Below are 115,343 nucleotides of genomic sequence, written 5' to 3'. Positions count from 1 at the left end.
GAGGGGATGCCATCGGCGCCCTACTGTGACAGACACGCCCGATTGAGTACGTAGCGGGTCAGCGGTCGGTAGTAATCAGACCGCACACCGTCATCAAGTGGAACGACGACGGACACCCGCCCCTCCGCCTCCCCCACGAAGAGCGCGGGATCGTCCGTATCGGCGAGCCCGATGGCCTCGAACCCCAGCTGACCTGCCCCGCAGACCCAGCCATGGTCTCCCACCACGAGTTCCGGGAGCGGCCCGCCGGCCTCCGCGGCGGCCGCCAGAACCGTCCGAACCGGCAGCGGTGAATGCGTGTGCACGCCGGTCGCACAACCGGAGTGAAGAGAGGTCGCCTCGCGGACGAGAGCGACACCCCGTACGTAGTCAAGGTTGTACGTGCGTAGACCGAACCGGGTCGTTATGTCGACACGTCTACCCGTCGCAGGGGTGAGAACCTCACACCCCGCCGACGACAAAGCGTCCGCCAACGCGCCGTAGAAGCCGATCAGCCGGTGCGGATGCCCGGTCCCGAGGAGCACCCGGCCACCACGGTGAGCGACGGCCCCGACCCGTTCCGCGAACCGGTCCAGGGCCCGCATCGTCAGCTCCGGATCAATCACATCCTGCCCTGACGCGCACCGCGGATCGGCCGAAACCCCACACTTCTCCGCCATCAATCCGAGCACATCCCGCTGCCGCCAGGGCATCTCCGGATCAATCCCGATCAGAAACCGAGGGTCCCGAGCCGCGAACAACCGATAACTCCGCAGACTCGTCTCCCGGCCGGTGGCCACCCTCCCCGCCAGCCCGGAAGCCACCAGATGCTCCCGCAACACCCCACCACTCACCACCCCCCGATGCTGACGCACACCCGATCCCCCCACCGGGAAAACCCCGGCCCACCACACAGTTGGCCTAGCACCTTGTCTTTTGGGGGCGCGGGGAACTGCGCGAACGGGGTCCGGGGCAGAGCCCCGAATCTTTGACGGAAGCCGAGGACGGGGGTCGAAGGGGCACGCAGCCCCTGGAGGATGGGACGGGTAGGGACGGCGGGGGCGAGAAAACCCGGGAGAACTCCCAGGGCCCCTAGGCCAACAACCCCCGCAACGGAAACACGGCCTTACGCGCGGCGAGCACCGCCTGATCCAACCGATCCGCGGGGTCGTACCCCGCCTCCCAGTCGGCCCACCCCACCGGCCACCGCCCATCGGTCATCCGCGCCGGCGCCAACTGCCGCGTACGAGCGAACACCTGCTGCCGCCACTCCTCGGGAACCACCGCCTCCGGCGCGATCTCCCGCCCCGCCGCGATCGCCACCAGATGCGTCCACGACCGCGGCACGACCTCCACCACCGCGTACCCACCGCCACCGAGCGCGACCCACCGCCCGTCCGCGTACTCGTGCGCCAGCTCGTGCAGAGCCACCTGCACGGCCCGCTGCGCGTCCAGCGACACCGCCAGATGCGCCAGCGGATCCTCGAAGTGCGTATCGGCCCCGTGCTGGGTCACCAGCACCTGCGGCCGGAACTCGGCGAGCAGCTCCGGCACCACCGCGTGGAACGCCCGCAACCACCCCGCGTCCCCCGTCCCGGCAGGCAGGGCCACATTCACGGCCGACCCCTCCGCACCGGACGGGGCCCCCGTCTCCTCCGGCCACCCGGTCTGCGGGAACAGCGTCCGGGGATGTTCGTGCAGGGAGATCGTCAGTACCCGCGGGTCCTCCCAGAACGCCGCCTGCACCCCGTCCCCGTGATGCACGTCCACATCCACGTACGCGACCCGCTCGGCGCCCAGCTCCAGCAGCCGGGCGATGGCGATCGAAGCGTCGTTGTAGATGCAGAACCCCGAGGCACCCCCGGGCATCGCGTGGTGCAGCCCGCCCGCGAAGTTCACCGCGTGCAGCGCGTCCCCGCGCCACACGGCCTCCGCCGCGCCCACCGACTGCCCGGCGATCAGCGCGGACACCTCGTGCATCCCGGCGAAGGCCGGATCGTCCATGGTCCCCAGCCCGTACGCCGTGTCCGCCCCTCGGGGATCGGCCGACGCGGCCTTGACCGCCGCCACATAGTCCTCGCGATGCACCAGCCGCAGGGTCGACTCCCCCGCCGGCTTCGCCGAGACGACGTCCATCTCCCGGTCGAGCCCGAAGGCGGTCACCAGACTTCGGGTCAACGCCAGCCGGACCGGATCCATCGGATGGTCCGGCCCGAAGTCATAGCCCGTTACTGCCTCGTCCCACATCAGCTGTGCGCGGCCGCTCATGCCCGCCACCGTATCGGTCCGGTTGAGTCTCGAACGACCGGGCGTACACCAACGTCACCAGCACCAACACCATCGGTACGAGCATCGCCCCGCGGTAGCTCCAGAGGTCGCCCAGAGCCCCCACCAACGGAGAACCGATCAAGAAGCCGACATAGTTGAAGATGTTCAGCCGGGCGACGGCCGCGTCCGAAGCCCCCGGGAACAGCCGCCCGGCCGCCGCGAACGTCTGCGGCACCAGCACACACAGCCCGAGCCCCAGCAGCGTGAACCCGAGCATCCCCACCCAGGCCCCCGGCGCCCCGGCGACCACCGCGAACCCGACGGCCGCCACCACGGCCCCGGCCCGTACGACGGCCGCGGCCCCGAACCTCCGCACCCCGAAGTCCCCGATCGACCGCCCGATCAGCGTGGTGACCATATAGACGTTGTAGGGCACGGTCGCCAGCTGCTCACTGCTCCCGAGCACGTCCTGCAGATACTTGGCGCTCCAGTTGGAGACGGTCGAGTCCCCGATGTACGCGAAGCACATCACCAGACAGAGCGGCAGCATCATCCTGAAGGCGACGGCCCCACCGGTACCCGCGCCCGACGGGGCATCGTTCTCCGCCTTCTCCTCGACGGGCCTCGCGTCGACGTACCACCGGCTCCCCACCAGCGCGGCGGGCAACAGGACGGCCACCACCGGCAGATACGAGACGAGCAGTGACAGCTCCCAGTGCGCCCCGACCCACGCCAGCGAGGCCCCGACTATCCCGCCCAGGCTGAACACGGCGTGGAAGCCGAGCATGATGCTCCGCCCGTACGCCCGCTGCAGGCTCACCCCGAGCATGTTCATCGACGCGTCCAGCGCCCCGACCGCCAGCCCGAAGGCCGCGTTCGATATGCCGAGCACGACCAAGTCGTCACCGGCGCCCACGCCGAGCAGCGCCAGGAGCACGACGGGCTGGGAGCACCGCAGCACCAGGCTCGGCGGCACCTTCTTCACGAGGTGCTCGGTGCAGACGCTGCCGACCCCGGCGAGGATCGGCACGGCGGCGAGGAAGAGAGGCAGCAACCCGTCGGAGACTCCGTACCGGTCCTGAATGGCCGGAATCCGCGTCACGAGCAGCGCGAAGGCGACACCCTGAGCGAAGAAGCTGAACGCCAACGCGGCCCTACCGCGCCGCAGCACATCTGTCATGGCGGCACAGTAGGGGGCGCGACCTACCCATGGGTAGAGGAAGTTGAATACTGCTCAACTAAGCCGGTCGGGCAGCCTCAGCCGAGCAGGCCGAGCAGCTCCCCCATGTCCGAAAAGTACCCCCTGGCTCCGGGCAGCTTCCCGGCGGACGTCATCGCCGTGAACCCGTACACCTCCATCCCGGCGGCGAGCCCGGCCCGCACACCGAGGGGACTGTCCTCGACGACGACACACTTCTCCGGCGCGACGCCCATCCGCTCGGCCGCGTACAGGAAGAGGTCCGGCGCCGGCTTCCCCCGCCCCACATCCTGCGAGCTGAACACGAGCCCGTCCCCGAACCACCGGTCGAGCCCGGTCTTGCGATGTCCCACCCGGATCCGCTCATGGCTCCCGGACGAGGCCACGCAGTACGGCACCTCGTCCGCGACCAGCTTCTCCAGGACCGGGACCACTCCGGGCACGGGCTCCAACTCCCGCTCGAACGCGGCGAAGACGCGCTGGTGGAAGACGTCGTCGAAGTCCACGGGCAGCGCCTGGCCGGTCCGCTCCCGCACCAGCTCGTGCACCCGGTGCATGGCCGACCCCATGTAGTCCCGGATCGAGTCCTCGTACGAGGTCGGGTGCCCGAGTTCGGTGAGATACGCGGCGAGGAGCCGGTTGGAGATCGGCTCGCTGTCGACGAGGACACCGTCATTGTCGAAGATCACGAGGTCGTAGCGCATGACTCGACCCTAAACACACTCCGGAAATGCAGAAAGGCCCACACCATAAGGTGTGGGCCTTTCCCAATATTTGTTCGGCGGCGTCCTACTCTCCCACAGGGTCCCCCCTGCAGTACCATCGGCGCCGTAAGGCTTAGCTTCCGGGTTCGGAATGTAACCGGGCGTTTCCCTCACGCTATGACCACCGAAACACTATGAAACACTCAACCGCACCACCACCCGTGACCAGGGCAATGGGGTTGTTCGTGGTTTCAGAACCAACACAGTGGACGCGAGCAACTGAGGACAAGCCCTCGGCCTATTAGTACCAGTCACCTCCACCCGTTACCGGGCTTCCAGATCTGGCCTATCAACCCAGTCGTCTACTGGGAGCCTTACCCCATCAAGTGGGTGGGAATACTCATCTCGAAGCAGGCTTCCCGCTTAGATGCTTTCAGCGGTTATCCCTCCCGAACGTAGCCAACCAGCCATGCCCTTGGCAGAACAACTGGCACACCAGAGGTTCGTCCGTCCCGGTCCTCTCGTACTAGGGACAGCCCTTCTCAATATTCCTGCGCGCGCAGCGGATAGGGACCGAACTGTCTCACGACGTTCTAAACCCAGCTCGCGTACCGCTTTAATGGGCGAACAGCCCAACCCTTGGGACCGACTCCAGCCCCAGGATGCGACGAGCCGACATCGAGGTGCCAAACCATCCCGTCGATATGGACTCTTGGGGAAGATCAGCCTGTTATCCCCGGGGTACCTTTTATCCGTTGAGCGACGGCGCTTCCACAAGCCACCGCCGGATCACTAGTCCCGACTTTCGTCCCTGCTCGACCCGTCGGTCTCACAGTCAAGCTCCCTTGTGCACTTACACTCACCACCTGATTGCCAACCAGGCTGAGGGAACCTTTGGGCGCCTCCGTTACCCTTTGGGAGGCAACCGCCCCAGTTAAACTACCCATCAGACACTGTCCCCGATCCGGATCACGGACCCGGGTTAGACATCCAGCACGACCAGACTGGTATTTCAACGACGACTCCACCCGAACTGGCGTCCGAGCTTCACAGTCTCCCAGCTATCCTACACAAGCCGAACCGAACACCAATATCAAACTGTAGTAAAGGTCCCGGGGTCTTTCCGTCCTGCTGCGCGAAACGAGCATCTTTACTCGTAGTGCAATTTCACCGGGCCTATGGTTGAGACAGTCGAGAAGTCGTTACGCCATTCGTGCAGGTCGGAACTTACCCGACAAGGAATTTCGCTACCTTAGGATGGTTATAGTTACCACCGCCGTTTACTGGCGCTTAAGTTCTCAGCTTCGCCACACCGAAATGTGACTAACCGGTCCCCTTAACGTTCCAGCACCGGGCAGGCGTCAGTCCGTATACATCGCCTTACGGCTTCGCACGGACCTGTGTTTTTAGTAAACAGTCGCTTCTCGCTGGTCTCTGCGGCCACCCCCAGCTCACCGAGTAAATCGGATCACCGAGCGTGGCCCCCCTTCTCCCGAAGTTACGGGGGCATTTTGCCGAGTTCCTTAACCATAGTTCACCCGAACGCCTCGGTATTCTCTACCTGACCACCTGAGTCGGTTTAGGGTACGGGCCGCCATGAAACTCGCTAGAGGCTTTTCTCGACAGCATAGGATCATCCACTTCACCACAATCGGCTCGGCATCAGGTCTCAGCCACAAGTACGACGGATTTACCTGTCGCACGGCCTACACCCTTACCCCGGGACAACCACCGCCCGGGATGGACTACCTTCCTGCGTCACCCCATCACTCACCTACTGCAAGTCTGGTCCGTCGGCTCCACCACTCCCCTTTGCCCGAAGGCTCCGGGGCGGCTTCACGGACTTAGCATCGCCTGGTTCAGTGTTTGACGCTTCACAGCGGGTACCGGAATATCAACCGGTTATCCATCGACTACGCCTGTCGGCCTCGCCTTAGGTCCCGACTTACCCTGGGCAGATCAGCTTGACCCAGGAACCCTTGGTCAATCGGCGCAAACGTTTCTCACGTTTGTATCGCTACTCATGCCTGCATTCTCACTCGTGAACCGTCCACCACTGCCTTCCGGCGCGGCTTCACCCGGCACACGACGCTCCCCTACCCATCACGATCCCCGTTGGGGGTACATATCGCAATGACACGACTTCGGCGGTACGCTTGAGCCCCGCTACATTGTCGGCGCGGAATCACTAGACCAGTGAGCTATTACGCACTCTTTCAAGGGTGGCTGCTTCTAAGCCAACCTCCTGGTTGTCTCTGCGACTCCACATCCTTTCCCACTTAGCGTACGCTTAGGGGCCTTAGTCGATGCTCTGGGCTGTTTCCCTCTCGACCATGGAGCTTATCCCCCACAGTCTCACTGCCGCGCTCTCACTTACCGGCATTCGGAGTTTGGCTAAGGTCAGTAACCCGGTAGGGCCCATCGCCTATCCAGTGCTCTACCTCCGGCAAGAAACACACGACGCTGCACCTAAATGCATTTCGGGGAGAACCAGCTATCACGGAGTTTGATTGGCCTTTCACCCCTAACCACAGGTCATCCCCCAGGTTTTCAACCCTGGTGGGTTCGGTCCTCCACGAAGTCTTACCTCCGCTTCAACCTGCCCATGGCTAGATCACTCCGCTTCGGGTCTTGAGCGTGCTACTAAAATCGCCCTGTTCGGACTCGCTTTCGCTACGGCTACCCCACCCGGGTTAACCTCGCAACACACCGCAAACTCGCAGGCTCATTCTTCAAAAGGCACGCAGTCACGACGCACCGAGTAAACTCGATGCGCGACGCTCCCACGGCTTGTAGGCACACGGTTTCAGGTACTATTTCACTCCGCTCCCGCGGTACTTTTCACCATTCCCTCACGGTACTATCCGCTATCGGTCACCAGGGAATATTTAGGCTTAGCGGGTGGTCCCGCCAGATTCACACGGGATTTCTCGGGCCCCGTGCTACTTGGGTGTCTCTCAAACGAGCCGCTGACGTTTCGGCTACGGGGGTCTTACCCTCTACGCCGGACCTTTCGCATGTCCTTCGCCTACATCAACGGTTTCTGACTCGTCTCACAGCCGGCAGACTGTGAAAGAGAGATCCCACAACCCCGTATACGCAACCCCTGCCGGGTCTCACACGCATACGGTTTGGCCTCATCCGGTTTCGCTCGCCACTACTCCCGGAATCACGGTTGTTTTCTCTTCCTGCGGGTACTGAGATGTTTCACTTCCCCGCGTTCCCTCCACATACCCTATGTGTTCAGGTATGGGTGACAGCCCATGACGACTGCCGGGTTTCCCCATTCGGAAACCCCCGGATCAAAGCCTGGTTGACGACTCCCCGGGGACTATCGTGGCCTCCCACGTCCTTCATCGGTTCCTGGTGCCAAGGCATCCACCGTGCGCCCTTAAAAACTTGGCCACAGATGCTCGCGTCCACTGTGCAGTTCTCAAACAACGACCAACCACCCGTCACCCCACTGGAGATCCAGTGAGTACACCGGGGCCGGCACTGAAGGAAGTTCATTCCCTCAGACACCCAACAGCGTGCCCGGCCGCTCCCCGTCCGGAGATCATGTTTTCCACACTCTGACGAGCAGTACTCACAGCCTCCGGCCCGGTGAACCGGCCGAATAATCAACGTTCCACCCATGAGCTGACCACCGCAGAACGTTTGTCTGCGTAGTGGCTCTGGCTGCCTTGCGGCAGCTAGATGCTCCTTAGAAAGGAGGTGATCCAGCCGCACCTTCCGGTACGGCTACCTTGTTACGACTTCGTCCCAATCGCCAGTCCCACCTTCGACAGCTCCCTCCCACAAGGGGTTGGGCCACCGGCTTCGGGTGTTACCGACTTTCGTGACGTGACGGGCGGTGTGTACAAGGCCCGGGAACGTATTCACCGCAGCAATGCTGATCTGCGATTACTAGCAACTCCGACTTCATGGGGTCGAGTTGCAGACCCCAATCCGAACTGAGACAGGCTTTTTGAGATTCGCTCCGCCTCACGGCTTCGCAGCTCATTGTACCTGCCATTGTAGCACGTGTGCAGCCCAAGACATAAGGGGCATGATGACTTGACGTCGTCCCCACCTTCCTCCGAGTTGACCCCGGCAGTCTCCTGTGAGTCCCCATCACCCCGAAGGGCATGCTGGCAACACAGAACAAGGGTTGCGCTCGTTGCGGGACTTAACCCAACATCTCACGACACGAGCTGACGACAGCCATGCACCACCTGTACACCGACCACAAGGGGGCGACCATCTCTGGCCGTTTCCGGTGTATGTCAAGCCTTGGTAAGGTTCTTCGCGTTGCGTCGAATTAAGCCACATGCTCCGCTGCTTGTGCGGGCCCCCGTCAATTCCTTTGAGTTTTAGCCTTGCGGCCGTACTCCCCAGGCGGGGAACTTAATGCGTTAGCTGCGGCACCGACGACGTGGAATGTCGCCAACACCTAGTTCCCACCGTTTACGGCGTGGACTACCAGGGTATCTAATCCTGTTCGCTCCCCACGCTTTCGCTCCTCAGCGTCAGTAATGGCCCAGAGATCCGCCTTCGCCACCGGTGTTCCTCCTGATATCTGCGCATTTCACCGCTACACCAGGAATTCCGATCTCCCCTACCACACTCTAGTCTGCCCGTATCGAATGCAGACCCGGGGTTAAGCCCCGGGCTTTCACATCCGACGCGACAGACCGCCTACGAGCTCTTTACGCCCAATAATTCCGGACAACGCTCGCGCCCTACGTATTACCGCGGCTGCTGGCACGTAGTTAGCCGGCGCTTCTTCTGCAGGTACCGTCACTTTCGCTTCTTCCCTGCTGAAAGAGGTTTACAACCCGAAGGCCGTCATCCCTCACGCGGCGTCGCTGCATCAGGCTTTCGCCCATTGTGCAATATTCCCCACTGCTGCCTCCCGTAGGAGTCTGGGCCGTGTCTCAGTCCCAGTGTGGCCGGTCGCCCTCTCAGGCCGGCTACCCGTCGTCGCCTTGGTGAGCCGTTACCTCACCAACAAGCTGATAGGCCGCGGGCTCATCCTTCACCGCCGGAGCTTTCCACACTCATCGGATGCCCGAGAGTGTTGTATCCGGTATTAGACCCCGTTTCCAGGGCTTGTCCCAGAGTGAAGGGCAGATTGCCCACGTGTTACTCACCCGTTCGCCACTAATCCCCACCGAAGTGGTTCATCGTTCGACTTGCATGTGTTAAGCACGCCGCCAGCGTTCGTCCTGAGCCAGGATCAAACTCTCCGTGAATGTTTACTCGGCCGGAAAACTAATTCAGCCGGTGCACACACACGAGAGCGGAACCACCGGAGGAATAGTCCGATGGTTCACAGCGTCCTCGCTGTGTTTTGTTTCAAAGGAACCTCGTCCCAGCAGATGCTGGAGACGGGGTATCAACATATCTGGCGTTGATTTTTGGCACGCTGTTGAGTTCTCAAGGAACGGACGCTTCCTTTGTACTCACCCGAGCTTCTCGCTCAGGCTTTCCTCCGGGCAGTTTCCCTTCGGTCTTGCTGTCTTGCGTTTCCGACTCTATCAGACCGTTTCCGGTTCCGATTTCCTCGGTGCTTTCCAGGTTTCCGCTTCCGCGTTTCCCTTTCCGGCGAGTCCGACTCTATCAGATCCTTTCGGGCCTGATTCCCAGTCAGCGGGAGTTGCCTTCCCGGCTGTTGGGCCGTTCCGACGAGTGAGACTTTAGCGGATTCCCGGCCCCCGAGCTAATCGGGGGTCTGCGTCCTTTCGAACGCGGATTCCTCATTTCGCAAATTCACATGCCAATGGCACGACGACGGGTCGTCGATTGTTGGTGGTTACCTGCGGAATGGCTGTCCGGGGACCGACCGAGGTCGGCACTCACGTCGGACAACCCGGAGAACACTACGTAGGGGCTCGGGGTGTGTCAACTCGCTGTCGGCCGGCCTCGTGGAGGCGTAGCCTGGCGCCCATGACTACGCGTACGTGTCACCAGCAGTGGTGGGCCGCCTGACGGCGGCCGTACACACGTATGTACACGACGGCCGCCGCCCTGGCGGCCGTTCTCGTTTCTCCCTTCCGAGGGTCGGCCGGCCGGTGGCGGCGGTCCTGATCAGGAGGTGGAGAGATGGCACGGGTCTTCAGCGGGATCAAGCCGACGGGGCATCTGACGCTGGGGAACTACCTGGGGGCCGTACGGCGGTGGGCCGAGGTCGACCAGTACCGCACCGACGCGCTGTTCTGCGTGGTGGATCTGCATGCGCTGACCGTGGACCACGATCCGGCGCGGGTGCGCAGGCTCAGTCGGCAGGCGGCGACCCTGCTGCTGGCCTCGGGGCTGGATCCGGAGCTGTGCACCGTCTTCGTACAGAGTCATGTGGATGAGCACGCGCGGTTGTCGTATCTGCTGGAGTGCGTGGCCACGGACGGTGAGATGCGGCGGATGATCCAGTACAAGGAGAAGGCGGCGCGGGAGCGGGAGCGGGGCGGAAGTGTCCGGCTGTCCTTGCTGACGTATCCGGTACTGATGGCGGCGGACATCCTGGCGTACGGGACGGACGAGGTGCCGGTCGGGGACGACCAGACGCAGCATGTGGAGCTGACGCGGGATCTGGCCGTGCGGTTCAACCAGCGGTACGGGCAGACGTTCGTGGTGCCTCGGGCGACCCCGCCGAAGGTCGGGGCGCGGGTGATGAATCTGCAGGACCCCACCTCGAAGATGGGGAAGACGGACGACGTCGGGCCGGGGATCGTCTATCTGCTGGACGAGCCCGACGTGGTGCGCAAGAAGGTCATGCGGGCCGTGACCGACAGCGGGCGGGATGTCGTCTACGACCCGCGGGAGCGTCCGGGGCTCGCGAATCTGCTGGAGATCCTCGCGGCCTGTCGGGGTGGGAAGCCCGAGGACCTGAGCGGCGCGTACGAGTCGTACGGAGCGCTGAAGAAGGACACGGCGGAGGCCGTGGTCGAACTGCTCAGGCCTCTGCGGGAGCGGCACAAGGAGTTGTGCGCGGATCCCGCGTATGTGGAGGGGGTGCTGCGGTCGGGTGCGGAGAAGGCCAGAAAGATGGCTCGGCCGAGGGTGGATGGGGCGTATCGGGCGATCGGTCTGCTGGCCGGCTGACCGCGCGGGGCGTCAGTCCTTCTTGCCGGAGGCCAGTTCGCGGCTGCGGTCGCGGGCGGCCTCCAGGGCGGCGATCAGTGCGGCGCGTACTCCGTGGTTCTCGAGTTCGCGGATGGCGCTGATCGTCGTGCCGGCGGGAGAGGTGACGTTCTCGCGGAGCTTGACGGGGTGCTCGCCGCTGTCGCGGAGCATGGTGGCCGCGCCGATGGCGGACTGGACGATCAGGTCGTGGGCCTTGTCGCGGGGCAGGCCGAGGAGGATGCCCGCGTCGGTCATGGCTTCGACCAGGTAGAAGAAGTACGCCGGGCCGGAGCCGGAGAGGGCGGTGCAGGCGTCCTGCTGGGACTCGGGGACGCGGAGCGTCTTGCCCACGGCGCCGAAGATCTCCTCGGCGTGCGCGAGGTCGGCCTCGCTCGCATGGCTGCCGGAGGAGATGACGGACATGGCCTCGTCGACGAGGGCGGGGGTGTTCGTCATGACACGGACGACGGGGGTGCCCGCGGCCAGGCGCTCCTCGAAGAAGGAGGTGGGGATGCCCGCCGCGCCGCTGATGACCAGGCGGTCGGCGGGTGTGTGCGGGGCGAGTTCGTCGAGGAGGGCGGCCATGTCCTGGGGCTTGACCGTGAGGATGAGCGTGTCGGCGGTCTTCGCGGCCTCGGCGTTGGTGACCGGGGTGACGCCGTGGCGGGCGCGGAGCTCTTCGGCGCGTTCCGGGCGGCGGGCGGTGACCAGGAGGTCCGCCGGGGCCCAGCCGGCTCGGATCATTCCGCTGAGCAGGGCCTCGCCGATCTTGCCGGTGCCGAGGACTGCGACTTTCTGGCTCATGGTGCGGGTGCCCTCCGGGGGTGCGTCGTCCGGGGGCCATCCTCGCACCGGGCACGGATGTCCGGCTGGTGTGTCCGGTGGGCGGAACGTCGGCGCGCGGTGGGCGCTATGTCGTACGGCGCCTCAGGGTGGCCGCTCCCAGGGTCAGGACCAGCAGGGCGCAGCCGGCGACGATCCCGATGTCGCGGACGAAGGTGGCGGTCATGTCGGTGTGGTGGAGGACCTCGTTCATGCCGTCGACGGCATAGGACATGGGGAGGACGTCGGAGATGGCTTCCAGGGCGGGGTGCATCTCGGGGCGCGGGGTGAACAGGCCGCAGAGGAGGAGCTGGGGGAAGATCACGGCCGGCATGAACTGGACGGCCTGGTACTCGGAGGAGGCGAAGGCCGAGACGAAGAGGCCGAGGGCGGTTCCCAGCAGGGCGTCGAGGAGGGCGACGATCAGCAGCAGCCAGGGGGAGCCGATGACGTCCAGGTCGAGGAACCAGACGGCCAGACCCGTGGCGAGGGCGGACTGGATGATCGCCAGGGTGCCGAAGGCCAGGGCGTAGCCGGCGATGAGGTCTCCCTTGCCGAGGGGCATGGAGAGGAGGCGTTCCAGGGTGCCGGAGGTGCGTTCGCGGAGGGTCGCGATCGAGGTGACCAGGAACATCGTGATCAGCGGGAAGATGCCGAGCAGTGAGGCGCCGATGGAGTCGAAGACGCGTGGGTTTCCGTCGAAGACATAGCGCAGCAGGAACAGCATCACGCACGGGATGAGGATCAGCAGGGCGATCGTGCGGGGGTCGTGGCCGAGCTGGCGGAGGACCCGGGCGGCGGTGGCGGTCGTACGGGAGTGGCTGAGGGCCCTGGGGCGGGGGGCCGCGGGGGGTGTGGACGGGGTCGTGGTGGTCATCGCGCCGGCTCCTCGTGGTGTGCGTCGGTCGTGGCGGTGGTGGGCGCGGTCACGGTCGCGGTGGGTTCGGCTGCCGTGGCCTCGTCGACCAGGCGGAGGAACGCCTCTTCGACCGTTTCCGCGTGGGTGCGGGTGCGCAGGGCCTCGGGGGTGTCGTCGGCGAGGATCTCGCCCTCGCGCATGAGCAGGAGGCGGTGGCAGCGCTCGGCCTCGTCCATGACGTGGGAGGAGATGAGGAGGGTGGCCCGGCGTTCGGCGGCGATGGTGTGGAAGAGGGTCCACAGTTCGCGGCGGAGGACGGGGTCGAGGCCGACGGTGGGTTCGTCGAGGACCAGGAGTTCGGGCGTGCCGAGGAGGGCCACGGCCAGGGACACACGGCTGCGTTGGCCGCCGGAGAGGTTGCCGGCGAGGGCGTCGGCGTGGGTGGTGAGGGCGACGTCGGCGATGGCCCGGGTGACGTTCTCTTGGCGGCGGTCGGCGGCGGCGCGGCCGGGGTCGAGGATCGCGGCGAAGTAGGCGAGGTTCTGGCGGACGGTCAGGTCGTCGTAGACCGAGGGGGCCTGGGTGACGTAGCCGATGCGGGAGCGGAGGGTGGCGTCTCCCGCGGGGTGGCCGAGGACGTTCAGGGTGCCGGTGACCTTGGCCTGGGTGCCGACGATCGCTCGCATCAGGGTCGATTTGCCGCAGCCCGAGGGGCCGAGGAGACCGGTGATCTGGCCCCGGGGGACGGCGAAGTCGAGGGCGCGGAGGACTGTGCGGTTGCCTCGGGCGACGGTGAGGGCCTGGGCCTGGACCGCGGGGAGCGGAGGGGCGCCGGCGGGGGTGGTGGGTTGGGGTGGCGGCTCGCTCGGCGAGTAATTCATCATGTGATGAATATTGCGCAGGGCGGGGACGCCGTCAAGGGAGATGCGGGGCGGAGGGGGCGCCGGGCGCGATGGGTGCGGCGCGGGGCGACAAGGAGGCGCACGTGGGGTGAGAAGGGGCGCGGGCGCTCGGCGGGGTGATCGGAGGGCGGGGCTCCGGGGGTGCGCACTTCCGTTGCGGGGCGGTGATCGCGGGGAGGGGGTGCGATGGTTGCTCGCTTTGGGTGACAATTGGTTGCGGAGCGTGGTCGGTGGTGGGGCTCTCGACCGCGCGATGTCGCCCGGGTGAGGTGTGGCGGTCTCCTGTTGTGAGTTCCGCCAGGGGCCGGTGAGGTCCCGTGAGCCTGCCGGGACCGCGCCTCTTCTGCCGGGCACCCCTGTCGAACGTGTCGGCTGCCGGAGGTGTGTCTGTCGTGCGTAGTGCCTCGGATCGCTCTCGATCACGTGCCCTGTGGCGAGGGGAGGTGACCGCCTCCGTCGGGGTGTTCCTCGTGGCGTTGCCGTTGTGTGTCGGGGTCGCCGTGGCCTCGGGGGTGCCGGTGGAGTTGGGGCTGGTCACCGGGATCGTCGGCGGTCTGGTGGTCGGGGCCCTGCCGGGGAACGGGCTGCGGGTGAGCGGGCCGGCGGCCGGGGTGATCGTGCTGGTGTACGAGGTCGTGCGGGCGTACGGGTTACCGGCCCTGGGTGTGCTGGTGCTCGGGGCCGGGGTGGTGCAGCTGGGGTTGGGGGCGTTGCGGCTGGGGCGGTGGTTCCGGGCCGTGTCGGTGGCGGTGGTGCAGGGGATGTTCGCCGGGATCGGGCTGCTGCTGGTGGCGGGGCAGCTCTACGCCATGGGGGACGTGGCCGCGCCCGGTGGTGGGGGGATCGAGAGGCTCGCGGGGTTCGGGGCGTTGCCCGGGGGCGTCGATCCCCGCGCGCTGGCGGTCGGGGGTGCCACCGTCGCCGTACTGGTGGTGTGGCCTCGGTGGCGGTGGGGGGCGCGTCGGGTGCCGGCGCCGTTCGTGGCCGTCGGGGGTGCGGCCCTGGTGACGGCGGTGTTCGACCTGGGGGTGCGACGGGTCGAGGTGCGGGGGCTGTTGGCGGCCGTGCGGGTGCCGTCGGGTGCTGACCTGGGGTTGCTGGTGGAGGTGGGGTTCGTGGGGACCGTGCTCGCCCTCGCGCTGATCGCCTCCGCGGAGTCGTTGTTCGGCGCGGCGGCCGGGGATCAGCGGCAGAGCGGTCCGCGGACCGACCACGACCGGGAGTTGGTCACCCAGGGCGCCGGGAACGTGGTGTGCGGGGCGCTCGGGGCGCTGCCGCTGGCGGTGTTCATGGTGCGGAGCGGGGCCGGGGGTGCCGCCTCGGGGCATGCGGGGGCGGGGGCGGGGGCCGTGGTGCGGGCCAGGGCTTCGCGGGTGCTGACCGGGGTGTGGTTGTCGGGGTTCGCCGTGCTGCTGCCCGGGGTGCTCGGGGTGGTTCCGGTCGCGGCGGTGGCCGGGCTGCTGGTGCACACGGGGTGTCGGCTCGTGCCCGTACGGGAGGTGGGGGTGCTGTGGCGGGGGCGGGATCGCGGTGAGTTGGTGGTGCTGGGGGCGACCGCCCTGGCGATCGTGACCTGGAGTCTGTTCGGGGGCGTGCTGGTGGGGCTCGCGGTGGCGGTGGCCAAGACCGCGTGGGACATCAGCCAGGTGCGGGTGGAGGTCGAGGACCAGGGGGACGCGGGGGTGGTGGTGCGGGTGGCCGGGAACGCGACGTTCCTGCGGTTGCCGAAGCTGCTGGACGCGTTGGAAGGGGTGCCTCGGGGGCGGGGGGCGCGGCTGGAACTGGGTGGGCTGTGGCATGTGGACCACGCGTGTGCGACGGCCCTGGAGGCTTGGGCGGCGGGAGGGGGAGGGGGAGTGAGAGGGGAAGAGGGGGCGGAGGTCGGGGTAGGGAGGCCAGGATCGGGATCGGGGCCCGGATCGGGGTCGGGGTCAGGGGCGGATGGCCAGGAGCAGGTCCACGTCGTAGGTCTCTTCGATGGCTTCGGTGGGGAAGAGCTCGCGGAGGTGGGCTCGCTCCTCGGCGAGGAACGCGGTGGTGGCCTCTTCGCCGAGGACCAGGAAGCCCGAGTGGCTGGCGATGTTGGCCAGGTGGGTGTCCAGGGGGACCGTGCGGCTCCAGCGGATCTGGCGGCGGGTGAAGTCGAGGCGGCCGGAGGTGTCCGTGAGGGCGGCGGGGGCGCCGGAGCCGCTCTTCTCGATCGGGGTGCCGGGGTCCACGCCGAGGAAGCGGTGGATACGGGTGGTGGCGTCGGCGATCCAGGGGATCTCGACGGCGTCGGTGTTCCACCAGAGGGCCAGTGCGCCGCCGGGGCGGAGTACGCGGAGGGCTTCCGGGACCGAGCGGGTGGGGTCGGTCCAGTGCCAGGACTGGGCGTAGGTGAGGAAGTCGACGGAGGCCGTGGCCAGCGGGAGGGCGTCGCCGTCGCCTCGGACGAGAGGGATGTCGGGGTGGGTGCGGCGTAACTGGGCCGCCATGCCTGCGCCGGGTTCCACGGCGAGGACGCGGGCGCCGCGGGTGTGGAGGAGAGCGGTGGAGATGCCGGTGCCGGCGCCCACGTCGACGGCACGGGAGCCGTGGAGGGGGCGGGCGGACAGGGCTTCGATGGTGTCGAAGAGGGCGGGTGGGTAGGACGGGCGGCTCGCCGCGTACTGGGCCGCGGCGGCGTTGAAGGAGTGGGCTCGGGTGGTGTGGGAGGGGTGGGGGCGGGAGGTTGCCATGGAGGCATCGTGGCTCAGGCGGAAGGGAGTTGGGGAGGGGGCGGGTGCGGGTGCGGGTTTCGTGGGGTTGATCGCGCCGCTCCCCGCGCCCCTTACGGGGTGCCGCGGTGGCGCTTCGCGGGGTTTCTCGTGCGCTTGGCCGTGCGGCGGGCGTACTGGTCGCGGGCCGTGGTGTATTCCGCGCGGTGCAGGGACTCGCCGGGAGCCTCCTTCAGGGAGCGGAGGAAGTAGGCGCTCAGCGAGCCGAGGAAGCCGATCATGAGGAGGCCGCGCAGGGAGGACTGGCGGGCCGGGTCGGGGCGCTTGGTGTAGGAGCCCCAGGTGTGGCCGAAGGCCAGGGCACTGCAGACGGCGAACATGACGGCGACCAGGACGCTGACGAAACCGCCGACCGCGGCCAGTTGCAGGCCCTCGTAGGCCAGGCGCAGCACCAGACAGGAGGCGACCAGCGCGGCGAGCGAGCCAAGGGTGACGGCCGCGCGGCGGGGCGTGTAATGGCCGTCGTGGTTCAGCCAGGTCGTCCCGAAGAAACGGATGGCTTCCGGGCGTGGGCCCGCGGGGGTCGCCTGGGGTGCCGCAGCCGGCTGGGGGGCTGTGGGCCCTTGGGGTGCCGGGGAGGATTCCGGTTCCCGCGGCTGGTGGGCCGGTTGCTTCGGCTCCTGCTTCGGCTCCCGTTTCGGCTCCGCCCGCGTGTTCTTCGGTCTCTGGCTCACGGATCGTTTCTGGCTCACGGATCGATTATGGCTGCCGTCGTTTTCGGCCACGGAGCGGGAAGGGCTCACGTCGGGAGCGGCCTCGCCGTGCGGCACCGGGCGGTCCGGGACCAGCCCAGGCCCGGCCCCTGCCCCTGCCCCTGCCCTCCACAGGGATCTCGTGCCGCCATCTGTCGCAGCGTCGCGATCGCGTGCCGTCATGACGGCACGCGATCGCAAGGTCACGACGTACGAGGTCGACGTCGATCCGCCGCTCGCCGCCCCGGCCCCGTCAGCCGCAGCGGCCTCGTCAGCCGCAGCGGCCCGCCACGTAGCCGTCGCTGCCGGTGTAGACGTAGGCGTCGGAGATGTACTGGCCGTCGCTGATGTTGTCCCAGACGTTGGTGGTGCCGTAGGGGCCGGAGATGGTCTGGCCCGGGGTCTGGCAGTAGATCGGCACGCTGGCGCCCTCGGAGAGGACGCGGACGACGCCGTAGCTGGTGCTCGGACCGCTGCGGACGTTGAGGCGGACGCCCGGCGCGACCGAGTAGTGGCGGACGGCCGCCGTGGCCGAAAGTGTGGCGTTCGGCTCCCCCTCGCCGTCCCCTGTGATCTCTTCTGCATGCTCGACGGACATGGCTGAACTCCCCCCGTTTGAAACCCGTTTGCAACCCCGTTTGGTCCCCATGCAAGGCATGGGGACCCTTTGATACCCCTGAATCAGGACACACACACCTGTGCGTTTTTCGCACGTGAAGGCTAGCAAGCCGCCTCTGTCCCGTACGTGTCATCGACTAGGCTCCGAACGTCGCGCGAGCGGCCGAAACACCACGGGGGTGGACCCATGGCACCGCAGCGGGGCACCGGGCCGGGAGCGGAAGCGGAACTTCCCGAGTACGCCGGTCAGTACCGTCTGGAGTCGTGTCTGGGTTCCGGTGGCATGGGTGTCGTGCATCTGGCCACCTCGACTTCGGGGCTGCGGCTCGCGGTGAAGGTCGTGCACGCCGAGTTCGCCAAGGACCCCGAGTTCAGAGGACGTTTTCGGCAGGAGGTGGCGGCCGCCCGGCAGGTCAGCGGTGCCTTCACCGCGCCGGTCGTCGACGCGGACACCGACAGTCCCCGGCCCTGGATGGCCACCCTCTTCATCCCCGGTCCGACCCTCGCCGAGCACGTCAAGCGGAACGGGCCCATGCCACCGGGGCAGTTGCGGCGGCTGATGGCCGGGCTCGCGGAGGCGCTGCGGGACATCCATCGCGCCGGGGTGGTGCACCGGGATCTCAAGCCCAGCAACGTACTGCTCGCCGAGGACGGGCCCAAGGTCATCGACTTCGGTATCTCCCGGCCGAAGGACAGCGAACTGCGCACCGAGACCGGGAAGCTGATCGGCACCCCGCCGTTCATGGCGCCCGAGCAGTTCCGGCGGCCCCGGGAGGTCGGGCCCGCCGCCGACATCTTCGCCCTCGGGTCGGTCACCGTGCACGCGGCCACCGGGCGCGGGCCGTTCGACTCCGACAGCCCCTACGTCGTCGCCTACCAGGTCGTCCACGACGAGCCCGACCTCACCGACGTACCCGCGAACCTCGCGCCGCTCGTCCGTGCCTGTCTCGCCAAGGAGCCCGAGGACCGGCCCACGGCGGACGAGCTGATGCGCGAACTGCGGTCCGTGGCCGCCTCGTACGACACCCAGAGCTTCATACCGACCCAGCGGGAGAGGGAGAGGGAGAGCGAGAGGGAGAAGGAGAAGGAGCGGGGAAGCTCGGGGTGGGCGTCGTCCGGGCCGGGGCCGATCGACGGCACCGACCTCTCCACCGACAGGAACACGGCTGACGGCACCGGGCTCTCCACCGACGAGGACACGGCTGACGGCACCGGAACCGCCGGGCGGATGCGGAGGCGGGCCGTGCTGGCCGCCGCCTCGTTGGTGCTCGTCGCGGGTGGGGGGTTCGCCTCGGCGCGGGTGCTCGGGGGTGACGGTGGGCAGGCGGACGGCGGTGCGACCGCGCCGCGGGCCAGTGGCGCGGCGGTCGCCGCGCCCGCGCTCGAGGCCTGGGCCACCAAGCCGGCGGCGAAGAACGGGAGCGCGCCGCACTGCTCGTACGGGGCGGGGAAGCTGTTGTGCCGCCAGCCGGGGCTGGTCTCCGCGCTGGATCCGGCGGACGGCAGCGTGCTGTGGCGGCACACCGTCGACGGGGACGACGCGGTGGGCACGGGGGCCGCGCCCGTCGAGTCGGGTGGACTGGTGCAGGTGCTGACCGACCAGGACCGCCGGCTGCAGGCGCTCGATCCCGGCACCGGCGAGGTGCGGTGGGAGCGGGACGTCTCCGCGTACAGCGGTCGGCGGTTCGTGGGCGGCACGCTGCTGCTGACCGCCGCCGACGGAACGGTCACCGGTCTGGACAGCGCCACCGGGGACCCGAAGTGGAGCCGGCGCATCCCGGGCCGGCCGGAGGCGTACTTCACGTCGTTCGACGGGGACCCGTCGGCGTACGTGGCCGATGTGACCGGCGAGGGGGCGCGGGCGCGGACGCGGATCACGGCGGTCGACCCGGAGACGGGGGACGTCCGCTGGGACGCCCGGCTGGACGGTCACCTCGAACCCGTCGGCGCGCGGGACGGCGCCCTCTACCTCGCCGAGACCGGCGGCACCTTCCCCGACACGGTCGCCCTCGTCCGCTACGACCCCGCGACCGGGACCGGGACCGGCGCAAAGGCCGGGGCCGGGGCCGGGGCCGGGAAGACGGTCCGGGTGGCACTGCCCGTACGGCTCGAACAGGCCCGCGCGGTCGTACGGGGTGACGTGGTGTATCTGCTGAGCGGTGCGGGGGGCGCGCTGGCGGCGGTCGACATGAAGGCCCGCAAGCAGCTGTGGCGGACCGAGACGGGGGTCGCGCGGAGTTCGGCGCCCGTCGCCGACGACCGGTATGTGTACTTCACCTCGTCCGACGGGCGGCTGCTCGCGGTGGACCTGCGCAAGGGCCGCGTCGGCGGGGACACACCGTCGCGGCTCGGTGACTCGCAGCGGGTCACCGCCTCGCTGCCCGAGCCCGTCGTCATCGACGGCCGCGTCTGCGCGGGCGCGCTCGACGGGACCGTGCTCGGGCTGGACGGGAACGATCCGGCGGGCTGGTGACCCGCCGGATCGTTCCCGTCCACCCGTACGACCTCGGTGCTGTGCGTGCTGTCAGTGCGCTGCGTGCGGTGACCCTCAGCCCAGCTTGCTGACGTCCCGCACCGCGCCCTTGTCCGCGCTGGTGGCCATCGCGGCGTAGGCGCGCAGCGCGGCCGACACCTTGCGCTCGCGGTTCTTCGGGGCGTAGACGCCGTTCAGGGCGGCCTCACGGCGGCCCAGCTCGGCGTCGTCGACCAGCAGCTCGATCGTGCGGTTCGGGATGTCGATGCGGATGCGGTCGCCGTCCTCGACGAGGGCGATCGTGCCGCCGCCGGCCGCCTCGGGCGAGGCGTGGCCGATGGAGAGGCCGGAGGTGCCGCCGGAGAAGCGGCCGTCGGTGATCAGCGCGCAGGACTTTCCGAGGCCGCGGCCCTTGAGGTACGAGGTCGGGTAGAGCATCTCCTGCATGCCGGGGCCGCCCTTGGGGCCCTCGTAGCGGATGACGACGACGTCGCCCTCCTTGATCTCCTTCATGAGGATCTTCTGGACGGCCTCCTCCTGCGACTCGCAGACGACGGCCGGGCCCTCGAAGGTCCAGATCGACTCGTCGACGCCGGCGGTCTTCACCACACAACCGTCGACGGCGAGGTTGCCCTTCAGCACGGCGAGGCCGCCGTCCTTGGAGTAGGCGTGCTCGGCGGAGCGGATGCAGCCGCCCTCGGCGTCCTCGTCCAGGGTGTCCCAGCGCTCGGAGGTGGAGAACGCCTCGGCGGAGCGGACGCAGCCGGGGGCCGCGTGCCACAGCTCGACGGCCTTCGGGGAGGGGGAGCCGCCGCGCACGTCCCAGGTCTTCAGCCAGTCGGCGAGGGAGGCGCTGTGGACGGAGTTCACGTCCTCGTTGAGCAGGCCCGCGCGGTGCAGTTCGCCCAGCAGGGCCGGGATGCCGCCGGCGCGGTGCACGTCCTCCATGTAGTACGTGCGGTCCTTGGCGACGTTCGGCGCGACCTTGGCCAGACACGGCACGCGCAGCGAGACCGCGTTGATCTCGTCGAGGCCGAAGGGGACGCCCGCCTCCTGGGCGGCGGCCAGCAGGTGCAGGATCGTGTTGGTCGAGCCGCCCATGGCGATGTCGAGGGCCATCGCGTTCTCGAAGGCCGCGAACGAGGCGATGGCGCGCGGCAGGACCGACTCGTCGTCCTGCTCGTAGTAGCGGCGGGTGATGTCCATGACGGTCGTGGCCGCGTCGATGTACAGCTGTTTACGGGCCGTGTGCGTGGCCAGGACCGAGCCGTTGCCGGGCAGGGAGAGACCGATGGCCTCGGTCAGGCAGTTCATCGAGTTGGCGGTGAACATGCCGGAACAGGAGCCGCAGGTCGGACAGGCGTTCTCCTCGATACGGAGGATGTCCTCGTCCGAGATCTTGTCGTTCACGGCGTCGGAGATCGCGTCGACCAGGTCGAGCGTGCGGACCGTGCCGTCGACGAGGGTGGCCCGGCCGGACTCCATGGGGCCGCCGGAGACGAAGACGGTCGGGATGTTGAGGCGCAGGGCCGCGTTCAGCATGCCCGGCGTGATCTTGTCGCAGTTGGAGATGCAGATCAGGGCGTCGGCGCAGTGGGCCTCGACCATGTACTCCACGCTGTCCGCGATCAGATCGCGGGAGGGGAGGCTGTACAGCATGCCGCCGTGGCCCATCGCGATGCCGTCGTCCACGGCGATCGTGTTGAACTCGCGCGGGATGCCGCCGGCCTCGCGGATCGCCTCGCTGACGATGCGGCCCACCGGCTGGAGGTGGGTGTGGCCGGGCACGAACTCGGTGAAGCTGTTCGCGACCGCGATGATGGGCTTGCGGCCGATGTCCGCGCCCGGTACACCGGAGGCGCGCATAAGGGCGCGGGCGCCCGCCATGTTGCGGCCGTGGGTGACTGTGCGGGACCTCAGCTCGGGCATCGCGGGCACTCCTTCAGAGACTGCGATCAGAGACTTCTGACTGAGTCGAGCGTACGCCCGTCGCGCCAAGGGTTGGACAGGTTGTCCGAAATGCGGGATGGGTGTCTCGGTTCTCGGCCGCGGGGCCCTGGCGTCCCCGGGCCTGTCGGACGGGAATTGCCGGAGCGGCCCTAGAGGGGCGCGGTGAGGTGGGCCTGCACCACGGGCGCGACTCGTCTGATGATCTGCTCCGGGTCCGCCGAGGCCAGCGGCTCCACCTTGATCACGTACCGCAGCATCGCGATGCCGACGAGTTGCGCGGCGGCCAGTTCCGCGCGGAGCTCGGCGTCCGGGCCGTCGACCCGGGCGGCGACGCGGCGCAGCAGCTGGGCCGAGACGAGGCGGCGGAAGACGGCGGCCGCGACCTCGTTGTTCATGGCCGAGCGGACGATCGCGAGCAGCGCCTTGCGGGTCGCCGGGTTCTCCCAGACCCCGAAGAAGAAGCGGGCCAGCCGCTCGCCGACCCCGTCGAGAGGGCCCTCCGCGATCGCGCCGGGGGCGCTCAGCAGGGGTCCGAAGGCGACCTCGATGGACGCCTCGAACACCTGCTCCTTCGTACCGAAGTAGTGGTGCACGAGCGCCGAGTCCACCCCGGCGGCCTTGGCGATACCGCGTACGGACGTCTTGTCGTAGCCACGCTCGGCGAACTCCTCGCGGGCCGCGGCGAGGATCCGGTCACGGGCGGCCGGGGTGTCGGCCGCTTCCGTACGGGAGGGCCGGCCCCGGCGGCGGGGGGTGGCCGAGGTCACGGCCGGGGCACCCGCACGGCGGAGGCGAGGTGCAGCCGGGTGAAGGCGAGGGCCTCCGCCAGGTCGGCCTCGCGCTCGGCGGCGGACATGGCGCGGCGGGTGTTGACCTCGATCACGACATGGCCGTCGAAACCGGTCCGGGCGAGACGCTCCAGCAGTTCGGCGCAGGGCTGGCTGCCGCGGCCCGGGACGAGGTGCTCGTCCTTGGCCGACCCCTTGCCGTCCGCCATGTGCACATGGCCGAGCCGGTCGCCCATGCGGTCGACCATGTCCAGGGCGTCGGTGCGGGAGGTCGCGGAGTGGCTGAGGTCGATCGTGAAGTGCCGGTAGTCGTCCTTCGTCACGTCCCAGTCGGGGGCGTAGGCGAGCATCTCGCGGTCGCGGTAGCGCCAGGGGTACATGTTCTCGACGGCGAACCGGACGTCCGTCTCGTTCGCCATCCGCCAGATCCCGGTGACGAAGTCACGCGCGTACTGGCGCTGCCAGCGGAACGGGGGGTGGACGACGACCGTGCTCGCGCCGAGCTTCTCCGCGGCGGCCTGGGCGCGCTGGAGCTTGACCCACGGGTCGGTGGACCACACCCGCTGGGTGATCAGCAGACAGGGGGCGTGTACGGCGAGGATGGGGATCTGGTGGTAGTCGGAGAGGCGGCGCAGGGCCTCCAGGTCCTGGCTGACCGGGTCGGTCCAGACCATGACCTCCACACCGTCGTACCCGAGGCGCGCGGCGATCTCGAAGGCCGTGGCCGTCGACTCCGGGTACACGGAGGCCGTGGACAGGGCGACCTTCGCATCCGGGATCCGTACGGGTTCTGCCACGCGGGACAGCCTACGGGGTGGGCCGGGTGGGGTGGGGCGGGGGGCCGGGCGGGTGGGCGCCGTGGGGGTGCGGGGGCGTTGTCGGGTGCGGGCCCGGTGGGGCTTCTCGCGCAGTTCCCCGCGCCCCTGAAAAGCACGGGCTGCGCCCGGTGCTTTTCAGGCCCGCAGGGCCTGTGTCTTTTGGGGGCGCGGGGAACTGCGCGAGAAGCCCCACGCACCCGCACCCGACCACGCACCCCAGCTGCCGAGACCTACGCCGTACCGCCCATGTGATCCAGCCGCCGCAGAATCACACCCTCCCGCAGCGCCCACGGGCAGATCTCCAAGGTCTCCACCTGGAAGAGATCCATCGCCGCCTCGGCCACCAACGCACCGGCGAGAAGCTGGTTGGCGCGGCCCTCGGAGACGCCGGGGAGGGCGGCGCGCTGGGCGGTGGTCATGCCGGCGAGCTTGGGGACCCAGGACTCCAGAGCCTCGCGCTTGAGGTCGCGCTGCACATAGAGACCCTCGGTGGAGCGGGCGGCGCCGCCGATACGGGCGAGCTGCTTGAAGGTCTTGGACGTGGCGACGACATGGTCGGGCGCGCCGAAGCGGCTGAACTCGCCGACCGTACGGGCGATCTGGGCCCGGACATGACGGCGCAGGGCGCGGATGTCGTCGGGGGTGGCCGGATCGCCCGGGAGCCAGCCCGCGGTGAGACGGCCGGCGCCCAGCGGCAGCGAGGCGGCGGCGTCGGGCTCCTCGTCTATGCCGTACGCGATCTCCAGGGAGCCGCCGCCGATGTCGAGGACGAGCAGCTTGCCCGCCGACCAGCCGAACCAGCGGCGGACGGCGAGGAAGGTCAGCCGGGCCTCCTCCGAGCCGGTCAGGACCTGCAGTTCGACGCCGGTCTCGTCCTTGACGCGGGTGAGGACGTCGTCGGCGTTGCTGGCCTCCCGTACCGCGGAGGTGGCGAAGGGGAGCAGCTCCTCGACGCCCTTGTCCTCGGCGGCCTGGAGCGCCTCATGGACGACGCCTATGAGTTTGTCGACCCCTTCGGGGCCGATGGCCCCGGCTCCGTCGAGGAGTTGGGCAAGGCGCAGCTCCACCTTGTGCGAGTGCGCGGGCAGGGGGCGCGCGCCGGGATGTGCGTCCACCACCAGCAGATGCACCGTGTTCGATCCCACGTCGAGGACACCGAGTCTCATGGGCGGAACGCTACTGCCAGCGGAGCCGTGCACCGTCCTCGATGTGGCCTCGGGCGCCGTACCCTGGTCTGGTGCCAAAGACGAAAAAGGCAAAGGCCGACAAGTCGGCAGCGGGATCGGCCGCGGCCGACGGCTCCTCGCGGGCGAAGGCGGCGTCCAAGCCCTCCAGGTCGAGGACGAAGGACGCGGCGAAGTCCGCGGTGCCGGACGAGAAGGGGCTCGACTTCGCCCGCGCGTGGGTGGAGTTCCCTGATCCGGCGGACGACGAGCAGATCTTCCGCTGCGATCTGACATGGCTGACCTCGCGCTGGAACTGCGTCTTCGGCAGCGGCTGCCAGGGCATCCAGCCGGGCCGCGCGGCCGACGGGTGCTGCAGTCTGGGCGCCCACTTCTCCGACGAGGACGACGAGAAGCGCGTCGCCGGGCATGTGGCGAGGCTCACGCCCGAGATCTGGCAGTTCCACGACGTGGGCACGGAGACCGGCTGGGTCTCCGAGGACGAGGACGGCGACCGCCAGACCCGGCCGTACAAGGGGTCGTGCATCTTCCAGAACCGGCCCGGTTTCGCGGGGGGCGCGGGCTGCTCGCTGCACATCCTGGCGCTCAAGGAGGGCCGCGAGCCGCTGGAGACCAAGCCGGACGTCTGCTGGCAGCTGCCGATCCGCCGTACGTACGACTGGATCGACCGGCCCGACGACACACGGGTGCTCCAGGTGTCGATCGGCGAGTACGACCGGCGCGGCTGGGGTCCGGGCGGCCACGATCTGCACTGGTGGTGCACCTCGGCGACGTCGGCGCACGGCGCGGGCGACCCGGTGTACGTCTCGTACCGTCCGGAGCTGACGGAACTGATGGGCAAGGCGGGGTACGACCGCCTGGTCGAACTGTGCGAGCAGCGCCTGGCGTCGCGGTTGCCCCTGGTGGCTCCGCATCCTGCCGATCCGGTGGACGCGGCGAACCCGTAGGCGAGCGGTACGCCCGCCGAAAGGCGAGTTCCTCCCCCCTCTCCCCCGCCGCGCCTACGAGGCCGGCGGAGGGTCCCCGCCCCCGTCGCTCGGCGGGGGCGTCGGGCCCGGTGGGTCCGTGGGGGCCGGGGCGGTGGGCGTCGGGGTCGGGTCGGGCTGGGGCGGTGTCGTGGGCGTGGGGTCCGGGCCGGGGTCCGGGGGCGGGGCGGTCGGCCTCGGCGGGTCCGGGTCGGGGGCCGGAGGGGTGGGCCCGGAGTCGGTCGGCGGCTCCGGCAGCGGGCCGGTGCCCTCGATCGTCACCACGGCACCCGACGGGGCCAGCGACACCTGCGCCGTCCAGTACCCGGAGGGTTCGCTCAGCTGGTCGACGTACACCTTGATCGTCACCGACTCGCCGGGGCGCAGGGTGCCCGAGGAGCGGCTGAGGTAGAGCCAGTCGGCGCCGGTGCGGGCGGACCAGCTCACGGGTGAGTCGCCGGTCACCTTCAGGGTGATGAGCGTGGTGTCGCCGTCGTTCGCGGCGGTGACGGCGAGCGCGCCCCGCCCCTTCCCCTGGGTGACCTCCACGGACACGTCGTCCGCCGCGTGTCCGCCCCTGCCGTGGCGGGCGCCGCGCTCGGTCCGGGCGTTCCCGGCGTTCTCGTACGCGTCGCCGCCGCTGCCCTCGCCGACCGTCCCGTCGCCGTCGCCCTGCTCCTCTCCCGCGCTCACCGAACGGCCGTCGCCGCCCTCGCCGATGAGGGGGGCGCCCCGGTAGGCGGCCCAGAGGGCGAAGACGGGCGCGGCGACGACGGTGGCGACGACGGTCGTGGTGACGGCACGCGCGCGCAGCCGGTCCCGGCGCGCCGCGCGGTCCCTCGGGTCCATGGGGAAGCCGCGCCGGTCGAAGCGCGGGGCGCCGCCCCGCGCGCGCGTGAGGTGGGCCATCGCCGGGCCCAGGACCGCGCGCGGGGCTTCGAGCACGGGCAGCGCGGAGGGCGTGACGGTGGTGCCGGGCCAGCGGCCGGGGACGGCCCGCTCGGCGGCGCGGCGGCAGACGGGGCAGTCGTCCACGTGCCGGACCAGTTCGCGGCGCAGGGCGGCGCTCAGGACGAGCTGATGATCACCGGTGAGGCGGGAGACGCTCGGGCAGGCGCCGCTCTCGACGACGGCGAGGGCCGCCCGGGTGCGCTCCACCTCGCAGGCGGCGGAGGCGAGCAGCTCCCGCGCGGCGGCCTGGTCCATGCCGAGCACATCGGCGACCTCGTGGGCGGTGAGCTGGTGCCGGACGGCCAGCTCCAGCGCCTCGCGCTGCTCGGGCGTGGTGCCGGCGGCCTCCGGCCAGGCCAGCAGCGCCAGTTCGTGCCTGCGCCGCCGCTCCTCGTCCTCGGAGAGGGCCGGGGAGCGCCCCGCGGTCTTCACGGCACGCCCCTTGTCGGCGCCTCCCCCGCCGCCGGGCGCACCCGGGACACCGGAGCCGCCGGAGACACCGGGGGCCTTGGAGACAGTGGAGGCACCCGGGAGACCGGCGGTGCCCGAGAGGCCCGCGGCACCGGAGGCGTGCGCGCCCGGACGCTTCTGGCGCACCTCGGCGAGCTTGCGCAGACAGGCCCACCGGGCGAGCGCGTACAGCCAGGCCCGGCGGTCGCCGGCTTCGTCCGGCCCCCGGCGGCGCTCGGCGAGCGCGAGCACGTCCGCGAGGGCGGCGACCGCCGAGTCGTGGTCGCACAGCACGGACATGCAGTAGGTGAACAGACCGTCCAGGTACGGCTCGTAGCGAGCCGGCGGGCGCTGTGCCACCGCGCGCGCCGCCGCCCGATCGCGCGCCTCACGCGCCTCGCGGTGCGCCCGGTGTGCGCCGGTGGTGCGGGTCGAGGTCTCCGGACTGATGCTCATCATTCATGGACGGTAGGCGCCCGGAAGCAGCGCCTTCTCGCCCCTTCAGCACATTTACTCCGTACGGGTGAAACGATCCCTCATAAGGGGACAGGAACCCCGCGCTCCGCCGCCACCTCGGCCAATGTTGTGCACTTTATTGACCACGGCAACAGATCAGCCTACATTCCCAGGGGCCAAGTTACCTCCAGGTACGCCGAGTCAGGAGCCCCCACCGATGACCGCACGCACCCGCCGCCCGTCCGCCACCCGCGCCCTCGCCGCCCTGGCGACAGCCGTGGTCCTCTCCCTGACCGGCGCCTCGGTCTCGACCGCCACCCCACTGGCGGCCGAGCCCACCGTCGAGCGCCTCGACGGCACCCTCCCCGACGGCGCCACCTGGATCGCCGACGTCCCGGCGAACTGGAACGGCACCCTCGTCGTCTTCAGCCACGGATTCGGCGTCACGACGCCCCAGAACGCGCCCCGCGAGGGCGTACGCCTGCGCCTCCTCGAAGAGGGCTACGCGCTCACCGGCTCCTCCTACGACGTGAGCGAGACCCTCTGGGCCCTGGAGAGCGCGGAACGCGACCAGGCCGCCACCATCGCGGCCGTCACCGAGAGGATCGGCGAACCCACCCGCACCCTCGCCGTCGGCCAGTCCATGGGCGGGCTGGTCAACGCGCGGCTCGCCGGGTCCGGGGCCGGCGGGATCGACGGCGCCCTGGGACTGTGCGGCCTCGTCGCCGGCGCCAACGACCTGCACTCCTACCAGCTGGACGCCGAGTACACGATCGCCCGGCTGCTGCTGCCCGACACCCCGGTGAAACTGGTGGACTTCGCCTCCGAGGCCGAGGGCGCCCTCACCGGCCGGCAACTCACCGACGCCGTGATCGCCGCGCAGAAGACCCCCGAGGGCCGCGCCCGCGTCGCCCTCGCCGCCGCCTACCTCAACCTGCCCACCTGGGCCGTCGGCAAGGAGCGCCCCACCGCGGACGACCGGGCGGAGCAGCAGGCCCAGCAGGCGTCCTGGCTGGTCCAGGGCATGCTGAACCGTGTGGAGCCCGCCCGCTACCACGTCGAGAAGGCCCTGGGCGGCAACAACTCCGGCAACAAGGGCATCGACTACGCCCGACTGCTGGCCACGTCCCAGCACGCGCCCCTGGTCAAGGCCCTGTACCGGGAGGCGGGCCTCGACCTCCGGGCCGACCTGCGGAACCTGACCGCCCACGCGGCGATCGAGGCCGACCCGGCCGCCGTCGCCGCCGGTGAGCGCACCTCCTCCGCCGGCCAGAGCCTCGCCGTCCCGCTCCTCGACATCCACACCACCGCCGACGACCTCGTCCCCGTCGAGCAGGAGAACCGCTTCGCCGACCGCGTCCGCGCCTCCGGCGACGCCGCGCTGCTCCGCCAGGCCTACGTCGAGCGCCAGGGCCACTGCGCCTTCACCACCGCCGAGACGGTCGCCGCCCTCCACGCCGTGGAGTCCCGCCTCGACACGGGCCGCTGGGGCGCCTCGGCGACTCCGGCCGCCCTCCAGTCCGCCGCCGTCGCCCTCGGCCTCGACGGCGCGGCCTACATCCCGTACCGCCCGGCGGATCTGACGATCGGCCGCCGGAAGTAGCGGAGCGAGTCGAGGGAGACCGCCCGACGCCCGCGCCCCGCCAGGGGCGCGGGGAACTGCGCGAGAAGCCCCACCGGAGCCGCGGCCGACAACGCACCCGACCCAACCCCAAGTCGCTGTCGGTGGCCTCGGTTACGGTTCGTGCATGGCTGCCCGTACGAAGACCGCGAAGGACCGGCCGTCCTACCGCTGCACCGAGTGCGGCTGGCAGACGGCCAAGTGGCTCGGCCGCTGCCCCGAGTGCCAGGCGTGGGGCACGGTCGAGGAGTACGGCACACCGGCCGTCCGCACGACGGCGCCCGGCCGCGTCACCACCTCCGCCGTCCCCATCGGCCAGGTCGACGGCCGTCAGGCCACCGCCCGCTCCACCGGCGTCCCCGAGTTGGACCGGGTCCTCGGCGGCGGTCTGGTCCCCGGCGCCGTCGTCCTCCTCGCGGGCGAGCCCGGCGTCGGCAAGTCCACCCTCCTCCTCGACGCCGCCGCCAAGTCCGCGAGCGCGGAGCATCCGACCCTGTACGTCACGGGCGAGGAGTCCGCCAGCCAGGTCCGGCTGCGCGCCGACCGCATCGGCGCCCTTCACGACCACCTCTATCTGGCCGCCGAGACCGACCTCGCCGCCGTCCTCGGCCACCTGGACGCGGTCAAGCCGGGCCTGCTGATCCTCGACTCGGTCCAGACCGTCGCCTCCCCGGAGATCGACGGCGCCCCCGGCGGCATGGCCCAGGTCCGCGAGGTCGCCGGCGCGCTGATCCGCGCGTCGAAGGAGCGGGGCATGTCGACCCTCCTGGTGGGCCATGTCACCAAGGACGGCGCGATCGCGGGGCCCCGCCTCCTGGAGCACCTCGTCGACGTGGTCCTGCACTTCGAGGGCGACCGGCACGCCCGCCTCCGTCTGGTCCGCGGCGTCAAGAACCGCTACGGCGCCACGGACGAGGTCGGCTGCTTCGAACTGCACGACGAGGGCATCACCGGCCTCACCGACCCCAGCGGTCTCTTCCTCACCCGCCGCGACGAACCCGTCCCCGGCACCTGTCTCACCGTGACCCTGGAGGGCCGCCGCCCGCTGGTCGCGGAAGTGCAGTCGCTCACAGTCGACTCGCAGCTGCCCTCCCCCCGCCGGACCACCTCCGGCCTGGAGACGTCCCGGGTCTCGATGATGCTCGCCGTCCTGGAGCAGCGCGGCCGGATCAGCGCCCTCGGCAAGCGGGACATCTACTCGGCGACGGTCGGCGGGGTGAAGCTCTCGGAGCCCGCCGCGGACCTCGCGATCGCCCTCGCCCTGGCCTCCGCGGCCAGCGACACCCCCCTGCCCAAGAACCTCGTGGCGATCGGCGAGGTGGGCCTCGCGGGCGAGGTCAGACGGGTCACCGGGGTCCAGCGCCGGCTGGCCGAAGCACACCGTCTCGGCTTCACGCACGCCCTCGTTCCGACCGATCCCGGCAAGGTTCCGCCCGGCATGAAGGTCCTGGAAGTGGCCGACATGGGAGACGCGCTCCGGGTACTGCCCCGATCGCGTCGGCGAGAGGCCCCACGGGACGAGGAGGACCGCCGGTAGACTTTGCCCAGGTCTCGCCCGTCCGTACGAACCACATGTGCGAAACGGGAGCGTCCCAGAACCTGCGACCGGAGGAGTGCAGTGGCAGCCAACGACCGGGCAGCAGCTCCCGGAAAGTCCGGTGGGAGCTCCGGTGCCGATGGCCTGATGCGCGCCTCACTGAGCGCCGTGGCCCCAGGCACGGCGCTGCGCGACGGGCTTGAACGGATTCTCCGCGGCAACACGGGCGGACTCATCGTGCTCGGCTTCGACAAGACGGTGGAGCCGATGTGCACGGGCGGTTTCGTCCTGGACGTCGAGTTCACGGCCACGCGCCTGCGTGAGCTGTGCAAGCTCGACGGCGGCATCGTGCTGTCCTCGGACCTCTCCAAGATCCTCCGGGCGGGGGTCCAGCTGGTCCCCGACCCCACGATCCCCACCGAGGAGACGGGCACCCGGCACCGCACGGCCGACCGCGTGAGCAAACAGGTCGGCTTCCCGGTCGTCTCCGTCTCCCAGTCGATGCGCCTGATCGCGCTGTACGTCGACGGGCACCGGCGCGTCCTGGAGGACTCGGCGGCGATCCTGTCCCGCGCGAACCAGGCCCTGGCGACCCTGGAGCGGTACAAGCTCCGGCTGGACGAAGTGGCCGGCACCCTCTCCGCGCTGGAGATCGAGGACCTGGTGACGGTCCGGGACGTCTCGGCGGTCGCCCAGCGCCTGGAAATGGTCCGCCGCATCGCCACCGAGATCGCCGAGTACGTGGTCGAACTGGGCACGGACGGCCGTCTGCTGGCCCTGCAGCTCGACGAGCTGATCGCGGGCGTCGAACCGGAGCGTGAACTGGTGGTCAGGGACTACGTCCCCGAGCCCACGGCCAAGCGCTCCCGCACGGTCGACGAGGCCCTCCGCGAACTCGACGCCCTCACCCACGCGGAGCTGCTCGAACTCCCCACGGTCGCCCGCGCCCTCGGCTACACCGGCTCCCCGGAGGGCATGGACTCCGCGGTCTCCCCGCGCGGCTACCGCCTCCTCGCCAAGGTGCCCCGTCTCCCCGGCGCCATCATCGACCGCCTCGTCGAACACTTCGGCGGCCTCCAGAAGCTCCTCGCCGCCAGCGTCGACGACCTCCAGACGGTCGACGGAGTGGGCGAGGCCCGAGCCCGCAGCGTCCGCGAGGGCCTGTCCCGCCTGGCGGAGTCGTCGATCCTGGAGAGGTACGTCTAGGGCCCTTCTGATGGATCTCCGTGGGAGAAGGAGCGGCGTTCGGTGCGTGCGCTCGGCGTGCGGCGTGGAGGGTCCTGTGGCGGAGCCACCTGGCCCTTCGCGCCGTGCGGCTGGAGGTCCCCCACGCCCTTGAGGCAGTGGGGGAGTGCGTGCCGGGCGTCGCGACGCCGCGGAGATCCATCAGACAGGCCCTAGGTGTATTGAGCCGCAGCGTTGTTGACGCGGGTGATGGGTGGCTGGCCGCCGAGTGCGGTGTGGCAGCGGTGGTGGTTGTAGGTGTGCAGGAAGTCTGCCAGGGCGTCGGCGCGTTCGGTGTTGCTGGTGTAGGGCCGCAGGTAGGCCCATTCGTCGAGCAGGGTGCGGTTGAAGCGTTCGACCTTGCCGTTGGTCTGCGGCCGGTAGGCGCGGGTGAGCTTGCCGGTCGCGCCGAGGTCGGCCAGCGCCTGCTGCCAGGCGAAGCTCTTGCGGTAGGGCCAGGCGTTGTCGGTCAGGACCCGCTCGATGCGGTCGATGCCCGATGCGGCGAAGAAGGCCGCGGCCCGGCGCAGGAAGGCGGCGCAGGTGTCGGCCTTCTCGTCCGGGTGGATCTCGCTGTAGGCGACGCGAGTGTGGTCGTCGACGGCGGAGTGGACGTAGTCGAAGCCCATGCCGCTGCGCGTGGTCCGGCCCGCCCGGCGGCCCAGCACCTTGTGGCCGCCGCCGTCGGGGATCCGGCCGAGCTTCTTGACGTCGACGTGGATCAGTTCGCCGGGGCGGTCGCGTTCGTAGCGGCGGATCACGGCGCCGGTGGGGCGGTCCAGCCAGGCCAGGCGGTTGAGGCCGTGGCGGGTCAGGATCCGGTGCACGGTGGAGGTGGGCAGGCCCAGGACCGGGCCGATGCGGGCCGGGCCGGGCTTGCGCTCCCGCCGCAGCCGGCACACCCGGTCCTCCGCCGTCGCCGGGGTGCGGTGCGGCGTCCGATGCGGCCTGCTCGAACGGTCAAGAAGCCCGGCCTCGCCTTCACAGCGCCAGCGGCGGATCCACTTGTGGGCCGTGGCGCGTGAGATGCCCATCTCTGCGGCCACGTGCGCCACGGGACGGCCCGAGCGGACACGTTCGACGAGCAGCCGCCTGCCGTGAACGGTCAGCCGGGCATTACGGTGGGACACGAAGACCTCCGTGCGGTGTGTTCCTAGACAGCTCCACCACATCGGAGGTCTTCGCCATGTTCAAGACCCGCCAGTGTCAACAACGCTCATGCTCAATACACCTAGGGCCTGTCTTCAAATTCCCGCCTGCCCCGCGACGCCATGCACGCACTCTCGCCGCACCGGGCCCTGACCCGAGTACGTCCAGTACGCGGGTCAGGGCCCGGCACGCCAAGAGCACGCACCTGACGCCGCGGGGCCGCCCTTCGGGCGACGACGGGAATTTGAAGACAGGCCCTAGCCCCGAACGGGCCGCAGGCCCTTCCAGGGGTGCGGGGAACGGCGCGAGAAGCCCCACCGGACGGACGCCTGGGGGGGGCAAAGGGGCGCAGCCCCTTGAGGGGATGGGACGGGCAGGGGCGGCGGGGGCGAGGAAACGCCCCACGCGAACCCGCCCCGTCAGTCCTTCTCCAGCACGAACGACGTCCGGGCCACAGCCAGCCCCGGCGCCTTCGCCTCCAGGAGATACGTCCCGGCGACAGCCGAACCCGCGGCGGGTGTAGCGCAGTTGGGCGCACTCGCGTCCCGGTTCCACTCCACGGTGTAGGTGACCCGGTCCCCGGCCGGCACCCGGAACAGCAGACTCCCCGCGGTCTCGTGGCAGTCGTCGGACGCCCAGAACGCGTCGTCCCCGTCGGCCGCCGTGATCGTCACCACCGTGTTGTCCGGCCCGAGATCAAGCTTGCAGTCCCCGCCGGAGGAGTTGCGCGCGATGAGTTCGAACGTGGGGTTCACCCCGGGCTCGTAGGCGTTGCGCACACTGCGCACGGTCAACTTCACGGCCCCGGCGGTGCAGTTGGGCAGGCTCGACCCCGCCGGCACCTGCTCACCGGAACTGCTCCCGTTCTTGCCGCCGTCGTCCGACGTGCCACCACCGGCGGCACCGGACCCACCATCGGCGCCCTCGGACCCGCCCCCGGAGCCGGAACTCGACCCCGAGCCGGACCCCGCGCTGTCGCCGCCCGCGCTCGACTCGTCGCCCGACTCGTCCCGCCCGCCCGGCGCTTGACTGATCGCGGGCCCGGACCCGGACGGCCCGGGAGTGATCGAGGGCGCGGGATTCTTGCCGTCGGACCCGCCGGCGTTGTTGTCACCGTTCCCGCCACCGCCGACGACGACCCACACGATCAGAATCGCGAGCAGACCGAGCACGGTCAGCAGAATGGCCCTCCGTCGCCAGTAGATGGTGGAGGGAAGCGGCCCGATCGGATTGCGCAGAGATCCCACGGCGCAAACTGTACGAGAGATCCGGCACTTGTCCGGCCCCACCCGCCGCCCGAAACCGCAACTTTTCCGGATCATCATTCCGGTCGTCGCCCTCATCGCCTCGGCCGGGCGCCCCATGATCGCGGTACGTGATCGAAGAGGCCGTACGAGCACGGTCCGTGACCGGAACAGGGCGACGTGCCCCGCGCCAACTCCCCCGCTCCACACATCCGTTCGGGGAACACGAGCACGTGGCCCACCCCCGGCCGGACATACTCGCCGTCTCTCCCTCCCACCCCACCTGCCACAATCGTCCCCACCACCGAAGCAGGCCGGAGGACTTGGAGAAGACGATGGACGGATCCGCGGAGCCCGACACCACCGCACCCGGGCCGAGGCCCTTGCGGAGGCTCGGGTTTCTGACCATCGGACTGTTCGACGAGGCCGACCCGCGCCGGGGCCACGAGTCGACGCTGGAGATCATCGAACTCGGCGAGCGCCTCGGCTTCGACAGCGCCTGGCTGCGCCACCGTCATCTGCAGTACGGCATCTCCTCCCCCGTCGCGGTCCTGGCGGCGGCCTCACAGCGCACGAGCCGTATCGAACTGGGCACCGCCGTCATCCCGTTGGGCTGGGAGAACCCGCTGCGGCTCGCCGAGGACCTGGCCACGGTCGACCTCCTCTCCGGCGGCCGGCTCAACCCGGGGGTCAGCGTCGGGCCGCCGATGCACTACGACACCGTCAGGGCGGCGCTCTACCCGGACACCGCCGACGCGGAGGACTTCGGCTTCGAACGGGTCGGGCGGCTGCTCGGCTTCGTCCGGGGCGAGGCGGCCACCGACTTCAGCGGCACCGAGGGCTTCGAGGTGTTCTCCGACCGGGTGCAGCCGTATTCCCCCGGGCTGGGCGCCCGTATGTGGTACGGCGGCGGCAGCCTGCGGTCGGCGCGGTGGGCCGGCCAGAACGGTATGAACTTCCTGACCAGCAGCGTGGTGAAGGCGGAGGGCGACGGCGTCGCCGTGGACTTCGCGGGGGTCCAGCTCTCCCACCTGCGGGAGTTCCGGGCGCACCACCCCGACGGGGAGCGGGCCCGGGTCTCACAGGGGCTGGTCGTCATCCCGACCGACTCGGCGACGGCGGAGCAGCGCGCCAAGTACGAGGCGTACGCGGCGCGGCGGCTGCCGCGGACCGCGGCGCCGCAGGGGCCGGGGCGGCTGCTCTTCGCGCCCGACCTGGTGGGTACGTCCGCGGAGATCGCCGAACAGCTGCACGCGCACGTCGCGTTCCGCGAGATCGACGAGGTCGCGTTCGCGTTGCCGTTCACCTTCGATCATGAGGACTACGTACAGATCCTGACGGACATCGCGACGAAGCTGGGGCCTGAACTGGGGTGGCGCGCGGCTGGCTGAGCGGGGGGCGCGGAAGGGGGTGGGTTTTCGGGTGCGTCGGCGTCTGCGGCTCCGGTGGGGCTTCTCGCGCAGTTCCCCGCGCCCCTGAAAAGCCGGGGCTGCGCCCCGTGCTTTTCAGGCCCGCGGCCCCGTGGTCTTTCAGGCTCGCGGGGGCCTGTGTCTTTCAGCGGCGCGGGGAACTGCGCGAGAAGCCCCACGCACCCGCACCCGGCAACGCACCCCAGACACCCCCCGCCAGAAGCCGCCCCCACCAGAACCCACATGGCAGGATCGACCGTGCCATGACTGCACCCACGAAGCCTCAGAGCAGCCCCACCGACGTCACCCCGACCGCACTGCACACCCCGGTGATCTCCTGGTTCGAGACGCACGCCCGTGACCTGCCCTGGCGGCGGCCGGAGGCCGGGCCATGGGGGGTGATGGTCAGCGAGTTCATGCTGCAGCAGACCCCGGTCAACCGCGTACTGCCCGTCTACGAACAGTGGTTGGCCCGCTGGCCCCGCCCCGCGGACCTCGCGAAGGAACCACCGGGCGAGGCGGTGCGCGCCTGGGGCCGCCTCGGTTACCCACGTCGCGCGCTACGGCTGCACGGCGCGGCGGTGGCCATAACGGAACGGCACGGCGGAGACGTACCCCGGGAGCACGCGCAGCTGCTCGCGCTGCCGGGGATCGGCGAGTACACGGCCGCGGCGGTGGCGTCGTTCGCGTACGGACAGCGGCACGCCGTGCTCGACACGAACGTGCGGCGGGTCTTCGCCCGCGCGGTCAGCGGCACCCAGTACCCGCCGAACGCGACCACGGCGGCCGAGCGGAAGCTGGCCCGGGCCCTGCTGCCCGAGGACGACGGGACGGCGTCCCGGTGGGCGGCCGCGTCGATGGAGCTGGGCGCGCTGGTGTGCACGGCGAAGAACGAGACGTGCGCGCGCTGCCCGATCGCCGGGCAGTGCGCGTGGCGGCTGGCCGGGAAGCCCGCGCACGAGGGTCCGGCGCGGCGCGGCCAGACGTACGCCGGTACCGACCGTCAGGTCCGCGGCAAGCTCCTCGCCGTGCTGCGGGAGGCGGTCGCGCCCGTGCCGCAGGCGGTTCTCGACCGGGTGTGGGACGAACCGGTGCAGCGCGCCCGCGCGCTCGACGGCCTGGTCTCCGACGGTCTGGTGGAACCCCTTGCGGGTGGTCTCTACCGTCTCCCCCTCACCTGACCGCACACAGCCAGCCCATCGCCGAGCCCTCACCGCACCACAGACCCGACTGCCGCCCGACGGGGTAAATCGCCTCATAGCCACCTGAAAAGGCAGCTGGTTTTACCCCGTTCCTACTTCCGTTACACAACCGACGGACAGCCGAGCGTTCTCCGCAGGCTGCTTCGGACGTCCCCGTGACAACCCCTCCGTAGCTTCATTGGCGTACCGCAGGAACCCGCGAAACGAACCAGCGGATCCGGCGGGGCGAGCGACACGAAGCACACGAGACGGCGGACAACCGGCGGAGCGCGGGGAGCGCGGGCGTCGGACACGGGGAACGGAGGCGGTTGATCATGGCGCACGGCGAGGTGCTCGAATTCGAGGAGTACGTCCGTACCCGGCAGGACGCGCTGCTGCGCAGCGCCCGCCGGCTCGTGCCGGACCCGGTGGACGCCCAGGATCTGCTGCAGACGGCGCTGGCCCGGACGTACGGCCGCTGGGACGGCATCGCGGACAAGCGCCTGGCCGACGCCTATCTGCGCCGGGTCATGATCAACACGCGGACGGAGTGGTGGCGGGCCCGGAAGCTGGAGGAGGTCCCGACCGAGCAGCTCCCGGACGCCTGCATCGAGGACTCCACCGAGCAGCACGCGGACCGCGCCCTCCTCATGGACATCATGAAGGTGCTGGCTCCCAAGCAGCGCAGTGTCGTGGTGCTGCGACACTGGGAGCAGATGTCCACGGAGGAGACGGCCGCCGCCCTCGGTATGTCGGCCGGCACCGTCAAGAGCACGCTGCACCGCGCGCTGGCCCGGCTCCGCGAGGAGCTGGAGTCGCGGGACATCGATGAGCGCGCCGCCCGTGCGCTCGAAGCGAGCGAGGAGCAGGAGCGTTGCGCGGCCTGAGCACAACGGCCGACCCCGGCCGAGCGGCCGGGCGGGCCACGAAGGCGGTGATCACGGCGGTGGCCGTGCTCGCCGCCCTCGGTCTTTCCGTCTCCGCCTGCGGTACGGGCGGCACCGGCGCCCGCGACGAGGGACCCGCCGACAGCGACTCCCTCGCGGCGGGTGCCGCCTCGCCGTCCGCCTCCGCGTCGGCCGACGGCGAGGGGGACGGCGATCACCCGAGCGTCGACGACATCGTCCGGATGGTCCGCGCGGACCCGGAGGTCAGCAAGGCGGTCAAGAGCGACCTCAGGCCGTGCGTGGCGGACGAGTACCCGGTGGACGTGACGTACGGGGATCTGACCGGGGGCGCGTCCGACGACCTCGTGGTCAATGTGATGACGTGCGCGGACGCCGTCGGTGTGGCCTCGTACGTGTACCGCGCGGAGAAGGGCGGGTACCGGAGCGTGTTCCTCTCCGAACAGCCGCCCGTCTACGCGGAGATCGACCGGGGCGATCTGCTGGTCACCCGGCAGCTGTACGAGAATGGCGACCCGTCGTCGTATCCGTCCAGCGAGGAAGTGACCACCTATCGGTGGCTCAAGGACGCCTTCGCCGAGCGGGCCAGCACGCGCACCGAGTACAGCACCGCGGTGGGCGGCGCGGAGTCGGCGACGCCGGGAACGGGCTGACGCCCACCCCGCACCCCACCCCCACCCGGTGCCCCACCTCACCGCCCCGTACCAGCCCCCTACCGCCCCGCACCAGCCCCGTACCGGCCCACCCCGACCGAGAGCGAGCGAGATCACCGGATGGCAGAGCAGACCCATGTCCTGTTCGTCGAGGACGACGATGTCATCCGCGAGGCCACCCAACTCGCTCTGGAGCGGGACGGTTTCGCGGTCACGGCCATGCCCGACGGACTGTCGGGGCTGGAGGCGTTCCGCGCGGACCGGCCCGACATCGCGCTCCTCGACGTCATGGTCCCCGGCCTGGACGGGGTCTCCCTGTGCCGCCGTATCCGTGACGAGTCGACCGTCCCCGTGATCATGCTCTCGGCGCGCGCCGACTCCATCGATGTGGTGCTGGGCCTGGAGGCGGGCGCCGACGACTACGTGACCAAGCCGTTCGACGGTGCCGTCCTGGTCGCCCGGATCCGCGCGGTGCTGCGCCGCTTCGGCCACGCGAGCGGCGGCGACGCCAAGGCCGAGGAGTCCGGGGCCGCGGGCACCGGCGGGGTGCTCACCTTCGGCGCATTCGACGAACTGGTGATCGACACCGTGGGTATGGAGGTACGGAAGTCCGGGGAGCCGGTGGCCCTGACACCGACCGAGATGCGTCTGCTGCTGGAGTTCTCCTCCGCCCCCGGCACGGTCCTCTCCCGCGACAAGCTGCTCGAACGCGTGTGGGACTACGGCTGGGGCGGCGACACCCGGGTCGTCGATGTCCATGTGCAGCGGCTGCGCGCCAAGATCGGCCAGGACCGGATCGAGACGGTCCGCGGTTTCGGCTACAAGCTCAAGGCCTGAGCGGGCGGGGCGACGACATGAACATGAGCATGAGGGGGATACGAGGGCGGCGCGAGCCCTCGCGTCCGGGCACCACCGGCCCCGGTACGGCGAGCACGGCACCCGCGGCCGACGACCGGTCCGGCACGGGGTCCCTCCCCGGGTCCGCCCCGGGCCTCCGGCCCGCGTCGGGCATCCGTACCGGCCTGCGCTGGCAGCTGAGCGCGGCGATCGCCCTGGTCGGCGCGCTGGTGGCGGTCGCGCTGAGCCTGGTCGTGCACAACGCGGCCCGGGTCTCGATGCTCGACAACTCGCGCGACCTCGCCGACGAGCGCATCCAGGTCGCCCAGCGCATGTACGAGTCGGGCCGCCCGCTGAAGTCCGGCGCCTTCGGGGTGAAGATCGACGACCCCGAGATCCCGAGGGACCTGCTCAACAAGGTCAGGGAGGGCCGCCGGGCCACCTATGTGTCCGAGGGCGCGAACGGGGTGCCCGACATCTGGGCGGCGGTCCCGCTGAAGGACAAGAGAGTCCTCTCCCTGCACACCGACTTCACCGACCACAGCTCCGCGGTGATGCGCGACCTCGACCAGGCCCTGCTGATCGGCTCGATCGCGGTGGTCTTCGGCGGCTCGGCCCTCGGGGTGCTCATCGGCGGCCAGATGTCCCGTCGGCTGCGCAAGGCGGCGGCCGCCGCGCACGAGGTCGCCAAGGGCGAGTCCGACGTACGGGTGCAGGACGCGATCGGTGGTGTCGTCCGCGACGAGACCGCCGAACTGGCGCGGGCCGTGGACGCCATGGCCGACACCCTCCGGCAGCGCATCGAGGCGGAGCGCCGGGTGACGGCGGACATCGCGCACGAGCTGCGCACCCCGGTGACCGGCCTGCTGACGGCGGCGGAACTGCTGCCGCCGGGCCGCCCCTCCGAACTGGTCCGCGACCGGGCCCAGGCGATGCGCACGCTCGTCGAGGACGTCCTGGAGGTGGCCCGGCTCGACGGGGCGTCCGAGCGGGCGGAGTTGCAGGACATCATGCTGGGCGAGTTCGTGGCCCGGCGGGTGGCGGCGAAGGACGCGGACGCGCGTGTACAGATCGTGCACGAGTCGGCGGTCACCACGGACCCCCGCCGTCTCGAACGCGTCCTGCTGAATCTGCTGGCCAACGCGGCGAAGCACGGCCGGCCGCCGATCGACGTGTCCGTCGAGGGCCGGGTGATCCGGGTCCGCGACCACGGCCCCGGCTTCCCGGAGGACCTGCTCGCGGACGGGCCCCGCCGCTTCCGCACCGGGGCCTCCGACCGGGCCGGCCAGGGCCACGGCCTCGGCCTCACCATCGCCGCCGGCCAGGCCCGTGTCCTCGGCGCCCGCCTCACCTTCCGCAACATCCGCCCGCCCGGCGCCCCGCACACCGTCCCCGCCGAGGGCGCCGTGGCCGTCCTCTGGCTCCCCGAACACGCCCCCACGAACACCGGCAGCTACCCGATGTTGCCGATGGGCAACGAGGGGGTGTGACGGGGGTCGGTCATTCGCGTGCGGGTCCGGTGGGGGCTGGTCGCGCAGTTCCCCGCGCCCCTGAAAAGCAGGGGCTGCGCCCCTCGCTTTTCGGCCTGAAAGGGCCGTAGGCCCTTAAGGGGCGCGGGGAACTGCGCGACCAGCCCCCACCGGACCCGCCGACGAACCGCGCCCCACTCCCCCTCAGGCGCGCACCATGTCCCCGGCCTCCGCCTTGCCAGATGCCTCCGCCGCAGAAGGCCCCCCGGCCCCCCGCAACGGCACCTCCCTCACGAACACCGCAGCCACCAACGCCACCACGGACACCACCGCCCCCAGCAAAAACGCCGAGTGCGTCCCGGAAGCCACCGCGTACTGATACGCCTCCCGAGCCGCCGCAGGCAACTTCGCCAGACTCGCGGCATCCAGCTGCGCGGACCGCTCGGTCACCGCCGACCCCAGCGCCCCGGCCCGCTCGCTCATCACGTCCTGCACCCGGCTGTTGAAGAGGGCTCCCATGATCGCGACCCCGAAGGACGACCCCAGCGTCCGGGCGAGCGTGGTGGTCGAGGACGCGACCCCCATGTCCTTCATCTCGACACTGTTCTGCGCGACCAGCATGGTGATCTGCATCAGACACCCCATGCCGGCGCCCAGCACGGCCATGAACAGCCCGGACGTCACCCGGCTCGTCCCGGTGTCCATCTGCGACAGCAGGAACAGCCCCACGATCATCAGGACGCTCCCGACGACCGGGAAGACCTTGTAACGGCCGCTCCCCGTGGTCACCCGCCCGGCCACCATCGACACCGCGAGCATCGCCCCCAGCATCGGCAGCAGCAACAGCCCGGAGTTGGTCGCGGACGCGCCCTGCACGGACTGCTGGAACAGCGGCAGGAACAGCACCGCGCCGAACATCACGAACCCGGTGAAGAACCCGATCACGGACATCAGCGTGAAGTTCCGGCTGCGGAAGATGTGCAGCGGGATCACCGGCTCCGCCACCCGCTTCTGCACGAACAGGAACCCGACCAGCGCGGCCACCCCGAGCGCGATCAGCTCCATGATGACGGCCGACCCCCAGGCGTAATCGGTCCCGCCCCACGTCGTGACCAGCACGATCGCCGTGATGCCGACGGTCAGCAGCGCCGCGCCGAGATAGTCGATGTCCCGCGCCGACCGCCCGTCCCGCGCCGGCTTCGGCAGATGCAGTACGGCGCTGACGGCGATCAGCGCCACGACGCCGAGCGGCAGGTTGATGTAGAAGGACCAGCGCCAGCCCCAGTGGTCGGTGATGGACCCGCCGACCAGCGGCCCGGCGATCATGGCGAGGGCCATCACTCCGGCCATCATCCCCTGGTACTTGCCGCGTTCCCGGGGCGGTATCAGATCGCCGATGATCGCCATGACGCCGACCATCAGCCCGCCGGCGCCGAGCCCCTGGATCGCGCGGAACCCGATGAGCTGCCCCATGTCCTGGGCCATCCCGCTCAGCGCCGACCCGATCAGGAAGATCACGATCGAGGTCATGAAGACCCGCTTGCGCCCGTAGAGGTCGCCGAGCTTGCCCCAGATCGGAGTGGAGGCGGCGGTCGCCAGGGTGTACGCGGTGACGACCCACGACAGGTGTTCGAGTCCGCCCAGCTCGCCCACGATCGTCGGCATCGCGGTGCCGATGATCATGTTGTCGAGCATCGCCAGCAGCATGGCGATCATGAGCGCGAGCAGCACCACCCGCACACTGCGCGGCTGCGGCCCGTCCGCCTCGGCCCCACCGCTCACTTCGTTCTTCTTCTCCGCATCCATCGCGGTCCTCCACTCCCCCCGGAGCATCCGAGCACTTACTTGCCGACCGGCTAGTTGTCTACACTTAGGGAAGCTAGGTCTCTAACTAGCCGGGCGTCAAGTAAGTTCAGCGGGCTTGGCCGAGCCTTGACCGACCCAGGCCATCCGTGACGGCGAGGAGATACGAGGATGAGCGACCCGACAGTGGACGCGACACACACGACGGAGGCGGCGGACGCGGCTCCGAGGCGGCAGCGTCGCGGCAACACCCGTCAGCGCATCCAGGACGTCGCCCTCGAACTCTTCGCCGAACAGGGGTACGAGAAGACCTCACTGCGGGAGATCGCCGAACGCCTCGACGTGACGAAGGCGGCGCTCTACTACCACTTCAAGACCAAGGAAGACATCCTCATCGGCCTCTTCCAGGACCTGCAGCGCCCGATCGACGAGCTGATCGAATGGGCCGGCGCCCAGCCCCGCACGCTCGACACCAAGCGGGAGATCCTGCGCCGCTACAGCGTGGCCCTCGCCGACGTGGCCCCCCTCTTCCGCTTCATGCAGGAGAACCAGGCGACGGTGCGCGAGCTGAGCGTCGGGGAGACGTTCAAGGACCGCATGATCCGGCTGATCGACACGATCAAGGAGCCGGACGCCGCCCTGACCGACCAGGTCCGCTGCATGAGCGCCCTGTTCACCATGCACGCCGGGATGTTCGTCCTCCGGGACGTCGAAGGCGACCCCGAGGAGAAGCGCGAGGCCGTCCTGGAGGTCGCGATCGATCTGGTGACCCAGGCACACACGGGCACCCAGAACTCTTGAATGCCCGCGAACCGGGGTAAAACATCAGAGCTTTCGGGACTCTCCCGAGCACCCGCCGAGGAGGCCCGGATGAACGCCGACGACTACGCCCGTATGACCGACGAGGAGCGCGCCGCGTTCCTCCGCAGACGCCATGTCGTCGCCGTGGTCGGGACGGCGCTGGTGGGGGTGACGATGGTCCTGCTCATGATCCTGCTCAACGACTACTACGCCGGCACCCCGATGTGCGGCACGGGCCAGGACCACGGCCCGTGCTGACCCCGCCCGCTCACGTCAGACGGTGATGCCCTTGGTCCGCAGGAAGGCGACCGGGTCGATGGCGGAGCCGTAGTTGGCGGTCGTACGGACCTCGAAGTGCAGGTGCGGCCCGCTGGAGTTACCGGTGTTGCCGGAGAGGGCTATGCGCTGCCCGGTCTTGACGACCTGCCCGGCCTTCACGTTCACCTTCGAGAGGTGGGCGTACTGCGAGAAGGTGCCGTTGCCGTGCTTGATGACGACGGCGTTGCCGTACGCGGGACCGTCGCCGGCGCCGTTGCCGCCGGCCTTCACGACGGTGCCGCCGTGCGCGGCGACGACGGACGTGCCGCTCTTGACGGCGAAGTCCTGCCCGCTGTGCTTGGCGGACCACATGTTGCCGGCCTGCGCGAAGCTGGCGCTCAGCTTGTAGCCCTTGACCGGGCTGACCCAGGAGGTCGCCTTCTTGGCGGCCTTCTTGGCGGCGACGGTCTGAACGGTGGCGGTGGTGGCACTCGCGGCCTGAGGACCACCGGCGGCGGCCGCGACCCCGGCACCCAGCACACCCGAGACCCCCACCCCGGCGGCCACCAGGGCGGCCCGGACGCGGAGCTGGGACGTACGGGTGCGGGGAGTGCGAACACGCTGCGACATGGAGAACCTCACGGGGAACGGAGACAAGGACTGTGCCTCGACGGACACGAATCCCACCCGGCACACATCAGCGCCTGCCGAATGGGACACCCCTTGGTACCGCCCCGCCCCGAACCGCCCCAAATGTGTGACCTACGACGGAACGTCGTACTCCACGCGAAATGGGACCCCTTCTTGACACCCACCCCCAAACCCGTCCCCACCTGCACATCACCCTTCGAATCCCTCACCCTCGAACCCAAATGTCCGTTTTGCTCACCACCTTCCCGCCACTATTCCTCCTAGTACCGGACAAATGACCTGTGCGGCACGTCACCGACACCCCTCGCAGAAGAACCCCGAATGTGACGCCGACTACGAGGCCCGCATCACTCGGAACCCGCCGGAAATGCCCCTCTCCGCACGCGCCGGAAACACAAAAGGGGCTGCCCCGGGACCGAAGTCCCGGGGCAGCCCCTGCGCGCGCTCGGGCCGAGCGCCGCGGTTACGCGTCCTTGCTCAGGTTCGGGCCCGCGCCGCCGGCCGCCTGCTCGATCGGCGGGACGTCCGGCAGCGCCGACTTCTCCTCACCCCGGAAGGTGAAGGTGGCCGCGTCGCCCTCGCCCTCGGTGTCCACGACCACGATGTGGCCGGGGCGCAGCTCGCCGAAGAGGATCTTCTCGGAGAGGGTGTCCTCGACCTCGCGCTGGATGGTCCGGCGCAGCGGCCGGGCGCCCAGGACGGGGTCGTAGCCCTTCTTGGACAGCAGCTCCTTCGCGGCCTGGGAGAGCTCGATGCCCATGTCCCGGTCCTTGAGGCGCTCGTCGACCTTGCCGATCATCAGGTCGACGATCTTGAGGATGTCCTCCTGCGTGAGCTGCGGGAAGACGACGACGTCGTCGACACGGTTGAGGAACTCGGGCCGGAAGTGCTGCTTCAGCTCGTCCGAGACCTTGTTCTTCATGCGCTCGTAGTTGGTCTTCTTGTCGCCCGAGGCCGCGAAGCCCAGGTTGAAGCCCTTGGAGATGTCCCGGGTGCCGAGGTTGGTCGTCATGATGATGACCGTGTTCTTGAAGTCCACGACCCGGCCCTGGGAGTCGGTCAGCCGACCGTCCTCCAGGATCTGCAGCAGCGAGTTGAAGATGTCCGGGTGGGCCTTCTCGACCTCGTCGAAGAGGACGACGGAGAACGGCTTGCGGCGGACCTTCTCGGTCAGCTGGCCGCCCTCTTCGTAGCCCACGTAGCCGGGGGGCGAACCGAAGAGCCGCGAGACCGTGTGCTTCTCGCTGAACTCCGACATGTCGAGGGAGATCAGCGCGTCCTCGTCACCGAAGAGGAACTCGGCCAGAGCCTTGGAGAGTTCCGTCTTACCGACACCGGACGGGCCCGCGAAGATGAACGAACCACCGGGACGCTTCGGGTCCTTGAGGCCCGCGCGCGTACGACGGATCGCCTTCGACAGCGCCTTGACGGCGTCGACCTGGCCGATGACCCGCTTGTGGAGCTCGTCCTCCATACGCAGCAGACGCGAGGACTCCTCCTCGGTCAGCTTGAAGACCGGGATGCCGGTGGCGGTCGCGAGGACCTCGGCGATCAGCTCGCCGTCGACCTCGGCGACGACGTCCATGTCGCCGGCCTTCCACTCCTTCTCCCGCTTGGCCTTCGCGGCGAGAAGCTGCTTCTCCTTGTCGCGCAGGGAGGCGGCCTTCTCGAAGTCCTGCGAGTCGATCGCGGACTCCTTGTCCCGGCGGACACCGGCGATCTTCTCGTCGAACTCGCGGAGGTCCGGCGGCGCGGTCATCCGGCGGATGCGCATCCGCGATCCGGCCTCGTCGATCAGGTCGATCGCCTTGTCCGGGAGGAAGCGGTCCGAGATGTACCGGTCGGCGAGCGTCGCCGCCTGCACCAGGGCCTCGTCCGTGATCGAGACGCGGTGGTGCGCCTCGTACCGGTCACGGAGGCCCTTGAGGATCTCGATGGTGTGCGGGAGCGAGGGCTCGGCGACCTGGATGGGCTGGAAGCGGCGCTCCAGGGCCGCGTCCTTCTCCAGGTGCTTGCGGTACTCGTCCAGCGTGGTGGCACCGATGGTCTGCAGCTCACCGCGGGCCAGCATCGGCTTCAGGATCGAGGCGGCGTCGATGGCGCCCTCGGCGGCACCCGCACCGACCAGCGTGTGCAGCTCGTCGATGAACAGGATGATGTCGCCGCGGGTGCGGATCTCCTTGAGCACCTTCTTCAGGCGCTCCTCGAAGTCACCGCGGTAGCGGGAGCCGGCGACCAGCGCGCCGAGGTCGAGGGTGTAGAGGTGCTTGTCCTTGAGGGTCTCGGGCACCTCGCCCTTGACGATGGCCTGGGCGAGGCCTTCGACGACGGCGGTCTTGCCGACACCGGGCTCACCGATCAGCACCGGGTTGTTCTTGGTGCGGCGGGACAGCACCTGCATGACCCGCTCGATCTCCTTCTCGCGCCCGATCACCGGGTCGAGCTTGGACTCACGAGCGGCCTGGGTGAGGTTCCGGCCGAACTGGTCGAGGACCAGGGACGTCGAGGGGGTGCCCTCGGCGGGCCCGCCGGCGGTGGCGGTCTCCTTGCCCTGGTAACCGGAGAGCAGCTGGATGACCTGCTGCCGCACCCGGTTGAGATCTGCGCCCAGCTTGACCAGGACCTGGGCGGCGACGCCCTCGCCCTCACGGATCAGGCCGAGCAGGATGTGCTCCGTGCCGATGTAGTTGTGGCCCAGCTGAAGGGCCTCGCGGAGCGACAGCTCCAGGACCTTCTTGGCACGGGGGGTGAAGGGGATGTGCCCGGACGGGGCCTGCTGCCCCTGCCCGATGATCTCCTCCACCTGCTGGCGGACCGCCTCGAGCGAAATCCCGAGGCTCTCCAGGGCCTTAGCGGCGACACCCTCACCCTCGTGGATCAGGCCCAGGAGGATGTGCTCGGTGCCGATGTAGTTGTGGTTGAGCATCCGGGCTTCTTCCTGAGCCAGGACGACAACCCGCCGCGCGCGGTCGGTGAACCTCTCGAACATCGTTAATCGCTCCTCAGAGCGGTCAGGCAGTGAGGGGACGCTCCCCTCGCTGTCCTTCCGCAGCTTAGTCCCGCAAGCGGGGACCGCTCATTCCAACTGCCGACACCGTCCTTGGCCTCCTGACCCCGAACGCCGACATCTGCTCCAACCCGATGGTGCGAGACGATGTTCCCGCAGGCCAGGCAGTTACCCCCACCATCAGTACGCCGATGGCGAACGTGAGACGGCCATTCCTGCGTGTCGCCCCCTCCCACTAGGGATGTCTTACCCGTAGGCACTGACACTCCATGCCGGATGCACCGGTTCCCTCCGCTAAGGGCGAACATCCTTGCGTCGTCACACACCACGGAACGCCCCCTTTCCCGGCACTCCTCGCATCCGAGCCGATACCCAGCGTAACTCCGGGCTCCTTCGCACGGTTGCTCCTGACATGGCCATCGTCCCCCTTCCCCGCCGACCGCTCGACCCGAGCGAGGCCCAGGGCGTCGTCCCGCGCGATGTTCCGGGTGACATCGCCCGGGACGCGGTGCGGCAGTGGTACGAGAACGAACTCGGCTGGGCGACCGTGCCCGGGACGCCCGTACAACTCCTTACGGGCCTGCGCTTCGATGTGCTCGATGTCCCGGCGGAAGCGGGGGTCGCGGCGCTCAGGCATCTGGGACCGGTGCCCGGTCCGGGCTCGCCGGTGGCGCTGCGCGGGGACCGGATGCTGCTGCTGGTCGCGGCGGGGAGCGCGGAGGAGCTGCCGGGTCTGCTGGAGTGGCTGGACTGGGGCGGCCTCGACCTGGACCTCACCGCCGTCGGAACGGGCGGTCGGCTGGCGGCGCCGGCGCTTCCGGGCGGGGCCGGAAGGCTCGCGGGCGTGCGCGGGGAGGCCGGTTCACAGGGGGCCGCCGACTGGCTGCGGCCCCCCGAGCCGGGATGCGAGGTGGAACCCTCGCTGCCGAGCATGTCGGCGTTGGGAGGCGGTGGGGACGCCCCCGACCTCGTGCGAGTGGTGGACACGGTGGCGACGCACTGCCACCGCGTCCGGCTGCGGCGCGTGAGCACCGGGCCGTCGGAATCTCAGCCGTTGGCCTTCTCGTAGGCCTCGCGGATGGAGGCGGGGACACGGCCGCGGTCGTTGACCTCGTAGCCGTTCTCCTTCGCCCACGCGCGGATGGCCGCGGTGTCCTGGCTGCCGCCGGAAGCGGCACGGGCCTTGCCGCGCCCGCCCGCCGCACGGCCTCCGGTACGGCGGCCACCCTTGACGTAAGGGTCGAGAAGGCCGCGAAGCTTGTCCGCGTTGGCGGTCGTGAGGTCGATCTCGTACGTCTTGCCGTCCAGCGCGAACGTCACGGTCTCGTCCGCCTCGCCGCCGTCGAGGTCGTCGACAAGAAGGACCTGAACCTTCTGTGCCACCGGATTTCCTTTCATCGATAACTTCAGGGCCGAGGGCCTGCGGCGAGCGCCGCTGTTTCACGTCCCCTGTTATATGCAGTACTGCAGTACGTCGGAAAGCAAACCGCTTTTCCAGGAAAAACACAAACCCCTGGGAGAGACCGGGGAGAGGCCACGGAGAGGGCCCGGAGTCCGGGGGAGACCGGAAACGTGCGCGTTTCGGACATAGGGAACCCGGGCAAGGCGGCCCCACCGGAATAGGGGTCGGGGTTCGCCGATGAGGTTCGCCGATGAAGCCCGGGGTTCATGCCCGGGCTTCAAGCCCCGGGTTCCTTGCCGATCCGCCGACGATCACAGATGCAGAAGCATCCGGCTGTTGCCCAAGGTGTTCGGTTTCACCCGTTCGAGACCGAGGAACTCCGCGACGCCCTCGTCATAGGAACGCAGCAGCTCCGCGTACACATCGGTGTCGACCGGAGTCTCGCCGATCTCCACGAAGCCGTGCTTCGCGAAGAACTCGACTTCGAAGGTCAGACAGAAAACCCGGCGAACACCGAGCCAGCGAGCGGTGTCGAGCAACTTCTCCAGCAACCGGTGGCCGACACCGAGACCCTTGGCGGCCGGGTTCACCGCGAGAGTGCGGACTTCGGCGAGGTCTTCCCACATGACGTGCAGGGCACCACAGCCGACGACCTCGGCGTCCGGACCGGTGCCCCGTTCCGCGACCCAGAACTCCTGGATGTCCTCGTAAAGCGTGACCGTCGCTTTGTCGAGCAGGATGCGACGCTGCACGTAAGAGTCGAGGAGGTCGCGCACGTGCGGGACATCGCTGGTCCGAGCCCGCCGGACGGTGATGGCTTTTGCGGTGACTTCGGGACTCGATGCTGGCATGAGCGGACGCTATCGCCCGGGAAGATCCGGTGATTCGCCGGGGGTCCCCTGTGTTTCGCCGGACGATTCGGCGGATTCGCCGGCGGTTTCGGCAGGGGTTTCACCGAGGCGGGCCGCGGGCGGCGCCGGTTCGGGTTTGACGGGGTCAGGGCCCTGCACGATGCGTACGGCGTCGGTGAGCGCCTGTCGCTGTTCCTCGCTCATCATCCCGAAGAACGCGACGAGAGCGGCGGCGGGGTTGTCGCTCTGCGACCAGGCTTCGTTCATCAGTGCGGCCGAGTAGGCGGCGCGGGTGGAGACCGCCTCATATCGATAGGCCCGACCTTCCGCCTCCCGGCGCACCCAGCCCTTCTGATGGAGATTGTCCAGAACGGTCATCACCGTCGTGTACGCGATGGACCGTTCCCGCTGAAGGTCTTCCAGGACTTCCCGAACGGTCACCGGGCGGTTCCACTTCCACACCCGCGTCATGACCGCGTCTTCGAGTTCTCCCAAGGGGCGAGGCACAGTTCCGCACGATATCCGAAGAAACCCAAAGAATCTCAAAGAAACCCGAAGAAACTCCAAGAAACGGAACAAAAAGGCGTACGACTCGAAGAGCTGACGAGTCGTACGCCGATGGAGCGGGGTGTCGCGGGGCCCGGTGCCGGGTGCGTCAGGCGCCGGTGCCCCGGAGGTCGGTGCCGTCGGCCTGGCGGGCGCTCTCCGCGCGGGCGAGGGCCGCGTCGACGGCGGCGTCCTCCTTGGCCTTGTTGGGGCCGCCCTGGGTCTTCACGATCACCCTGATGACGGCGATGAACAGCACGGCCATCACGATGGGGGGCAGCAGCGCGGAGACGTAGTCCATGCGTCCAGGGTAGCCAGGGCTAGACGGCGGCCAGTTGCTGGGGCGGGTTCGCGGGCGGGGCGGCCGGTTTCCGCTTGGGCGGGAAGACCTCGCCGGGGGTCGGGATGGGGCGGCGGGCCGGGCTCGGGGCGGCGGGGCGGGGCACCGGGCCGGGCTTCTCGGCGGGCTCCGCGGGCCGGGCGGGCCGGGCCGGCTTCGGCTGGTCGGCGGCGTCGCGCGCGTGGACGTCCCGCTCGGCCAGGCCGCCGGGAAGGGCGGTGAGGCGGAGCCGGGAACGGCCGGAGCCGGAGCGGGAGGCGGGGACGACCACGGCCGAGGCCGCCGCGCGCCCCGCGAAGCGGGCGCGCACGTCCTGCTCGACGACGGGGCGGCAGCGCTCCAGGAGGGCCGCGGCGGCGGGGTTGCCGCGCAGCGCGCGCAGGGCGGCGAGGTCGTCCGGGTGCGGGTGGTACCCGGTGTCCAGGGCCTGGGTGAGGAGCGCCGTGTAGCCCGTGACCGTGCCGGGGAGCGCGGCGCGGTAGCGGGCGAGGTCGGCCAGCAGGAAGGCCCTCAGACGGGCTTCCTCGCGGGTCGCCTCGTCGACGGACTCGGCGAGCCGGAGGCAGTCCTGCACCTCCTCCGCCGAGGCGGGGCTGGGGTTGAGGGCAAGGGCGAGGGCACGACGGAGCACACGCAGCTCCTCCGCACCGAACGCCATGCCACCGCGGGTTCCGTGGGGCGTGGGCATGCCGCGACGATACGCGCTAATCAGACAAAAGAGGGTCGATGGGGGCGTGTGGCGCCGGGGACCACCCACCTGGGTGGACGGGGGCGCGGTGGGGGTGGGGGTGGGGGTTCGGTGTGTGGGCGGGTGCGGGTCCGGTGGGGGCTGGTCGCGCAGTTCCCCGCGCCCCTAAAGGACCACGGCCCCGCGGCCTGAAAGGCGAACGGCGGCGGGCCTGAAAAGCACGGGGCGCAGCCCCTGCTTTTCAGGGGCGCGGGGAACTGCGCGAGAAGCCCCACCGGGCCGCACCCGGCAACGCACCCCAGACACCCCCCACCCCTCCCGCGCCCTCAGAGCCGCGACACGTTCCGCTCGTACACCAGCCTCAGCCCGATCAGCGTCAGCCACGGCTCGTGCTCGTCGATCACCGAGGACTCGCCCAGCACCATCGGCGCGAGCCCACCCGTGGCGATGACCGTCACGTCCTCGGGGTCGTCGGCCAGCTCACGGACCATGCGGCTCACGACCCCGTCGACCTGCCCGGCGAACCCGTAGACGATCCCGGACTGCATCGCCTCGACCGTGTTCTTGCCGATCACGCTGCGGGGCCGGGCCACCTCGATCTTGCGGAGCTGGGCGCCCTTCACCCCGAGCGCCTCGACGGAGATCTCGATACCGGGGGCGATGACACCGCCGACGTACTCCCCGCGCGCGCTGACCGCGTCGAACGTGGTCGCCGTACCGAAGTCCACGACGACCGCCGGGCCGCCGTAGAGCTCGACGGCCGCGACCGCGTTGATGATGCGGTCCGCACCGACCTCCTTGGGGTTGTCGGTGAGGATCGGCACGCCGGTCTTCACCCCCGGTTCGACGAGGACCGCGGGGACGTCGCCGTAGTAGCGGCGGGTCACCTCGCGGAGTTCGTGCAGGACGGACGGTACGGTCGCGCAGATCGCGATGCCGTCGATGCCGTCGCCCAGTTCCTCGCCGAGCAGCGGGTGCATGCCCATGAGGCCCTGGAGGAGGACCGCCAGCTCGTCGGCGGTGCGGCGCGCGTCCGTGGAGATGCGCCAGTGTTCGACGATGTCCTCGCCGTCGAACAGCCCGAGGACGGTGTGGGTGTTGCCCACGTCGATGGTCAGCAGCATGGCCCGTCCCCGTCCCTACTCGGCCGCGCGCAGGTCGAGGCCGATGTCCAGGATGGGGGACGAGTGGGTCAGGGCGCCCACCGCCAGGTAGTCGACGCCCGTGTCCGCGTACGCCTTGGCGTTGGTGAGGGTCAGCCGGCCCGAGGCCTCCAGGAGGGCCCGGCCGGCGACGATCGCCACGGCCTCCTCGCACTCCACCGGGGTGAAGTTGTCCAGGAGGATCAGGTCGGCGCCCGCGTCGATGACCTCGCGGAGCTGGTGGAGGGTGTCGACCTCGACCTCGATGGGCACCTCGGGGAACATCTCGCGCACGGCCTTGAACGCCTGCGCGACACCGCCCGCGGCGACCACGTGGTTGTCCTTGACGAGGGCCGCGTCGGACAGCGACATCCGGTGGTTCGTCCCGCCGCCGCAGCGGACCGCGAACTTCTCCAGGGAGCGCAGCCCCGGCGTCGTCTTGCGGGTGTCGCGGACCTTCGCCTTGGTGCCCTCCAGGGCGTCCGCCCACGCGCGCGTGGCGGTCGCGATGCCGGAGAGGCGGCACAGCAGGTTCAGGGCGCTGCGCTCGGCGGTGAGGAGGTCGCGGGTGGCGCCGGTGACGCTGAGGAGCTTCTGCCCCTCCTCCACGCGGTCGCCGTCGTCGACGTGCCGCTCGACCTCGAACTCGTCGGAGCAGGCCACCGAGAGGACCGCCTCCGCGATTCTGAGCCCCGCCACGACGCCGCCCTCACGGGCGGTGAAGTCGGCGGTGGAGCGGGCGTCCTCGGGGATCGTGGCGACCGTGGTGACGTCCACGCCGTGGTCCAGGTCCTCCTGGATGGCGACGTTGGCGATGTCCTCGACCTCCACGGGGTCGAGTCCTGCGTCGGCCAGGAGCTGGGCGAGCGCGGGGTCGAGCCCGCACTCCAGATACTCCTCGGTCAGCCCGTCGTCGGCGCCGCAGGCGCAGCCGTCGCCGCAGCCGCCGCCGGAGGCGAGGGGAAGTTCGGGGGTGCTCACGTCTGTCACTGCTCCTGGTGATGCGGCCGGGTCGGGGGGAAGTCTGCGGTATCCGTGGTGTGTACGGCGAGCGTCCGGTCCGGATTCAGCCGTACGACGATGTGGCGGCGCCAGGCGGCGTCGTCGCGGTCGGCGCGGTCCTCGCGCCAGTGGCAGCCGCGGGTCTCCTCGCGCAGCCGCGCGGCGGCGACCAGGACCCGGGCCACGCACAGGAGGTTGGTGGTCTCCCAGGTGTCGACGCCGGGCTCGGCCGTCTTGCCGTTCTCGGCCAGCGCGTCGCGGGCCGCGGCGTGCAGCCGGTCCAGGGACGCGGCGGCGGTCTCCAGGGAGGCCTCGGAGCGCAGGACACCGGCGCCCTCGGTCATGGTCCGCTGGATCGCGAACCGTATCTCCGGGGCGAGCAGCGGGTGCGCGGGCTGCTCGGCGTACGGCACGGGCTGCGGCACGCGTGCGTGGAGGCCGTTGCCGGCGTGGGCCGCGGCGATGTCGGCGGCGATGCGCTCGGCGTAGACCAGGCCCTCCAGGAGGGAGTTGGAGGCGAGCCGGTTGGCGCCGTGGACGCCGGTGCAGGCGACCTCGCCGCAGGCGTAGAGCCCGGGGACGGTGGTCCGGCCGTGGGAGTCGGTGCGGACGCCGCCGGAGGCGTAGTGGGCGGCCGGGGCGACCGGGATGGGCTCGGTGACCGGGTCGAGGCCGTGGGCGCGGCAGGCGGCGAGGATCGTCGGGAAGCGGTGCTCCCACATGGTGGCGCCGAAGTGCCGGGCGTCCAGGTACATGTGCTCGGTGCCCTGTTCCAGCATGCGGCGCGTGATGCCCTTGGCGACGATGTCGCGGGGCGCCAGCTCGGCCAGCTCGTGCTGTCCGAGCATGAAGCGGATGCCGTCGGCGTCGACCAGGTGGGCGCCCTCGCCGCGCACGGCCTCGGAGACCAGGGGCTGCTGGCCCTCCGCGTCGGCGCCGAGGAACAGCACGGTCGGGTGGAACTGCACGAACTCCAGGTCGGAGACCTCGGCGCCCGCGCGCAGGGCGAGGGCCACGCCGTCGCCGGTGGACACCGACGGGTTGGTGGTCGCCGAGAAGACCTGGCCCATGCCGCCCGTCGCGAGGACGACGGCGGGCGCGTGCACGGCCCCCACGCCGTCGTGCTGGCCCTCGCCCATGACGTGCAGGGTGACGCCGGCCGTGCGGCCGTCGGCGTCGGTCAGGAGGTCCAGGACGAGGGCGTTCTCGACCGTGCGCAGTCCACGCGCGCGTACGGCCTCGACGAGGGCCCGGGAGATCTCGGCGCCGGTGGCGTCGCCGCCCGCGTGGGCGATCCGGCGGCGGTGGTGGCCGCCCTCGCGGGTGAGCTCCAGGCCGCCCTCCTCCGACTCGTCGAAGTGGGCGCCGGTCTCGATCAGCCGGCGTACGGCGTCGGGGCCCTCGGTGACGAGGAGCCGTACGGCCTCCTCGTCGCACAGGCCCGCGCCGGCCACCAGGGTGTCGTCCTGATGCTGTTCGGGGGTGTCGCCCTCGCCGAGGGCGGCGGCGATGCCGCCCTGGGCCCAGCGGGTGGAGCCGTCGTCGAGGCGGGCCTTGGTGACCACGACCGTGCGCAGGCCGGCGGCCTCGCAGCGCAGCGCGGCGGTGAGGCCGGCGACGCCCGAGCCGACGACCACGACATCGGCGTCGACGGACCAGCCCGGGGCGGGCGCGTGCAGTCGTATGCCGGTGGCGGTGCCTGTGCTGCTGGTGCCTGTGCTGCTCACGAGGCGGCTCCGAAGGTTCCGAAGGTGAGGGGGATGTTGTCGATCAGCCGGGTCGTCCCCACCCGGGCCGCGACGGCGAGGACGGCTTCGCCGGTGAAGCCGTCGGGGATGTCGGTGAAGTCGGACGGGTCGACCAGGGCCAGGTAGTCCAGGGCGATCGGCGGCTTCCTGCGCAGGGCCTCGTCGAGGACCAGCCGGGCGGCGGCGCGCACGGCGGCGGGGCCGCCGGGGGCGGCCTTGGCCATGGCGTGCGCGTCGGCTGCGGCACGGGACTCGCCGATCGCGCTCAGCGCCTCGGCACGCGCGCGGGTGGCGGGCACCTCGCGGGCCCGCGCGCGCAGTGCCTCCTGCGCGGCGTGCCGGTCGCGGCCCGCGAACAGCGCCTGGGAGAGCGCGAGGGCGGTGCGGCGCTCCTCGGGGGACAGATAGCGGTTGCGGCTGGACAGGGCCAGGCCGTCGTCCTCGCGGACGGTGGGGACGCCCACGATGTCCATGCCGAAGTTCAGGTCGCGGACCATGCGGCGGATCAGGGCGAGCTGCTGGGCGTCCTTCTGGCCGAAGAGGGCGACGTCGGGGCGGGTGAGGTGGAGCAGCTTGGCGACGACGGTGAGCATGCCGTCGAAGTGCCCGGGGCGCGCGGCCCCCTCCAGGCGCTCCCCCATGGGCCCGGCGGTGATCCGGACCTGGGGTTCGCCGCCCGGGTAGACCTCGTCCACGGCCGGGGCGAACACCACGTCCGCGCCGGACACCTCGGCGAGCTTGACGTCGGCGTCCAGGGTGCGCGGATAGCGGTCGAGGTCCTCGCCGGCGCCGAACTGGAGCGGGTTCACGAACACCGTGACGACGACCTCGCCCGTGGGGCCGGCGATCTCGCGGGCGGCGCGGACCAGGGTGGCGTGGCCCTCGTGCAGGGCGCCCATGGTCATGACGACGGCCCGGCGTCCCGTACGCGCGCGTGCGTGCAGTTCGTCGGCGGTGCGCAGCACGGTGATCGTCATCGGGCGCTCCCCTCGGTGCCGTCGGTGCCGCCCGCTCCGGCGGCGCCGTCCGTCGCGCCCGCGAGTACCCCGAGGAGGTCCTCGGCCAGCTCCGGCTTGAGCAGTCCGTGGGCGAGGGCGCGGTCGGCGGTCGCGCGGGCCATCGCCAGATACCCGGCGACGGTGGCCGGGGCGTGCGCGCGCAGCTCGGCCACGTGCGCGGCGACCGTGCCCGCGTCCCCGCGCGCGACGGGGCCGGTGAGGGCCGCGTCGCCCGACCTGAGGGCGTTGTCCAGCGCGGCGCCGAGCAGCGGGCCGAGCATGCGGTCGGGGGCGGTGACACCGGCCGTGCGCAGCAGCTCCATGGACTGGGCGACCAGGGTCACCAGGTGGTTGGCGCCCAGGGCGAGAGCCGCGTGGTAGAGCGGGCGGCTCTCCTCGGCGATCCACTCGGGCTCGCCGCCCATCTCGATCACCAGCGCCTCGGCGGCCATCCGCAGTTCGTCCGGGGCCGTGACCCCGAAGGAGCATCCGGCGAGCCGCTGCACGTCCACCGGGGTCCCGGTGAAGGTCATCGCGGGGTGCAGCGCCAGCGGCAGCGCCCCGGCCCTCCGCGCGGGGTCCAGCACCCGTGCGCCGTACCGCCCGGAGGTGTGCACGAGGAGCTGGCCGGGCCGGACGGAGCCGGTCTCGGCGAGGCCCTCGACCAGGCCCGGCAGGGCGTCGTCCGGGACGGTCAGCAGGACCAGGTCGGCGTGGCGCAGCACGTCGGCGGGGGGCATCAGCGGCACGTCGGGCAGCAGTGCGGCGGCCCGCCGCCGGGAGGCGTCGGAGACGCCGGAGACGGCCACCGGACGGTGGCCCGCCAACTGGAGCGACGCCGCCAGCGCGGGGCCGACCCGGCCGGCGCCGACGACACCGACGGTGAGGCGCGCGGGGCGGTCCTTCGGCTCTGGTTGCTGGAATGTACTCACTCGGTGGTGGCCTTCCCGTTCCAGTCCGCTCTGGGTACCGGACGATTTCTCGTCATGTTAACGCGATTGGTTCGAGGGGCGTTCGCTTGTCCACAGGCTGTGGGGAAATCCGGGTGCCGGGCGGGGGCGGCCGGGGGATGATCCCGGGATGACGGAAACGGCGGGGACGACCACGGAAGAGAACGCGGGCACGGCCGCGGAGGAGAACGCGGCCGAGGAGTCCCCGGTGGCTCGGCGGTACGCGCGGCGGCGGGCCGCCCACCGGGCGGCCGGACGCGTGCTGGCACGGCCGGGCGCGCTGGCGACGGTCCGTGAGCGCCTGGCGCTGCTGGACGCCGCCGGGGACGTGTACGACCTGGACACGACCGCCGACATGTACGGCAACGGGGTCGTGGAGACCCTGGAGGAACGGACCGCCGCGCTGCTCGGCACGGAGGCGGCGGCGTTCTTCCCGACCGGCACGATGGCCCAGCAGGTGGCCCTGCGCTGCTGGGCGGCCCGTACCGGGAACCCGGCCGTCGCCCTGCACGCGCGCGCCCACCCCGAGATGCATGAGCGGCATGCGTTCAGCCAGGTCAGCGGGTTGCGTCCGATCCATCTGACGAGCGAGCCACGGCTGCCGACCGCCGACGAGGTGCGCGGGCTGGACGAGCCCTTCGGAGCGTTGATGCTCGAACTGCCGCTCAGGGAGGCCGGTTTCCTGCTCCCCTCCTGGGAGGAGCTGACCGAGATCACCGAGGCGGCCCGCGAGCGGGACGCGGTGGTCCACTTCGACGGGGCCCGTCTGTGGGAGTCCGCCACCCACTTCGGCCGTCCCGTGGACGAGATCGTGGGCCTCGCCGACAGCGTCTACGTGTCGTTCTACAAGTCCCTCGGTGCCTACGGCGGTGCCGCGCTCGCCGGTCCCCGGACGCTGATCGAGGAGGCGAAGGCCTGGCGGCACCGGTACGGCGGTCAGCTCTTCCAGCAGTTCCCCACCGTGCTGTCGGCCCTCGTCGGCCTGGAGCGCGAGCTGCCCCGGCTGCCGGAGTACGTCCGCCACGCGCGCGTGGTCGCCGCCGGGCTGCGCGAGGGGTTCACAGCGGCGGGGCTGCCGTCGGGGCGCGTGTACCCCGAGGAGCCCCACACCAACGAGTTCCAGGTCTGGCTGCCGTACGAGGTCGACGTCGTCGCGGAGGCCGCGGTCCGGCAGGGCGAGCGCACGGGCACCCTCCTCTTCGCCCGCCCCTGGGACCGCGGCGGACCGGGGCTCGCGGTCACCGAGATCGAGGTACGGGCCGCCGCCCTGGAGTGGACGCCGGCGGACGTCCGGAAGGCGGCGGCGGACTTCGTGACGCTGGCTGAGGAAGTGGCGGACGAGTAGACGAGTAGGAGCCGCCGAGCGGAAGAGCGAGCCATCGACGACCGGCGCCCGGCCCACCGCTCCGGCGACCGGCCGGGCGCCGGGGCCTTCGGCAACCGGGCTGAGGCCAAGGCCCCGACGGCTGGGCCGGCATCCGCCGGGCGCCTGCGCGAAGCCGCGGCACCGGAGCCCCGCGCGGAAGGCCACGGTCTCTCAGGGCCACGGCCACGGCGTTCGGGCGGACATCACGGCCCGGAGTCCGGATGGAAGCCCCGGCCCGGAGTCCCGGCACAAGCCACGGCCCGGCGGCCGGGCGGAAGCCTTTGTCCCGGCGCCCCGCACGGAAAGCCACAGTCCTCCGGAGGCCACGGCCACGGCACCGGGCGGACATCGCGGCCCGACGTCCCGGCGGAAGTCCCTGCCCGGAGCCCCGGCAGAGGCCACTGTCCCGGCGGCCCGCGCGGAAAGCCACAGTCCTCCGGAGGCCACGGCCACAGCGCCGGACGGACATCGCGGCCCGACGTCCCGGCGGAAGTCCCTGCCCGGAGCCCCGGCGGAAGCCACGATCCGGAGCCCCGGCACAAGCCACAGCCCGGCGGCCCGGCAGAGGCCTTTGTCCCGGCGGCCAGCCGGAAGCCACAGCCCCCGGCGCCCCGCACGGAAAGCCACAGCCCCGGCCCGGGCGCCCAGCCGGAAGCCACGCCCCCGGGGTCCGGGCCGTAGTCAGCGCCGTCGGGCCCTGGCAGGGGGCGTTGTCAGTGGTCGGGTGCACCATGTGGGGATGAGTGTGCGGATCGGTGTCGGGGGGCTGCGGCGGGAGCGGGTGGCCGTCGTGCCCTCGCCGCTGGCCGAGCTGGGCATGGCGCTGCACGTGCTGTCCGAGCCCGGTCACCATCCGGGGCTGCGGGGCTGGGCGGCGGGGGTGACGGCACGGCTCGACCCGCATCTCGCCGACCGGATGTGCGAGGCGGACTTCCTGTGGCGTTCGACGTTCTCGGACCTGTTCATGCCGTACGCCGGGATCCCGGGCCGGGACACCCTCCCGGGCGCGACGCTCGCCGACGACCTGGACCTGCTGGACAAGCTGACCGACGAACAGTTCGCCGACGCCGGGCTGGAGTTCGTCTGCACCCCGGGGCACGACTCGCGCGAGCGCAACGCGCTGTCCGACCCGGAGACCCGCCGCCAGGCCCTGGAGCTGGCCGCCGCGCGCGGACCCCGCCAGGTGCGGTTCGCCCGGCGGCTGCTGGAGGACCCGCCCGCGGTGCGGGCCTGGCTGCGGCAGTTCCTGGAGGACTGCGGTGAGGCCTTCTTCACCGAGACCTGGTCCCGGCTCGGCCACCAGCTCGCGGCGGACGCCCGCCACAAGACCGAACTGCTGCGGCACAAGGGCCTGGCCGGGGCGCTGACCGCCATGTCCCCCTCGATGGCCCTCGACGAGCGCGCGGGGCGGATCACCGTGGACAAGCTGATCGAGAGCCGCACCGACACCGGCGACGGCGGTCTGCTGTTCGTGCCGACCAGTCTCGGCCGGCCCCATCTCACGGTCCTGCACCGCTTCGGCTGGCAGCCGGTGATCCAGTACCCGGTGAGCGCGGCCGAGCCCGCCGCCCCGCCCTCCGTGGAGCAGCTCGCCCTGCGGATGACCGCCCTCTCCCACCCCGCCCGTATGCGCCTGTGCCGCAACCTCGCCCGCAGCGCGTACACCACGGGCGAGCTGGCCCGGATGCACGGGGTGACGCCGCCGGAGATATCCCGCCACCTGGCCGTCCTCAAGAAGGCGGGCCTCCTGACGACGCGTCGGCGCGGGCGGTACGTGCTGCACCAGCTGGACGTGACGGCGGTGGCCCGCCTGGGCAGCGACTTCCTGGAGGGGTTGCTCAGGTAGGGCGGCGGCTCGGGCTCCGGGGCGGGGGCCCTTCCCCGGGGCCCGGCACCTCCCGAGGCCCGGCCTCAGCCGTGCCCGCCCGCCCGCACCAGTCCCGTCTCGTACGCCAGGACGACCACCTGGACGCGGTCGCGGAGGCCCAGCTTGGTGAGGATGCGGCCGACGTGGGTCTTGACCGTGGCCTCGGAGAGGACGAGGCGGGCGGCGATCTCGCCGTTGGACAGGCCCTGGGCGACGAGGATCATGACCTCGCGTTCGCGCTCGGTGAGGCGCTCCAGCTCCTTGTGCTTGGGTTCCGTGCCGGTGCTCGGGAGCATCGGCGCGAACCGGTCGAGCAGCCGCCGGGTGGTGGAGGGCGCGACGACGGCGTCGCCGCTGTGCACGGCCCGGATGGCGGCCAGCAGTTCGCCGGGCGGCACGTCCTTGAGCATGAAGCCGGAGGCGCCCGCCTTCAGCCCGGAGAAGGCGTACTCGTCGAGGTCGAAGGTGGTCAGGATGAGCACCTTCGGCGGGTTCGGGTCGGCGCAGATGCGGCGGGTGGCCTCGACGCCGTCCAGCTTCGGCATCCGGACGTCCATGAGGACCACGTCCACCTCGGTCGCGCGGACGACCTGCAGTGCCTCGACGCCGTCACCCGCCTCCGCCACGACCTCCATGTCCGGCTGGGCCGCCAGCACCATCCGGAACCCGGTGCGCAGCAGCACCTGGTCGTCGACGAGCATCACGCGGATCGCCATCGGGTCCTCTTCCGTCTACTTCGTCCACGGCTGTCAGTTGTCAGCCGTCAGCTGTCAGCCGTCCACAGGCGTCAGCCAGTGGCATGACCGTGTCAGTGTGCGGGCTTCAGGGGCAGCAGGGCGCTGATCCGGAAGCCGCCGCCGGGGCGGGGACCCGCGTCCAGCGTGCCGCCGACCATACCGACGCGCTCCCGCATCCCGATCAGCCCGTGCCCCTGACCGTCGGCGCCGCCCTCCTCGTACAGCTCGTGGGGCGCGCCCTTGCCGTCGTCCTCCACGAGCAGACCGAGGCCGTCGTCGAAGTAGACCAGCCGCACGCTCGCCCCGGTGTTCGGGCCGCCGTGCTTACGGGTGTTGGTGAGGGCCTCCTGGACGATGCGGTACGCCGTCAGCTCCACACCGCTGGGCAGCGGGCGCGGGGTGCCCTCGATCTTGAAGTCCACGGGCAGCCCGGCGACCCGGCACTGCTCGACGAGGTCGTCGATCTGTTCGACATCGGGCTGCGGGACGTACTCGCCGACCTCCTTGTGCTCCCCGGTGCGCAGCACACCGAGCAGCCGGCGCATCTCGGCGAGGGCCTGGCGGCCGGTGGAGGAGATCGTCTCCAGGGCCTTCTTCGCCTGGTCGGGGGCGGCGTCGAGGACGTACGCGGCGCCGTCGGCCTGGACGACCATGACGGAGACGTTGTGCGCGACGACGTCGTGCAGCTCCCGGGCGATGCGGGCGCGCTCGGCGGCGACCGCGACCTTGGCCTGCGCCTCGCGCTCCTTCTCCAGCCGGGCGTTGCGCTCCTCCAGCTGCGCGAAGTACGCGCGGCGGGTGCGCAGCGAGTCGCCCAGCACCCAGGCCAGGGCGAACGGCACGGTCAGGAACACCGCGAGCACCGCGTTGCCCATGATGCCCAGCTGGTCCTCGGTCCAGCGCAGCTGCCCGAGCGACGCCGCGCAGAGGCCGCCGCCGAGCGCGAACCAGGAGGCCCAGCGGGCGCCGCTCGCCGCGACCGTGTAGATGACCACGAGCATCGCGAAGTCGGCCGGGATTCTCGGCACGTCCAGGATCAGCTGCGCGATGCCCGCCGCGGCGGCCAGCATCAGCATCTTCTCGGGCATGCGGCGCCGCAGGGCGATCGACAGGCAGAGGGCGAGCGAGATCACCACGAACACGGTCTCGTTCATGTCTCTGGCGTAGTCGGAGTCGATCGCTCCGCCCGCCAGGGTCATCACGAGCAGGACGACGGCCCAGAAGCTGTCGACCCAGGTCGGATGCCGGCGGAGGAAGTCATAGAGGCGCTGCACGTAACCCAGCGTAGGGAAGGGGGCGGTGTGCCGGGGTCAACCGGAGGGTCGATCCGTGACGGGGGCATGTACTCCCCAAGGTGGAGGCCGCGTTAGCCGTTCCGCTTAGCCTGGCGCTGTGACGGAACCTGAACGTGCCCGGCCCTGGCGCGCGGCGGCCGAGGAGGCGCTCTACGGGCCCGCGGGCTTCTACCGGCGACCGGAGGGGCCCGCCGCGCATTTCCGCACCTCCGTCCACGCGTCCGCGCTGTTCGCCTCCGCCGTGGCCCGGCTGCTGTGCCGGGTCGACGAGGCGCTGGGGCGGCCCGGGGAGCTGGGGTTCGTGGACATGGCGGCCGGGCACGGGGAGCTGGTGAGCGGGGTGCTGGACGCGCTCCCCGCCGAGGTCGCGTCCCGCACGCGCGCGTACGCCGTCGAACTGGCCGGGCGGCCCCCCGGTCTCGATCACCGCATCGAGTGGACGGCCGAGCCGCCGAAGGGGGTCGCGGGGCTGCTGTTCGCCAACGAGTGGCTGGACAACGTACCCGTGGACGTCGTGGAGGTGGACGCGGCGGGCGTGGCCCGGCTGGTCCTCGTACGGGAGGACGGGAGCGAGTCGCTCGGGGAGCCCGTCGGCGGGGCGGAGGCCGCGTGGCTCGGCCGGTGGTGGCCGCTGGCCCCAAAGGAGGGGCTGCGGGCCGAGGTGGGGCTGCCCAGGGACCGGGCGTGGGCCGCCGCCGTGGCGGGGGTCGAGCGGGGGCTCGCGGTGGCGGTCGACTACGCGCACCTCGCGGGCGCCCGGCCGCCCTTCGGGACGCTCACCGGGTTCCGGGAGGGGCGGCAGACCGCGCCGGTCCCGGACGGGTCGTGCGACATCACGGCCCATGTGGCGCTGGACGCGTGCGCGTTGCCCGGGGCCCGGCTGCTCACCCAGCGGGAGGCCCTGCGCGCCCTGGGGGTCACCGCGGGCCGCCCGCCGCTCAGCCTGGCGACCACCGACCCGGCGGCGTACGTACGGGCCCTCGCGGGCGCGGGCGAGGCCGCCGAGCTGACCGCGGCGGGCGGCCTGGGCGACTTCGGCTGGCTGGTGCGGCCGGTGGGGATCGCGGACCCGCTGGGCCAGGACCGGTGACGCCCTACTTGTCGATGTCCCCCACCACGAAGAACAGCGAGCCCAGGATCGCCACCATGTCGGCCACCAGGGTCCCCGGCAGCAGTTCGGTGAGGGCCTGGATGTTGTTGTACGAGGCGGAGCGGAGCTTCAGCCGGTACGGGGTCTTCTCGCCCTTGCTGACCAGGTAGTAGCCGTTGATGCCGAGGGGGTTCTCGGTCCAGGCGTAGGTGTGGCCCTCGGGGGCCTTGAGGACCTTCGGCAGGCGCTGGTTGACCGGGCCGGGCGGCAGCTCGGCGAGGCGGTCGAGGCAGGCGTCGGCGAGCGCGAGGGAGTTGTGGGTCTGCTCCAGGAGGCACTCGAAACGGGCGAGGCAGTCGCCCTCGTCGCGGGTGACGACCTTCAGGACGTCCTGGAGTTCGCCGTACGCCAGGTACGGCTCGTCGCGCCGCAGGTCGAAGTCGACCCCGGAGGCACGGGCGATGGGGCCGCTGACGCCGTACGCGTGCACCGCCTCCGGGGAGAGGACGCCCACGTCACGGGTGCGGCCCCGGAAGATCTCGTTGCCGAGGACCAGGTCGTCGAAGACGCCCATGCGGGAACGGACGTCCGTGACGGCGCCGCGCGCGCGGGCGGCCCAGCCCGCCGGCAGGTCCTCCTTGAGGCCGCCGACCCGGTTGAACATGTAGTGCATCCGGCCGCCGGAGATCTCCTCCATGACGTTCTGGAGCTCCTCGCGCTCCCGGAACGCGTAGAAGACCGGGGTGATGCCGCCCAGCTCCAGCGGGTACGAACCGAGGAACATCAGATGGTTCAGGACGCGGTTCAGCTCGGCGAGGAGCGTACGCATCCAGACCGCGCGCTCGGGCACTTCCATGCCGAGCATGCGTTCGACGCCGAGGACGACGCCGAGTTCGTTGGAGAAGGCCGAGAGCCAGTCGTGGCGGTTGGCGAGCATGATGATCTGGCGGTAGTCGCGCGCCTCGAAGAGCTTCTCCGCGCCCCGGTGCATATAGCCGATGACCGGTTCGGCGTGCTGGATCCGCTCGCCGTCGAGGACGAGCCGCAACCGCAGCACACCGTGGGTGGACGGGTGCTGCGGGCCGATGTTGAGCACCATGTCCGTGCTCTCGGCGGCACCGCCGACACCGACCGTCGTCTCGCGGGTCCGCGGGGTCTGCGGGGTCTCCGTCGGGGGAGTCATGAACACAGTCTGTCCTACGTACGCTGGCTGAATGGAGACGGGGAGCTTGGGGAGCTTGGGGACCTTGGACGACGACGGCGGCGCACGGGCACAGGACGAGCCGGTCTGGACGGGACTGCCGCCCGGCCTGCTGCGGATGAGGCGGCTGTTGCTGGTGGTGTGGCTGGGGCCGATCACCATCGGTACGGGCGTCCTGCTCGGCTGGCTCGCGGGCCCGCCCTGGGCGGCGTTCGCGCTGCTGCCGCTGGCCCTGCTGCTGTGGGGCTGGCCGATGCTGGGCCGCAACTGGCGGTCGTGGCGGTACGCCGAACGGGCCGACGACCTGCTGATCAGCCGGGGTGTGCTCTGGCGGGAGGAGACCGTGGTGCCGTACGGGCGCATGCAGTTGGTCGAGGTGACCTCGGGGCCCGTCGAGCGGCACTTCCACCTGGCGAGCGTGCAGCTCCACACGGCCGCCGCCGCCACGGACGCCCGCATTCCGGGCCTGGACCCGGCCGAGGCCGAGCGGCTGCGCGATCGGCTCACCCAGCTGGGCGAGGCCCGATCGGCGGGGCTGTGACGGTGCCGGCACGGGACGCGGACGACGCGGTGCGGGACGCGGACGGCTCGGGCGGGGCCGAGCCGTCGGGCGGAGGGACCGTGGAACTGGAGGCGGCGGGCGCGGGTGGGGCGGCCCAGCGGCCGGTCGTCGAGCATCGGCTGCATCCGGTGACACCGCTGCGGCGGGCCTGGGCGCCGGTGGCGGTGCTGATCGGCTGGGGGGTGCACGATCCGGACGGGGCCCAGCGGCAGCTGATGCGGCTCGACACGTCGACCCTGCTGATCGCGCTCGCGGTGTTCGTCCCGGCCGCCGCCCTGTACGGCTTCCTGACCTGGTGGTTCACCCACTTCGCGGTGACCGACAGCGAACTGCGCATCCGTACAGGCCTGGTGTTCCGCCGCACCGCCCACATCCGGCTGGAACGCATTCAGGCCATCGACGTCACCCGTCCGCTGCTGGCCCGGATCGCGGGCGTCGCCAAACTCAAGCTCGACGTCGTCGGCACCGACAAGAAGGACGAGCTGGCCTATCTCGGCGAGGCGCACGCCGGCGCGCTGCGGGCCGAACTCCTCGCCCGCGCGGCCGGTTTCGCGCCCGACACCGCGCACGAGGTCGGGGAGGCGCCGGTACGGCAGCTGCTGAAGGTCCCGGCGGGCGTGCTGGCCATGTCCCTGGTCCTGACCGGCGCCACCTGGGCGACCCTGGTGGCCGCGGTCGTCGTGCCGTCCCTGCTGTGGTTCGCCACGGAGAGCGTGTGGACCGTCCTCGCGACGGCGCTGCCGCTGCTGGGTGCGGCCGGGGCGAGCAGTGTGGGGCGGTTCGTCGGCGAGTACGACTGGACGGTCGGCGACTCCCCCGACGGGCTCCGCATCGACCACGGGCTCCTCGACCGGGCCCACGAGACGGTCCCGCCCGGCCGGGTGCAGACCGTACGCCTCGTCGAACCGCTGCTGTGGCGGCGCCGCGGGTGGGTCCGGGTCGAGCTGGACGTGGCCGGCTCCTCGAACTCCGTCCTCGTACCGGTCGCGCCGCGTGAGGTGGCCGAGTCGGTGATCGCGCGGGTGCTGCCGGGGGTGGCCGTACCGGACACGGCGGCGCTCGTCCGGCCGCCGGGGCGTGCGCGGTGGTGCGTGCCGTTGTGGTGGCGGGGGTACGGGCTCGCCGTCGACGACGCGGTGTTCGCGGCGCGGCACGGGCTGCTGCGGCGCCGGCTCGACCTCGTGCCGCACGCGAAGGTGCAGAGCGTACGGCTGTCCCAGGGGCCCTGGGCACGGTACAAGGGGCTCGCCGACGTACGCGTCGACACCGGCGCCAACAAGACGGTGACCGCGCGCCTGCGGGACGCCGGGGAGGCGGCGGAACTGCTGCGGGCACAGGCGGAGCGGTCACGAACGGGGCGGCGGGAGGCGCTGCCGGACCGGTGGATGGCCTAGCCGGGGACCGGGCCCGGAGGGTGGTTGGGGGCACCCCGGGGTTGCGCGGGCACGCGGCGGCTTGATGGGGCAGACGGCCCCCGGGGGTGGGCAGGCACCCGGCCCTCGATGGGGCGGCACCCCACGGCCATGGTGAGTGCCCGGGGCTCGCTGGGGCGGCACCCCGGAGCCGGACAGGCACCCGGCGGCTTGAAGGGGCAGACGGCCCCCGGGGGTGGGCAGGCACCCGGCCCTCGATGGGGCGGCACCCCACGGCCATGGTGAGTGCCCGGGGCTCGCTGGGGCGGCACCCCACGGCCATGGTGAGTGCCCGGGGCTCGCTGGGGCGGCACCCCGGAGCCGGACAGGCACCCGGCGGCTTGAAGGGGCAGGCGGCCCCTGCCGTGCGGGTGCCCGGCGGCGGCTGCCCGGGGGTGGGCATCCCGTGCCTGGGCAGGGCGCCCGGCGGCTTCGGCCGGGCGCGGGGTGGCTTCGCTTGCCGGCGCTTGCCGGGTGCCTGCCCACCCGTGCCGCCCCAGCGGCACGATTGCCCGCAGGGGGGGTGGGGGTGGGCCGCAGCGAGGCGGTCTAGGACGCCGCCGTGCGCAGGCTCTCCACGTTGATCTGTTCCGTCTCGTCGTGGGCCGTGAGGTCGATGACCTGGCCGATGCCCCGGGACGCTTCGTCGGCGGGCTTGAACCGGGCCTCGGACTCGGCCTTGTGGAGTGCGAGGGCTTCCTGGCCGACCACGTCGGCGAGGTCCTCGTTCTGCACGGCCTCCAGGGCGTCCGCGCCCTTCTGCGTACCGAAGAAGTCGAACCCGCCCTCCACGGCCACCCGTCGCTGCGGCGCGGCCGGCATGACGGCCACGGCGGTGGGCACCGTGAAGTGACCGGCCGACGGCAGCGCGGGCAGCGCGGCCGGGGCCTCCTGCTCCGCCTGCCGCACCTGGCCCACCCGCCCGGACGGCTCCACTCTCGTCAGCTCGCCCACCCCGGTCGACCGGGCCGGCGCGGAATCGGCGGTCGCGCGCTCATGCCCGCGGACCGCCACGGACTTCCCCGCCGCGTCGTCCTCCTCGGCGGTGAGCACGGGAACCGGCTCCTCCGCCACCTCGGCGGAACGTCCCTGCCGAGTGCCCCCATCGGTCGGCCCGTCCGGATCCCCCTTGGGAGAAGGACCACCGCCGCCCTTGGGCGAACCCCCCTTCGGGGCCTGCTCCTTGACAGCCGCACCGCCCGATTCGGCGGGAGCGGGCTCCTCGGCGGGCCCGTCGGACTCGTCGGACTCGTCGGCCCCGGGGGCGTTCTCCCCCTCGACAACCGCCTCTTCGGATACGGCGTCGGCGTCGGCCTCGGCGTCGACACCGGCCTCGGGCTCGACCTCGGGCTGGACCTCAGGCTCGGGCTCGACCTCGGGCTCAACCGTCTCCGCCGACGCGGCCTCGTCCTTCACCGCACCCCGCTGCGTGATGATCCGGTCCAACGCCGAGTTCGCGCGCAGGAAGAGCGAGGAACCGGACGGCGAGAACACGGAGATCGGATCCGCCGCGTCGGTCGGGGCAGCCACAGCCCCGTCCTTCGCGCTCGTCGCCGCCTTGGCCGCCGCCGCCTTGGACGCCGTCTCCCACGAGGCCCAGGGCGCCCCCGACGCCGGAACCCCCTGCGGCGGCACCGGCGAGACCTCGGCCGGAGCCGCGTCCGTGTCCGTGTCCGCGTCCTCCGGGGCGGTCGCCTCGATCTCCAGCAGCCGGCGGCCCTCCAGGGCACTGGCCCGCTCGGTCTCGGCGGTGGCGTAGCGGCGCAGCAGGGCGGCGTGTTCGTTGCGCAGGCCCGCCAGTTCGGTGCGCTTGGCGCGGAGCTTGTGCTCCAGCTTGGTGCGCAGCTCGCGGGACTCGTCGAGGTCGGTCTCCAGTTCGGCGGCCCGCTCCTCATGACGCCACTCGTCGCTCGCCCGCGCGCGCGTGAGGTCGGCGACGCGTTTGCCCGCCTCGACGTCCCAACGGCGCATGACGGCCGCGCCCACGGCCGCGGTCGCCGCCGCGACGGCGGCGGTGACCCGCAGCACCGACGGTTCGGAGAACACCCAGGGCCCGAGGGCGCAGACGAGCGAGACGCCTGCGATCGCCGTGGGGGGCAGCAGCCTGTGCAGAGGAGGTGAATGGCGGTGACGTCCACGTGGCATGGCCAGAAACTTACCGCGCGTAGGCGAATGATGGTGCCCCGGGCCGTAAAAACTCAGCCGCCTCCCAAGCTCTCACAAGCCCTCACAGGCTCCCTCACCGCCGGTGCACCAATACGCCCACCGGCGACTCCTCTACTGGATCAACGCCATTGAATCCAGATACGCCTTGGCCACATCTGTCGCATGCCCCCGCCCGGGCATTCCGACGCGTCACCGATCGCTCAACCGCCCGCTGATCCACTGCAAGGTCGCCGGGATCTCGCGCCGCCAGGTGTTGAAGTTGTGCCCGCCGCTGTCGAGGATGATCGACGAGATCCGCGTCGGCCGCTTCTTCTTCACCTGTTCGATGAACGCGAGCGTGGCCCGGTAATTGGTCTCCCCCTGTTTGCTGCTGGTGACCAGCAGAGAGGTGTCCGGCGCCGGACGGTGTTTCAGATACCAGAACAGGTCCGCCTCGTTCCGCAGTGTCTTGTCACCCTGGAAAAGATCACCGGTCGTCGCGTCGATCGGCGCCTTGTAGTACGGCGAGAGGCCCGCGCCGGCGGCGTACACCCCGGGGTGGTGCATGGCGAGTTTCAGCGCGCAGTAGCCGCCGGTCGAGTCGCCGATGATCCCCCAACTCCCGGGCTTCTTCCCGACCCTGTAGTGGTGGCCCACGGCGTCCGGCAGATCCCTGGCGAAGAACGTCTCGGTCTGCGGCCCGCGCGGGACGTCCACGCACTCGGTGTCGCGCGGCGGCGCCACGGTCGGCCGCAGCATGACCAGGATCATCGGCTGCGCCTTGCCGTCCCGGGCCAACCCGTGGGCCGTCTGCGGAAAGTGGAGCCCCTTGACGAGCGCCTCGGCGGTCCCCGGGTAGCCGGTGAGGACGACGGCGGCCGGGAAGGTGCGGGTGCGGTACCGGGGCTGGAAGTACTCCGGCGGCAGATACACGTACGCCGGGCTCGCGATCCGGCTCGTGCGGCCGACGATCTCGACCTTCTGGATCTGGCCGCCGACCGTGGGGCGGGCGCCACCGGCCACGTTCACCGGTTCGGTGTCGACGACCCGCAGCGGGCCGCCGGTGTCGGCCCCGTCGTGGTCGACCACGACCCCCTGCCCGGTCTCCCGGCCGAGGAGGTCGGCCCAGCTGGCGTAGAACCCGAAGGCCTGGTTGGCGGCGAGGCCCACCGACGCGAAGACGGCGACCTGGGTGGCCAGCAGGACGACGATCCGGCTGGCGACCGGCCGCCAGCCGCGCCGGGCCAGCCGCGGCCACAGCCACACCGTGCCGATGAACAGCAGCACGGCGGAGAGCACCGCCAGCACCAGCACCTTGTTGCTCGTAAGACCCATCGGGTTGTCCCCCGCCGCCTTTCCATTCCCTGTCTTTCCCTGCTCTTTGGCTCAGCTTTCCGATGGAGAGTGAACCTTCCTCGCCAACCCACCGTCCTAGAGGGCGCAATGTCGCCGGATGCCGGAAAAGGCACCGGATCCAAGCTCACTCGCGGAACTACGGGATGCGATGTCTGTCAGGACAGATGGGGAAATGTCGGGCGGGGTTCCGGACCGATCGGACCAGTCGGACCGGTCGAATCCGTCGACCCGGCCGGACAAGGCGGACAGGGCGGGCCGCCTCCCTTCGGGCGCCGTCCGGCGCGGCTACGGCGCCGTGCGCGGCGCGCTGAGCGGCCCGCGCCCCGAGGCGGTGCCCGCCCTGGTCGCCAGGGCCTGCACGCTCGTCGGACTCGTGGACATCGCCGCGGGTGTGTTCCCCCGCTTCCGGAACAGCCGGATGCACACGCTGGCCGAGGTGCTCCCGGGAGCGCTCGGCCCGTTCGCGGCGGCCCTCTCGCTGAGCGCCGGCGTCCTGCTGCTCCTGCTCGCGCACGGTCTGCGCCGGCGCAAGCGGCGGGCCTGGCGCGCGGCGGTGTTCCTGCTCCCGGCCGGGGCGATCGCCCAGTTCACCTACCGGCACTCGCTCGTCGGCGTCCTCGTCTCGCTCGCGCTGCTCATCCCTCTGGTGCGCCACCGGGACGAGTTCCGCGCCCTGCCCGACCCGCGCAGCCGCTGGCGGGCGCTGGCCAACTTCGTGCTGATGGGCGCCGGTTCGATCGTCCTCGGTCTGCTCGTCGTCAGCGCCCACCCGGGCCGTATGGTCGGCGACCCGAGCCTCGCGGACCGGCTCGAACACGTCCTGTACGGCCTCTTCGGCTTCGAGGGCCCGGTCGACTACGCGGGCACCACGTCCTGGACGGTGGCCTTCTCCCTGGGCGCCCTGGGGCTGCTGACCGCCATCACCACCGTCTATCTGGCCTTCCGCCCCGAGCACCCGGCGGCCCGGCTCACCGCCGACGACGAGGTACGGCTGCGCGCCCTGCTCGACCGGCACGGCGGCCGCGACTCCCTCGGCCACTTCGCGCTCCGCCGCGACAAGGCGGTCGTCTTCTCCCCCAGCGGCAAGGCGGCGGTGACGTACCGCGTCGTCTCCGGGGTGATGCTGGCCAGCGGCGACCCGATCGGCGACGTCGAGGCCTGGCCCGGCGCGATCGAACGCTTCATGGACGAGGCGAAGGCCCACTCCTGGACCCCGGCCGTGATGGGCTGTTCGGAGACCGGCGCGGAGGTCTGGACCCGGGAGACCGGCCTGGCCGCCCTCGAACTGGGGGACGAGGCGGTGGTGGACGTCGCGGATTTCTCCCTCGCCGGACGCGCGATGCGCAACGTGCGTCAAATGGTGAAGCGCATCGAGCGGCTCGGCTACGAAACCCGGGTACGGCGCGTCCGTGACCTCGGCGAGGCGGAGCTGGAGAGGATCCGCCGGGCCGCCGAGGACTGGCGCGGCACCGACACCGAGCGCGGCTTCTCCATGGCGCTCGGCCGCGTCGGCGACCCGGCCGACGGCGACTGCCTCATCGCCACCGCGCACAAGGCCGACGAGTTCCCGGGGGCGTACGGCGACCTCAAGGCCGTGCTGCACTTCGTGCCCTGGGGTCCCGACGGCGCCTCCCTGGACCTGATGCGCCGCGACCGCTCCGCCGACCCCGGTATGAACGAACTCCTCATCGTCGCGGCCCTCCAGGCCGCCCCCCGCCTGGGTGTGAGGCAGGTCTCGCTGAACTTCGCGATGTTCCGCTCGGCCCTGGCCCGCGGCGAGAAGATCGGCGCGGGACCGGTCCTGCGTGCCTGGCGCGGCCTGCTGGTCTTCCTGTCCCGCTGGTTCCAGATCGAGTCGCTGTACAAGTTCAACGCGAAGTTCCGGCCGCGCTGGGAGCCCCGCTTCGTCGTCTACGCCAGCTCACGCGACCTCCCGCGCATCGGCTTCGCCGCGATGCAGGCGGAGGGGTTCGTGAACCTCGCGCTGCCCCGCGTACTGCGCCGTCGCGCGAAGCCCCCGGCCCCGTGCGCGCACGCGGTGCGCTCCGCGAGCAACGCCGTCTGAGCGGTGAGGCCGTCCGAGCCGTGAGGCCGCGGGGAGGGCGCGGGCCCGGCGTTCAGGTGGCCCGGGCCGCCCCGCCGCCCGTGTCGTCGTCCTCCGGGAGCTTGCAGACCCGCTCCAGGAAGAAGGCGGCCACTATGACGCCGAGGCCCGCGAGGACGGAGAACCCGGCGTAGATGGCCTGGTCGCGGCGGGCCGGGACGTCCAGGTACTCCAGGAGGAAGGCGCCGACACCGCCGTACATCCCGGCGACGAGCGCGGCGACCAGGGCGCTGGCCTGGCCGAAGACGACGGCGCGGGCGGCCATCAGGGGCTCCACGCCCTTGGCGTCCGGCCGGCGCTCCCGCTGGGCCTTGAGCCGGGCCCGCAGGGACAGCGCGGTGGCCGTCAGCACGGCGGCGATCAGGGCGAGCACGATGGGCGCGGCCAGTGGGACGCTCGGCAGGGTGCCCACCGAGTTCCACAGCCGGGCCCCCGCCCAGGACAGCACCCCCGCCACCACGAACACCGCGGCCAGCGTCCTGATGCGCAGCTCTTTCACGATGCCCCTTCGACGAGCCCGATGGTCCACGGAAGCCGGGTCCACGGGCGCCGGACGGTCGGCCCGGCCGGTGGTCCCGACGGTGTCGGGGATGATCCCGACCCGGTAGACCTTAACGACTACTCGGGCAGGTGGAGTTCCAGGTCGGCGCGGGGCGAGACGCCCTCGCCGGTGACCTCGTCCAGAAGCGCGGCGACCGGGCCCCGCCCGGCGAGCCGGGCCTCCGGCTCGACGTCGTACCAGGGGGCGAGGACGAAGGCCCGCTCGTGCGCGCGCGGGTGCGGCAGGGTCAGCGCCGGGTCGTCGGAGACGACGTCCGCGTACGCCACGATGTCGACGTCCAGGGTGCGCGGCCCCCAGCGCTCGTCCCGCACCCGGTGGAAGGCCTCCTCGACGGCCTGGGCCCGCTCCAGCAGGGAGGACGGCGGCAGGGTGGTCTTCAGCACGACCACCGCGTTGAAGTACGAGGGCTGGCTGCCCGGCGCCACCCCCCACGGCTCGGTCTCGTACACCGGGGACACGGCCTTGACCCGGACGCCGGGGGTGTCCTCCAGCGCGTCGATGGCGCCCTGGAGGTTCTCCAGCCGGTTGCCCAGGTTCGAGCCGAGGGAGAGCACGGCCCGGCGGGGGTTGTGCAGGGTGGTGTCGGCCTCGTCCACCTTCCGCACGACGGAGGCGGGCACCGGCTGTACGGTCGGGTCGCTCTGACCCTCGGTGAAGAACGACGCGGTCATACTCGGCTCCGGGTGATGGTGACGGTCACGTCGTCGAAGGGGACGGTGATCGGCGCGTTCGGTTTGTGCACGGCGACCTCGACCTCCTGGACCCCCTCGTACTTCAGGCACGCCTGGGCGATGCGCTCGGCGAGGGTCTCGATGAGGTTCACCGGCTCGCCCTCGACGACGGCGACGACCTCCTCCGCCACGATCCCGTAGTGCACGGTCTTCGCCAGGTCGTCGTCGGCCGCGGCCGGCCGGGTGTCCAGGCCGAGCGTGAGGTCCACGACGAAGGTCTGGCCCTCCTCCCGCTCGTGCGGGAACACCCCGTGGTACCCACGGGCCCTGAGGCCGCGCAGCGCGACACGATCCACGCGAATCACTCCTGACGATCGTCGACGACGGCCGATGCCGACCGGTGTCCCACCGGTGACTTCCGTATGCGCGGATGTGCGAGCGGCACACCGGCCCCTTCGAATCTACCTGCGAGCACCGACAGCGCTCACCCACGACGGCTCGGGTCCACCCGTGTACCGGCAGGGTTCACCGGGCGTTCCCCCCGCCTACCCGCTCAGGAGGGTGACTCGTCCCCCTCGTCGTCATCGGATTCGGTCAGGACCGGGGAGCCGTGGTGCGACCAGAGCTTCCAGCCGTCGGACGTGCGGCAGAACACGTTCGTGGCGACCACCAGCTGCCCCACCAGCGGCCCCAGCTCGTCCCCGCCGTCCGGCGCGGGCCCCCCGCTGAGGATGTTCTCGGTGCAGGTGACGAGCGCGGTGTCCCCGGTGACCGACACATGCACATCGGTGAGGAAGAACTGGATGTACTCGGTGTTCGCCATGATCAGCGCGTACGACCGCAGCACCTCGCCGCGCCCGGTGAGGACCGGCCAGCCGGGGTGGACGCAGGAGATCACCCCGGTGTCGGCGGGGTCGTGGTACTCCTCGTCCACGCCCACGTCGGCCGGGCTCAGCCAGAGCGAGGAGAGCGTCTCGAAGTCGCCCTGTTCCATCGCCTCGTAGAAGGCGCGGTTGGCGAGTTCGACCTGTTCGACGTCGAGGTGGGGGGCGCTCACCGCTCGCGGGCCCCTTCGATGGCGCGGGCCACCCGGACCGCGTCGGCGGTGGCGCGGACCTCGTGCACCCGGACCGCCCAGGCGCCCTGCTGGGCGGCCAGGGCCGACACGGCGGCCGTGGCGGCGTCCCGTTCCCGGGCGGGCGGCGGGGCGCCCTCCGGCCCCGCCAGGACCCGGCCGAGGAACCGCTTGCGGGAGGCGGCGACCAGCAGGGGCCGGCCGAGGCCGTGCAGCCGGTCGAGCCGGGCGAGCAGGGCGAGGTCGTGCTCGGCGTCCTTGGAGAAGCCGAGGCCCGGGTCGACGATCACCCGGTCCGCCGCGACACCGCCCTCCAGCACCGCCTCCACCCGCACACGCAGTTCGTCCAGCACCTCGGCGACGACGTCCTCGTAGACGCCCTTGACGTTGGCGCCGCCCTGCATGAAGCCCCGCCAGTGCATCACCACGAAGGGGGCGCCCGCGTCGGCGACCACCGGGATCATCGCGGGGTCGGCGAGGCCGCCGCTGACGTCGTTGACGAGGGTGGCGCCCGCCGCGAGCGCCTGCTCGGCGACGACGGCGCGCACGGTGTCCACGGAGACGACCACGCCCTCGGAGGCCAGCCCCCGCACGACGGGGACGACCCGCTTGAGCTCCTCGGCCTCGTCGACGCGGGTGGCCCCGGGGCGGGTCGACTCACCGCCCACGTCCACCAGGTCCGCGCCCTCCGCGACCATGTCCAGGCCGTGCTTGACCGCGGCCGTGGTGTCGAACCAGCGACCGCCGTCGGAGAAGGAGTCCGGGGTGACATTGACGACTCCCATGACCGCGCAACGGTCCCACCCGGGCATTCCGGCCACCTGGCCGCGCCGGTTCTGCTTGCTCATACGCCCAGCCTAGGGGGTGGTCAGTGGGCCATGATGAGGCTCATCGCCTCGTTCCGGGTCGCCGCGTCCCTGAGCTGGCCGCGCACCGCCGACGTTATGGTCTTGGCGCCGGGCTTGCGGATGCCCCGCATCGACATGCACATGTGCTCGCACTCCACGACCACGATCACCCCGCGCGGCTCCAGGATCTCCATCAGCGAGTCGGCGATCTGCGTCGTCATCCGCTCCTGGACCTGCGGGCGCCGGGCGTAGACGTCCACGAGCCGTGCCAGCTTCGACAGACCGGTGATCTTTCCGCTGGTGGACGGGATGTACCCGACATGGGCGACGCCCCGGAACGGCACCAGATGGTGTTCGCAGGTGCTGTACACCTCGATGTCCTTCACCAGCACCATCTCGTCGTGCCCGAGGTCGAACGTCGTGGTCAGCACGGACTCCGGCCGCTGCCACAGTCCCGCGAAGATCTCCTTGTACGCCCGCGCCACCCGCGCCGGTGTCTCCCTGAGCCCCTCCCGGTCGGGGTCCTCACCGACCGCGATCAGCAGCTCCCGTACGGCGTTCTCGGCTCTCTTCTCGTCGAACTCGCCGACGGTGCCGTCACCGTCCAGTGTCACGGGATCGGTCATGACGTGCCTCGTTCCTGAACCTGCGACGCGTACGGACTACGCGTCTCACCTTTCGGCCACGTTCCGCCCATGTCGTGGCCATACGGAAATGCCGCGCCCCCCAGGCTAATTCCAGGGGGGCGCGGCATCCATTCCGGGATGGGTGAGGCGGCGGGGCCGGGAGCCGGGGCTCCCGGTGGCCGGTTCTCACCGGTGGGGCATCAGCTCTCCGGGCTCTCCTCCGGCGTCGCGTCGACGGGCGCCTTGGTGGTGATCGCCGGCGTCGCGCCGTTCGCGCCGTTCGTCAGTGCCAGCTCCCGGGGGGAGAGCACCGGCGGACGGGTGGAGGGGGTGCGGCGGGAGGAGCCGGTCCAGGCGGGCCGGGCCGGACGCTTGACGATGGCGGAGAAGATCTCGGCGATCTGCTCCTTGCCCAGCGTCTCCTTCTCCAGCAGCTGAAGCACCAGGTTGTCGAGGACGTCGCGGTTCTCGACCAGGATCTCCCAGGCCTCGTTGTGCGCGTTCTCGATGAGCTTCTTGACTTCCTCGTCCACCAGCGCGGCGACCTCTTCCGAGTAGTCACGCTGGTGAGCCATCTCACGTCCGAGGAACGGCTCGGTGTTGTCGCCGCCGAACTTGATGGCGCCGAGACGCTCGGTCATGCCGTACTGCGTGACCATCGCGCGGGCCAGACCGGTGGCCTTCTCGATGTCGTTCGCGGCGCCGGTGGTCGGGTCGTGGAAGACCAGTTCCTCGGCGGCGCGGCCACCCATCATGTAGCCGAGCTGGTCGAGCATCTCGTTACGGGTGGTCGAGTACTTGTCCTCGTCCGGCAGGACCATCGTGTACCCGAGGGCGCGCCCTCTGGACAGGATGGTGATCTTGTGGACCGGGTCGGAGTTCGGTGAGGCCGCCGCGACCAGGGCGTGTCCGCCCTCGTGGTACGCGGTGATCTTCTTCTCCTTGTCGGACATGATCCGGGTCCGCTTCTGCGGGCCCGCGATCACACGGTCGATCGCCTCGTCCAGCATGTGGTTGTCGATCAGCTTCTTGTCGCTGCGGGCCGTCAGGAGCGCGGCCTCGTTCAGGACGTTGGAGAGATCGGCACCCGTCATACCGGGGGTGCGGCGGGCGACGGCGCCGAGGTCGACGTCGGGCGCGACCGGCTTGCCCTTCTGGTGGACCTTGAGGATCTCCAGACGGCCCTGCATGTCCGGGCGGTCCACGGCGATCTGACGGTCGAAGCGGCCCGGGCGCAGCAGCGCCGGGTCGAGGATGTCCGGGCGGTTCGTCGCGGCGATGAGGATCACACCGCCCTTGACGTCGAAGCCGTCCATCTCGACGAGCAGCTGGTTCAGCGTCTGCTCGCGCTCGTCGTGACCACCGCCGAGGCCGGCGCCGCGGTGGCGGCCGACCGCGTCGATCTCGTCGACGAAGACGATCGCCGGGGCGTTCGCCTTGGCCTGCTCGAACAGGTCACGGACCCGGGAGGCACCGACACCGACGAACATCTCGACGAAGTCGGAACCGGAGATCGAGTAGAAGGGGACGCCCGCCTCGCCGGCGACGGCACGCGCCAGCAGCGTCTTGCCCGTACCGGGCGGGCCGTAGAGCAGCACACCCTTCGGGATCTTGGCGCCGACGGCCTGGAACTTGGCCGGCTCCTGCAGGAACTCCTTGATCTCGTGGAGTTCCTCGACGGCCTCGTCCGCACCGGCGACGTCCGCGAACGTCGTCTTCGGGGTGTCCTTGGTGATGAGCTTGGCCTTGGACTTCCCGAACTGCATGACCCGGGAGCCGCCGCCCTGCATCTGGTTCATCAGGAACAGGAAGACGACCACGATCAGGACGAAGGGGAGCAGAGACAGCAGGATGCCGACGAAAGCGTTCTGCTTGGTCGGGGAGACCGTGTAGCCGTCGGGGATCTGCTTGTTCTGGAACTTGTCCTGCAGGGTGTTGGCGAGGGTGACGCCCTGGTCGCCGATGTAGCTCGCCTGGATCTTCGAGCTGCCCTCGATCTTCTGGCCGTCCTTGAGCTGCACCTTGAGGAGCTGCTCTTCGCCGGTGGTCAGTTTGGCTTCTTTGACCTTGTTGTCATTGATCGCCTGGACCACCTGGCCGGTGTCCACCGTCTTGTAGCCGCCGGACGAGCCGACGACCTGCATCAACACGACCACGGCAAGGACGGCCAGCACGATCCACATGACTGGCCCACGGAAGTATCGCTTCACGTCCATCCATACGGAGCGGTGCCGCCCCGTCCCTCCTGCCATAGTGAGTTTGATAAAGACTTTTACAGACTGCTCTTCGGACGGTACCCCAGCATTGTCACCCGAAGCCGCAGGGGACTGTCGGCGATCCCGTCCTCGCATGCTCCAACGGCGCGAAACCCGCTGGGGTTCCCGAGCGTCTTACGGGGGTCGGCCCGAGCCGGTTCAACCGCCGTAGACGTGGGGCGCGAGCGTACCGACGAACGGGAGGTTGCGGTACTTCTCGGCGAAGTCGAGGCCGTACCCCACGACGAACTCGTTGGGGATGTCGAAGCCGACCCACTCCACGTCGATGGCGACCTTGGCGGCGTCGGGCTTGCGCAGCAGCGTGCAGATCTTCAGGGACTCGGGCTCACGGGAGCCGAGGTTGGAGATCAGCCAGGACAGCGTCAGCCCCGAGTCGATGATGTCCTCGACGATCAGGACGTGCTTGCCCTTGATGTCGGTGTCGAGGTCCTTGAGGATCCGCACCACACCCGAGGACTGGGTGCCCGCTCCGTAGGAGGACACGGCCATCCAGTCCATCGTGACCGGGGTGGACAGCGCCCGGGCGAGGTCCGCCATGACCATCACCGCGCCCTTGAGGACTCCGACGATCAGCAGGTCCTTGCCCGCGTACTCCGCGTCGATCTTCGCGGCCAGCTCGACCAGCTTCGCGTCGATCTCTTCCTTGGTGATGAGCACCTCTTTGAGGTCGGTGCCCATGTCTTTCGCGTCCACCCGCATCACTTTCGGTCGTCCCAGGGCCGCTGCCGGACGCCCGCGTCCCGTGCGGGGGATCGGGGCCCGGGTGAGGGGCCCCTTCGGCGTCCGGATTCAGCCTTGCCGAATCACCAGTCTGCCACCCTGGCGCTGGGCGACGACCCGGCCGGGGAGATTGATGGCCCCCTGACCGCGCCAGCCGGTGATGAGGCGGTCGACCTCCTCGATGTGCCGGGCGAAGAGGGAACCCGCCGGAGCACCGGCCTCGATGGCGGCCCGGCGCAGGATCCGGCGGCGCACGGCGGGCGGCAGGGCGTAGAGCTTCGCGCACTCCAGCAGGCCCGCGGCGTCCCGCACGGACGCCTCGGCCTGACGGGCCCAGGTGTCGAGGGCGTCGGCGTCGTCCCGGGAGAGCTGGGCCGTCCGGGCGAGGGCCTCGACGACGCCCTTGCCGAGCGCCTTCTCCAGGGCGGGCAGCCCCTCGTGCCGCAGCCGCGACCGTGTGTAGGCGGGATCGGCGTTGTGCGGGTCGTCCCACACGGGCAGCGACTGGACCATGCACGCCTTGCGGGCGGTCTGCCGGTCGAGCTGGAGGAAGGGGCGGCGGTAGCGGCCGTCGGCCCCCGAGACCGCGGCCATACCGGACAGGGAGCGGATGCCGGAGCCGCGGGCGAGACCGAGCAGGACGGTTTCGGCCTGGTCGTCGCGGGTGTGACCGAGGAGCACGGCGGTGCCGCCGTGGCGTTCCAGCGCGGCGTCGAGGGCGCCGTAGCGGGCGTCCCGGGCGGCGGCCTCGGGGCCGCCGTCGCGGCCGACGGTCACGGCCACGGACTCGACCGGGTCCAGGCCGAGTTCCGTCAGGCGCAGGGCGACTTCCTCGGCGCGCAGGTCGGAGCCGGGCTGCAGACCGTGGTCGACGGTGACGCCGCCGGCGCGGACGCCGAGCCTGGGCGCCTCGAAGGCGAGGGCGGAGGCGAGCGCCATGGAGTCGGCGCCGCCGGAGCACGCCACGAGCACGAGCGGCCGCTCGTCCGCGGTGGATCCGGCCCGGCCGGGGCCCGGGCGCGCGGAGCCGCCGCGCCTGACCTCGACGGGTACGGCCGCGGGGGGTACGGCCGTGGGGGGCGCGGGCACCGCTTGCGCGCCCGCGGCCGAGAGCACGCCGGACGGCGCGCCGTGGGTCGCGTGTGCGGGCGCGTGCAGGGTGGTGTTCGTGTGGTGTTCGGTGAGGAGGTCGTGGAGTACGCGGCGGACCGCCAGGCGTATCGCCGCGACCGCGGGGTGGGGACCCATGTCCGGTTCCCTTCATGAAGTTGTCGGGGGGTGAGCCCGGGTTCGGTCACTCAGAGTGTGTAGATGGTGACAGAACCGGGCCGTTCCCCGAGCATTGCACGCCTACCCCTCGCTCACGGTCCCTCGGACGGGTGATTGGAGGAGCGTTCGCCTGCCGTCGGCCGGATTCGTTCACCACGCTCACGCGCGGCTCACGAATCCGCCTTGCGATGCACCCGCGCGACCCAGTCCGCCGGTTTGGCGATCTCCGCCTTGGTCGGCAGGGTGTTCGGGGAGGTCCACACCCGGTTGAAACCGTCCATGCCGACCTGTTCGACGACCGCCCGTACGAACCGCTCACCGTCCCGGTACTGCCTGAGCTTGGCGTCCAGGCCCAGCAGTTTGCGCAGCGCCTGGTCCAGACGGGAGGCGCCCTTGGCTCGGCGCTGCTGGAACTTCTCGCGGATCTCGGCGACCGAGGGCACGACGGCCGGGCCGACGCCGTCCATCACGAAGTCGGCGTGGCCCTCCAGGAGGGACATCACGGCGGTCAGCCGGCCGAGGATCTCGCGCTGGGCGGGGGTCTGCACCAACTCCACGATCGAGTGACCGTCGTCGCCCACCTCTCCCTCGGGACGGCCACCCGCGAGTGACTGGGCGGCCTCCCGGATGCGCTCCAGGAAGGTCGTGGGGTCGACCTCGGTCTCCCCCAGGAACGACTGGATCTCGCCCTCCAGGTGGTCCCGCAGCCAGGGGACGGCCGTGAACTGCGTGCGGTGCGTCTCCTCGTGCAGACAGACCCAGAGGCGGAAGTCATGGGGCTGTACGTCGAGTTCGCGCTCCACGTGCACGATGTTCGGCGCGACGAGGAGCAGCCGGCCGCCGCCGTTCTCCCCCGCCGGGAGTTCGCGGGTGGCCGGGGCGAACGTCTCGTACTGGCCGAGCACCCGGGAGGCCAGGAACGACAGGAGCATGCCCAGTTCGACGCCGGTGACCTTGCCGCCGACCGCGCCGAGGACGGCGCCGCCCGGGGTGTTGCCGCGACGTTCCTGCATCTTGTCCAGCAGCGGCTTCAGCAGTTCCCGGAACCCGGCGACGTTGGCCCGGACCCAGCCGGGGCGGTCGACGACCAGGACGGGGGTGTCGTCACCGGTGTCGGGCAGCATCCGGGTGAAGGCGCGGACGTGTTCCTCCGAGGCCTTCGCGTGCCGGCGGAGCTCGGCGACGATGGCCCTGGCCTCGTCGCGGCTCACCTCGGGGCCCGGCCGCACGAGCCGGGTCGCGGTCGCCACCGCGAGATTCCAGTCGACCATCTCGGCACCACCGATACGAGTCATGTCGTCAACCGTACGGGAGCGCTGCCGCTTGGGGCAGGGCGTGGGGTGGGGGGTGCCTGGGGGTTCGTGGGTACGTGCGGGTGGGTGGGGGCTGGTCGCGCAGTTCCCCGCGCCCCTGAAGGCTTGGGGCTACGCCCCTGCCTTCCCCTCTCAGCGGCAGCCGCAGGTCGCCAGGGTCGAGGTGGCGTCGGTGAGGGCCTTCTTGGCGGCGTCCGTGTCGGCGAGGTCCGTCTCCGTGGCCAGGAAGGCGAAGGCGAGGAGGCGGCCGTCGGCGTCGACGACCGTGCCGGCGAGGGTGTTGACGTTGCTGAGGGTGCCGGTCTTGGCGCGGACGACGCCGGTGCCGGTGGCGTCGTCGGTGTAGCGGGTGCGCAGGGTGCCGGTGAAGCCGGCCACGGGGAGGCCGGTGAGGACGGGGCGGAGTTCGGGGTGGGAGGCGGACGCGGATTTGGCCAGGAGGGCGGTGAGGAGGGCGGGGGTCAGCTCGTTGCCCCGGCTGAGGCCGCTGCCGTCGGCGAACTCGACCCCGGTCAGGGGCACTTCGAGCTTCTTGAGCTCCTTCTTGATGGCCGCCGCGCCGCCCTCGAAGCTCGGCTTCTCGCCCGCCGCGAGCGCGATGTGCCGGGCGAGGGCCTCGGCGATGTCGTTGTCGCTCTCGGTGAGCATGCGCTCGACCAGGGTGGACAGGGGCGGGGAGGAGACCTCGGCGAGCTGCTTCGCGTCCTTCGCGGCTTCGGCGGAGCCCTCGGTCTTCGCCTTGATGCCCCGCTCCTCCAGGAGGTCCGCGAATGTCGCGGTCGCCGCGCCCGCCGGGTCGGGGTCCCGGTCCGTGCTGCCGCTGGACGAGCCGTCGAGACGGGCCTCGTCGGCCATCAGGGGCACGACCAGGGCGAGGTTGGGGTTCACGCCGATGGTGTGCTGCTCGGGGCCCTTGTAGAGGGAGGTGTCGTAGGTGAGGGTGACCTCGTTCAGGTGACGCTTGTCGAGGGCGGCGGCCGTCCGGTCGGCGAGGGTGCGCAGGCTCGCGTAGCCCTTGGTGTCCTTGTGGGCGGTGAGGGTGGGGTCGCCGCCGCCGACGAGGACGACCTCGGCGGAGTCCGGGTCCAGGACCGTCCGGGTCCCGACGCGGTGGTCGGGGCCGAGCGCCGAGAGCGCCGCGACCGCCGTGGCGATCTTGGTGGTGGAGGCGGGGGTCAGCGCGTCGTCCGCGTTCCGGGAGTACAGCTGCTCGCCGGTCTCGACGTCGACGACGACGGCGGCGACGCGGGGGCCGAGGACGGGTGACTTCAGGAACGGGTCGAGGGCGGCCGTCAGGGCGGCGGACGCGGGCGCGGTGTCCGCGCCGGAGGCGCCGCCGAGGCCGGCGAGCACCGAGGGGGCGCTCGGCGCGGGCTTGGGCGCCCCCGCCGCGGCACCGGAACCGCGTCCGTGATCTGCGCCACCCTGGCTGTCGCGCGATGCCGCCCAGTCGCGCTCGGCCGTACGCTGACCGGAGGAGTCCCAGGGTCCGGCGGCGGCCACCGCCCCGGCCGAGAACACCAGCCCCAGGGTGGCCGCGCCGGCGGTGAACTGGAGGGTCGTGAGCTTCTTCGTGCTCCCCGCGAGCTGCGAAGAGCGTGCCGTGACGGCGCTCGTGACGCGTACGACGCCGGGTTTCACCGCCTGTGCGACGCGCGCGGCACCGGGCTTCACGGCGCGCGTGACGCGCGCGATCCCCGGCTTCGCGCCGTGCACCACCCGCAGCACGCGCGGTCTCGCGGCCCGCCAGACCTTCGGCTCCCGCACGACCACCAGCCCCTTTCGCGATCACACACCTGCGTGAGGGACACTTAACCACCAGAACTATGTGTTGATCATGGAGGAGTCACCGGTGGAGTTCGACGTCACGATCGAGATTCCGAAGGGTTCGCGGAACAAGTACGAGGTGGACCACGAGACCGGTCGGATCCGCCTGGACCGTCGCCTCTTCACCTCGACCGCCTACCCGACCGACTACGGCTTCGTCGAGAACACCCTCGGCGAGGACGGCGACCCGTTGGACGCGCTGGTCATCCTGGACGAGCCGACGTTCCCGGGCTGCCTCATCAAGTGCCGGGCGATCGGCATGTTCCGGATGACGGACGAGGCCGGCGGGGACGACAAGCTGCTCTGCGTGCCGGCGACGGACCCGCGCCAGGAGCACCTGCGTGACATCCACCACGTGTCGGAGTTCGACCGTCTGGAGATCCAGCACTTCTTCGAGGTCTACAAGGACCTGGAGCCCGGCAAGTCCGTCGAGGGCGCCGACTGGGTCGGCCGCGCCGACGCCGAGGCCGAGGTCGAGAAGTCGTACAAGCGCTTCAAGGAGCAGGGCGGTCACTGATCCCGCCTGATCTTCCCGGCCCTCGGGCCGGGCCGATTCCACGAACGGGCCGTGTGTCCCCTTGAGGGACGCGCGGCCCGTTCGCGTACCGGTGCGTGTCGGTGCGCATACTGAGGCGTACCGAGGTGTCGTACAGGGAGCGCGGCGGAGTGGGAGTGACGGAGCCCGGGAACGGCGGGGCGGACGAGGACCGCAAGCCGGGGTCGGACGAGGCGGGCGGCACGTTCGTGCCGGTGGGCGTCGTGCTGGGGATCGACGGCGACGCGTCGGTGACCTCGGAGTTCGCGGTGCCGGCCGGGCTGGACGTGCCGGCCGCGCCGGTGGAGTCCGAGGCGCAGACGACCTCGGAGTTCGCCCTGCCGGAGGGGCTCGCGCCGCCCGAGCCGGTGGTGGCGGAGCAGGAGGGGTCCGCGTTCAGCGTGCCGCGGACCTACAGCGCGCGGCACGCGCCGGCGGCGTTCACACCGGCCGGCGGGATTCCGGCGGTCAGTCTGACCAAGGACGTGCCCTGGCAGGACCGGATGCGCACGATGCTGCGGATGCCGGTGGCGGAGCGGCCCGCGCCGGAGCCCTCGGCGCGTACGGAGGGCGAGTCGGGGCCCGCGGTGCCGCGTGTGCTCGACCTCACGCTGCGCATCGGTGAACTGCTGCTCGCGGGCGGCGAGGGCGCGGAGGACGTGGAGGCGGCGATGTTCGCCGTGTGCCGGTCCTACGGTCTCGACCGCTGCGAGCCGACGGTGACGTTCACCCAGTTGTCGGTCACCTATCAGCCGTCGCTGGTGGACGACCCGGTCACGGCGTCCCGGATCGTCCGGCGCCGGGCGACCGACTACACCCGGCTCGCGGCCGTCTTCCATCTGGTGGACGACCTCAGCGACCCGGAGAGCGCGATCTCGCTGGAGGAGGCGTACCGGCGGCTCGCGGAGATGCGGCGCAACCGGCACCCGTACCCCGGCTGGGCGCTGACCGTGGCGAGCGGGCTGCTGGCGGGCGCGGCGTCCGTGCTGGTCGGCGGTGGGGTGGTCGTCTTCGTGGCCGCGGCGCTGGGCGCGATGCTCGGCGACCGGCTGGCCTGGCTGTGCTCGGGGCGGGGGCTGCCGGAGTTCTACCAGTTCCTGGTGGCGGCGATGCCCCCGGCGGCGATCGGGGTGGCGCTGACCGTGACGCACGTGGACGTGGAGGCGTCCGCCGTGATCACCGGTGGGCTCTTCGCCCTGCTGCCCGGACGGGCGCTGGTGGCGGGCGTGCAGGACGGGCTGACCGGCTTCTACATCACCGCCTCCGCCCGGCTCCTGGAGGTCATGTACCTCTTCGTGGGCATCGTGGTGGGGGTGCTGCTGGTCCTGTACTTCGGCGTGAAGCTGGGGGCCGAGCTGAACCCGGACGCGGCGCTCGGCAGCGCGGACCGGCCGTGGCTGCAGCTCGGAGCGTCGATGCTGCTGTCGCTGACCTTCGCGGTCCTGCTCCAGCAGGAACGATCCACCGTGCTCGCGGTGACCCTCAACGGGGGTGTGGCGTGGGCCGTCTACGGGGCGATGCACGACGCGGGCGACATCTCGCCCGTCGCCTCCACGGCGGTGGCGGCCGGGCTGGTGGGGCTGTTCGGGCAGTTGCTGTCGCGCTACCGGTTCGCCTCCGCGCTGCCGTACACGACCGCGGCGATCGGGCCCCTGCTGCCGGGATCGGCCACGTACTTCGGGCTGTTGGGGTTCGCGCAGAACGATGTGGACGCGGGCTTGGTGTCGCTGACGAAGGCGGCGGCGCTGGCGATGGCCATCGCGATCGGGGTGAACCTCGGGTCCGAGCTGTTCCGGTTGTTCCTGCCGGGCGCCGCGCGGGTCGGGCGTAAGGCTGCGAAGAGGACGCGGGGCTTCTAGCGCCGGGTGCCTGACAGCGACAGGGCTGCTGGATGTCGGCGGCTGCGGGTCGGCTGCGGCTGATCGCGCCCACGCGGCGGAGCCGCGGATCGACACAGCCCCGCGCCCCTCAAAAGCAAAGCACCCGCGCTCCGTGGTGGCAGGAGCGCGGGTGGGGTGGCCTGATCGGTCAGTAGCGCGGGTAGTCCTGGCCCTGGCCCTGACCCTGGTAGCCCTGCTGGTTGTCGGGCTGGGGGTACTGGTTGGGCTGGGGGTACTGGTTGGACTGGGGGTACTGCTGGGCGTACGGCTGCTGTTGGGGCTGCTGGTAGCCGTAGGCGTCCTGGTAGCCCTGCTGCTGGTCGCCGTAGCCCTGGTTGTCGTAACCCTGGTTGCCATAGCCCTGGTTGGGGTCGTACGGCTGCTGTTGGGGGTCGGTCGGGGGGATGCGGCGGAGCTGGGTCGTGGCGTCGTCCATGACCGGCGGGCCGGCGGCCGGGGTCTGCTGACCGGGCTCGGGCTGGTTCTTCTTCGCCTTCCTCGCCTTGAGGAGCTCGATGATGATCGGCAGCACCGAGACGAAGACGATGAGCAGGAGCATCGCCTCGATATTGGTCCTGACGAACTCGATCTTGCCGAGCCAGGAGCCGAGGAGGGTGACGCCCGCGCCCCAGAGGATGGCACCGACGACGTTGAAGACCAGGAACGTGCGGTACCGCATGCCGCTGACGCCCGCGATGATCGGCGTGAACGTCCGGACGATGGGCACGAAGCGGGCCAGGACCAGCGACTTGGGGCCGTGCTTCTCGAAGAACTCGTGGGCCTTGGTGACGTTCTCCTGCTTGAAGAAGCGGGAGTCGGGCCGGCTGAAGAGCGACGGGCCGACCTTCTTGCCGAACATGTAGCCCACCTGGTCGCCCAGGATCGCGGAGACGCAGATCAGGACGATGGCTGCCCAGAGCGGGAAGTCCAGCACATCGGTGGCGATCAGCATGCCCGCCGTGAACAGCAGCGAGTCACCGGGCAGGAAGAACCCGAAGAACAGGCCGGACTCGGCGAACACGATCAGGAGCAGGCCCCAGATGCCGAACGAGTTGATCAGGTAGTCCGGATCCAGCCAACTCGGTCCGAGGGCGATCGTCTGCACGGTTCCGGGCTCCTGGGGGGTGAGAGAAAGTGGGGGCGACCCATAGGGGTGACCAAAGCTATCAACGCACGGTCACCCCACTAGGTTCCACCGGTTCCTCCAGAGTGCCCTGTGGCCGCACTGAGACCAAGCTGTGCGGTCAGCCGGGCGAGCGGCCGTGGGTCAGGGGCGCCGCCGGGCCGCGTTGGCGTCGATCGCGTCCCGCAGGTGTTCGGCGAGTCCGGGGCGCATGGCGTCGTAGAACGCCTTGAAGCGCTCGTCGGAGACGTACATCTCGCCGAGGCCCTGGTGCATGTCGTACGGGCAGTCGTAGAACCAGGCGCAGATGTGCCGCCGGTGTTCCTCGGCCATGTCCATGGCCGCCTCGCCGTGCGGCTCCTCACCGGCCGTCATCAGGGCGTCGTAGCGCGCGCCCCAGTCGGCCACCTCGTCCCGCATCCGCTTCCAGTCGTCCTTGGTGTACCTGGCGGTGCGGCGCTGCGACTCGGCGTACGCGTCCGTGCCGCCCCAGCGCTGTTCCGCCTCCTCGGCGTACTGCTCGGGATCCTTGTCGCCGAAGACCTCGAACCGTTCCTCGGGGGTGAGATCGATGCCCATCTTGCGTGCCTCCATGGCGTGTTCGACGGCCACGGCCATCTTCCGAAGCTTCTCGATCCGGGCGGTCAGCAGTTCGTGCTGACGGCGCAGATGCACCCGCGGGTCCGTTCTCCCGGCGGCCTGATCGTCGAGCAGGGTCGCGACCTCGTCGAGGGGGAAGCCGAGTTCCCGGTAGAACAGGATCTGCTGGAGCCGGTCGAGGTCGTCGTCGCCGTAGCGGCGGTGCCCCGCGTGGGTGCGCTCGCTCGGTACGAGCAGGCCGATCTCGTCGTAGTGGTGCAGCGTGCGCACCGTGATGCCGGCGAAGCCCGCCACCTGTCCCACGGTGTGACCCATGCCTCCGCTCTCCTTCCCTTCTTCGTCCCGCTGCTCGGTACGTGGTCCAGGCTGGGGCCTCACGTGGCGTGAGGTGCAAGTCTCCGGCGGTGCGTTGCTCACCGGTCACACGCGTCTCACTGTGCACAACGCGAAGCCCGCGGCCCGTGGACTGTGCATATGTGCGATGGCCCGTCGGCGGAGATCTCCCTACGGTGGGTCCGTGGACGAGACGCTCGGCCCGGCACGGGGGTGCGGGTCAGGCGTTTCGCTCGGCCCTCGCGGGACGGGGCGGCTGGGTCAGGGCCGGGCGGCCCAGCAGGACGTGCAGGGCGAGGGCGATGTCGGCGACGGTCACCACGTCGGTGTCGGTGATGCCGACCATCCTGGTGGAGAAGTCCATGCCGAGGAGGGCGGCGGCGTCCCGGGTGTGGTTGCGGACGGTGGCCTCGGAGATGCCCAGGGCGCGGGCGGTCTCCCTGGTGCCGAGGTTGTTCTCCAGCCAGACGCAGAGGGTCTCGACGAGGCCGCGCTGATCGGCCCGGACGGGACGCAGCCGCTCCTCCGCCCAGGCCGTGGGACCGCCGTCCGCGACCCCGGCGGCCATCAGCGCGGCGAAGTCCGGAGCCTCCGGCGGGTCGGAGGCCTCGGTCGGCCCGGGCCCCGCGGCGGGCGGGTGCGGGAGGGCGAGGATGTCGAGGGCGAGGAGGGTCAGGACGCGGTCGTTGGCCGAGCCGCGCAGGTCGAGGGAGAGGATCCGGCCCGCTCGGTCGAGGCGCTGGGTGATGGTGTTCCGGTGGACGCCGAGGCCGCCGGCGGCCTCCGTGTGCTTGAAGCTGAGGGCGGTCGGGAGGGTCTCCAGCAGCAGCTTCCGCTCATCGCCCCGGCCCGGGAAGTCGTCCAGCAGCGGGGCCATCAGGGCCGCCGCCCAGCGTTGCGCCTGCCGCCTGGGGAGCAGGGGGGCGAACTTGGCCCTGGCGCCGCCCAGCCTGATGCGGTGCGGCGTCCCGGCGGCGTCGCCGACCGCCGTCAGCGCCTCCAGATAGCCGACGGCCGTCTCCGCGATCGGGTACGGCCGGCTCTGGCCCATCAGATGACCCCGGCGGGCCGCGATCATCTCCTTGAGGACCGTCTCGACGCCGTCGCCCTCCGGGGCGGGGTCGAGGACGAGGATGTGCTTCGGTTTGCCCGGGCAGGCGGACACGATCGCCTGGTCGGCGAGGGCCCGCTCGCACCAGCCGAGGGTGGCCTCGCGCTCCTGCGGGCCCGTGTCGACGACGAAGACCCGGGCCGTGTCGGTGTCCAGCAGGGCCTGGGCGGCGCCCGTGTAGACGACCTGCGCCAGCACCGTCTCGCCCCGCATGAGCAGCTGGAACGCGGCGTGCCGTACCGCTCGCGGGGTCTCGGTCCTGACCTGGTGCTCCCGGCGGGCCTGGTCGCACAGCCCGAGGAGCTTCGCCGCGTGCTGGATCAGGGCCGCGCCCGCGCTGTCGAAGGGGGTGCGGGAGGCGATGGCGAGCCGGGCCTCGTCGGCGGGGCCCGGGGGTGCCTCGGATGCGGAGGGTCCCGAGGACCCCGAGGACCCCGAGGTGCCTGGGGCTCCTGGGGCTCCTGGGGCTCCTGGGGAGATGGACACGATCCGGGTGTGCCGGGGGGCGTCGCCGGGGGCGCCCGGCGGTGACGGGCGTGCGCCGGGCGCGCTGGTGGTGACGTGGGCCAGGGTCGTGGCGGCGCCGTCGGGGGCGGCGGCGAGGATGCCCCGGCGGGCCGAGGTGACGAGGACCTCGGCGTCCAGGGTCACGGAGAGCCAGTCGGCGATGCGCCGGGTCGCGGTGGGGTCGGCGAGGCGGGCCGGGAGGCGGTTGAGGAGACCGTCGAGGTGCTCGACCTGGCGTTCCGCGTACTGGGCGCGCCGCAGCCGCAGATCCTCGTTGGCGTCGTCCCAGGCGCCGGGCTCGGCGGAGGTCGTCAGCAGGGGCAGTGCCAGGCGGTTCGCGGCGGCGAGGGTGCCCTCGGGGAGGGCGGGCAGGGCGTGGCCGGGGGTGGCGAGCACCAGGCCGGCCGCCTTCCGCCGGGCCAGGAGGCGGATCAGGTGATCGAGGGCCCGGACGGCGGAGGGTGACAGGGCGGGCGGCTCCGGGGCGGCGGAGGACGCCGGGCCGGTCGCGTCCAGGACGGTCAGGAACAGCGTCCCGCTTTCGAACGGAGTATCGAGTGCGGCGGGCGGCGGCCCGGACAGCGGCCGGGCGACGACCTCGGTGACCCGGGTCGCGCCGTGGCGGGGCGCGTGGCCCGGCTGCAGGAACCGCAGCAGCAGCGACGGCCGGTCGTTGATCAAGTAGTCGAGGGTGGGCACTCCCGCCGTCCCTCCCCGGTCACCGCCCGGCGTCCACCGGACGCTCAACTCCGCCCGCCGTGTTCGTCCTTGCCGCACCCGGTGTGCGTCACGTGGCGCGCCTTCGGCAGGGTAATCGACCGAGGATACGAAGAGCACATCATCCTCACAGGCCCCTCGCGCCCCCGGCGTACAGCTGTGAGGTGCGAGTCCCCGGCGGCCGACCTACCGTCGAAGACATGCCACTGCACCGATGGGACAACGACGCCCCGCAGGACGCCGGGCGCGACCGGAACGGCGACCACCGGGTCGCCGTGAACCCCTTCTACGGCCAGGCCAACCCGGTCGGCGACATGACCGAGGCCCCGCCCAAGCACCGGCTCCCGAACGCGCCGCTGGCCCCCGCCACGGCGTACCAGGTCGTGCACGACGAACTCATGCTGGACGGCAACTCGCGGCTGAACCTCGCCACCTTCGTCACCACCTGGATGGAGCCCGAGGCCGGGGTCCTGATGGGTGAGTGCCGGGACAAGAACATGATCGACAAGGACGAGTACCCGCGGACGGCCGAGCTGGAGCGGCGGTGCGTGGCGATCCTCGCCGATCTGTGGAACGCGCCGGATCCAGGCGCCGCCGTCGGCTGCTCGACCACCGGGTCCAGCGAGGCCTGCATGCTCGCCGGGATGGCCCTCAAGCGGCGGTGGGCCAAGCGCAACGCCGACCGGTACTCCTCCGGGGGCGCGCGGCCCAACCTGGTCATGGGGGTCAACGTCCAGGTCTGCTGGGACAAGTTCTGCAACTTCTGGGAGGTGGAGGCCCGGCAGGTGCCGATGGAGGGCGACCGGTTCCATCTCGACCCGGCGGCGGCCGCGGCGCTCTGCGACGAGAACACCATCGGGGTCGTGGGCGTCCTCGGGTCGACCTTCGACGGGTCGTACGAGCCGATCGCGGAGCTGTGCGCGGCGCTCGACGAGCTGCAGGAGCGTACGGGGCTGGATGTGCCCGTGCATGTCGACGGGGCGTCCGGCGCCATGGTCGCGCCCTTCCTCGACGAGGAGCTGGTGTGGGACTTCCGGCTGCCGCGGGTGTCGTCGATCAACACCTCCGGGCACAAGTACGGGCTGGTGTACCCCGGTGTGGGCTGGGCGCTGTGGCGGTCCGCGGCGGAGCTGCCGGAGGAGCTGGTGTTCCGGGTGAACTACCTGGGCGGGGACATGCCCACGTTCGCGCTGAACTTCTCCCGGCCCGGGGCGCAGGTGGTGGCGCAGTACTACACGTTCCTGCGGCTCGGGCGGGAGGGGTACCGGGCGGTGCAGCAGTCGACGCGGGACGTGGCGATCGGGCTCGCGGAGCAGGTGGGCAAGCTCGGGGACTTCCGGTTGCTGACGCGGGGGGACGAGTTGCCGGTGTTCGCGTTCACCACGGAGGAGGGGATCTCCTCGTACGACGTGTTCGATGTGGCTCGGCGGATGCGGGAGAGGGGGTGGCTGGTGCCGGCGTACACCTTTCCGGAGAACCGGGAGGATCTGTCGGTGCTGCGGGTGGTGTGCCGGAACGGGTTCACGTCCGATCTCGCGGGGTTGTTCCTGGAGGATCTGGGGCGGTTGCTGCCCGAGCTTCGGCGGCAGTCGGGGCCGGCGGTCCGGGACAAGGGGGCGGCCACCGGGTTCCATCACTAGGTGGCAGGGGGCAGGTGGCAGGGGGTACGGCCGGGTTTTTCGCCCCCGCCGCCCCTACCCGTCCCATCCCTTCAAGGGGCTGCGCCCCTTTGACCCCCAGGCGTCCGTTCGTGGGGGTTCTCGCGCAGTTCCCCGCGCCCCTGGAGAGGCGGGGCTTCGCCCCCTGCCTCTCCAGGAGCTGTCGTTACTTGCTCAGAGCTGCGAACTTGCTTACCGCCAGCGGGAAGAAGATCGCCAGCAGGGCCACGGGCCAGGCGACCGCCGTCCAGAGGTGGTCCGCTTCGGCGCCCGGGGTGCCGAAGAGGTGGCGGACTGCTGTGGCCGTGTGGGACATCGGGTTCCAGTCGACGACCGTGCCGAGCCAGCCGGGCATGGAGGCGGGGGTGGCCAGGGCGTTGGAGAGGAAGCCGATCGGCCAGACCAGGATCTGTACGGCGGTGAGGAGTTCGGGGCGGCCGGCCACCATCGCCAGGTGGATGCCGATCCACAGCATGGCGAAGCGGAAGAGGAGCAACAGGCCCACCGCGCCCAGGAAGGCGGCCGGGCCCGCGTGCGCGCGCCAGCCGAGCGCGGAGGCCACGGCGAGCAGGACGGCCAGGCCCACCGCCGACTGGAGCATGTCCGCGACCGAACGGCCCACCAGGACCGCGCCGTTGGTCATCGGCATCGAGCGGAAGCGGTCGATCACGCCCTTGTTGAGGTCCTGGGTGACGGCGAGCATCGTGCCCTCCAGGCCGAAGGCCATGGTGAGCGCGAGCATGCCGGGGACCAGGTAGTCGAGGTACTCGCCGGTCACCCCGCGCCCGCCGCCGATCAGATAGCCGAACATCAGCAGCAGCATCACGGGGAAGACCAGGCCCACCAGCAGCTGCACCGGCTGCCGTGCCCAGTGGGCGAGTTCGCGGCGGGTCATGGTCCAGGAGTCGGTCAGGGCGTGTACGCCCGGAGCGGTGTGCGCGGTCGTCATGCTCGTACGGCCTCCTTCGTACGGTCGTCCCCGGTGAGGTGCAGGAAGACCTCGTCCAGGGTCGGGCGGCGCAGGGCGATGTCCTCGGCCTCGATGCCGGCGTCCGCGAGGGCGCGGACGACCGCGGTCAGGGCGGTCATCCGGTCGGCGACCGGGGCGCTGAGGCGGCGGCGGTCGGTGTCGACCGTGATGTCGTCCTCGGGGACCGGCAACAGGGCCACCGCCGCGCCCAGTCGGCCCGCGTCGCGCAGGACCACGTCGATACGGTCGCCGCCGGTCAGGGTCTTCAGCTCGTCCGCCGTGCCGTCGGCGACGACCCGGCCGCCGTCGACCACCGAGATCCGGTCGGCGAGCTGGTCGGCCTCCTCCAGGTACTGGGTGGTGAGGAGCACGGTCGTACCGCCGCCGACCAGGGAGCGGACGGAGTCCCAGACCTCCGTGCGGCCGCGCGGGTCGAGGCCGGTCGTCGGCTCGTCCAGGAAGAGCACCTCCGGTTCGGTGATGAGGGACGCGGCCAGGTCGAGGCGGCGCCGCATCCCGCCGCTGTACTGCTTGACGGCCTTGCGGCCGGTGTCGGCGAGGCCGAACCGGGCCAGGAGTTCGTCGGCCCGCACGCGCGCGGGGCGGGCGCCCAGGTGGAAGAGCCGGCCGAACATCTCCAGGTTCTGCCGGCCGCCGAGTTCCTCGTCGAGCGCGGCGTGCTGACCCAGCAGGCCGATGCGGCAGCGCACCTCACGCGCGCGTGCCACCACGTCGTGCCCCGCCACCTCGACCCGGCCGGCGTCCGGCCGCAGCAGGGTGGCCAGGATGCGGACCAGGGTGGTCTTGCCCGCGCCGTTCGGCCCGAGGACGCCGTGCACGGTGCCGCGCGCCACCTGGAGGTCGAGTCCGTCGAGGGCGGGCTTCCCGCCTCGCCCTCCGCTGCCGCCCTTGCCGGCCTTCCCGCCCTTGCCGCCGTATGCCTTGCGGACTCCTTCGACCATGATCGCTCGATCGCCCATGGAGACCCCCTCATTAGTCAAACTTGACTATCCGGACGGAGAAGGTAACGCCTCCGAGCCGGATGGTCAAACTTGATTAGCTGTCGTCCCCCGGGTGCCGCCGTCCCGTCGCGTACGGGTTCTCCTGGCCCTCCGCCAGGACGCCGACGAACGGTTCGCCCTCCCCCGCGAAGGTGTAGGCGCCGCCCCGGACGCGCTCGATGAGGCCTCGGGTCCACTCGGCCCCCGAGTCGGCGGAGTGCACCCAGAAGTTCATGATCTCGCCGATGTGGCCGAGCTGGTCGGGGCCGTCCTCGGGGATGTAGTACTCGGTGACGGCCCTGCGCCACTTCTCGATGGAGCGCACCCGCTCCTCCAGGAGCCCGAGCACCTCCTCCCGGCCGAGGTCGACCATGCAGCCCAGCCCGGCGGAGAGGACGTCCGGCTTCTGGTCGTAGGCCGTGAGGGACTCGCGCACCAGCCTGAGGTACTCCTCGGTGCCCTGCCGCGTGATCTCGTACTCCGTGCGGGGCGGCCCACCCGCCGTGGAGGGGGCGATCTCGTGCGCGAGCAGCAGTCCCTGTTTCGCCATCTGCTTCAGGGCGTGGTAGATCGAGCCGGGCTTGGCGTTGGACCACTCGTGCGCGCCCCAGTACTCCAGGTCGTTGCGCACCTGGTAGCCGTGGGCCCGCCCGTGCTGGCGCACCGCGCCGAGCACGAGAAGACGGATCGCTGACATGGGCCCAGCGTAGAACCACGTGGGGTCACCCCCCGCTCGTACCCTGCTCCCTCGCCACCAGCTCGAAGGCGGTGGCGCCGTCCAGCGACTCGCGGATGACGTCGGCGTGGCCGGCGTGCCGGGCGGTCTCGCGGATCAGGTGGAGGGCCAGCCAGCGCAGGGAGACCCGCTCGCCCGGCGGGAACCACGGCATGTCCGGCAGCCCGAAGGTGGCGTCGAGGCTGGGCGCCGTGCGCAGGAAGGCCTCCGTCTCGGCGGCGACCTTCTCGGCGTACGCGAGCTGGGACTCCACGGTCTCGTCGCCGACCAGGACGAAGCACTCGTGCCAGTTCGACGGGTCCCGCCGTACGGCCGGTTCCTCGCCCTTGGCCATGGCCACCCACCACTGCTCGGTCTCGGCGACATGCTTGACGAGCCCGGCGAGGGAGAGGTCGCTGGCGCTCGGCTTGCCCGACGCCTGCTCGTCGGTGAGTCCGAGCACCGAGCGGCGCAGACCGCCGCGCTGTTCCGCCAGGAAGGCGAGGAGCGCCCCGCGCTCGTCGACCGTGTCCTCCGCGCGCACGTGCATGACCATGACCGGCTGCCTCTCGTCGGGCCGGGGGCTCCGGGAGAGCCCCTCTGACACCGACGAAGCTACGGGCCCTTGCGGTCAGGTTCTGTCCGCAAGGGCCCGGGGAGCGCCCACGAGCGCACAACGAGGAGGCTCAGAAGGGGAAGAAGCTCCGCTTGTGCTGGACCGAGATCCACTTCTGGGTGGTGAACGCGTCCACGGTGGTCTCGCCGTTGAGGCGGCCGATGCCGGAGTGCTTCTCGCCGCCGAAGGGGACGAGCGGCTCGTCGTGCACGGTGCCGTCGTTGACGTGGAACATGCCGGTGTCGATCTGCTTGGCGAACGCGACACCCCGCTCGATGTCCCCGGTGTGGACGGCGCCGCTGAGGCCGTACGGGGTGTCGTTGACGATGCGGACGGCCTCCTCCTCGCCGTCGAAGGGGATGAGGAAGGCGACCGGGCCGAAGACCTCCTGGCGCAGGAGCGCGGAGTCGGCGGGGACGTCGGTGAGGACGGACGGCGCGACCAGGTTGTCGGTGGTGGTGCCGTGGACGAGCGCCGTGGCGCCCTCGGCGAGGGCCTGTTCCACGACGGCCTTGAGGGAGTCCGCCTGGGAGGAGTTGATGACCGGGCCGATGACCGTGGCCGGGTCGCTCGGGTCGCCGACCTTGAGGGTCTTCACCTTGGCCACGAACTTCTCGGTGAACTCGGCCTGGACCGAGCGGTCCACGAGCACACGGTTGGCGGCCATGCAGACCTGGCCCTGGTGGACGTAGCGGGAGAAGACGGCCGCGTCGACGGCGTAGTCGAGGTCCGCGTCGTCCAGGACCACCAGCGCGCTGTTGCCGCCCAGTTCGAGGATGGTGCGCTTGAAGTTGGCGGCGGCGACGGTGGCGACATGGCGGCCGACCTTGTCGGAGCCGGTGAAGGAGATCAGCTTGGGGACGGGGTGCTCGATGAAGGCGTCGCCGATCTCGGCGATGTCGGTGACGACGACATTGAGCAGCCCGCCGGGCAGGCCGGCCTCCTCGAAGATCTTCGCGACCAGGGTGCCACCGCAGATCGGGGTGTTCTGGTGCGGCTTCAGCACGACGCCGTTGCCGAGGGCGAGGGCCGGGGCGACCGACTTGATCGAGAGCAGGAAGGGGAAGTTGAAGGGGCTGATGACGCCCACGACACCGACCGGCACGCGGTAGAGGCGGTTCTCCTTGCCGTCGATCGGCGACGGAAGGATTCTGCCCTCGGGGCGCAGCGCGAGCTGAATCGATTCGCGCAGGAACTCCTTGGCGAGGTGCAGTTCGAACCCGGCCTTCAGGTGGGTCCCGCCGAGCTCGGCGATGATCACCTCGGTGATCTCCTGCTCGCGCTCCTCGATGACCTTCAGGGCCTTCTCGAAGACCGCGCGCCGCGCGTAGGCGTTGACCTCGGCCCATTCCTTCTGGGCCGACCGGGCGGCCCGGTAGGCCTCGTCCACCTCATCGACCGTGGCGATGGTGATCGACGCGAGCTTCGCGTCGTCGTACGGGTTGAAGTCGATGATGTCCCAGGAGCCTGAGCCCGGGCGCCACTCGCCACCGATGTACTGCTGGGCCAGGTCGGTGAAGTAGGACGACATGTGATCCTCAATCAGTCGGCATCGATCAAGATTGATCACCCGTCATCGTACTGGTGGGTAAAGGGAGTTGGAGAGTTACTCGGGAGACTCTGTGAAGAGTCTCAGGGAACCGGGAGCCCTCAGGAAAGCTGGAGCAGGCCCCGCAGCAGGTCGCGGCTCTCGGCCGGGGACGGGCTGTCGTCCTGGAGCTGCCGGATGGCCCGCTCGTACTGGGCGATGTCCTCGCGCTTGTCCAGATAGAGCGCGCTGGTGAGCTGTTCGAGATAGACGACGTCGGTGAGGTCGGACTCGGGGAAGCTCAGCACGGTGAAGGCGCCGCTCTCGCCGGAGTGGCCGCCGAAGCTGAACGGCATGACCTGGATCCGGACGTTCGGGCGCTCCGAGATCTCGATCAGATGCTGGAGCTGACCGCGCATCACCTCACGGTCGCCGTACGGCCGGCGCAGCGCGGCCTCGTCGAGGACGCAGTGGAACTCCGGGGCGCTCTCGGCCACCAGATACTTCTGGCGCTCCATGCGCAGCGCGACCCGCTTGTCGATCTCGGCCTCGCTCGCGCCCTTCATACCCCGGGAGACGACCGCGTGGGCGTAGGCCTCGGTCTGCAACAGACCGTGCACGAACTGGACTTCGTAGCTGCGGATGAGGTGGGCCGCCGCTTCGAGGCCGACATAGGTGGGGAACCAGCTCGGCAGGACGTCCGAGTAGCTGTGCCACCAGCCGGCGACATTGGCCTCCTTGGCCAGGGAGAGCAGGGAGGTGCGCTCGGTCTCGTCGGTGACGCCGTAGAGGGTCAACAGGTCCTCCACGTCACGGGTCTTGAAGCTGACCCGGCCGAGTTCCATCCGGCTGATCTTCGACTCCGAGGAGCGGATCGAGTACCCGGCCTTCTCACGGGTGATCCCCTGCGACTCGCGCAACCGCCTGAGGTGTGAGCCCAGCAGCATCCGCCTCACCACCGACCCACTCGATTCACCGGCGCCCACGTTCGTCCAGCCTCCCCAACTTCTTCAAGGGCCGCAGTCTGCCACTAAACCACTCCGATCCGCACTCGCCCGGTTACAGAAATGGAAAGTCTTCAACAGTTGAGGCGGACGGGGCGAGGGAGTACACGAAGGAGGGGGACAGAAGAAATGTTGAGCAAGCGGTATGGGGAGGTCCATTTCGGGCGCGTGCACGTGCATCTGCCCTTGCATCTGCTGTACGCATCAGAAACCATGGTCCCGCGCCACCGCTGCATCGCAACGACCGCTGCATCGCAACGACCGCGAACTCCCGGGAGTGCCTCGCATGGGGACGAATGGATCGACCATGCTCGAACCCTTACGGCAGGGGCTTCCGCCACTTGATCCCGCGACCGTGTCCAACGCCGCGTCCTGCGCGCTGCCGCCCCGCTACGAAGCGGTGCGCGAGGCACGGCAGTTCACCCGGGGCACACTCGGCCAGTGGAAGCTGGACGACCACTTCGACGACGTCTGCCTCGTGGTCTCGGAACTCGTCACCAACGCCCTGCGGCACGGCCTGCCCACGCCCAACGGGACGCGCCCGGCCCAGGACCCGCCCGTACGGCTGCACTTGATGCGGTGGACCGAGCGGCTGGTGTGCGCGGTGCGCGACCCCAGTCACGACAGTCCCGTCGCGGGCGACTCCGAGGACTTCTCGGCGGAGTCGGGGCGCGGGCTGTTCCTGGTCGACTCGTTCGCCGACAGCTGGGGCTGGCATCCGCTGGGCGGCGCGCTCAGCGGCAAGGTCGTGTGGGCGCTGTTCCAGGTGGCCGCGGGACCCTGCGCGCCGTCCGCCCGCTGACGAACCGCGGCGCATTTCGGCGCCGCGGTTCTACGCGTGTCACATCAGTGGGCCCACCGGACTCCCGGCCGCCGGGCGGGGGCCGGCCGGGACGCTCGGGGGCTATCCGACCAGGTGGTCGAACTCGCCGTCCTTGATGCCCAGGAGCATCGCCTCGATCTCGGCGCGGGTGTAGACGAGCGCCGGACCGTCGGGGAAGCGGGAGTTGCGCACCGCCACCTCACCGCCGGGCAGCCGGGCGAACTCCACGCAGTTGCCCTGCGAGTTGCTGTGCCTGCTCTTCTGCCAGGCCACCGCGTGGAGCCGGGTCAGCTCCGTCGCGGCCATGCCGTTGTACACGTCATCCACGCCGTACACGTCGTGGTCCACAGGTCGCTCCCCGGGGTGGTGCAGTGATGCGCTCGGTGCGCATGGGCACTGGTGTGGCCAGTGATGCCAGTAATGCCAGTGGTGCAGCGGTCAACTGTCCCGGATCATAGCTTTGTTCATGTGCCGATGCATGAGCGGATGCACGTGGCGGATGCACGTGCACGAGGGGTGTCCCCGCGGTTACAGCACCCGTGAGACGTGCGGCTGGGCGATCTCGTTCCGTCCGGGGCCTCTGTCCCTCCGTACGGGGTGGGGATGCGGGCGGTTCAGGGCGAGGGGCCCGGCGTGCACAGGTTGGCGCGAAATGTACGGCCCCGGGGAGGCGTGGAGCCTCCCCGGGGCCGGGTGGGGGGTGGTCGCTGGACGTGCGCGTGAGGGCGGTCAGCGGGTGGCGTACGGCAGGAGGGCCATCTCGCGGGCGTTCTTGATGGCGCGGGCGAGCTGCCGCTGCTGCTGGGCGGTGACGCGGGTGACGCGGCGGCTGCGGATCTTGCCCCGGTCCGAGATGAACCGCCGCAGCAGGTCGGTGTCCTTGTAGTCGATGTAGGTGATCTTCGCCTGGTCCAGCGGGTTGGGGCGGGACTTGGCGGGCTTGCGCTCCGGCTTGCGGGGCATGGCGGTTCAGACCTCCAGGAAGGTGTCGAAGGGGCGCGGCAGCCGTTCCCAGGCGGCGCGGCCCGCGGCGTACTCGGCGTCGGTGAGCAGGCAGGACTCCAGGAGCCGTTCGAGTCCGTCGCGGTCCAGGCCCGGCGAGGTGAAGACGAGGTGCTGGCAGCGGTCGCCGTGCTCCGGGTGCCAGTCGAGGGAGGCGGCGGCCCGGCGGACCGGGGGCACCAGGTCCCAGGCGGCGTCCGGGAGCGAGGCGAGCCACGGGCCGACCGACTCCACGCAGAGGGCGCCGCCGGCGGCGTCCCAGTGGAGCAGGGTGTCGGGGCGTTCGGCCAGCCAGAAGCGGCCCCGGCTGCGGGCGGCGGCGCAGCAGAGGTCTTCGAGTGCCTCGTAGAGGCGTTCCGGGTGGAAGGGGCGGTGGCGGTGCCAGACGAGGGTGGTGACGCCGTGCTCGTCGGCGTCGGTGGGGAGGAGGGCGCTGGCGGGGTGCTGGGCGGCTGCCGCCGCGTCCACGTCGAAGCCGGTGAAGGCGGCGGCCAGCAGGGCCGGGGAGCGCCGTAGGGGTGGGGGTGCGTTGTCGAGTGCGGGTGCGTTGGGGCTGGTCGCGCAGTTCCCCGCGCCCCTTTCGGGGCCTGCGGCCACCTCGGGGGCACGGCGCCCGTAGCCGATGGGCACCCGCTGGGCCGTCGGGTGGAGCTGGGCCAGCAACGCCCTGTCCTCGTCGTCGGCCTCCGGCGAGTCCAGTACGGCGAGGACCGGGGCGTATTCGAGCTGGCGGGCGAAGGTGTCGGCGACCGTGCGCTGGTCGGTGGAGGCGGCGGCGAGGCCGCGGTCGGCGAGGTCGTCGCCGTTGCCGAGGTAGGGCAGGAGGAGGGCCGGGTCGACGGCGGTGATCACCGAGGTGAGGCGGAGACCGCTCGCCGCGACCACCTCGGCCATCGCCTTCGGTTCGACCGAGTCCCAGAGCTCGACGACGGCGAGGCGGGTCAGACCCGCGTCGGCGAAGCGCTCCAGTTCGGGGACGAGGTCCTCGCGCAGCGCGCAGCAGGCGCAGTCGTTGACGAGCGGGGTCTCACCGGTGGAGATGAGACCCGCGGCGTCCCGGACGGTCCGGACGACCTTGGCGTCCGGACCGTCACCGGCGGTGGAGAGGTCGTGGTGCAGCGCGACGCTGCCCGGGACCCCGGCGAGCAGCGCCTCGACGGCGGCCCGCCGGGCGTCGGCATGCAGGCCGCCGACGATCGCGACAGACAGCTGGGTCACGTCGGTCAGCCCCGCTTCTTCCCGGTCGCCCCGGTCGCACCGGTCGCCGCGGAGTTCCTGGCGCCGTACCGCTTCTCGAACTTCTCGACGCGGCCCGCCGTGTCCAGGACGCGGGCGGTGCCGGTGTAGAAGGGGTGGCTGACGTTCGAGATCTCGACGTCGACCACGGGGTAGGTGTTGCCGTCCTCCCACTCGATCGTCTTCGCGCTCGTCATCGTCGAGCGGGTGAGGAAGGTGTGGTTCGCGGCGCGGTCCCGGAAGACGACAGGTCCGTACGACGGGTGGATGTCCTTCTTCATCGCGGTCAGCGCTCCTCTCGGAAGTCGACGTGGCGGCCGGCCCTCGGGTCGAACTTGCGCAGCGTCAGCCGGTCCGGGTCGTTCCGGCGGTTCTTGCGGGTGACGTAGGTGTATCCGGTGCCGGCCATGGACCGGAGTTTGACGACCGGGCGGAGTTCGTTGCGTGCCATGCTGGTATCTTACTGAAAATGAATTCCATTTGCACTGCCTGATCGAGAGAGGTGCGTCACCTTGTCCGCCCACTGCATGCTGACCGGAGCCCGTCCCGGCTTCGGCAACCGCATCTCGCACTCCCATCGGCGTACGTCCCGCCGTTTCGACCCCAACATCCAGTCCAAGCGCTACTGGCTGCCCAGCGAGAACCGCCATGTGCGGCTCCGGCTGAGCACGAAGGGGATCAAGACCGTGGACGTCATCGGCGTCGAGGCCGCGGTCGCGCGGATCCGCGCCCGGGGGGTGCGGGTCTGATGGCGAAGAAGAGCAAGATCGCGAAGAACGACAGGCGCCGGGAGATCGTCGCGCGGTACGCCGAGCGGCGGGCCGAGCTGAAGGAGATCATCCGGCGGCCGTCCGCCACGGACACCGAACGCGAGGCCGCGGAACGGGAGTTGCGCGCCCAGCCGCGCGACGCCAGCGCGACCCGGGTCCGCAACCGGGACCAGGTGGACGGGCGGCCCCGGGGGTACTTCCGGACGTTCGGGCTGTCCCGGGTGAGTCTGCGGGAGCAGGCGCACGCCGGGTTTCTGCCGGGGGTGCGCAAGTCGTCCTGGTAGCGAGCGGGGCGTCCCTGTCGTCCTCGGAGTCCTCACAGTTCCCGGCCGTCTGCCGCAGAGCCGTGGCTGGTAGCTTGCCGCTGTCGGCGCGGCGACCGGATCCGGCCACAGCTTTGGGAGACCTCCAGTGACTACGGCGACTACGGCGACTACGGCGATGACAGGGACGACGGCGGGGCCGGTCGAGCCCGTGGCCGGGGCCTCCTCCTCCGCGCGTCGGCGGATGCGCGTCGCGGCCGTGGCGGCCGGGCTCACGGCGGCGCTCGTGCTGACCGGGTGCAGTGGCGGCGGCGACGACGGCGGTGGCTCCGGGGCGAAGGACTCGTCGGCCGGTCCGACACCGTCGGACGGCACGGACGGCGGCGGCTCCGGGGACTCCTCCGGTACCGAGACCGAACTGCAGGGCAACTGGCTGGCCACGACCGGGGGCAAGCCGGTCGCCCTGTTCGTCAACGGTGCCGAGGTCGCCGTGTTCGTGGGCACCTCGGTGTGCAGCGGGAAGGTCTCCGACGCGGCGGACATGCAGATGATCGCCCTCACGTGCCAGGACGGCAGCGACGACCGCACCGAGGGCATGGTCGACAAGGTCGGCGCCAAGTCCCTCACGATCACCTGGGAGGGCGCCGTCGGCAAGGAGACGTTCCAGAAGGCCGACGGGTCGATGCCGTCCGGGCTGCCGACCGATCTGCCGACGGCGAGCGCCGGGTCGTAGGCGGCGCGCGAGCCCGCGTGCGGGGCGTGAGCGCCGGGGTGCGGGCGCATGGTGGGGTGGTGGGGCGTGGAACGGGTCTCGCTCCGCGCTCCGGTCGTAGATCATGTGTCGGACGGGCCGTGGAACCTGTGGGTCGCGTGGCCCGTTCGTACGTCACATCGCCATCGGCTGTGCTCCGACAGCCACGAACTCCACCGGGAACTCCATGCGCACCGCTCCGACCGCCATCGCCGCCGCTCTCCTCGCGGCCCTCACACTGACCGCCTGCGGCGGAAGCGACGAGAGCGGCGGGGGTGACGACGGCAAGACCGGCGCGGCCACCGCCGACAGCGGGAAGGGCGCCGCCTGTACGGCCGCGCAGGCCGGCTTCGAGGTGGGGCCCAGCAGTGCGGCGCCGGCCGCCGGCGACGAGGGGGCCGTACCGGTCACCGTCACCAACAAGGGCAACACCGCCTGCACGCTGAAGGGGATCGCCGGGGTCGACCTGGTCGCCGGCGACAAGTCCTGGGCGCTGCAGCCGCAGGAGGGCGCGTCCCAGGACACCGAGGTGACGCTGGCGGGCGGTCAGTCGATGACCTTCACCGTGGCGTATGTGCGCGGGGCCGCCGGTGACACCGAGAAGAGCGCCGCGGTCGACCAGCTGAAGCTCACCCTGCCCGGAGACAGCAAGGTCAGCAGCTTCAAGTGGCCGGACCCCGAGGTCGCGGTCAAGTCCGAGAGCACCCTGAACGCGACGGTGGGGCCGTTCCTGCCCGCGGGGGACTGAGCCGACCGGCGCACCGGGCGGCAGCCGCCGGGCGCGCGTGGTTCAGGACGGGAGCCGGGGTCGTGCCCGGACCTGGGCGCGGTCCGCTGCCGCCGCGCCCTGCTGCCAGCCGGCCAGGTCGCTGACGCCCCGGACGCGGGTGGTGACCGTGTCCGGGAACATCTGGCTGAACTGCTCACGGACGGCGACATCGCGGGCGGCGAGGACGGGCAGCAGATCCGGCTCGGGGGCGCCGCCCGCCCCGCCCGCGCCCGCGCTCTCGGCCTCCGCCTCGGCGACCTGGGCCTCGGCGACCTCGGCCAGCCGGTCCCCTATGCGATGGGCGTAGGCGGCCAGGAAGGACTGCCGGAAGGTCTTGGTCCGCTTGCGGCCGCCCTTGCGCTGGGCCGCCTCCGCCTTCGTCATGGCGGTGGTGGCCTGCACCAGCAGCGAGGTGTACAGCAGCTCGACCACCTCCAGGTCGGCCTCGAAACCGACGACCGTGGAGAAGCCGAGGGCCTCGTTCCAGACGGCCTCGCAGCGGTTGGCCCGGGCCACGGCGTCCAGGAGCACCGCCTTGGCCGTCTCGTAGGGCGCGTCGACGCCGATCCGGCACGCGCCGGGTGCGTTCGCGCCGGGCGTGCGCGCCGCGAGCAGCGCCTCGTCGATGCTGTGCCGTGCCATCAGCTCCTGCGCCTTCGCGCTGAGCGCCTCCGCCTCCTCGGGGAACCCGGTCGCCTCCGCCTTGGCGAGGAGCGCGCGGATCCGGCCGAGCATGCGGGACTCGGGGTGGTTCCGGGTGGCCGGACCGGGGTCCCGGGGGCGGTCCAGGGGTTCCAGCGTGGGCAGGCGCAGGAGGAGGCGGTACAGCTCCAGGGCCGTGGTGGCGTGGGTGAAACGGTCCGCTCGGGAGGGGTGGGCGTCCGCCAGTTCCCTGACCTCGTCGAGCTGCGCGGTCCAGCGGGGGCCGGCCGGCGCCCGCCGCTCCTCGTGCTCCGCGACGACGAGCCGGGCGAGGAGATGGACGTGCTCGTCCTCCAGCTCGCGCCGGGTGAACCGTACGACGTCGGCGGGCTGCCAGTGGCGCCGCCAGGCCCCGGCGACGAACTCCCGTCCGCGCCGGGCGAGTTCCGCGTCGGCCGCGGGGTCGGCGGCGAGCAGGGAGGCCCCGGTGTCGAGGGCGGCGTCGGTGTCGGCGTACAGGGCCGCCTCGAAGGCGCGGTCCACCGTGCTGGTCGTACTCACGCGTTCGATCGTGTCATGGGGCGGGGAAGGCGACGACAGGCCCCGAGGGGGTAGGGCCGGCCCTACCCCCGGGACGCCCTCCAGTGGTCGTGTGCGGGCGGGGCGCGGACGGTTCGCTTGGAGCATGACCACGACAGGGGCAACAGAGGCAACAGCGACAGGCAGGACGGGGCTCGCGGCGGTACGCGTACGGGGCCTGCGGCGGTCGTACGGGGAGGTCGTCGCCCTCGACGGGGTGGATCTGGACTTCGGGGCCGGGACCTTCACGGCGGTGATGGGGCCCTCGGGGTCGGGGAAGTCGACGCTGCTGCAGTGTGCGGCGGGGCTGGACCGGCCGTCGGGCGGGACCGTGCGGGTCGACGGGGTGGAGCTGGCCGGGCTGGGCGAGCGGCGGCTGACGCTGCTGCGGCGGGAGCGGATCGGGTTCGTGTTCCAGTCGTTCAATCTGCTGCCCTCCCTCACCGCCGCGCAGAACGTCGCCCTGCCGCTGCGGCTCGCCCGGCGGCGCCCCTCGCGCGGGGCGGTGCGCGAGGCGCTGGCCCGGGTGGGGCTGGCCGAGCGGGCGGGGCACCGGCCGGCCCAGCTGTCCGGCGGGCAGCAGCAGCGGGTCGCGCTGGCCCGGGCGCTGATCACCCGCCCCGCCGTCCTCTTCGGCGACGAGCCCACCGGGGCGCTGGACACCACGACCAGCCGTGAAGTGCTGTGCCTGCTGCGGGAGTTGGTGGACCGGGAGGGGCAGACCACGGTGATGGTCACCCACGATCCGGTGGCCGCGTCCTACGCGGACCGGGTGGTGTTCCTGGTCGACGGGCGGGTCAGCGGCGAGTTGGTGCGGCCGTCGGCGCAGGGGGTGGCGGCCCATATGGCGGGGCTGGAACGGGACGCCGGCGCGGCCGGGAACGGAATCGGGAACGGCATCGGGAACGGGAACGACGGGGGTGTGACGTGCTGACGCTGTCGTCGTTGCGTACGCGGTGGGCCGCGCTGGTGGGGGCGTTCGTCGCGGTGGCGCTGGGGGTCGGGGTGATGGCGGCCATGGGGCTCGGGCTCGCGGCGACGCTCGATCCGCCCGCGCGTGCGCCGGAGCGTTTCGGGTCCTCCCCCGTCGTGGTGGCGGGCCTGGACCGGCTGACGGTGGAGGTGCGGCGGGGGCCGGGGACGGCCCGGGTGTCGCAGAAGCTGGCCCGTCCACACCCTGTGGACGGAGAACTGCTGGCCGAGCTGCGCCGGCTCGGGCCGGTGACGACGGACGGGACGGGGCGGACGGGGGCGAGGGACGCGGTCGGGGTGGACGCGCCCGCGGCCGGGGTGCGGGCCGTGGTCGGGGACCGGGCGCGCGTGCTGACCGGGGACGCGCGCCGGCAGGTGGATCCGGCGTACGAGCGGGACGCGGAGGCGCTGGTCGCCGTGAACTCGCTGCTGGGGACGGCGGGCGGGGTCACCACGTTCGTGTCGGTGTTCGTGACGGCGTCGACGTTCGCCTTCGTGGTGGCGCTGCGCAGAAGGGAGTTCGGACTGCTGCGGATGGCCGGGGCGACTCCGGGACAGGTCCGGCGGCTGCTGCTCGGGGAGGCCCTGGCGGTCGGGGTCCTGGCCTCCGCCGCCGGGTGTGCGCTGGGGGCGTGGGGAGCGCCCGTGCTCGTACGGGAGTTGGTGGACGGCGGGGTCGCGCCGACGTGGTTCGCGGTGCCGGACGGGGTGCTGTGGCCGTACCACGTGGCCTTCTGGACGGGTGTGTCGGTGGCGTTCGCGGGGGCGTGGACGGCAGCGCGGCGGGCCGGGCGGATCGGGCCCGTGGAGGCCCTGCGCGAGGCGTCCGTGGACACGGGGGTGCTGCCGCCCTCGCGCCGGGTGATCGGCTTCGCCCTGCTGGCGGGCGGAGTCGGGCTGCTGGCCTGGAAGCTGGGGACCGACCCCGCCGAACTGCTCAGGCGCAAGACGTACACCACCCAGCCGATGGTCCTGATCACGGCGGCTGCGGCGCTCGCGCCGCTGCTCGTCCGGCCGGTCGTACGGCTCGTGGGTACGGCGCTGCCCGGGGCCGCGGGGCTGCTGATCCGGGAGAACGCGGCCACCTCCGTACGCCGTACCGCCGCCGTCGCCGCGCCGGTGCTGGTGACCGTCGCGCTGGCCGGGTCGCTGCTGGGGGCCTCCGCGACGGTGGCCGGGGCGAAGGGCGCGGAGGCGGCGGCGCGGACCCGGGCGGACTTCGTGGTCACGGGTGAGCCGGAGAAGGGGTTCCGGCCGCCGGGCACGGCCGGGGCCGGGGCTGGGGCCGGGGCGACCGTGGCCGGGTCGGCGTCCACCGCCGTGTACACGGTCGAGGAGGGGACCGCGCTGGTGCGCTCCGAGGCGCGGGCGGTGACGGATGTGGCGGCCTTCGCGGCGGTGTCGCGGCTACCGGTGGTCGCCGGTGACCTGCGGGATCTCGACGATCGCTCGATCGTCGTGAACGAGGAGTGGGAGCGGCCCGAGGTCGGCCGGAGCGTGCGGGTGTGGCTCGGGGACGGGCGTCCGGCACGGCTGCGGATCGTGGCGGTGCTCGCGCGGGGCACCGGGGACAACGGCGCGTATGTGACGGCCGCGAACGCCGGCGGCGCCGTGGTGGACCGGGCCGAGGTGCGGGTGGGGCGCGGGGCGGACCGGGCGGAGGTCGCGGCGGCGCTGGAGCGGGCCGTGCCCGCGGGGACCGGCGGGACGGTCCGGTCGGCCGAGGAGTGGCTCGCGGCGAACCGTCCCGGCACGAAGGCGCACACCCGTCTCGGGTTCCTCCTGGTGCTGGGGATCGCCCTCGTGTACGCGGGGATCTCGCTGGCCGGGACGCTGCTGATGGCCACGTCGGCGCGGGGCACGGAGCTGCGGTCGTTGCGGCTGGCCGGGGCGACGCGGGGGCAGGTGCGGGTGGTCGTGGCGGGTGAGGCGTTGGTCGCTGCGGTGGTGGGGGCGTTGTTGGGGGTGGTGGTCACCGGGGTGAATCTGGCGGGCCTGGTGGGGGCGTTGGGGGTGGTGGGGGCGCCGGTGGTGGTGCCGTGGGGGTAGGGGGATCAGGGCGCCTTCTGGGGTGGGGGCTTTCGAGGAGCGCGTGTGCGGGTTCGTCGTGGCTGGTCGCGCAGTTCCCCGCGCCCCTGGGAAGCAGGGGCTGCGCCCCTTGCTTCCCAGTGCGCGGGTGTCAACTTCAGGTTGACACCCGCGCACTGTCAACCTACGGTTGACACATGACGACGAACCCGCGAGTCACCTCCTCCATCCGCCTCGACGAGCTCATCGAGGCCATCAAGAAAGTCCACCCGGAGCCGCTCGACCAGCTTCAGGACGCGGTGATCGCCGCGGATCACCTCGGTGAGGTGGCCGACCATCTGATCGGCCACTTCGTGGACCAGGCCCGGCGGTCGGGCGCGTCCTGGACGGACATCGGCAGGAGCATGGGAGTGACCCGGCAGGCCGCGCAGAAGCGGTTCGTGCCGAAGGGCGAGAACGATCTCGACGCGAGCCAGGGGTTCAGCCGCTTCACCCCGCGCGCCAAGAACGTGGTCGCCGCCGCGCACGACGAGGGCAAGGCCGCCGGTGCCGTCGAGGGCGTCCCCGCCCATCTCGTCCTCGGCCTCCTCGCCGAACCGGAGGGCCTCGCGGCCAAGGCGCTCACCGCCCAGGGCGTCTCCCCCGAGGCCGTGCGGCAGGCCGCCGCCGCCGTCCTGCCCCCGGCCTCCGCCGAGGTCCCCGAGCTCATCCCCTACAACGCCGAGGCCAAGAAGGTCCTCGAACTCACCTTCCGCGAGGCCCTGCGCCTCGGCCACAACTACATCGGCACCGAGCACATCCTGCTGGCCCTGCTGGAGTTCGAGAACGGCGAGGGAGTACTGAGCGGCCTGGGCGTGACCAAGGCGGCGACCGAGGCGGACGTGACCGAGGCGCTCCGGAAGATCGTGGAGGGCAAGCAGGTGTAGAGCCGGGAGCGGGGCGCCGGGTCGCGGCCGACCGGCGTTGTCAGACCCCCCTGGCACACTCGCGGACATGACCGATCGGTGGGCGCTCGCGATGGCCGAGGACGGGGGTGTGGAGGTCGCCCCGCTCGCAGCCGACGGCGCGCTCGCCGGGCCGGTGAGCCGGGAGGCGGATCCGGCCGAGGCCGTGCGGCGGCGGCCCGAGGTGGGCCGGTGGGTGTGGCGGGCCACCGGGGAGGTGTATCCGAGACTGCTCGCCGCGGGGGTGCGGGTGGAGCGGTGCTACGACGTGGAGGACGCCGAGAGTCTGCTGCTCGGGTACGAGGGGCGGCTCGGGGAGCCCCGCTCCGCCGCAGCCGCCCTCGCCCGGCTCCGGCACGCCCCCGTGCCGCCGGACCCGCCGCTGCGCTCGGCCGACCCCGGCGCCCAGCCGTCCCTGTTCGAGCCGCGCCCCGTGCACGTCCCCCTCGCCGACCTCGTCGAGGTGTACGCGGACCAGCAGCGGCGGCACGACGCCACCGCCCACCCGGACCGGATGCGGCTGCTCACCGCCGCCGAGTCGGCCGGGATGCTCGTCGCCGCCGAGCTGAACCGTACGGGCCTGCCGTGGCGGGCCGACGTACACCGGGAGGTGCTGCACGAACTGCTCGGCGAGCGCTACCCCGGCGGCGGTGAGCCGCGCCGGCTGGCGGAGCTGGCCGTCGAGGTGTCCGACGCCTTCGGGCGGCGGGTGCGGCCCGATCTGCCGGCCGATGTCGTCAAGGCCTTCGCACAGGCCGGGGTACGGGTGAAGTCCACCCGGCGCTGGGAGCTCGAAAGCGTCGACCATCCGGCCGTGAAACCGCTTCTCGCCTACAAGAAGCTCTATCGGATCTGGGTCGCCCACGGCTGGTCCTGGCTGCAGGACTGGGTCCGCGACGGCCGCTTCCGGCCCGAGTTCCTCGCGCACGGCACCGTCACCGGGCGCTGGGTCACCAACGGCGGTGGCGCGCTCCAGATCCCCAAGGTGATCCGCCGCGCCTGTGTCGCCGACCCGGGCTGGCGGCTCGTCGTCGCCGACGCCGACCAGATGGAGCCGCGTGTGCTGGCCGCCGTCTCCCGCGACCCCGGGCTCATGGAGGTCGCGGGCCGCCCCGGCGACCTCTACCAGGCCGTCTCCGACCGCGCCTTCTCCGGGGACCGGGAGCAGGCCAAGCTCGCCGTGCTCGGCGCCGTGTACGGACAGACCTCCGGGGACGGCCTCAAGAACCTCGCCGCGCTGCGCCGCCGGTTCCCCCACGCCGTGCGGTACGTCGACGAGGCGGCCCGCGCGGGCGAGGAGGGCCGGCTCGTCCGGACCTGGCTCGGGCGTACGTGCCCGCCGGCGGCCGGGGCGTCCGACGCGGCGGCCGAGGAGGCGGGCATCCCCCAGGGCGACCCCGACGTCGACCCCCATGAGCAGGGGCGCGGTCAGGGCCGGGGGGACGAGTGGGTGCCGGGGTACGCCTCCGGCAACTCCCGCGCCCGGGGCCGTTTCGCCCGCAACTTCGTCGTCCAGGGCAGCGCCGCGGACTGGACCCTGCTCCTGCTCGCCGCGCTGCGCCGGGCGCTCGACGGGATGGCCGCGGAGCTGGTCTTCTTCCAGCACGACGAGGTGATCGTGCACTGTCCGGCGGAGGAGGCGGAGGCGGTGGTGGCGGCGATCCGGGAGGCGTCGGAGCTGTCGGGGCGGCTGACGTTCGGGGAGACGCCGGTGCGGTTTTCTTTTTCCACGGCGGTGGTGTCGTGCTATGCGGATGCGAAGTGAAGGGGGTCGGGGGCGCCTTTCGGGGTGGGGGCTGTGGGTTTCGTCGGCGGGTGCGGGTGAGTGGGGCTTCTCGCGCGGTTCCCCGCGCCCCTGGACAGCGGGGCTGCGCCCCCTGCTGTCCAGAAGGCCTAGGAGGACCGGTCCTTCAGTAGCTCTCTCAGGTCCACCGCCACCGTCGAGTCCGTGTCGTCCAGGATCTCCTGGGCGCGCTCCCATTCGTGGTAGGCCTCCTCGTCCTGGCCGTCGGCGCGGAGGAGGAGGCCGCGCTGATGGCGGGCGAGGCCGATGGCGTACTGGTCGGCGCGGCGTTCGGCGAGGTCGAGGAGGACGGCGCACTCGTGGGAGGCCCGGTCCGTGCGGCCCAGCTCGCGCAGCGCCCGGACCAGGCCGAGCCGGGACTTGGACTCGCCCTGCCAGTCCTCCTCGCCGCCGAGGATGCGCAGGCTCTGCTCGAAGTGGCGTACGGCGGCGGCCGGTTCGCCGAGGCGGAGGTGGGCGTAGCCGATGTTGCAGTGCGCGGTGTGCCGTACGACGAGGCTGTCGGCGATCTCGCCCAGCGCCAGGCTGCGTTCGTGGTGGGCGATGGCGGCCCGCGCGTCGGTGTGCTTGTACAGGTTGCCGAGGTGGCTGAAGGTCACCGCCTCGCCGTACGGGTCGCCGAGCTGCCGGGACAGTTCCAGGCTCTGCCGGAGCGTCTCCTCGCTCTCCTCGTAGCGGCCGAGGCTCTCCAGGACGAGCCCCCGGTTGTTCAGGCACCGCCGTACGCACGAGACGACCCCGAGGCGCCGCCACAGGGTCAGGCCCTCGTCGTTGAGGGCGAGCGCCTCCGAGGCGCGGCCGGACATGAAGTGCAGCCCCGCCCGGTCGGTGAGCGCGAACGCCTCGGCCTCGTCGTCCCCGAGCGACCTCGCCACGTCCAGGGCGAGCCGCCCGAGCACGTCCAGCTCGGCGAGCCGCCCGCTCCGGTGCAGATAGGGGAAGAGATGGCGGACGAGAGCGGGGACGAGTGCCATCGCCGCCGGGCCGCCGCCTCCGGTGCCGACGCCGGTGCGACCTCCGGTGCCGTCGCCGTGTGCGCGGGCGCAGCGTTCCACCAGGGCGACGATGTTGGGGAGTTCACGGTCGCCCCAGGCGAAGGCCGCCTCGGCGGAGGTGGGTTCGGTGGGGCGCGGGTCCGGTGCGGACGCGGTCGCGCGCAGGCGTTCGTCGCGCTCGTAGCCGGGTGGGAGCATCACCAGCAGGCTCTGCCGGGCGTGTCCGGAGTACCAGCTCAGGGCCTGTCCGACGGCCTCGGCGGTGTCGGCCGGGCCGGCGAGTTCACGGGCGAAGTGGCGGACCAGGTCGTGGGGGACGTAGCGGCCGTACGTCGTCTCCTCCAGCAGGGCCACGTCGACCAGGCGGTCGAGGGCGGCCTCGGCACGGAACTCGTCGGTGCCGGTGAGGCGGGCGAGGAGCGGCGCGCCGTACGCGGGCAGGTCCAGGGCTCCGATGCGGCCGAGGGCGTGGGCGGCGTCGCGGTCGGCCTCGCGGTCGGAGGCGCGCAGGGCCTCGTGGGCGACGGCGAGGGAACGGCGGACGCTCAGGTCGTCGTATTCGAGGTGGCGCAACCGCCCTTCCGTGGCGGCCAGTTGACCGGCCAGGGCGTCCGGGGTCAGCGCCCGGCGGGCGGCGAGGCGGGCCGCGACGACCCGGAGGGCGAGCGGGAGACGGCCGGTCAGCTCGACGAGGGGGTGCGCGGCGTCCAGCCCGGCGGCGCGGCCCGACGCGGCGCGCAGCAGGGCCGCGCTCTCGTCGTCCGACAGCGGGGCGAGCGGGAGGCGGTGGGCGCCGTCCAGGGCGGTGAGCGGGGAACGGCTCGTCACGATCACCGCGCAGCCGGGGCCCGCGGGGAGGAGAGGGCGTACCTGGGCGGCGTTCGCGGCGTCGTCCAGGACCATCAGGGTGCGGGTGGGGGCGAGGGTCGAGCGGAGCAACGCGGCGGCGGCGTCCGGGTGTTCGGGGACGCGGCGCGGCGCGGTGCCGAGGTCCCGCAGGAGCGCGGCGAGGGCCTGGGCGGGGGCGAGAGGGGTCATGCCCGGGGTGGCGCCGTGGAGGTTGATGTACAGCTGGCCGTCCGGGAAGTGGTCGGCGAGGTCGTGGGCGAGGTGGAGGGCGAGGGCGCTCTTGCCGACGCCGGCCATGCCGCTGATGACTGCCGTCGGCGAGGCGGGGCGCCTGGCGGCTCCGGGGTTCGGGTGTGTGGGCGGGTGCGGGTGTGTGGGCGGGTGCGGGTCCGGTGGGGGCTGGTCGCGCAGTTCCCCGCGCCCCTGAAAAGCCGGGGCGCGGGTCTCGTCGTACGTGTACGTACGCAATGTCCTCCGCAGCTCCGCCAGCACCTCCCCCCTGCCCGTGAAGTGGGCCGGCGGCGGCGGGAGTTGGGCCGGGCGGGGCGGGGGGTCGGCGGTGGTGGCCTCGGGTGAGGGTCCCTGGGCGTGGTCCTCGGGTTCCCGCAGGATCTCCACGTGGGCCTCGCGTACGGCCGGGCCCGGTTCCACGCCGAGTTCGTCGAGGAGGCGGGCGCGGAGGTCGCGGTGGACGGCGAGGGCCTCGGCCTGGCGGCCCGTGCGGTGCAGGACGAGCATGAGGAGGCGGTGGAAGGCCTCGCGGAGGGGGTGTTCGGCGACGAGGGCGGCGAGTTCGGGGGCGAGCGCGCCGAGCGCGTGCGCCCCGCCGCCCTCCCCGCCCGCCGCGCCGCTCTCCCCGTCCGCTCCGCCGGTCTCCGCCTCCGCCCCGCCGGATTCCCCGTCCCTCAGGTCGGCCGCGAGGTGGAGTGTGGCGTCGTACCGTCGCTCCAGGAGCAACAGCCGGGCCTCCTCCAGGCGTTGGACGAAGGCCTGGGCGCGGAACTCCTCGACCGCCAGACCGCCGAGCGGTGTCCCGCGCCAGAGGGCGAGCGCGGCGGCGGACTCGCGCAGCGTCCGGACCCAGTCCCGCGCGGCGTGCGCGGCGCGTGCGGCGCGGGCGTGGGCCTCGAAGACGCGGACGTCCAACTCGCCCTCGTCGACCCGCAGGAGATAGCCCGGCGGGATCGCGCGCAGCCGCTCGGGGTCGTCCAGCAGCCTGCGCAGCCGGGTCACGTGGTTCTGCAGGGACGCCTGCGCGGACGGCGGGGGCGCCGCGTCCCACAGCACGTCCTTGAGGGTGTCGACGGACACGACCCGCCCGGGTTCGAGCAGCAGGGCGACGAACAGGGCGCGCATCTTGCCGCTGCCGACGGACCGCGCGCCGCCGGCAGCGCCCATGGTGTCCCCGGTCCCGTACAGAACCGGCGGACCGAGCAGTCCGAACCGCAGCCCGTCCCGCATAGAACCCGTCCGTCGCCTTCCCGCACCGTCGTTCCGGGCCCGCCCCGCGGCGGCCCGGCGCCGCCTCCCGTACGGCTCCCCGTGGAACCGTTGGGCTCATGTTAGCGATCCGTTGGCGGGACCTGATGTGATCACTTCATCGGATCCGGCGACGACGGCGCACGCGTGGTACGCGTAGCTCGGGGGAGTGACGCCGCCGCCGCCGGATCCGAGAACGGCTCAGAGCGCCGTGCTCCGGTCCACGGGGGTGGACGACCGGGGCGCGGCGCTCTGTCGCGATCCGTCAGAGGATCGGCGGCCTGCCCAGCCGCGTCAGGCGCCACACGGTCCGCCAGCTCATGGGCCGGCGCTCGCCGCCCGACTCGCGCCAGCCCTCGACGAAGCCGCCGAACCACGCCTTCAGTCCGCCGGCCGAGCGCGTCCGCAGCAGGGTGATGAGGACCCACACGCCCAGGTGGACGGGGATGAGCGGCAGCGGGAGGCGGCGGCGGGCGAGCCAGACGCGGTTGCGGGCGTTGACCCGGTAGTAGATCGCGTGCCGGGCGGGCGAGGTCTTCGGGTGCTGGAGGAGCAGTTCGGGGGCGTACAGCACGGTCCAGCCGGCGTCGAGCGCCCGCCAGGCGAGGTCGGTCTCCTCGTGCGCGAAGAAGAACTCGGCGGCCCAGTCGCCCGTCTCGCCGAGCATGGCCATGGAGAGGGCGTGTCCGCCGCCGAGGAAGCCGGTGACCGGGCCGCCGCGCATCGGGTCCTTGGCCCCGACCCTCGGCACATGCCGCCGCTGGGTCTCGCCGTGCTCGTCGGCGATACGGAAGCCGACGACGCCGAGGCGGGGATCGGCGGCGTACAAGTCCCGTACACGGCGCAGCACATCGGCGTCGACGAGCAGACCGTCGTCGTCCAGTTCGACGACCACGTCGACGTCCCCGAACTCCCGCAGCCGCTCGATGGCGACGTTCCGGCCGCCGGGGCAGCCCAGGTTCTCGTCCACCTCGACGAGGGTGACCTCGCCCGGCAGGCCGAGCCGTTCGGCGAACTCGGGGAGCGGGCAGCCGTTCCCGACGACGACGATCCGTTCGGGTGCGATGTCCTGCTTGGCCACGGAGGCGAGCAGCGCGTCCACCTCGGCGGGCCGATTGCCCATCGTCACCACGGCGACAGCGACCCGAGGCCCGGCCTCCACCACGACACCAACCCCATCCCGTACCCGGACCGCCGACGACCGGCAGGCCGACGACCGCCGGCGCTCATCCCATTTTCCACCGACTGTTTACGGCCGGGATGCTAGTCGTTCATGTCGGGGACCACGCACCGCGGCCTCGAACACGCTGCCCGGCCACCTCCCGTACGCCCTTGGATACGGGCCCGGGCCCCCTCCCCGACCGGTCGTTCCCGGCCATTCCCCGCCGCTCCCCCGCCCCGCGCGTCCGCGTACGGGCCGGCGGCCGCCGGTGTCAGGCCCGCAGCGGGTTCGAGCGCACCGCC

The 115,343-nt window shown here is 71.4% G+C and carries 97 protein-coding genes, 3 rRNA genes and 1 pseudogene (1 of these 101 cut by a window edge); 34 read left to right on the top strand and 67 right to left on the bottom strand.

Translation table 11 applies throughout. The features are described from left to right. Positions 1–20 precede the first annotated feature (20 nt). The 7 genes from J8M51_RS36875 to J8M51_RS36845 form a co-directional block, all read right to left on the bottom strand. A complete protein-coding gene (locus tag J8M51_RS36875) occupies positions 21–836 on the bottom strand; it encodes a phosphatase (protein ID WP_216591551.1) in 816 nt (271 codons plus the stop codon). Positions 837–1,071: 235 nt separating this feature from the next. Beyond that, positions 1,072–2,247, bottom strand: a complete 1,176-nt coding sequence (locus tag J8M51_RS36870) for an acetoin utilization protein AcuC (RefSeq protein WP_216591550.1) — start codon at positions 2,245–2,247, stop codon at positions 1,072–1,074. Further along, on the bottom strand, positions 2,198–3,427 hold the full coding sequence (locus tag J8M51_RS36865) for an MFS transporter (RefSeq protein WP_216591549.1): 1,230 nt from the start codon (positions 3,425–3,427) through the stop codon (positions 2,198–2,200). Before J8M51_RS36865 ends, J8M51_RS36870 begins: the two co-directional genes overlap by 50 nt. A gap of 77 nt (positions 3,428–3,504) precedes the next feature. After that, positions 3,505–4,149 carry an HAD family hydrolase gene (locus J8M51_RS36860; protein WP_267299812.1) on the bottom strand — a complete coding sequence of 215 codons (645 nt, stop codon included), beginning with the start codon at positions 4,147–4,149 and terminating at the stop codon, positions 3,505–3,507. 72 nt (positions 4,150–4,221) lie between these two features. Next, positions 4,222–4,338: ribosomal RNA gene (gene rrf / locus J8M51_RS36855) — 5S ribosomal RNA — on the bottom strand. A 92-nt stretch (positions 4,339–4,430) separates the two neighbouring features. Next, a 23S ribosomal RNA gene (locus tag J8M51_RS36850) occupies positions 4,431–7,554 on the bottom strand. A gap of 302 nt (positions 7,555–7,856) precedes the next feature. Next, a 16S ribosomal RNA gene (locus J8M51_RS36845) occupies positions 7,857–9,383 on the bottom strand. The 16S, 23S and 5S rRNA genes sit together here, the layout of an rRNA operon. 850 nt (positions 9,384–10,233) lie before the next feature. Between J8M51_RS36845 and trpS the strand changes: the two genes are divergently transcribed. Then, on the top strand, positions 10,234–11,229 hold the full coding sequence (gene trpS / locus J8M51_RS36840) for a tryptophan--tRNA ligase (RefSeq protein WP_216591812.1): 996 nt from the start codon (positions 10,234–10,236) through the stop codon (positions 11,227–11,229). A gap of 12 nt (positions 11,230–11,241) precedes the next feature. Here the strand turns inward: trpS and proC are convergent, their stop codons facing one another. The 3 genes from proC to J8M51_RS36825 form a co-directional block, all read right to left on the bottom strand. Next, positions 11,242–12,054, bottom strand: coding sequence for a pyrroline-5-carboxylate reductase (gene proC / locus J8M51_RS36835; RefSeq protein WP_216591811.1), 813 nt, complete (start codon positions 12,052–12,054; stop codon positions 11,242–11,244). Between the two features lie 106 nt (positions 12,055–12,160). After that, positions 12,161–12,949, bottom strand: coding sequence for an ABC transporter permease (locus J8M51_RS36830; protein WP_267299811.1), 789 nt, complete (start codon positions 12,947–12,949; stop codon positions 12,161–12,163). Continuing rightward, the gene (locus J8M51_RS36825) at positions 12,946–13,815 is read right to left on the bottom strand and encodes an ABC transporter ATP-binding protein (protein ID WP_267299810.1); all 870 of its coding nucleotides are present in this window, start codon (positions 13,813–13,815) and stop codon (positions 12,946–12,948) included. Before J8M51_RS36825 ends, J8M51_RS36830 begins: the two co-directional genes overlap by 4 nt. A 410-nt stretch (positions 13,816–14,225) precedes the next feature. On the opposite strand from J8M51_RS36825, the pseudogene J8M51_RS36820 reads away from it, so the two are divergent. Further along, a pseudogene (locus J8M51_RS36820) lies at positions 14,226–15,707 on the top strand (SulP family inorganic anion transporter); the annotation flags it as partial. 57 nt (positions 15,708–15,764) lie between these two features. Here the strand turns inward: J8M51_RS36820 and J8M51_RS36815 are convergent. From J8M51_RS36815 to J8M51_RS36805, 3 genes are all read right to left on the bottom strand, one after another. Next, a complete protein-coding gene (locus tag J8M51_RS36815; RefSeq protein WP_267299809.1) occupies positions 15,765–16,553 on the bottom strand; it encodes a class I SAM-dependent methyltransferase in 789 nt (262 codons plus the stop codon). A gap of 92 nt (positions 16,554–16,645) precedes the next feature. Next, positions 16,646–17,266 carry an EamA/RhaT family transporter gene (locus J8M51_RS36810; RefSeq protein ID WP_398857627.1) on the bottom strand — a complete coding sequence of 207 codons (621 nt, stop codon included), beginning with the start codon at positions 17,264–17,266 and terminating at the stop codon, positions 16,646–16,648. 289 nt (positions 17,267–17,555) lie between these two features. Next, the gene (locus tag J8M51_RS36805; RefSeq protein ID WP_086764924.1) at positions 17,556–17,882 is read right to left on the bottom strand and encodes an SH3 domain-containing protein; all 327 of its coding nucleotides are present in this window, start codon (positions 17,880–17,882) and stop codon (positions 17,556–17,558) included. A 207-nt stretch (positions 17,883–18,089) separates the two neighbouring features. On the opposite strand from J8M51_RS36805, the gene J8M51_RS36800 reads away from it, so the two are divergent. Beyond that, the gene (locus tag J8M51_RS36800) at positions 18,090–20,375 is read left to right on the top strand and encodes a serine/threonine-protein kinase (RefSeq protein WP_267299808.1); all 2,286 of its coding nucleotides are present in this window, start codon (positions 18,090–18,092) and stop codon (positions 20,373–20,375) included. 75 nt (positions 20,376–20,450) lie between these two features. On the opposite strand, the gene ilvD is transcribed toward J8M51_RS36800, so the two are convergent. From ilvD to J8M51_RS36780, 4 genes are all read right to left on the bottom strand, one after another. Further along, the gene (gene ilvD, locus J8M51_RS36795) at positions 20,451–22,304 is read right to left on the bottom strand and encodes a dihydroxy-acid dehydratase (protein ID WP_086762625.1); all 1,854 of its coding nucleotides are present in this window, start codon (positions 22,302–22,304) and stop codon (positions 20,451–20,453) included. A gap of 170 nt (positions 22,305–22,474) precedes the next feature. After that, the gene (locus J8M51_RS36790) at positions 22,475–23,092 is read right to left on the bottom strand and encodes a TetR/AcrR family transcriptional regulator (protein ID WP_086762628.1); all 618 of its coding nucleotides are present in this window, start codon (positions 23,090–23,092) and stop codon (positions 22,475–22,477) included. Next, positions 23,089–23,910, bottom strand: a complete 822-nt coding sequence (locus J8M51_RS36785) for a sugar phosphate isomerase/epimerase family protein (RefSeq protein ID WP_216591553.1) — start codon at positions 23,908–23,910, stop codon at positions 23,089–23,091. Before J8M51_RS36785 ends, J8M51_RS36790 begins: the two co-directional genes overlap by 4 nt. Before the next feature lie 251 nt (positions 23,911–24,161). Further along, positions 24,162–25,097 carry a Ppx/GppA phosphatase family protein gene (locus J8M51_RS36780; RefSeq protein WP_086762081.1) on the bottom strand — a complete coding sequence of 312 codons (936 nt, stop codon included), beginning with the start codon at positions 25,095–25,097 and terminating at the stop codon, positions 24,162–24,164. Between the two features lie 71 nt (positions 25,098–25,168). Between J8M51_RS36780 and J8M51_RS36775 the strand changes: the two genes are divergently transcribed. Further along, on the top strand, positions 25,169–26,062 hold the full coding sequence (locus J8M51_RS36775; protein ID WP_216591844.1) for a hypothetical protein: 894 nt from the start codon (positions 25,169–25,171) through the stop codon (positions 26,060–26,062). Between the two features lie 54 nt (positions 26,063–26,116). Here the strand turns inward: J8M51_RS36775 and J8M51_RS36770 are convergent, their stop codons facing one another. Further along, positions 26,117–27,940, bottom strand: coding sequence for a BACON domain-containing protein (locus J8M51_RS36770; protein ID WP_267299807.1), 1,824 nt, complete (start codon positions 27,938–27,940; stop codon positions 26,117–26,119). A gap of 214 nt (positions 27,941–28,154) precedes the next feature. Here J8M51_RS36770 and J8M51_RS36765 point away from each other — a divergent pair, with 214 nt between their 5' ends. The 3 genes from J8M51_RS36765 to disA all read left to right on the top strand — a co-directional run bounded on the left by J8M51_RS36765 (position 28,155) and on the right by disA (position 32,301). Then, positions 28,155–29,540 (top strand): alpha/beta hydrolase, encoded by a 1,386-nt coding sequence (locus tag J8M51_RS36765; RefSeq protein WP_086755657.1) that lies wholly within the window; start codon positions 28,155–28,157, stop codon positions 29,538–29,540. A gap of 145 nt (positions 29,541–29,685) precedes the next feature. Beyond that, positions 29,686–31,095, top strand: coding sequence for a DNA repair protein RadA (radA, locus tag J8M51_RS36760; RefSeq protein ID WP_086755658.1), 1,410 nt, complete (start codon positions 29,686–29,688; stop codon positions 31,093–31,095). 81 nt (positions 31,096–31,176) lie between these two features. After that, positions 31,177–32,301: a DNA integrity scanning diadenylate cyclase DisA gene (disA, locus tag J8M51_RS36755; protein ID WP_059083951.1), complete on the top strand. Its 1,125-nt coding sequence runs from the start codon at positions 31,177–31,179 to the stop codon at positions 32,299–32,301. Positions 32,302–32,492: 191 nt separating this feature from the next. Here the strand turns inward: disA and J8M51_RS36750 are convergent, their stop codons facing one another. Both J8M51_RS36750 and J8M51_RS36745 read right to left on the bottom strand, forming a co-directional pair. Further along, on the bottom strand, positions 32,493–33,449 hold the full coding sequence (locus J8M51_RS36750) for an IS481 family transposase (protein ID WP_267299806.1): 957 nt from the start codon (positions 33,447–33,449) through the stop codon (positions 32,493–32,495). 438 nt (positions 33,450–33,887) lie between these two features. After that, entirely contained in the window at positions 33,888–34,715 is an 828-nt protein-coding gene (locus J8M51_RS36745; protein WP_216590199.1) for a hypothetical protein, read from the bottom strand. 332 nt (positions 34,716–35,047) lie between these two features. Here J8M51_RS36745 and J8M51_RS36740 point away from each other — a divergent pair, with 332 nt between their 5' ends. The 6 genes from J8M51_RS36740 to cseC all read left to right on the top strand — a co-directional run bounded on the left by J8M51_RS36740 (position 35,048) and on the right by cseC (position 41,187). Next, a complete protein-coding gene (locus J8M51_RS36740) occupies positions 35,048–36,103 on the top strand; it encodes an LLM class flavin-dependent oxidoreductase (protein ID WP_267299805.1) in 1,056 nt (351 codons plus the stop codon). A 281-nt stretch (positions 36,104–36,384) separates the two neighbouring features. Next, positions 36,385–37,302, top strand: coding sequence for an HhH-GPD family protein (locus tag J8M51_RS36735; protein WP_236067829.1), 918 nt, complete (start codon positions 36,385–36,387; stop codon positions 37,300–37,302). Positions 37,303–37,637: 335 nt separating this feature from the next. Further along, entirely contained in the window at positions 37,638–38,189 is a 552-nt protein-coding gene (locus J8M51_RS36730) for a SigE family RNA polymerase sigma factor (protein WP_086756493.1), read from the top strand. Then, entirely contained in the window at positions 38,177–38,860 is a 684-nt protein-coding gene (locus J8M51_RS36725) for a hypothetical protein (protein WP_267299804.1), read from the top strand. The genes J8M51_RS36730 and J8M51_RS36725 overlap by 13 nt, the downstream gene beginning before the upstream one ends. A 120-nt stretch (positions 38,861–38,980) precedes the next feature. Beyond that, positions 38,981–39,697, top strand: coding sequence for a two-component system response regulator CseB (cseB, locus tag J8M51_RS36720; RefSeq protein WP_267299803.1), 717 nt, complete (start codon positions 38,981–38,983; stop codon positions 39,695–39,697). Between the two features lie 23 nt (positions 39,698–39,720). After that, positions 39,721–41,187: a two-component system sensor histidine kinase CseC gene (gene cseC, locus J8M51_RS36715; RefSeq protein ID WP_267299802.1), complete on the top strand. Its 1,467-nt coding sequence runs from the start codon at positions 39,721–39,723 to the stop codon at positions 41,185–41,187. A gap of 183 nt (positions 41,188–41,370) precedes the next feature. On the opposite strand, the gene J8M51_RS36710 is transcribed toward cseC, so the two are convergent. Further along, positions 41,371–42,972 (bottom strand): MDR family MFS transporter, encoded by a 1,602-nt coding sequence (locus J8M51_RS36710; protein WP_267299801.1) that lies wholly within the window; start codon positions 42,970–42,972, stop codon positions 41,371–41,373. A gap of 168 nt (positions 42,973–43,140) precedes the next feature. Here J8M51_RS36710 and J8M51_RS36705 point away from each other — a divergent pair, with 168 nt between their 5' ends. After that, positions 43,141–43,770: a TetR/AcrR family transcriptional regulator gene (locus J8M51_RS36705; RefSeq protein WP_086761543.1), complete on the top strand. Its 630-nt coding sequence runs from the start codon at positions 43,141–43,143 to the stop codon at positions 43,768–43,770. Positions 43,771–43,839: 69 nt separating this feature from the next. After that, a complete protein-coding gene (locus tag J8M51_RS36700; protein ID WP_086761541.1) occupies positions 43,840–44,028 on the top strand; it encodes a hypothetical protein in 189 nt (62 codons plus the stop codon). A 15-nt stretch (positions 44,029–44,043) separates the two neighbouring features. Here the strand turns inward: J8M51_RS36700 and J8M51_RS36695 are convergent, their stop codons facing one another. Together J8M51_RS36695 and J8M51_RS36690 are read right to left on the bottom strand one after the other, a co-directional pair. Continuing rightward, on the bottom strand, positions 44,044–44,658 hold the full coding sequence (locus tag J8M51_RS36695; RefSeq protein WP_179203392.1) for a M23 family metallopeptidase: 615 nt from the start codon (positions 44,656–44,658) through the stop codon (positions 44,044–44,046). A gap of 484 nt (positions 44,659–45,142) precedes the next feature. Then, positions 45,143–47,668 carry an ATP-dependent Clp protease ATP-binding subunit gene (locus J8M51_RS36690; RefSeq protein ID WP_013001652.1) on the bottom strand — a complete coding sequence of 842 codons (2,526 nt, stop codon included), beginning with the start codon at positions 47,666–47,668 and terminating at the stop codon, positions 45,143–45,145. A 430-nt stretch (positions 47,669–48,098) separates the two neighbouring features. Between J8M51_RS36690 and J8M51_RS36685 the strand changes: the two genes are divergently transcribed. Then, positions 48,099–48,755: an SCO3374 family protein gene (locus J8M51_RS36685; RefSeq protein ID WP_086761535.1), complete on the top strand. Its 657-nt coding sequence runs from the start codon at positions 48,099–48,101 to the stop codon at positions 48,753–48,755. On the opposite strand, the gene J8M51_RS36680 is transcribed toward J8M51_RS36685, so the two are convergent. From J8M51_RS36680 to J8M51_RS36635, 10 genes are all read right to left on the bottom strand, one after another. Next, positions 48,734–49,069: a histone-like nucleoid-structuring protein Lsr2 gene (locus J8M51_RS36680; RefSeq protein ID WP_033524724.1), complete on the bottom strand. Its 336-nt coding sequence runs from the start codon at positions 49,067–49,069 to the stop codon at positions 48,734–48,736. The genes J8M51_RS36685 and J8M51_RS36680 overlap by 22 nt on opposite strands. A gap of 330 nt (positions 49,070–49,399) precedes the next feature. Next, positions 49,400–49,939, bottom strand: coding sequence for an amino-acid N-acetyltransferase (locus J8M51_RS36675; RefSeq protein WP_086761533.1), 540 nt, complete (start codon positions 49,937–49,939; stop codon positions 49,400–49,402). A gap of 9 nt (positions 49,940–49,948) precedes the next feature. Then, entirely contained in the window at positions 49,949–50,434 is a 486-nt protein-coding gene (locus J8M51_RS36670; protein WP_216869730.1) for a BlaI/MecI/CopY family transcriptional regulator, read from the bottom strand. 160 nt (positions 50,435–50,594) lie between these two features. After that, entirely contained in the window at positions 50,595–50,786 is a 192-nt protein-coding gene (locus tag J8M51_RS36665) for a hypothetical protein (protein ID WP_086761529.1), read from the bottom strand. Positions 50,787–50,805: 19 nt separating this feature from the next. Then, on the bottom strand, positions 50,806–51,483 hold the full coding sequence (locus J8M51_RS36660) for a hypothetical protein (protein ID WP_267299906.1): 678 nt from the start codon (positions 51,481–51,483) through the stop codon (positions 50,806–50,808). Positions 51,484–51,839: 356 nt separating this feature from the next. After that, complete coding sequence (locus J8M51_RS36655) at positions 51,840–52,637, bottom strand: type III pantothenate kinase (RefSeq protein ID WP_037702429.1); 798 nt, start codon at positions 52,635–52,637, stop codon at positions 51,840–51,842. Between the two features lie 15 nt (positions 52,638–52,652). Further along, complete coding sequence (gene nadC, locus J8M51_RS36650; RefSeq protein ID WP_086759985.1) at positions 52,653–53,636, bottom strand: carboxylating nicotinate-nucleotide diphosphorylase; 984 nt, start codon at positions 53,634–53,636, stop codon at positions 52,653–52,655. Between the two features lie 5 nt (positions 53,637–53,641). Beyond that, positions 53,642–55,384: an L-aspartate oxidase gene (locus J8M51_RS36645; protein ID WP_086759984.1), complete on the bottom strand. Its 1,743-nt coding sequence runs from the start codon at positions 55,382–55,384 to the stop codon at positions 53,642–53,644. After that, positions 55,381–56,382, bottom strand: a complete 1,002-nt coding sequence (gene panC / locus J8M51_RS36640) for a pantoate--beta-alanine ligase (protein ID WP_086759982.1) — start codon at positions 56,380–56,382, stop codon at positions 55,381–55,383. Before panC ends, J8M51_RS36645 begins: the two co-directional genes overlap by 4 nt. Then, the gene (locus J8M51_RS36635; RefSeq protein WP_086759980.1) at positions 56,379–57,335 is read right to left on the bottom strand and encodes a Rossmann-like and DUF2520 domain-containing protein; all 957 of its coding nucleotides are present in this window, start codon (positions 57,333–57,335) and stop codon (positions 56,379–56,381) included. Before J8M51_RS36635 ends, panC begins: the two co-directional genes overlap by 4 nt. 148 nt (positions 57,336–57,483) lie before the next feature. Here J8M51_RS36635 and J8M51_RS36630 point away from each other — a divergent pair, with 148 nt between their 5' ends. After that, positions 57,484–58,698 (top strand): threonine aldolase family protein, encoded by a 1,215-nt coding sequence (locus tag J8M51_RS36630; RefSeq protein ID WP_086759978.1) that lies wholly within the window; start codon positions 57,484–57,486, stop codon positions 58,696–58,698. A gap of 760 nt (positions 58,699–59,458) precedes the next feature. Then, complete coding sequence (locus tag J8M51_RS36625) at positions 59,459–60,565, top strand: DUF5937 family protein (RefSeq protein WP_086759977.1); 1,107 nt, start codon at positions 59,459–59,461, stop codon at positions 60,563–60,565. Positions 60,566–60,630: 65 nt separating this feature from the next. On the opposite strand, the gene J8M51_RS36620 is transcribed toward J8M51_RS36625, so the two are convergent. Both J8M51_RS36620 and J8M51_RS36615 read right to left on the bottom strand, forming a co-directional pair. Further along, entirely contained in the window at positions 60,631–61,302 is a 672-nt protein-coding gene (locus J8M51_RS36620; RefSeq protein WP_086759975.1) for a response regulator transcription factor, read from the bottom strand. Positions 61,303–61,394: 92 nt separating this feature from the next. Next, positions 61,395–62,597, bottom strand: coding sequence for a sensor histidine kinase (locus J8M51_RS36615; RefSeq protein ID WP_086759973.1), 1,203 nt, complete (start codon positions 62,595–62,597; stop codon positions 61,395–61,397). 118 nt (positions 62,598–62,715) lie between these two features. Between J8M51_RS36615 and J8M51_RS36610 the strand changes: the two genes are divergently transcribed. Next, positions 62,716–63,708, top strand: coding sequence for an SAM-dependent methyltransferase (locus J8M51_RS36610; protein WP_086759971.1), 993 nt, complete (start codon positions 62,716–62,718; stop codon positions 63,706–63,708). 4 nt (positions 63,709–63,712) lie between these two features. Here J8M51_RS36610 and J8M51_RS36605 read toward each other — a convergent pair whose 3' ends face one another. Continuing rightward, entirely contained in the window at positions 63,713–64,891 is a 1,179-nt protein-coding gene (locus J8M51_RS36605; RefSeq protein WP_086759987.1) for an NADH-quinone oxidoreductase subunit D, read from the bottom strand. A gap of 31 nt (positions 64,892–64,922) precedes the next feature. Between J8M51_RS36605 and J8M51_RS36600 the strand changes: the two genes are divergently transcribed. After that, positions 64,923–65,450 (top strand): PH domain-containing protein, encoded by a 528-nt coding sequence (locus J8M51_RS36600; protein ID WP_086759969.1) that lies wholly within the window; start codon positions 64,923–64,925, stop codon positions 65,448–65,450. Between the two features lie 80 nt (positions 65,451–65,530). Then, complete coding sequence (locus J8M51_RS36595; RefSeq protein ID WP_086759989.1) at positions 65,531–66,865, top strand: PH domain-containing protein; 1,335 nt, start codon at positions 65,531–65,533, stop codon at positions 66,863–66,865. 567 nt (positions 66,866–67,432) lie between these two features. Here J8M51_RS36595 and J8M51_RS36590 read toward each other — a convergent pair. Both J8M51_RS36590 and J8M51_RS36585 read right to left on the bottom strand, forming a co-directional pair. Continuing rightward, positions 67,433–69,028 (bottom strand): coiled-coil domain-containing protein, encoded by a 1,596-nt coding sequence (locus tag J8M51_RS36590; RefSeq protein ID WP_256965120.1) that lies wholly within the window; start codon positions 69,026–69,028, stop codon positions 67,433–67,435. 210 nt (positions 69,029–69,238) lie between these two features. Next, positions 69,239–70,363, bottom strand: coding sequence for an alpha/beta hydrolase (locus tag J8M51_RS36585; RefSeq protein WP_086757321.1), 1,125 nt, complete (start codon positions 70,361–70,363; stop codon positions 69,239–69,241). Between the two features lie 193 nt (positions 70,364–70,556). Between J8M51_RS36585 and J8M51_RS36580 the strand changes: the two genes are divergently transcribed. Next, on the top strand, positions 70,557–72,449 hold the full coding sequence (locus J8M51_RS36580) for a phosphatidylglycerol lysyltransferase domain-containing protein (protein ID WP_256965118.1): 1,893 nt from the start codon (positions 70,557–70,559) through the stop codon (positions 72,447–72,449). Positions 72,450–72,501: 52 nt separating this feature from the next. Here J8M51_RS36580 and J8M51_RS36575 read toward each other — a convergent pair whose 3' ends face one another. The 11 genes from J8M51_RS36575 to dacB form a co-directional block, all read right to left on the bottom strand. Further along, the gene (locus J8M51_RS36575; protein WP_086757319.1) at positions 72,502–72,987 is read right to left on the bottom strand and encodes a DUF3180 domain-containing protein; all 486 of its coding nucleotides are present in this window, start codon (positions 72,985–72,987) and stop codon (positions 72,502–72,504) included. A 119-nt stretch (positions 72,988–73,106) separates the two neighbouring features. Further along, positions 73,107–73,721, bottom strand: a complete 615-nt coding sequence (folK, locus tag J8M51_RS36570) for a 2-amino-4-hydroxy-6-hydroxymethyldihydropteridine diphosphokinase (protein ID WP_086757317.1) — start codon at positions 73,719–73,721, stop codon at positions 73,107–73,109. Continuing rightward, positions 73,718–74,077: a dihydroneopterin aldolase gene (gene folB / locus J8M51_RS36565; RefSeq protein WP_086757315.1), complete on the bottom strand. Its 360-nt coding sequence runs from the start codon at positions 74,075–74,077 to the stop codon at positions 73,718–73,720. The genes folK and folB overlap by 4 nt, the downstream gene beginning before the upstream one ends. Before the next feature lie 197 nt (positions 74,078–74,274). Next, positions 74,275–74,778 (bottom strand): nuclear transport factor 2 family protein, encoded by a 504-nt coding sequence (locus J8M51_RS36560; RefSeq protein WP_086757313.1) that lies wholly within the window; start codon positions 74,776–74,778, stop codon positions 74,275–74,277. Further along, positions 74,775–75,644, bottom strand: a complete 870-nt coding sequence (folP, locus tag J8M51_RS36555; RefSeq protein WP_086757311.1) for a dihydropteroate synthase — start codon at positions 75,642–75,644, stop codon at positions 74,775–74,777. The genes J8M51_RS36560 and folP overlap by 4 nt, the downstream gene beginning before the upstream one ends. 20 nt (positions 75,645–75,664) lie before the next feature. Further along, a complete protein-coding gene (folE, locus tag J8M51_RS36550; protein WP_086757309.1) occupies positions 75,665–76,270 on the bottom strand; it encodes a GTP cyclohydrolase I FolE in 606 nt (201 codons plus the stop codon). A 200-nt stretch (positions 76,271–76,470) separates the two neighbouring features. Next, on the bottom strand, positions 76,471–78,486 hold the full coding sequence (gene ftsH, locus J8M51_RS36545; RefSeq protein ID WP_216591040.1) for an ATP-dependent zinc metalloprotease FtsH: 2,016 nt from the start codon (positions 78,484–78,486) through the stop codon (positions 76,471–76,473). Between the two features lie 198 nt (positions 78,487–78,684). After that, positions 78,685–79,245 (bottom strand): hypoxanthine phosphoribosyltransferase, encoded by a 561-nt coding sequence (hpt, locus tag J8M51_RS36540; RefSeq protein WP_086753289.1) that lies wholly within the window; start codon positions 79,243–79,245, stop codon positions 78,685–78,687. A gap of 90 nt (positions 79,246–79,335) precedes the next feature. Further along, positions 79,336–80,514, bottom strand: coding sequence for a tRNA lysidine(34) synthetase TilS (tilS, locus tag J8M51_RS36535; protein WP_086753287.1), 1,179 nt, complete (start codon positions 80,512–80,514; stop codon positions 79,336–79,338). Between the two features lie 191 nt (positions 80,515–80,705). Then, complete coding sequence (locus tag J8M51_RS36530) at positions 80,706–81,830, bottom strand: zinc-dependent metalloprotease (protein ID WP_086753285.1); 1,125 nt, start codon at positions 81,828–81,830, stop codon at positions 80,706–80,708. 150 nt (positions 81,831–81,980) lie between these two features. Beyond that, a complete protein-coding gene (dacB, locus tag J8M51_RS36525) occupies positions 81,981–83,621 on the bottom strand; it encodes a D-alanyl-D-alanine carboxypeptidase/D-alanyl-D-alanine endopeptidase (protein WP_086757923.1) in 1,641 nt (546 codons plus the stop codon). Positions 83,622–83,700: 79 nt separating this feature from the next. On the opposite strand from dacB, the gene J8M51_RS36520 reads away from it, so the two are divergent. Together J8M51_RS36520 and J8M51_RS36515 are read left to right on the top strand one after the other, a co-directional pair. Next, positions 83,701–84,192, top strand: coding sequence for an inorganic diphosphatase (locus J8M51_RS36520; RefSeq protein ID WP_045562613.1), 492 nt, complete (start codon positions 83,701–83,703; stop codon positions 84,190–84,192). Between the two features lie 155 nt (positions 84,193–84,347). Next, positions 84,348–86,069, top strand: coding sequence for a threonine/serine exporter family protein (locus J8M51_RS36515; protein ID WP_179203206.1), 1,722 nt, complete (start codon positions 84,348–84,350; stop codon positions 86,067–86,069). Between the two features lie 169 nt (positions 86,070–86,238). Here the strand turns inward: J8M51_RS36515 and J8M51_RS36510 are convergent, their stop codons facing one another. The 3 genes from J8M51_RS36510 to J8M51_RS36500 all read right to left on the bottom strand — a co-directional run bounded on the left by J8M51_RS36510 (position 86,239) and on the right by J8M51_RS36500 (position 90,463). After that, on the bottom strand, positions 86,239–87,195 hold the full coding sequence (locus J8M51_RS36510) for a DedA family protein (protein WP_086757925.1): 957 nt from the start codon (positions 87,193–87,195) through the stop codon (positions 86,239–86,241). A gap of 162 nt (positions 87,196–87,357) precedes the next feature. After that, entirely contained in the window at positions 87,358–88,128 is a 771-nt protein-coding gene (locus J8M51_RS36505) for a MerR family transcriptional regulator (RefSeq protein WP_086757927.1), read from the bottom strand. A 238-nt stretch (positions 88,129–88,366) separates the two neighbouring features. After that, on the bottom strand, positions 88,367–90,463 hold the full coding sequence (locus tag J8M51_RS36500; protein WP_267299800.1) for a PucR family transcriptional regulator: 2,097 nt from the start codon (positions 90,461–90,463) through the stop codon (positions 88,367–88,369). Positions 90,464–90,681: 218 nt separating this feature from the next. On the opposite strand from J8M51_RS36500, the gene J8M51_RS36495 reads away from it, so the two are divergent. Further along, entirely contained in the window at positions 90,682–92,121 is a 1,440-nt protein-coding gene (locus J8M51_RS36495) for a glutamate decarboxylase (protein WP_086756641.1), read from the top strand. A 184-nt stretch (positions 92,122–92,305) separates the two neighbouring features. Here J8M51_RS36495 and J8M51_RS36490 read toward each other — a convergent pair whose 3' ends face one another. The 6 genes from J8M51_RS36490 to J8M51_RS36465 form a co-directional block, all read right to left on the bottom strand. Continuing rightward, positions 92,306–93,088, bottom strand: coding sequence for an ABC transporter permease (locus J8M51_RS36490; protein WP_086757343.1), 783 nt, complete (start codon positions 93,086–93,088; stop codon positions 92,306–92,308). Further along, positions 93,085–94,089, bottom strand: coding sequence for an ATP-binding cassette domain-containing protein (locus J8M51_RS36485; protein ID WP_086757344.1), 1,005 nt, complete (start codon positions 94,087–94,089; stop codon positions 93,085–93,087). The genes J8M51_RS36490 and J8M51_RS36485 overlap by 4 nt, the downstream gene beginning before the upstream one ends. A gap of 76 nt (positions 94,090–94,165) precedes the next feature. Beyond that, the gene (locus tag J8M51_RS36480) at positions 94,166–94,807 is read right to left on the bottom strand and encodes a PadR family transcriptional regulator (protein WP_086757346.1); all 642 of its coding nucleotides are present in this window, start codon (positions 94,805–94,807) and stop codon (positions 94,166–94,168) included. A 25-nt stretch (positions 94,808–94,832) separates the two neighbouring features. Next, positions 94,833–95,381, bottom strand: a complete 549-nt coding sequence (locus J8M51_RS36475) for a DinB family protein (RefSeq protein ID WP_086757348.1) — start codon at positions 95,379–95,381, stop codon at positions 94,833–94,835. 130 nt (positions 95,382–95,511) lie between these two features. Then, entirely contained in the window at positions 95,512–96,972 is a 1,461-nt protein-coding gene (locus J8M51_RS36470) for an aldehyde dehydrogenase family protein (protein ID WP_086757350.1), read from the bottom strand. A gap of 119 nt (positions 96,973–97,091) precedes the next feature. Continuing rightward, positions 97,092–97,916 (bottom strand): helix-turn-helix domain-containing protein, encoded by an 825-nt coding sequence (locus J8M51_RS36465; protein WP_086757353.1) that lies wholly within the window; start codon positions 97,914–97,916, stop codon positions 97,092–97,094. A gap of 343 nt (positions 97,917–98,259) precedes the next feature. On the opposite strand from J8M51_RS36465, the gene J8M51_RS36460 reads away from it, so the two are divergent. Continuing rightward, a complete protein-coding gene (locus J8M51_RS36460) occupies positions 98,260–98,775 on the top strand; it encodes an ATP-binding protein (protein ID WP_086757355.1) in 516 nt (171 codons plus the stop codon). A 102-nt stretch (positions 98,776–98,877) separates the two neighbouring features. Here J8M51_RS36460 and J8M51_RS36455 read toward each other — a convergent pair whose 3' ends face one another. The 5 genes from J8M51_RS36455 to rpmG form a co-directional block, all read right to left on the bottom strand. Continuing rightward, a complete protein-coding gene (locus J8M51_RS36455) occupies positions 98,878–99,144 on the bottom strand; it encodes a DUF397 domain-containing protein (RefSeq protein ID WP_086757357.1) in 267 nt (88 codons plus the stop codon). A 381-nt stretch (positions 99,145–99,525) separates the two neighbouring features. After that, positions 99,526–99,759 (bottom strand): 30S ribosomal protein S18, encoded by a 234-nt coding sequence (gene rpsR, locus J8M51_RS36450; protein WP_086757358.1) that lies wholly within the window; start codon positions 99,757–99,759, stop codon positions 99,526–99,528. A gap of 6 nt (positions 99,760–99,765) precedes the next feature. Further along, positions 99,766–101,016, bottom strand: coding sequence for a CobW family GTP-binding protein (locus J8M51_RS36445; protein WP_267299799.1), 1,251 nt, complete (start codon positions 101,014–101,016; stop codon positions 99,766–99,768). A gap of 5 nt (positions 101,017–101,021) precedes the next feature. Further along, complete coding sequence (locus tag J8M51_RS36440) at positions 101,022–101,315, bottom strand: type B 50S ribosomal protein L31 (RefSeq protein ID WP_086752163.1); 294 nt, start codon at positions 101,313–101,315, stop codon at positions 101,022–101,024. A gap of 5 nt (positions 101,316–101,320) precedes the next feature. Then, complete coding sequence (gene rpmG / locus J8M51_RS36435) at positions 101,321–101,485, bottom strand: 50S ribosomal protein L33 (protein ID WP_086752161.1); 165 nt, start codon at positions 101,483–101,485, stop codon at positions 101,321–101,323. A gap of 61 nt (positions 101,486–101,546) precedes the next feature. On the opposite strand from rpmG, the gene rpmB reads away from it, so the two are divergent. From rpmB to J8M51_RS36415, 4 genes are all read left to right on the top strand, one after another. Further along, positions 101,547–101,783 (top strand): 50S ribosomal protein L28, encoded by a 237-nt coding sequence (gene rpmB, locus J8M51_RS36430; RefSeq protein ID WP_028796437.1) that lies wholly within the window; start codon positions 101,547–101,549, stop codon positions 101,781–101,783. Further along, the gene (gene rpsN / locus J8M51_RS36425; RefSeq protein ID WP_086752160.1) at positions 101,783–102,088 is read left to right on the top strand and encodes a 30S ribosomal protein S14; all 306 of its coding nucleotides are present in this window, start codon (positions 101,783–101,785) and stop codon (positions 102,086–102,088) included. The genes rpmB and rpsN overlap by 1 nt, the downstream gene beginning before the upstream one ends. A gap of 157 nt (positions 102,089–102,245) precedes the next feature. Further along, positions 102,246–102,800: a hypothetical protein gene (locus tag J8M51_RS36420; protein WP_086752158.1), complete on the top strand. Its 555-nt coding sequence runs from the start codon at positions 102,246–102,248 to the stop codon at positions 102,798–102,800. Between the two features lie 205 nt (positions 102,801–103,005). Then, a complete protein-coding gene (locus J8M51_RS36415; protein WP_086752157.1) occupies positions 103,006–103,566 on the top strand; it encodes a DUF4232 domain-containing protein in 561 nt (186 codons plus the stop codon). Between the two features lie 42 nt (positions 103,567–103,608). On the opposite strand, the gene J8M51_RS36410 is transcribed toward J8M51_RS36415, so the two are convergent. Continuing rightward, positions 103,609–104,790: a DUF2786 domain-containing protein gene (locus tag J8M51_RS36410; protein ID WP_086752155.1), complete on the bottom strand. Its 1,182-nt coding sequence runs from the start codon at positions 104,788–104,790 to the stop codon at positions 103,609–103,611. Between the two features lie 124 nt (positions 104,791–104,914). Here J8M51_RS36410 and J8M51_RS36405 point away from each other — a divergent pair, with 124 nt between their 5' ends. The 4 genes from J8M51_RS36405 to J8M51_RS36390 all read left to right on the top strand — a co-directional run bounded on the left by J8M51_RS36405 (position 104,915) and on the right by J8M51_RS36390 (position 110,517). Next, on the top strand, positions 104,915–105,742 hold the full coding sequence (locus J8M51_RS36405) for an ABC transporter ATP-binding protein (RefSeq protein WP_086759450.1): 828 nt from the start codon (positions 104,915–104,917) through the stop codon (positions 105,740–105,742). After that, positions 105,736–107,829 (top strand): ABC transporter permease, encoded by a 2,094-nt coding sequence (locus J8M51_RS36400; RefSeq protein ID WP_267299798.1) that lies wholly within the window; start codon positions 105,736–105,738, stop codon positions 107,827–107,829. The genes J8M51_RS36405 and J8M51_RS36400 overlap by 7 nt, the downstream gene beginning before the upstream one ends. A 176-nt stretch (positions 107,830–108,005) precedes the next feature. Beyond that, positions 108,006–108,734: a Clp protease N-terminal domain-containing protein gene (locus J8M51_RS36395; protein ID WP_086763605.1), complete on the top strand. Its 729-nt coding sequence runs from the start codon at positions 108,006–108,008 to the stop codon at positions 108,732–108,734. A 67-nt stretch (positions 108,735–108,801) separates the two neighbouring features. Then, a complete protein-coding gene (locus tag J8M51_RS36390) occupies positions 108,802–110,517 on the top strand; it encodes a bifunctional 3'-5' exonuclease/DNA polymerase (protein ID WP_267299797.1) in 1,716 nt (571 codons plus the stop codon). Between the two features lie 128 nt (positions 110,518–110,645). On the opposite strand, the gene J8M51_RS36385 is transcribed toward J8M51_RS36390, so the two are convergent. The 3 genes from J8M51_RS36385 to J8M51_RS36375 all read right to left on the bottom strand — a co-directional run. Next, complete coding sequence (locus J8M51_RS36385; RefSeq protein ID WP_267299796.1) at positions 110,646–113,861, bottom strand: AfsR/SARP family transcriptional regulator; 3,216 nt, start codon at positions 113,859–113,861, stop codon at positions 110,646–110,648. A 283-nt stretch (positions 113,862–114,144) separates the two neighbouring features. Further along, a complete protein-coding gene (locus J8M51_RS36380; protein WP_086755867.1) occupies positions 114,145–115,044 on the bottom strand; it encodes a glycosyltransferase family 2 protein in 900 nt (299 codons plus the stop codon). 268 nt (positions 115,045–115,312) lie between these two features. Then, a protein-coding gene (locus J8M51_RS36375) for a Tat pathway signal sequence domain protein (RefSeq protein ID WP_267299795.1) crosses the window boundary here: on the bottom strand, positions 115,313–115,343 show its end. It continues 1,388 nt past the right edge of the window; the window shows 31 of its 1,419 coding nt (coding positions 1,389–1,419); its start codon lies beyond the right edge, outside the window; its stop codon occupies positions 115,313–115,315.

Source organism: Streptomyces griseiscabiei (assembly GCF_020010925.1).
Lineage (GTDB): Bacteria > Actinomycetota > Actinomycetes > Streptomycetales > Streptomycetaceae > Streptomyces > Streptomyces griseiscabiei.
This window is presented reverse-complemented; position numbering and strand designations above follow the sequence as displayed.

Coding starts and splice junctions, on each gene's coding strand:
- proC (WP_216591811.1), bottom strand. CDS start 12,054: ATGAGCCAGAAAGTCGCAGTCCTCGGCACCGGCAAGATCGGCGAGGCC.
- radA (WP_086755658.1), top strand. CDS start 29,686: ATGGCTGCCCGTACGAAGACCGCGAAGGACCGGCCGTCCTACCGCTGC.
- J8M51_RS36830 (WP_267299811.1), bottom strand. CDS start 12,949: ATGACCACCACGACCCCGTCCACACCCCCCGCGGCCCCCCGCCCCAGG.
- J8M51_RS36780 (WP_086762081.1), bottom strand. CDS start 25,097: ATGAGACTCGGTGTCCTCGACGTGGGATCGAACACGGTGCATCTGCTG.
- ftsH (WP_216591040.1), bottom strand. CDS start 78,486: ATGGACGTGAAGCGATACTTCCGTGGGCCAGTCATGTGGATCGTGCTG.
- J8M51_RS36660 (WP_267299906.1), bottom strand. CDS start 51,483: ATGGCGTTCGGTGCGGAGGAGCTGCGTGTGCTCCGTCGTGCCCTCGCC.
- J8M51_RS36590 (WP_256965120.1), bottom strand. CDS start 69,028: ATGCCACGTGGACGTCACCGCCATTCACCTCCTCTGCACAGGCTGCTG.
- J8M51_RS36805 (WP_086764924.1), bottom strand. CDS start 17,882: ATGTCCGTCGAGCATGCAGAAGAGATCACAGGGGACGGCGAGGGGGAG.
- J8M51_RS36770 (WP_267299807.1), bottom strand. CDS start 27,940: ATGATGAGCATCAGTCCGGAGACCTCGACCCGCACCACCGGCGCACAC.
- J8M51_RS36630 (WP_086759978.1), top strand. CDS start 57,484: ATGACGGAAACGGCGGGGACGACCACGGAAGAGAACGCGGGCACGGCC.
- rpsN (WP_086752160.1), top strand. CDS start 101,783: ATGGCGAAGAAGAGCAAGATCGCGAAGAACGACAGGCGCCGGGAGATC.
- J8M51_RS36800 (WP_267299808.1), top strand. CDS start 18,090: ATGGCACCGCAGCGGGGCACCGGGCCGGGAGCGGAAGCGGAACTTCCC.
- J8M51_RS36600 (WP_086759969.1), top strand. CDS start 64,923: ATGGAGACGGGGAGCTTGGGGAGCTTGGGGACCTTGGACGACGACGGC.
- J8M51_RS36415 (WP_086752157.1), top strand. CDS start 103,006: ATGCGCACCGCTCCGACCGCCATCGCCGCCGCTCTCCTCGCGGCCCTC.
- rpsR (WP_086757358.1), bottom strand. CDS start 99,759: ATGCCCCGCAAGCCGGAGCGCAAGCCCGCCAAGTCCCGCCCCAACCCG.
- J8M51_RS36475 (WP_086757348.1), bottom strand. CDS start 95,381: ATGGTCATGCACGTGCGCGCGGAGGACACGGTCGACGAGCGCGGGGCG.
- J8M51_RS36505 (WP_086757927.1), bottom strand. CDS start 88,128: ATGGGTCACACCGTGGGACAGGTGGCGGGCTTCGCCGGCATCACGGTG.
- J8M51_RS36710 (WP_267299801.1), bottom strand. CDS start 42,972: ATGGATGCGGAGAAGAAGAACGAAGTGAGCGGTGGGGCCGAGGCGGAC.
- J8M51_RS36735 (WP_236067829.1), top strand. CDS start 36,385: ATGACTGCACCCACGAAGCCTCAGAGCAGCCCCACCGACGTCACCCCG.
- J8M51_RS36870 (WP_216591550.1), bottom strand. CDS start 2,247: ATGAGCGGCCGCGCACAGCTGATGTGGGACGAGGCAGTAACGGGCTAT.
- J8M51_RS36655 (WP_037702429.1), bottom strand. CDS start 52,637: ATGCTGCTGACCATCGACGTGGGCAACACCCACACCGTCCTCGGGCTG.
- tilS (WP_086753287.1), bottom strand. CDS start 80,514: ATGGGTCCCCACCCCGCGGTCGCGGCGATACGCCTGGCGGTCCGCCGC.
- J8M51_RS36580 (WP_256965118.1), top strand. CDS start 70,557: ATGTCGGGCGGGGTTCCGGACCGATCGGACCAGTCGGACCGGTCGAAT.
- J8M51_RS36440 (WP_086752163.1), bottom strand. CDS start 101,315: ATGAAGAAGGACATCCACCCGTCGTACGGACCTGTCGTCTTCCGGGAC.
- folP (WP_086757311.1), bottom strand. CDS start 75,644: ATGAGCAAGCAGAACCGGCGCGGCCAGGTGGCCGGAATGCCCGGGTGG.
- J8M51_RS36395 (WP_086763605.1), top strand. CDS start 108,006: ATGACGACGAACCCGCGAGTCACCTCCTCCATCCGCCTCGACGAGCTC.
- J8M51_RS36695 (WP_179203392.1), bottom strand. CDS start 44,658: ATGTCGCAGCGTGTTCGCACTCCCCGCACCCGTACGTCCCAGCTCCGC.
- ilvD (WP_086762625.1), bottom strand. CDS start 22,304: ATGCCCGAGCTGAGGTCCCGCACAGTCACCCACGGCCGCAACATGGCG.
- J8M51_RS36740 (WP_267299805.1), top strand. CDS start 35,048: ATGGACGGATCCGCGGAGCCCGACACCACCGCACCCGGGCCGAGGCCC.
- J8M51_RS36730 (WP_086756493.1), top strand. CDS start 37,638: ATGGCGCACGGCGAGGTGCTCGAATTCGAGGAGTACGTCCGTACCCGG.
- J8M51_RS36390 (WP_267299797.1), top strand. CDS start 108,802: ATGACCGATCGGTGGGCGCTCGCGATGGCCGAGGACGGGGGTGTGGAG.
- J8M51_RS36460 (WP_086757355.1), top strand. CDS start 98,260: ATGGGGACGAATGGATCGACCATGCTCGAACCCTTACGGCAGGGGCTT.
- J8M51_RS36405 (WP_086759450.1), top strand. CDS start 104,915: ATGACCACGACAGGGGCAACAGAGGCAACAGCGACAGGCAGGACGGGG.
- trpS (WP_216591812.1), top strand. CDS start 10,234: ATGGCACGGGTCTTCAGCGGGATCAAGCCGACGGGGCATCTGACGCTG.
- J8M51_RS36825 (WP_267299810.1), bottom strand. CDS start 13,815: ATGATGAATTACTCGCCGAGCGAGCCGCCACCCCAACCCACCACCCCC.
- J8M51_RS36465 (WP_086757353.1), bottom strand. CDS start 97,916: ATGCTGCTGGGCTCACACCTCAGGCGGTTGCGCGAGTCGCAGGGGATC.
- J8M51_RS36620 (WP_086759975.1), bottom strand. CDS start 61,302: ATGGCGATCCGCGTGATGCTCGTCGACGACCAGGTGCTGCTGCGCACC.
- J8M51_RS36485 (WP_086757344.1), bottom strand. CDS start 94,089: ATGGGCGATCGAGCGATCATGGTCGAAGGAGTCCGCAAGGCATACGGC.
- cseB (WP_267299803.1), top strand. CDS start 38,981: ATGGCAGAGCAGACCCATGTCCTGTTCGTCGAGGACGACGATGTCATC.
- J8M51_RS36420 (WP_086752158.1), top strand. CDS start 102,246: ATGACAGGGACGACGGCGGGGCCGGTCGAGCCCGTGGCCGGGGCCTCC.
- folK (WP_086757317.1), bottom strand. CDS start 73,721: ATGACCGCGTCGTTCTTCACCGAGGGTCAGAGCGACCCGACCGTACAG.
- J8M51_RS36470 (WP_086757350.1), bottom strand. CDS start 96,972: ATGTCGTCCTACTTCACCGACCTGGCCCAGCAGTACATCGGTGGCGAG.
- J8M51_RS36705 (WP_086761543.1), top strand. CDS start 43,141: ATGAGCGACCCGACAGTGGACGCGACACACACGACGGAGGCGGCGGAC.
- J8M51_RS36675 (WP_086761533.1), bottom strand. CDS start 49,939: ATGCCAGCATCGAGTCCCGAAGTCACCGCAAAAGCCATCACCGTCCGG.
- J8M51_RS36385 (WP_267299796.1), bottom strand. CDS start 113,861: ATGCGGGACGGGCTGCGGTTCGGACTGCTCGGTCCGCCGGTTCTGTAC.
- J8M51_RS36585 (WP_086757321.1), bottom strand. CDS start 70,363: ATGGGTCTTACGAGCAACAAGGTGCTGGTGCTGGCGGTGCTCTCCGCC.
- J8M51_RS36495 (WP_086756641.1), top strand. CDS start 90,682: ATGCCACTGCACCGATGGGACAACGACGCCCCGCAGGACGCCGGGCGC.
- J8M51_RS36530 (WP_086753285.1), bottom strand. CDS start 81,830: ATGACTCGTATCGGTGGTGCCGAGATGGTCGACTGGAATCTCGCGGTG.
- J8M51_RS36625 (WP_086759977.1), top strand. CDS start 59,459: ATGAGTGTGCGGATCGGTGTCGGGGGGCTGCGGCGGGAGCGGGTGGCC.
- cseC (WP_267299802.1), top strand. CDS start 39,721: ATGAGCATGAGGGGGATACGAGGGCGGCGCGAGCCCTCGCGTCCGGGC.
- J8M51_RS36700 (WP_086761541.1), top strand. CDS start 43,840: ATGAACGCCGACGACTACGCCCGTATGACCGACGAGGAGCGCGCCGCG.
- rpmG (WP_086752161.1), bottom strand. CDS start 101,485: ATGGCACGCAACGAACTCCGCCCGGTCGTCAAACTCCGGTCCATGGCC.
- J8M51_RS36765 (WP_086755657.1), top strand. CDS start 28,155: ATGACCGCACGCACCCGCCGCCCGTCCGCCACCCGCGCCCTCGCCGCC.
- J8M51_RS36860 (WP_267299812.1), bottom strand. CDS start 4,149: ATGCGCTACGACCTCGTGATCTTCGACAATGACGGTGTCCTCGTCGAC.
- J8M51_RS36690 (WP_013001652.1), bottom strand. CDS start 47,668: ATGTTCGAGAGGTTCACCGACCGCGCGCGGCGGGTTGTCGTCCTGGCT.
- J8M51_RS36490 (WP_086757343.1), bottom strand. CDS start 93,088: ATGACGACCGCGCACACCGCTCCGGGCGTACACGCCCTGACCGACTCC.
- J8M51_RS36685 (WP_086761535.1), top strand. CDS start 48,099: ATGGCCATCGTCCCCCTTCCCCGCCGACCGCTCGACCCGAGCGAGGCC.
- panC (WP_086759982.1), bottom strand. CDS start 56,382: ATGACGATCACCGTGCTGCGCACCGCCGACGAACTGCACGCACGCGCG.
- J8M51_RS36605 (WP_086759987.1), bottom strand. CDS start 64,891: ATGACTCCCCCGACGGAGACCCCGCAGACCCCGCGGACCCGCGAGACG.
- folE (WP_086757309.1), bottom strand. CDS start 76,270: ATGACCGATCCCGTGACACTGGACGGTGACGGCACCGTCGGCGAGTTC.
- J8M51_RS36865 (WP_216591549.1), bottom strand. CDS start 3,427: ATGACAGATGTGCTGCGGCGCGGTAGGGCCGCGTTGGCGTTCAGCTTC.
- J8M51_RS36815 (WP_267299809.1), bottom strand. CDS start 16,553: ATGGCAACCTCCCGCCCCCACCCCTCCCACACCACCCGAGCCCACTCC.
- J8M51_RS36665 (WP_086761529.1), bottom strand. CDS start 50,786: ATGGACTACGTCTCCGCGCTGCTGCCCCCCATCGTGATGGCCGTGCTG.
- hpt (WP_086753289.1), bottom strand. CDS start 79,245: ATGCGGGTGGACGCGAAAGACATGGGCACCGACCTCAAAGAGGTGCTC.
- J8M51_RS36480 (WP_086757346.1), bottom strand. CDS start 94,807: ATGTCAGCGATCCGTCTTCTCGTGCTCGGCGCGGTGCGCCAGCACGGG.